Here is a 112493-nt window from a genome sequence, read left to right as displayed (position 1 = left end):
CGTCGGTAACCGGCGCACAATCGTACAGCTTCAACGGCGGGGCGACGTCGGCCGCGTCCATCACGGTCTCGATATCAACCGCCTCCTGGAACATCGCCCGGGGATTGGACGCCGCGTTCCGGTGGTTCTTCACGGCGATCCTGGCAAGGTCTCGTTCCGTCGCGTCGGTTTCGTGAAGGTATCGCCGCGCGAGCAGGGCGTACGTGGCGGGTGCGGTGATCCCGGACCGCTGTTCTAAGGCCCGCTCGAAGGCGGCACCGAGCGCGTTCGTAGCACCTTCAGTCCCGCCGGCGGTCATTTTTTCGACGCCACAGGCCAACACTGCGTCGTGGACGCCCGCACGAACGTCCCGTACTGCGTTCTTGAGCGCGAGCGCGCCAGCGGCCGCACACGCCTCGACACGCTCTGCGGGGACGTTCCGCAGGCCGGCCCATTCGGCCATGAGTGTTCCCTGCATGATCTGGTTCTCGTACCGTTCGGACTGGGCGCCGACGTACAGTCCGTCGACGACATCGGCCGGATCTGGCAATTCCTCGAACGCCTCGGCCAGTGCCCTCGAGAACAAGTCACGCCCAGGCAGGTCCGTCCTACCCAGCGGTGAGGCACCGACTGCGATGAGATGAGCGGTGGGCATCTCGTATAAATCGTCAACCATTGATATTAAAAGTTTGGTCGCAGAACCGTCAGAACCTGACTCTGGTCGTCGCAACCGAGAGGTCAACGTGGATTGCTGGTGGCATTCTCCCTGCCGGTCGAGTCGAAGCTACGGCACGATTCACGGGGATGGCCAACCACTAGCGTTCTCGGTGTGTTTTCAACCCAAAACGGTTACTCGATATCTCGATTTCTACGGGACGTTAGTAACTCAAAACGCGGCAGCATTCAACTACCGATCCGAGGGATGATTCGTTCGGCTATCGGGCTTTCATCGAGATTTCAATTGGAATCGATCGTACCGTTGAGGACCTTCGCACTGGTTAACACTGGATCCCAGGTCGGACTGTACGCCGGTGCGTACGCAAAGTCGAACTGTTCCAGTTCTCCGACGGTAACTTCGGTGTGGAGCGCCGCGGCAACGGAGTTGATCCGCTGGGCCACACCTTCCTCGCCGACCATACTCGCTCCAAGGAGACGACCACTATTTTTGTCGGCGACGAGGGTTACTGTGAGTTCCGAACCACCCGGATAGTAGTGTGCGCGCGAGGGCAACTCCAGCGTTTTCTGTACCGGGTCGAATCCAGCTTCGGCCGCACGTTCCGGATCGACGATTCCGGTTCTGGCCACTTCGAGGTCGAACGCTTTCAGGACGGCCGTCCCCGCGATCGGGCCGGTTCGTGTTCGGTTCCCGGCAAGTGACGCTCCGATCGCCCGTCCGTGTCTATTGGCGGTTAGCGCGAGCGGAACGTGATCCGGCTCGCCGGTGACGACGTGAGTCCCCTCCGCGCAGTCGCCCGCTGCATAGACGTCGTCCAGATTCGTCTCCCCGTATCTATCGGTGGCAATCGCTCCGGACTGCCCGAGTTCGACGCCGGCCTCTTCTGCGAGTTCAGTCCGTGGATGGACCCCTGCACCCATGAGGGCGAAATCGACCGTAACGGTGTTTTCAGGCGTGGCCACGCCGACAACCCGTCCGTTTCGTCCCTGGAACGCTTCTACGGGCGTCTCGAGATGAACGGTAACACCCTTTTCACGCAGGTGGTCCTCGACGACGCGCGCGGTCGGTTCTCCGAACGGATTCAAGACGTGTGGCAGCATCTCGAAGAGGTGGACGTCGAGCCCTCGTTCGTGGAACGCTTCTGCCATCTCGACGCCGATATAGCCGCCACCGACAATCCCGACGGCCTCCGGTTCGATTCGTTCTCCGTCGTGTTCGAGTCCATCCTCGAGGACCTGTTTGATCTGCCGTCCGGCAGTCATTGACTGTAACGTGAACACGCCGGTAAGGTCGATTCCCTCGATCGGGGGTGTGAGCGCACCAGCACCCGTCGCGATCAAGAGATTATCGTAGGGAAGTTCGAACGTTTCACCGTTCGATTCGGCGGTAACGGTTCGGTCATCGGCGTCGATCGCGGTCGCTTCGGTATCGGTCCGCAGGTCGATGTCGCGTTCGTTTCTGAACTCCTCAGCTTCCATGACGACCAGATCTTCCAGACTGTCGATATCACCTTTCACGTAGTACGGGAGTCCGCAGGCCCCGTAGGAAACCCACTCGCCACGTTCGAGGACGATCACTTCGTGGTCCGGGTCTTCACGCTTGAGTTTGCTCGCTGCACTCAATCCTGCCGCATCACCGCCGATAATGATGGTCGAATTCATGTCGTTCACTCCAACGTGCGTATGGGAATCTCCAAATATATATATCTACTGGCCAGTCCTGATGTAGTGGCCGGTGAATAAAAATATTCGAAACACAGGGCGAAGTGTACTGCCTCGAGTATGGGTATCCGTAGAACCGGTACAGAATATGTGGAAGCGGGTTGCTGCTGCGATTCTAGCCGTCCTCGTGTTCGCTTTCGCTACCTTCTCGCCGTTTCAAGAACCGCTTTTATTTTCGATTATTCTCTTGGCTGACGATTTCTTTCGGCCACTGATGTAATCGACGTCGTCGTGCTGGGCAACACTGACGAGCTCGTCAGCCGCGGGCCTGATCATTCTTGTACTCGAGATAGCTAAACACAGCGAGCATGATCCAGCCGATGGCGATGAAGCCCGTGACCTGGTTTTGCTGTGAGGCAGCGATGGCCGCGGTTCCCAGACCGAGGAGTAGCCAGATTAGCGTGCCGCGAAGGGTACCGTATACTTGCATAATTGAGAGATGGACGGCTTACCAGGGCTGGATTCCCCAGTAGAGAATCGGGAACATCAGCAAGGCGAGGATGATGAGCGGTGCTGCACTGGTGAACCGCTCCGTACCGTCCTCCGGATAGCCGTGCATCTCATTGATGAGTGTCCTGTTGTCGGCAGGGTCGACTTCGAGGGCGTTGATTTTCTCCGCGAGGAGTGAAACGACGACGAGCGTGATGATCGCTACCGGGAAGCCGATCATGACCGCGTCAATACCGAGGGCAGCGGTCAGACCCTCACCTCCGGCGTCGATACCCGAAAAGACGTGGGGTGAGAGAATGAGGATCACGAAGAATCCGACGACGCTCGATGCAATCGCTCCGTACCGGTTGACGCGGGCCGACCAGACACCGAGAACGATGACGGGCGTAATCGCAGCAGCACTGATGGCGAACGCCCACAGGATACTGACGACGAGGAATGCGGGTGGATTCAAAGCGATCAGAGCGATTATGAGCGCGGCCGCGAGGACGGAGACGTAGCCGAACTGTGTCTTGCGGTCTTCGGTGATGTCGAGTTCGAAGGCTTCGATGACGTCGTTCGCGACGGCAGCACTGATCGCGAGCATGTGTCCGCTCACGGTCGAGAGGCCGCCTGCGATCGCGCCGGCGACGACGAATCCCGTTATCGCGTCGTTGTTGAATGCGAAGTTGAGATAGAAGATCATCTTGTCGTAATCAGCCTCCTCTATCGCAATACCCTGTGTCTCGATCCACATGACACCGGCAAACGCAACAGAATAGATGGTCGCGAAAAGGATTCCATTCAGGATAATAAACCAGAAGCCAGTCCGTTGAGCGGATTTGACGTTCCGGCTCGTGAGGACACGCTGGGCAAGATGGGGCATCCCGATCGGACCGAGTGCCATTGCCAGGAACATCGCGAAGTACCAGCGGGTATCGAAGGTCATATCAAAAAAGTCGGGCGCGAAATTCGTCATCTCGCCGGTCAGGTTCCCGTACCCAAGGGGTGGGAAGTACCAGCCAGTCGCCCCCAACTGGTTCAGGATGAGCATCATCGGGAAGAACGCGGCCGCGAACATAAGCCAGAACTGCAAAGCAGCGTTGTATGAGACACCCCACATCCCGGCGATGACGACGTAACCAGCGACCACTATTGCGATGGCGATGAGAGAGAGGGTGTAATCCCACCCGAACAGGATCTCGACGATCTGTGCGAGCCCGATGAACTGGCCGAGCGCGTACATCAACATCACGAACACGATGAGCAACGCCATTACCACGGACATCTTATCTCCGTACCGATTCTTACAGAACGTCGCCGGCGTATACGAGCCGAGTCGTCGGAGCGTCTGACCGTAGAGGATTACGACCAACGGAACCGACAACATGAAATTCGTCCACATCGCGATGAATGGCATCTGGACCGTGAGTATGAGAGCGGTAGCTCCCATAAACGTCGCCAGACTCTCCCAGGATGCAGCGATCGCCGCTCCGTTGATGAACGGACCGATCGTCCGCCCGGCAACCATGTAATCATCCGTATTCTGGATGTTCCGTTTCATATACAAGCTGATTCCGTAGTAAGCGACGAAGGTCAAGCCGATCAGGATTACCGGAATCAGCAACTCTTCGAAGACCTCCTGGAACTCGTAACCAACCTGCAATACCCCAGCAGTGGACAGTGGGTCCGCTTTAATCATCTACATCACCTCCAATGTCGGTGGTTACGGCCGGTTCTCCCGTGCCACTCTCTTTTTTGCCAGTAGCTTTCATCCCGTCTTTTTCCGTCTGTACCCGTAGCGTGATGTACTTGAAGTACGTCCAGTAGACGACGAACATCCCGAACGGCGCTCCTGCTACGAACCAGAAATAATGGAACGGAAACCCGAGTACACTAAAATCGGGTGTTCCGAATAGGGTGAACCATATACCTGCGTGTACCAGCGCTACGATTACGATTACAGCACCTAATGTTGACAGTGCTTCTTTCACATGGGTCCGCATAGCATACCCAGATATGTCCAAGTACTAATAACCATGGGTTTACTTCAAGCTCGTTGACTCGTAACGTTGAGTTCTGCGGAATCAGTCGATACGATGGTTCAGCAACAGAGACTGGGAATCGAGGCATCCTTCAAGGAATTGCCTCTCCACGATTTGGCCGTCCTGACTCGATGGAACCGCTGCCACTTCGTAGGAGCGGAAAGTAAGCACGGGGCGCGAGAGACCGACGTGAATCCCATGCCATCGCGAGCGCGTCGTACCGACTGGTCCGTGTGCGAAAGAAGCCGAGTCACGGGCGTGACAGTCCGGATACTGCGCCGGGCGGCACCCGGAAAAGCCCAAATAGGTGACTCTCTGCATCACGCACTGGCGTCCCGGAGAAAAACTACGTACCTCGGGATTGAAGTCGATAAACAGCACGCACAGGTGGTAGTGACGGTTAAACCTGGAGAGGTCGTCGAACGGGTTCGCGTCGAGAACGCGAACCTCGACGAACTCGCCCAGCGGTACGCTGGCGTACAAGCCGCAGTCGAGGCGACCAACAAATACGACTACATCCGAGATACGCTTTCGGAACAGTTGGCTGTGACTGTTGCTCACCCGAAAGAACTGACTCAGCCCGCTTGTTCCGACACGAAATACCAATCGTGTCGGCACCCAAGAGCTAACCCTGATAGTACGGTCGAACTCGGTTCCCGAAAGCCACGCGCCGATGGACAACGTCAGGGAACCCCGCCCACGAGTGCGCAAGTGACAGACGGTGGTTGAACACCGTACCAAGTACGCCAACGAGATTCACGGACTTCTACACCATCGGCGGATACGTCTAGCGTGTACAACTGTCGTCTCAGATCGGCAAACAGCGGCTCACTCGTTGCTCGCTCGACACGGTAGTCGGTGTTAATCGCTCACCAAAATCGTCACCGGTCGCTGTGCGTTGAGCAGCACCGACTGTGCAATACTTCCGAAGAGAAGCTTTCCGGTGGCACTCTTCTTTCGACCACACATGACGATCTGATCGGCGCTAACGTCGTTAGCGACGGTGATTATCTGATCGGTCACGTCACCCTCTTCGAGTCGCATCTCGGTGTCGACGCCGTACTCGGTGAGCAGTTCGATAGCGGTAATCACACTCTCGGGAACCTCCGCGTCGTCGAGTTCGCTCCGTTCGAGCGTCTCGAACTCCTGTAACCACGGTTGTTTCACTGATTCGGAGACGTTGAGTACGACTGCTTGAACCTCGCTTTCATCCCCGGGCAGAGATTTGACGACGTCGACAACTCTTTTTGCACGGTCTATGCTCTCGTCAACCGGCAGAAGGACGGTATGCATGATTTAGTGTTTTCTCCTTACCCCCTTAATCATTATGGTTGTTGTTACCAGCCAACTCGCACAATGTTAGCAAAACGAACAGTATCCACCCGCTCTGGGTTCGAACCCGGTGAAAATCCGACTGTACACGACGAACTCGGACGCTGGGGCCGGGTCGCGCGGTCGTACAGACACCTATGAGGCGCCCGTGGACCTCTGACGAAGGTGGTGCAGTTCCTCGACTAGTCGCCTCACGTCGAGGCACCGGGACCGTTCTTGCCGGGTACCGCTCGCCCACCGGTTCTGCCGGCGCCGGGAACCGCCCGCACCCGCGGACCCTGCGAGTCCCGGTCCCGTGTTCGACTCCGTTGAGGAGAAAGAATTTTATATTTCACAGTTACACCTTGGCATGCTATGCATCAACAGATGACGACGCTCGATTTCCTCGACAGAGGTGTCGACGTCTACGGCGACGCCGTCGGCGTCGTCGCCCACGACGGCACCGAGTACACCTATGCCGAGTTCGGCGAGCGGGTCGACCGCGCGGCGGCGGCGCTCTCGGATCTCGGCATCGAGGAGGGCGACCGCGTGGCGCTACTCTCGCCGAACACACACTGGTTTCTGGAGACGCTGTACGCAATCAACGTCCTCGGGGCCATCTCGACCCCGCTCAACTACCGGCTCATCCCCGAGGACTACGAGTATATCCTCAACGACTGTGGAGCCAAAGTGGTCATCGCCGACCACGAGTATGCCGAGAAGGTCGAGGCGATCCGCGACCAGGTCCCCACCACGGCGTTCGTCGCCAACCCGGCCGACCGCGTCGACGGCGACTGGCGCGACTACGAGTCACTCCTGGAGGGGGCCGACCCCGAGGAGGTCGAGCGCGCTGACATCTCCGAGGACGACCCTGCGACGATCAACTACACGAGCGGGACGACCGGCAACCCCAAGGGCGTTGTCCGGACCCACCGTACCGAACACTACCACGCACTGATCACCGCCCACCACACCGAGATCAGCGACGACGACGCCTACCTCTGGACGCTCCCGATGTTCCACGTCAACGGGTGGGGCTATCCCTACGTCATCACCGGCGTCGGCGGGAAACACGTCTGTCAGCGGACCTTCGACGCTGCCGGCGCCTTCGAGCGTATCCAAAACCACGACGTGACCTACCTCTGTGGTGCGCCGACGGTGCTGGATAGCCTCATCGACCACTACCAGGACACCAACGTCGCCGCCACAGGCGAGAAGCCGGTCAGGATCGCCACCGCTGCCAGCCCGCCGCCCGAGGCGACCATCCGGACAGTCGAGGACGAACTCGGCTGGAACATTTTGCACGTCTATGGGCTGACCGAGACCGGCCCACTGGTCACGACGAGCAACTCGCCGCGCCGGATCGAGAGCGAGGGTCGCTTCGAGATCAAGACCCGCCAAGGCCACGCCATGCTCGGGACCGAACTGCGTGTCGTCGACGAGGACGGTGAGGACATCCCTCCCGACGATGAGACGATGGGTGAGATCATCGTCCGGGGGAACCAAGTCATGGACCACTACTGGAACAAGCCCGAACAGACCCGCGAGGCGTTCAACGATCGCGTCGACGGGTGGTTCCACACCGGCGACTTCGCCAGCATCGACGAACGCGGGATGATCTCGATCAAGGACCGCAAGAAGGACGTCATCATCAGCGGCGGTGAGAACATCTCCAGCGTCGAGGTCGAGGACGCCCTCTACGACCACCCCGACATCGAGCGCGTCGCCGTGATCGGCGTCCCTCACGAGAAGTGGGGCGAGACGCCCAAAGCGATCATCGTGACCGCCGGCGGCGCCGATCTCACCGAGGAACTGGTCATCGAGTTCGCCCGCGATAACCTCGCACACTACAAGTGCCCGACCGTCGTCGAGTTCGTCGACGACCTCCCCGAGACATCCACGGGCAAGATCCGCAAGGTAGAACTCCGGGAGTCCCACGGCGACCCTGTCCGGTGACTCCGTCCATCCAGGTTTCTTCGCCGTCACTCCTCGACTGAACACGTTCCTGTTCCGCGGGCTTAGACACGAGCATCCGTTCGCTTAGCGCCCGCTAGCCAGATTTTGCAAGACGCAAAAGACTAAGTGAAACTGTCTCACACGAAGTATCATGGCAAACAACACGGATTCGCGGACGATTGCTGCGGTCGACAAGAGTTGTGCAATCCTCGACGAGTTACAAGAACTTCGCAGTGCGACGCTTTCGGAACTCGCCGACCATCTGGGGTTGTCCCCCGGATCAATCCACCCGCACTTGGTTACGCTCACCGAGAACCAATTCGTGGCCAAAAAGAACGGCGTCTACTATCCCGGGTTCAAGTTTTTGCGAGTCGGTGAAACCCGTCGGCGGGATGATCCCCTCTACAGACACGCGGCGGACAGTGTCGGGGACCTCGCCGAAGCCACGGGCACCCGGGCGCAAATCTACGTCGAGGAGTTCGGCATGGCGACTTGCGTCGATCAGAGAGGCAGCTCCAACAGCATCCTTCCGGTCGACAAAGTGGGTGATCACGTCCACCTCCATGTCATCGCCGCCGGCAAGGCCATGCTCGCGGAGTTCTCCGACGATCGTGTCGAGGCCATCATCGAGTCACACGGCCTACCGGCGGACACCGAGCACAGCATCGTCGACGAAGCAGCACTCTACGAGGAATTATCGGAAGTCAGCGAGCAGGGGTACGCCATAAACGACGAGGAACACATGACGGGTCTGTCGGCAGTCGGGACCGCGGTTACTGCCGAGAACGGTGATGTCATGGGGGCGCTGTCAGTCGCTTTCCCCTCAAGCAACATGGGCGACGACGAGTTTATGAGGACGATTCCCCACGCCGTGGTTAGCGCGGCGAACACCATCGAGCTGGAGGCTCGCATCGAAAACAAGGATAATTGAGGCTCGCAAAACAAAGCCGATGTGAGTCTTCCCACCCCATAATCTAATGAATGTATATTTATCTCGGTTAATTCTGGGATTCCAGATTAGATATCGAGAGAAACGCCAAATCTCGTCTATCTCTCGGCTGTCACCCTCGCTGAAACGTATGACCCTTGCAAAACCAATACTCGCTTCTGGGGATCGACAGCGCCAGGTACAGCAGTGTTCGCATCAGGACCCGACGCCGAGCACTCACGAAAGACGGAGCTAGTTGGATTCTATATCTATGGGTGTGGTGGCCGGCCACTGCTCAGCAGTCGATGGTCAGCAGGCAGCAGTTGGCCCATTGCGCGAGCGCCATCACGTAGTTGCCGTCGTCCTGTAGGACGCACGACGACGAGATATTCATAACAAACTTAAGAATGTTATTTACCGTGTACCATCGAGGTGGTGTCGTCCAGTCAGAGCTCGCGACCGCGAGACACTCATAACAAAATTAGGTATGTTATGATGACCGTTTCTGCAGCTCTCTCATCGGTCGACTAACAGCGTGGCTCGACAATCGCAACCAATCCCAGCATACCAAATTTAAAGTGCTATTTCTAAGCTATACACATGCTAAAACACATATGTACATAAGCGAAATACGTTGTATATAAGACATATAGAACGTCAGTCCAACAGGCGAGACCCTGGTCGAGTAACTCGGCAGGGGCGGTAGCAGGGAGCTCCTAGAAGGGACGAGCTGAGCCTGAAGAGCGCTATTCTCGTGTTCGGTGGTGGGCCGTCCGATTACGGACTAGTCGAAGCCTCGTTGACCGTCCGTCTGAAGAAACCAGTTCGCGTACCTCTACACGATGGTGCTACGAGGACATCGAACCCATCTATCACGGGCGAATCTTCAGACTACACATCTAAGTCCCGGCATCTGCTAGCCGCCGGTAACGGACTCGGGAACCAGAATCGTAGCTGTCGATGATGTGCCGGGAGATACGACATATGTATTCGCCCTCGAGGTCGTCGACTCCGGCGAAGAAAAGGAAGCCATCCTGCTTCGGGATGACGACTCTATCCACGGATGGCTGAATTACTGCCAACATTACACCCACATCAAACTCGACAAGGGTCCCGGCGCAGAGATGCGCGACGGCGAACTCGTCTGTACGAACCACGCGGCGTATTTCGAACAGGACACGACGACCCCACGACCTCGTACTTCGAGCGCGACGTGTGGAGCGAGATACTGTCGGCACTTCGTGCAGTGATAGTCCCGCTGGAACAGGAGGACGATACTGTCGGTGTCCGAATCGGTAGCGGCCTCCGAGAGCTGGAATCGGTCGGGACCGGCGGCGGCGTTCTCCAGTTCGAAATCGTGTGCTGACGTGTTCATGCATTGAAACCATCCGAACAGGGAGGACTTGTCGTTCGCGCGCTCGTGTAGTCGCCGCGGAAAACCGGAGCGCGGTCGCCGGCAGTCGGAAGGCTTGAACCGGCCCGGGTCGTGGCTCGGATATGGCCGAGGAGCGCATCGCCGACATCGAGGAGGTCCCCGAGGACTCGACGCTTCTGTTCACGGTTCGGGAGGGCTTCGACGAGAAGGAGGTCGTTCTCGTTCGACTGAACGGCGACATCGCCGCGTGGCGGAACTTCTGTCCCCACTGGACCGACGTGCGACTCGACAAGGGAAGCGGCGCGGAGTTCCGCGACGGCGAAGTCGTCTGTACGCGTCATGGCGCGACGTTCGAACCCGATTCGGGCCACTGTACGTACGGCCCCTGCGAGGGGTCGTATCTCGAAGAGGTCGACGTCGAAGTTCGCGACGGTGGCGTGTATCTCGCCGAAGACGACTACGAGTTCGACCACGTCGGTCCAAAGAGCGACCGCGACCTCTCCTCCGGACGTATCGGCTTCAGCGGGAACTAGCGTAACAGCGCGTTTCGACTCGCTCGTCGTACAGTCGCTGGAGCAGCGTCGTCAGCGGCCCGCCGCCGATTTCGATGCCGTCGAGCGTCGCAATCGGTCGGAGTTCCCACGTCGAGTTCGTCAGGAACGCCTCGTCGGCGTTCCGCACGTCGTCCGGCGTGTACCGGCCCGTCCGAACCGGGAAGTCTTCGGATTCGGCGAGTTCGATGACCACCTCTCGAGTGATGCCGGGGAGAATCGACCCCGTTTCGGGCGTCTTCAGCACGCCGTCGTCGACGAAAAACAGGTTGCTCGTCGCTCCCTCCGCGACGTGGCCGTTCGTGTCCCGCATCAGCGCCTCGTCCGGTCGGTACCCCTCGTTGGACGCCCGCCGGAGTTCGAGACGGGCGAGAATACCGTTGAGGTAGTTGTGGGTCTTGGCGTCGGATGGCACCGCACTGTCGGGGATTCGCCGCGTCTGCACCGACTGAACGACGGCGGAATCGTCCCAGACGCGCTGGCCGTCGACACCACCGCGTGGGAGTGGTTTCACGTACACGACGACCGTGGGATCGACGTCTTCGTCCGGCGTCAGTTTCCCGGGTTGGACCCCCCTGCTCACCGAGACGCGAACGTAGGCGTCCTCGAAATCGTTGGCGTCCAGCGTCTCGGCCACCCGTACCGCGAGGTCGTCGGGGACCGCATCGGCCATCCCGAGCGTCTCGCAGGTCCGATGGAGCCGTTCGACGTGGCGGTCCCACGCGAACACCTCGCCGCCGTAGGCGCGGCAGGTCTCGAAGGCGGCGTCCCCGTATCGAAATCCGCGGTCGTCGACGCTGACGGTCGCCTCTTCTCGGTCGCGTAATGTTCCGTTTAGGTGGTACTGCATCGTGTACAGAACGTCGCAATCATGCGCTCACCGACGTCGGTGAGGATGCTTTCGGGGTGAAACTGCACGCCGGTGTGTGGCTTCTCGCGGTGGCGGACACCCATCACGACGCCCCGTTCGTCGTCCGTCCGGGCCGTCTCTTCGAGGACTGACGGGATGTCTCCACGGTCGACCGCAAGGGAGTGATACCGGCCGACCTCGAATCGCTCGGGGAGAGATTCGAATATTCCCCGACTGTCGTGGGTTACAGAGGAGGGTTTCCCGTGGACGACATCGGGCGCGTGGCCGACCGTGGCGCCGTTGGCGGCACACAGCGCCTGATGGCCCAGACAGACGCCGAGCGTCGGATAGGAGAGTTCCGCGAATATCGGCACAGACACGCCCGCCTCCGCCGGCGTACCGGGCCCCGGCGAGACGACGATTCCGTCGGGCTCTAAGCGTCGGATGTCCTCGACCGTCATCGCGTCGTTGCGTTCGACCACAACGTCCGCGTGTGTGCCAACGTACTGGACGAGATTGTAGACGAACGAGTCGTAGTTGTCGACGACGAGAATCGTGGGCGTCGTCATCGCTCCGTCGCCTCCACGGTGAGCGTGGTTCGTTCGTCCAGCGCTGCATCGAGGGCCTTGACGAGGGCGCGACCCTTGTCGAGGGTTTCGTCGTACTCGCTGTCGGGGTTGGAGTCGTGGACGATACCGGCACCCACGCGGAGGTAGTACCGGTCGCCGTGACGGACGAGTGTGCGGATGACGATGTTGAGTGTGGCGCGGTCGTCGAATCCGAAGACGCCGATTGCACCGGTGTAGGGGCCGCGTGAACTCCGTTCGACTGAATCGATTATCTCCATCGTCCGTGGTTTCGGCGCGCCGGTAATCGTCCCGCCGGGGAAGACGGCCGCGACGGCGTCGGCCAGCGAGCAGTCCGCCCGGCGGCGCCCCTCGACGAGGCTGACGAGGTGCATGACCTCCGAGTAGCGGTCGACGCGGCGGTACTCCCGAACGTCGACGCTGCCGTACTCGCTGACCTTTCCGAGGTCGTTCCGTTCGAGGTCGACGAGCATGGCGTGTTCGGCCCGCTCTTTCTCGTCACCGAGGAGGGCGGCTTCGAGTTCGGCGTCGGCATCGGGGGTCTCCCCGCGCGGTCTGGTGCCAGCGATGGGTTCGGTCAGTAGTCGGTCACCCTCGACATCGAGGAGGAGTTCGGGACTCGCGCTGACGAGGTCGACGCCCGGGAACTCGACGAGTGCGGAGTACGGCGCCGGGTTCACTCGTCGGAGCGCGGCGTAGGCGTCGACCGGGTGTACGGCGGCCGGCGCCGAGAGCCGCTGGGAGACGTTAGCCTGAAACGTGTCTCCCTCGTGGATGTGCTCTTTGACGCGGCGGACGCGCTCGGCGAACGCCTCGCGCGTGCACTCGGAGTCGAACGTCGCACGGGAGCGCTCCGATGGCGGGCGGCCGACCGAGCGGTCGCCGGCGATGGCTCGGGCGACGAGGTCGCGGGCACGGCCGAGCCCCCACTCGTAGGCGGCGTCGATGCCGTCGTGTTCGTCGAGTCGCGGACAAGCCGTCACGCGAAGCGTAGCTTCGCTCGTCCACGGCTCTTCCCAAGCGGCCACGCGGTCGTACGTCGCCACCTGTAACCGCGGTAAGCCGCGGTCCTCCTCGGCGTCGGGGAGTGTCTCCAGTTCGCGTGCGATGTCGTAGGAGAGCCACCCGAACACGCCACAGGGGTACGGGACGGTACAGGCACCGCGTGTGAGTGACTCTCCGGAGAGTAGCCCGTCGAGGGCGGCGAGCGACGGTGACGCCGACCCCGGTGAGACGGCGTCGGCTGAGACGGTGAGCCGCTCGATTGGGTCCGTCGCGAAGTACCCCCACCCAGTTTGTCCGCCGGTGGTTTCGAGGAGTACGTCGCCGCCGTCGCCGTTGCGTGCCCGACGGTACGCCTCGAAAGGGTCGGCAACGCGGACCCGGAGTTCGACCGGGACCCGTGCGTCCGCCGGGGCATCGGCTGCCGTCGAACGGAAATCGGCCCGGTCGGTGACGACTCGCATCGATGAGAGAAAAGCGCCCGTTGGGTAACCGTTTTGCGGTCGCTCCTGCCTCAGAGGTCGGCGGCGTTGTCCTGCCAGCCGCTGATGCGCTTCGGCGAGAGGTCCGTCTCCTCTGCGAGTTCCTCGGGGTCGGCCTCGAGGAGGTCGTTGACGCTGTCGATGCCGGCGTCGTTGAGTCGGTTCGCGTAGGCGGGGCCGATACCGCTGACGTTCTCGACCGGGACGCTACCGCCCTCGGGGTCGTCGGGAACCGGGCCGGCGGCCTCGGCCGGCTCGGCGGCCGAGGTGTCCGTACCGCTGTGGTTGCTCACATCGGTTCCGGTTTCGGCCGGTTCCGCCGAAACGTCCTCGTCGGTCGGCGGTTCCTCGGTCATCGAACCCGTGGACGCGCTGGCGTCCGTGCCCGCCGCAGCGGCGTCGTCGCTACTCTGGTCGGCCGACTCGTCCGCGTCGTCGGTCTCCGCTTCGGCCGGTTCAGCGTCGGCTTCGGGTGCTTGTTCGTCGGTCCCCTTCACCGCTGCTTCGTTGTCTGCGTCCGGTTCTGGTTCTTCCTCCGGCTCGTGTTCGACGGTCACGTTCGTCGTCTCGGAGCCCTCCTCCTCGGCGGAGTCGCTGGAGCCGAGCCCCAGCATGGTCCGAATGAGTTTGGTGATTGGCATGTACGAAAATACGTGTTGGACGGTACTTAAACCCCGCCGACTCCCGCAAACACCGCGAAGTCGCCGTTTCGGTTCAGAGCGACGCTCTCAGTGCTTCGTTCATGACATCGACCGGTGCATCCCGGTCGGTCCACAACTCGAACGCCTCGACGCCCTGAAACAGCAGCATCCACGCCCCGTCGATAGTCCTCGCGCCGACCTCGGAGGCCTCCCGGAGCAGTCGCGTCTCGATGGGGTCGTAGACGGCATCCAGCACCGCGAGGTCGGCGTGGAGCGACGCCTTCGGAACCGGCGTCTCGTCGGATTCCATCCCGACGCTCGTCGCGTTGACCAGCACGTCGGCATCGGCCAGTAGCGAACCGAGCGCGTCGAGACCGTGGGCGCTCGCGTTCGGCACCGCGTCGGCGAGCGTCTCCGCGCGCGAGACGGTTCGATTGGCGATGCGAACGTCCACCCCCTCGTCAGCGAGGGCGAACGCTGCCGCCCGACCCGCGCCGCCGGCGCCGACGACCACCGCGGTTCCCGAAAGCGACACGTCGTGGTGTTCGAAAGCCCGGGTGACACCGGCGGCATCGGTGTTGTGACCCGTCGGTTCTCCCGAGAAGTCGACGGTGTTCACCGCGCCGATGCGCTCGGCCAGCGGGTCCGGGTCGACGAGCGTCAGCACGTCCTCCTTGAACGGGATGGTGACGTTGAGTCCGCGAACGCCGAGCGCGCTGGCGCCGTCGAGGGCGAGACCCAGCGAATCGCGTGACGGCTCGAACGTCACGTAGCGAGCGTCCATCTCCAGTTCCTCGTAGGCCGCCTCGTGCATCGGCGGCGACAGCGAGTGACCGACGGGGTTTCCGATGAGACCGAACACGTCCATACCGCCGCCTCGCGGCGAACCCATACAAGCGTGTCCGTTCGGCACCTCACTCGTCGTGAATCCACGGCACGCGGAAGCCGGGGTAGACGGCCGCGACGACGACCGACCCGGTGTCCTCGACGGTGTGTCCCCGGACACACAGCGTCTCCTCGCACCACTCCCACTCCCGGAGTTCTTTCGCCCCCGCCAACGACGCCCTGAGTTCCGCTCGGACCTCGGTCTCGGAGTCGCCGGTCGCTTCCATGAACACGCCGCCGCTGGGCGAAGTGGCCCACCCGAGACCGGCCGCTAGCGTCTCGCCGTCGGTCGAACTCGACCGCTCGGCGAGGACGACCGAAACGGGCGTTCCAGTCGGTGCGGACTGTTCGTGACGGCCCGCCTCGACGACCGTCGCGTCGGCGGGAACGACCGACGACAACTGCAGAAGGTTGTAGTTGTGGACGCCGGCCTCGGCCAGTGCCGCGTCGAAGGCGCTCAACTCCGTCGGGGCCTCGGCGGCCCCCCAGACGACATCGATTTCCATTGTGAATCCGTCGTCGGCGAACGGTCTTAGGCCCTCTCATCGAACACACCGACGGCCTTTATCCGAGTCGTCACCAAGCCCGCCCATGCTCGCAGTCGTCGTCTCCCAAGCCGACAGCGCCTCCGAACACATCGGTGAACGCCTACTGGACCGCGAGGAGTGGACCGAACACGAAGACGAAAGTCGCTCCGAGGGGAAAGGCGGCGGGACGTACTACCGGACCGACGGCGCCGAACTCCGCACCTTCGAGGACCTCCATCTATACCTCGATGGCGTCGCGGCGGCGTTCGACGACCCGGATTTGCTCGTCTTCGCCTCGCGGCACTCCGGCGACACCGGGCCGCTGCTGACCGCACACGCGACCGGTAACTTCGGCCCCGCCGAGTACGGCGGCGGCGAGGGCTCACTCGCCCGGGCCGCACCGAACGCCCTCAAACGCGTCCGTGAGTCGTTCGCGGAGTACGCACCCGAGGACTACGATGTCGGTATCGAGTGTACCCACCACGGCCCGAGTCTCGTCGGCTGTCCGTCGCTGTTCGTGGAGTTGGGCAGCGACGAGGCGGAGTGGGCCGACCCGGCCGGCGCCGAGGCCGTCGCCGAGGCCATCCTCGACCTCCGGGGCGTCGACCCCGAAACCGAACGGACGGTCGTCGGCTTCGGCGGCGGCCACTACGCACCCCGGTTCGACCGGATACTGACCGAAACCGACTGGGCGGTCGGTCACATCGCCGCCGACTGGTCGCTCGACGACATGGGCGACCCCAACGAGGCCAAGGCAGTCGTCGCGAAGGCGTTCCGAGCCAGCGGCACCGAGTTCGCGCTCCTCGACGGCGACCACCCCGAGTTGGAAGCCGTCATCGACGATCTCGGCTTCCTTTCGGTGTCGGAAACGTGGCTCCGGGAGACGACAGGCGTCCCCCTCGAACTCGTCGAAGAACTGGAGCGTGACCTCATCGCCATCGACGATGGCCTCCGGTTCGGTGCACTCGCAGTCGATTACGACGGCGAGTACGTCCTCGAAGAACTCCCGGAGGAACTGCTCGATGAAGCCAACGGTGTCGACCGGGAGGCCGTTCTGGAGGCCGTTTCGGAACGCGCACTCGCCTACGAGACGCTGGAGGGGGCCTCCCTCGTCGGCGGCCCGGTGGCGTTGCCCGAAGCCAGCAGTTACCGACGACTCGTCGATTCACTTGCGGCCGTCCTCGAGTCGAAGTACGACACCGTCGAAGTCCGCGATGGCGAGGTGTTCGCCGCGAGAGCGGTGTTCGACCCCGAACTCGCCCGGGAGGCCGGCATCGAGGAAGGACCGGCCTTCGGTCGCCTCTCTTCGGGCGAAAGCGTCGAAGCCGACGGCGAGACGGTCGAACCGGCCGACGTTCGGCGCGCGCGAGAGCAGCGCTTCGAGTTCTGACCCGGTCGGTTTTATATCGTCGCTACCGGTTTATCGGCTGAACCGAGTCAATAGGCCGAACATCGGCCGATTTCGTGCGACGGGCGTCAGACATCGGGGAAAGATACTTTATCCGCGTGCGCAACAGCGGCAGGCATAATGGACTCGATTATCGAGGACGCTATCGGCGAAGCCGAAGAGGATGGGGAGGCGCCGGCTGGGGAGCCGGCGTCGGCCGGTGCCAACGGGACCGGAGCCGAGACCGACGCCGACGTGAAAGGGTCGGGAACGATGACCGACGAGGAACTGGCGAGCGTCGTCAAGGACCTCGAAACGAAGATTACCGTCGTCGGCTGCGGCGGCGCCGGCGGCAACACCGTCACCCGGATGTCCGAGGCCGGCATCCACGGCGCGAAACTCGTCGCCGCCAACACCGACGCCCAACACCTCGCGACCGAAGTCGAGGCCGACGAGAAAATCCTCATCGGCCGCCAGCGAACCGGCGGCCGCGGCGCCGGCAGCGTCCCGAAAATCGGCGAGGAGGCCGCCCAGGAGGACATCGAAGACATCACGAAGTCCATCGACGGGTCGGATATGGTGTTCATCACCGCCGGTCTCGGCGGCGGCACCGGCACCGGCTCCGCACCGGTCGTCGCACAGGCCGCCCAAGAGAAGGGCGCACTCACCATCGCCATCGTGACGATTCCGTTCACCGCGGAGGGCGAACGCCGGCGAGCCAACGCCGATGCCGGCCTCGAACGGCTCCGTGCCGTCGCCGACACCGTCATCGTCATTCCGAACGACCGACTCCTCGATTATGCGCCGAACATGCCGTTGCAGGACGCCTTCAAAATCTGTGACCGCGTCCTGATGCGCAGCGTCAAGGGCATGACAGAACTCATCACCAAGCCCGGACTCGTCAACGTCGACTTCGCCGACGTGAAGACCATCATGGAGAACGGCGGCGTCGCCATGATTGGACTGGGCGAATCCGACTCCGAGAACAAAGCCCAGGACTCCATCCGGTCGGCGCTTCGGTCGCCGCTGCTCGACGTGGAGTTCGACGGCGCCAACAGCGCCCTCGTCAACGTCGTCGGTGGCCCCGACATGTCCATCGAGGAGGCCGAGGGCGTCGTCGAGGAGATTTACGACCGCATCGACCCCGACGCACGCATCATCTGGGGCGCCTCCGTCGACCCCGAGTTCGACGGCAAGATGGAGACGATGATCGTCGTGACGGGCGTCGACAGCCCCCAGATATACGGCAAGAGCGAGGCCGAAGCCGAGCGCGCGATGGCGGAGGGCGGCGACGACATCGACTACGTCGAGTAGCGACAACCAACAGGTAGAAAACCCCTGAGCAGGAACGGGAGGACATGAACACGCCGAAAGACCTCTCGTCGTACGTTCGGGTGCTCAAACTCGCGAGCACGCCGTCGTGGGACGAGTTCTCGAAGGTGTCCACCATCGCCGGCATCGGCATCCTGCTCGTGGGCTTCATCGGCTTCGCCATCTTCGCGATCATGACGTTCGTCCCCGGAGGGCCCTGATGTCGGTTTACGCAGTCAAGACCACCGCGAGCCAAGAGCGGACGGTCGCAGACATGATTATCAGCCGCGAGGAGCCGGACATCCACGCCGCCCTCGCGCCGGACTCGCTGACCAGTTACGTGATGGTCGAAGCCGACGGACCGGCCGCCATCGAGCGAGCACTCGAGGACATCCCCCACGCCCGCAATCTGGTCCCCGGCGAATCATCGATTACCGAGGTCGAACACTTCCTGAGCCCGAAGCCGGACGTCGAAGGCATCGCGGAAGGCGACATCGTCGAACTCATCGCCGGTCCGTTCAAAGGCGAGAAAGCTCAGGTCCAGCGCATCGACGAGGGGAAAGACCAGGTCACCGTCGAACTGTACGAGGCGACGGTTCCCATCCCGGTCACCGTCCGCGGCGACCAGATTCGCGTTCTCGACAGCGAAGAGCGCTAACAGCGTACTCGCTATTCTTCGGCGACAATCAGCGGACGGCCGTTACTCCTCGGTTCCCACGTCCGAGCCCACATCGGCGTCGAGCCCGAGCCGCTGGACGACCGTCTCGATGTCGGCTTCGTCCTCGACCGTCGAGAGCACTCGCTCCCGGCGGCGGATGTCGTCCGTATCGGCCTCGTAGTGTCGGAGGTACTCCGCCCGGGAATGTTCCGAGAAGGCGTGTCGAATGCCGAAGTATCCGTCGGGGACGACGGTGCCGCAGACGGCACACTGGTGGCGGTCGTGGGCCGTCGCCTGATGGACGAGCAACTCCTCTACGGCCTCGTCTTCGAACCCACAGCCAGCGATGTCACACTCCCACATAGTCGGGGACTCGGTACGGTGCCCTAAAAGCGTTCGCGCCGAATCGGAACCGCTAACGGCACCGCGTCGATAGCCCGCGTATGGACGAGTTCCGCGTCGACGCCCACGTGAAGGTGCTCGACGAGCAGGTCGCCGAGCGCGCGAAACAGCGGGGCCTCGACGCCATCGTGTACGCGCCGCACTTCAAGCGACTCCCCGACATCGAGGCTCGTGCCGAGCGGTTCACCGACGACGAACTGCTCGTCGTTCCCGCACGCGAGGTGTTCACCGGCGACTGGCGGAACCGAAAGCACGTCCTCGCGGTCGGGCTCTCCGAACCCGTTCCGGATTTCATCAGCCTCGAAGGCGCGATGGCCGAGTTCGACCGACAGAACGCGGCCGTCCTCGCACCGCACCCCGAGTTCGCGACGGTGAGTCTGGAGTCACACGACCTCCGTGCCCACGCCGAACAGATACACGGCATCGAGCTGTACAACCCGAAACACTGGCAACACCACAACGAACGCGCACGGGAGTTACAGCGGGAGTTCGGCCTGCCACCGTTCGGGTCGTCGTACGCCCACCTCCCGGGGACCGTCGGCGAGGTGTGGACGGCCTTCGAAGAGCCCTTCGACACCGCCGCGGAACTCACCGAAGCGTTTCGGGACGGGGCGCCGCGGAGGGTGTTTCATCGGGACGGCGTCGAACACCGACTCCGGTGTGGCGCGGAGTTCCTCCATCTGTTCTACGAGAACACCTGGGAGAAAGTCGACCGACTGTTCCTCTCCGGGACGGAACCGACACATCCGGACCACATCGCCTACCAGGGTCGCTTCGACGACGTCAGCGTCTATTAGAGCACCGCGTTCGTGATTTCGGCGGCCGTCGGGAGGTCGACGTACTGCGGAAGGACGTGGATAATGACAGCAGCTACGGCGAGTTCCAGCCCCGTAATCACGAGCGTGACGACGTTGGCGAACTTACTGGAGGTGGTGACGCCGGTGGGGAAGCCGTACTCGTCGCTCAAAAGCGGGTAGAACAGCGCGATACCGCGCTTGCTGCCGACGATGTCGAGGACGTAGTGGGTGAGAACCCCGATCCAGACGTACTGCAGGTTACCGAACACCACCGGAAACACGAGAAACAGGAACAACACCGGGAGGTTGTGGAGCGTCTTGCGGTGCTTGCCGAACGCCGTGTCCACGTCGGGAAACAGCGCTCCGAGCGACAGCGGGATGGTGACGGCGACGACCGCCCGTAGCGTCTCCATCGTGCCAGACGGTTCGAGGATGAAGCCGAGACCGATGCCGAGTGCAATCGCGTTCAGGACGTGGCCTTCTTTGTCCATCGACGGAAAGGTCTCTCTCGGCTACCAAAAACCTACTCGCCGACGGCGGCGTCGGCCAAATCCTCCAGTGCCCGTTCCGCGATTTGTCGCTTGATTTCCGTTCGCGTACCGTCGAAGACGTATCGCTCGACGGAACACCACGACTCGCCACTGCCCCACTCGCCGGCGTGGGCGACGCCGATGTACACCGTCCCGACGGGCTTTTCGTCGGTGCCGCCGGTCGGCCCGGCGATACCGGTGGTAGCGACGCCCCACGTCACGCCCGCGCCGTCGCGGATGCCACGGGCCATCTGTTCGGCGACCGGTTCGCTGACCGCCCCTTCGCTGTCGAGAATCTCTCGCGGGACGCCCAACTCCTCCAGTTTCGCGTCGTAGGTGTAGGTGACGACCGACCTATCGAAGTAGTCACTCGACCCGGGGACATCGGTCAGCAACGAGCCGATGAGGCCGCCGGTACAGGATTCGGCCGTGGCGACGTACTCGCCGCGCTCCCGGAGAATCTCTCCGATGCGTTCCTCGATTTCCATACCCGACTCCTCGCGGCGAGCGGACTTGAAACGGCCGGTGGAAAGCGACAAACCGACGTAGCCGCCGTCCACAGCAGGGGTATGGACGACTACGAGCGGCCGCTGTTCTTCCATCTCATGGAGTACGCGGCCGAAGCGGACCGCGATGTCGTCGACATGGTGTCCGGCAACCCCGACTGGGAGGCCCCCGAGGCGCTTCGGGAGGGCCTCCGGGAGTACGCCGACGCGCCGGTCGACGACTTCCAGTACCCGCCGAGCGAGGGCCTCACCGAACTTCGTGAGGAAATCGCGGCGCGGCGTGGTGTCGACGTCGACCGCGTCATCATCACGAACGGCGCCGGCGAAGCGAACTACCTCGCGATGGCGGCCGCGCTAGAGGCACTGGACGGCGACGAGGTACTGCTGGCCGACCCCGTCTACCCCTACTACCACAAACGAACCGAGATGCTCGACGGGACTCCGCGGTTCGTCGCCGCCGACCACGACGGCACCCTCGACGCCGAAGCGGTTCGAGCGAACGCGAGCGACGACACCGCCGCCATCGTCGTCAACTCACCGAACAACCCCACCGGCGGAGTGTACGGACGGGAGACGAAACGCCAACTGGTCGACATCGCCGAGGAGTGCGACGCCCTGCTCGTCTCCGATGAGGTGTACGACCACTTCGTCTACGACGAGGGGCGTTTCGCCTCGGTCTTGGAGTTCGATTCGGAGAACAGCGTCGTCACCAACGCCTTCTCGAAGTCGATGGCGATTACGGGCTTTCGCGTCGGCTACGCCGTCTTTCCCGAGTGGCTGATGGACGCGGTTCGGACTCGACACATGCTCGTCAACGTCGCCGGCTCTCGACCCGCCCAGTACGCGGTGCTGAAGGCGCTCCGGGAGACGCCGGCGGAGTACTACGAGCAGAACAGACGGATGCTCGAAGAGCGCATCGACTCCTTCTGTGCGGCCTTAGAGGAGGCCGGCGCCGAGTACACACGCCCGCGCGGGAGTTTCTACGTGATGGCGCGCTTCGACGGCTATCCGGGGACGCTGTCGAACGTCGAGCGACTCATCGACGAGGCTGGCGTCGCGGGGATGCCGGGCGACGCCTTCGGCGAGTCCCGAGCGGAGTGGCTCCGCTTTGCGCTCGTGACGCCTCGGGCGGAGGAGGCGGCCCGACGGCTGGCGGAGTACTTCGCATAGCGCGGCCCCCGCGGGCGTAGTCGGACTCACGGACCGCCGGAATCCGCGGTCGCTCGGCGCGACGGCGTCCACGCCGTCTGGTCCCGTCCCGACGTATAAACCCTCGCAGGAGACGGCCGTGTCGGATGGGCAACATCCAAACGACTTTGCCCGCCGACCGGCTAACCCGGGTAATGGCGAACTGCGACGTGTGCGGCAAACACGTAAACATGCCGTACAACTGCCGGCACTGTGGCGGGACCTACTGTAGCGAACACCGGCTCCCGGAGAACCACAACTGCCCCGGCTTGGAGAGTTGGAACGACCCGCAGAACGTCTTCGACAGCGGGTTCGACGACTCGGTGAACAACAGCGGCGGGACGGCCTCGAACACGCTCGAAAAAATCGGCCTCGACACCGGTGCCGGCGGGCCGCTCGGCTACTTCCGGAACAACGTCTCGTATCTGTTCCTCGCGCTCACGGTCATCGTCTTCGCGGTGCAGTACCTCCTCGCGCCGCTGTTTGGGGTGAGGGCCTACTCTCAGGAGTGGTACAGCATCTTCACTCTCACCACAGCAAACCCCGAGTACGTCTGGACCTGGGTCATCTCGGTGTTCTCCCACGGCGGGCCGACGCACCTGCTGTTCAACGGCATCGTGCTGTACTTCTTCGGCCCCATCGTCGAGCGTCAAATCGGCTCGAAGAAGTTCACCATCCTCTTTCTCGTCAGCGGGATGGCCGCCGGCCTCGGACAGGTCGGCGTCGGACTGCTCACCAGCGAGCAGGTCGCCGTCCTCGGTGCTTCCGGCGCGTTGATGGCGCTTTTGGGCGTGCTGGCGATGACCTCGCCGGACCTGAAGGTGCTTTTGTTCTTCTTCATCCCCGTCTCGATGCGGACGCTCGCGTTCCTGTACGCCATCGGGTCGGTCGTCTTCTTCGTCGCCGACGGCGGCCCCCTCAGCGGCGTCGCCCACTTCGCACACCTCACCGGACTCGTCATCGGTCTGTGGTACGGCAACCGCATCAAACACGAGGTCGGACGCGGCCCGGGACAACTGAACATCGGCCCCGGTCGCGGTGGCGGCGGCCTCCGATGAACGTCGTCGAAGAGCGGTTCCTCCCCGACCCGTCGCTGTCCCGCGAGGCGATGGAAGCCCTCCAGCGAGACATCGCCGAGGCGGCCGTCTTCGAGGACGACATCGACTTCGACCCCGAAGACATCGCGTCGGGCGAGGCCCTCGTCGCCGGCGTCGACCAGGCGTTCCTCGACGACCGGGCCGTCTCGGCGGTGGTCGTCCTGCGCGGCGACGAGGTGGTGGAACGGGCCAGCGCCGTCACGCCGCTGTCGATTCCCTACATTCCGGGCCTGCTCGCCTTCCGTGAGGGCGACCCCATCGTCGCGGCCCTGGAGACCCTCGATTGCGACCCGGACCTGCTCGTCTTCGACGGAAGCGGTCGCATCCACTTCAGAGAGGCCGGCATCGCCACCCACGTCGGCGTGCTGTTCGATACGCCAGCGGTGGGCGTCGCGAAGAACCTCCTGTGTGGCGAACCGCGACAGTCCGTCGACTCGCTGCTCGAGGGCGCCCGCGTCGCAATCGAAGCCGACGACTCGATGCCGGACACGCCGGCCGGCGAGACGGTCGGCTACGCCTACCAGAGCCGGCAGTACCCGGGCTCCACGAACATCAATCCGCTGTACGTCTCCTCGGGGCATCGACTGTCGGCGAAGACGGCCGTCGACTGCGTGGCCGCCTGCGGCGGCGCGTACAAACTCCCCGAACCGACGCGGCTCGCCGACGCCTACGCCGATGAACTGAAAAAGACGGTCTAAGCTAGAAGTCGAGTAACTCCGCGATGCCGTGGAGCGTTTCGAGTTCGTACGTCGGGTCCACCGAGAGGTCGACGTTCCGGCAGTGTGGACGCCGCAGGAACGCCGAATCGAGGCCTGCTCGGTGGGCCGCGAGTACGTCGCTTTCGCTGTCGCCGACGTACAGCGCCGACGCGCCTCCGAGGTCATCGAGGGCGCGCTCGACGTAGTGGGTGTTCGGCTTCTTCAGGTCGAGGCTCTCGACGGTCTTCTCGCGGCCGTAATAGGTGTCGAAGGTGTCGCCGAACTCGAAGAACTCCAGTACGAACTCGATGGTGCTGTGGTGGTTGTTGCTCACGACGCCACGCGGGAGGGGAATCTCGGAAACGGCAGCGGTGTCGTCGTAGCGGTCGCGGTCGCCGGCTCTGAACGCGTCGAACTGCGATTGCTCGTCGTGGTGTTCGCGAGCGTCCCAGAGGGCGGCCGGGTCGATATCGTAGGCCGCTCCGATGTCGTCGAGAGTCTCGCTGGTGACGCCGCTCGTGAGGGCTTGGACGTGTTCGGCCTCGGGGTCGTCGACGCCGACCGACTGGAAGGCTCGCCGGATGGCCGCCGTCTGCGTCTCGGCGCCCGGCGGTTCGACCAACACGCCGTCGCTGTCGAAGAGGACCGCATCGTAGTCGGGCACTATCTCGTGGTTCTGCAAGCGAGCGGTTGGGCGTTTCGGTCTCCGAGCGGCCTGTGACACCCTTCGCCAGTATATCAACGACTAACTACCGCCCCGCCGAGCGAACCGTATGAGCAATCGGACGGTTCTCATCACCGGCTGTTCGTCCGGCATCGGTCGAGCGACGGCGTACGCCTTCCTCGACGAGGAGTGGCAGGTGTACGCGACGGCACGGAACCCCGCCGACATCCAGAAGCTGGGCGAGGCGGGTTGTGACATCGGCACCATCGACGTGACCGACCCCGAGGACTGCGAGCGCGTCGTCGACCGCATCATCGAGGAGGAGGGTCGCATCGACTCGCTCGTCAACAACGCGGGCTACGGCCAACACGGCCCGATAGAGGACATCGGCGACGACCTCTTCGCGAAACAGTTCGAGGTGAACGTCTTCGGTCCCCACCGACTCGTCCGTGAAGTGCTGCCGCACATGCGCGAGCGAGAGGAGGGCACCATCGTCAACGTCTCTTCGGTCGCCGGCCGACTGGCCACGCCGGGGATGGGTCCGTACTCGGCGTCGAAACACGCCATGGAGGGGTACAGCGACGCCCTCCGCCTGGAAGTCGAACCCTTCGGCATCGACGTGAGCGTCGTCCAACCCGGCCCCGTGAAGACGAGTTTCCGCGAGCGCGTCGGCGACGAACTCGGGCGTCTCGACCGCACGGAGGCCTACGCAGACCTCTATGAGTTCCAAGAGGACGCCTCGCTGTTCGGCGCCGACAGCCCCATCGCGGTCCACCCCGCCGAAGTCGCCGAAGCCATCGTCGAGGCGTCGGTGACGCCGGACCCCGAACCGCGCTACGTCGTCGGCCGTGTCGCCCAACTGCTGATTTACGCCAGCTACCTACCCGACCGCGTCAGCGACCGCGTCTTCGAGGCCATTCGGAAGTACACGTCGTGACCTTCGCCGACCCGCCGACCGACTCCCCCGCCCACGAACTCGCCGTCGACTGTCTGACGGCCGGCATCGAGGCGTCGCTGCCGGCCCGTGCCGTCGAGCGACACTGCCGACTCAACGGCGAGATACTCACCATCCGCGATGCCACGTACGACCTCTCGGCGTACGACGAGGTTCTCGTTCTCGGCGGCGGGAAGGGCAGCGACCACCTCGCGGCCGCACTGGAGGCGTTTTTGGGCGAGAAACTGACCAGCGGCGTCGTCGTCACGAACGACCGGACCGCCGACACCGAGCGCGTGACCGTCCTGGAAGGCGAACACCCGACGCCGGGAGAGGGAAGCGTCGCGGGCGCCTCCGCCGTCCTGGAGCGTGCGGCAGACGCCACCGACCGGACGCTCGTACTCGCGACGATAGCCGGCGGCGGAAGCGCGTTGCTGTGTGCACCCGCCGAGGGACTCACCGTCGACGACATTCGGACAGTCACCGAGGGGTTGCTCGATGCCGGCGCATCCATCGACGAAGTAAACACGGTGAGACGCGCCTGCTCGCGAATCAAGGGCGGCGGTCTCGCGGCCGCTGCCGCCCCGGCCACCGTCGTCGGTGTACTGGTCAGCGACGTGGTCGGCGACGACCCGGCGGTTATCGCCAGCGGCCCGACGGTTCCGACCGAAACCGACCCCGAGGCTGCCCTCGCGGTGCTGGAGCGATACGGTGTCGACAGCGACGTTCGCGCGTGGCTTGCGGACGCAGCGCCGACGAAAGCGGCCGATGCCGCTGTAGAGAACCACATCATTGCCTCGGGTCGAGACGCCGTCGATGCCGCCCGCGACGTTGCCCGCGAGGCCGACTACGAAACCATTGTCCTCTCGACGCGAATCGAAGGGGAGGCCAGCGAAGCGGGGCGGTTCCACGCCGCTATCGCCGCGGAAGCCGCCGATTCGGGAAATCCCGTCGAACCGCCGGCCGTACTGCTGTCGGGTGGCGAGACGACGGTCACCGTCACCGGCGACGGCGATGGCGGGCCGAACTGCGAGTTCGCACTCGCCGGGGCCGTCGACCTTCCGCCGGGCGCCGTGCTCGCGGCAGTCGACACCGACGGCGGTGACGGCAGCACCGACGCCGCGGGCGCGGTGGTCGACGCATCGACGGTCACCGACCCGAGGACTGCATACGATGTGCTCGAAAACAACGACAGTTACGGCTACCTCGACGACCACGGGGCGCTGCTCAGATGCGGCGCGACCGGGACGAACGTAAACGACCTCCGAGTTGTGGTAATTCCGGCTGGCCGACATAGTTTTGCCGGTGGCCGGAGTTAGGCTATGCGTGGAACCCCGCTACGTCGCCGTCATCGGAATGCACGTCGTCGTCGCCCTCGCGTTCGTCGCCCTCGCGGTTCGGAACGCCTTCCACGGTGACATCGTCAACGCCACGCTACAGGGCGTCATCGGGGCGTTGGTGCTGGTCCTCGGCGTCGGTATCACCCGAATCGCGTAGCGACGCTGCTTTGTCCGTTCGCTTCGAGTCCCGACCATGGACCGAGGGACGCTCCTGAGAATCGGCGGTCTCGTGGTCGGCTTCTTCCTGCTCGGACAGGCGGCACGGGCCGTCGCCGACGGAGAACTCGTCCTCGCCGCCCTCGGCGCCGTCATCGGCATCGCCGTCCTCCTGACGGCGTTTCAATTCGACTAATCGAGACACGAACCGACGACGCCCAGCATCGCCTCGCCCTGCACCGCCTCGGCGAACAGCGGCACCCGTTTCACGTCCCGTCCGCGGAACAGTTCCTGCGCCCGCTGGAGTGCCGACCGCTGGACCTCCCAGCGCCGCCGACAGAACTCACAGTGTTCGGTGTCGGGCGCGACGAACCACTCCTCATCGAAGCCCGCAACGTCGGTCAAATCCTCGCTCACCCGGTTGACGACGACCGTCCCGACCGGAATCCCGAACCCCTCCAAGCGATCGATGAGCCGTTCGCTCTCGACGACGCTCATCTCCTCGGGCACCATCACGACCCGGAAGTCGGTTCGAGAGGGGTCCCGAAGCGCGGTCCGGAGGCGCTCGATTTTCGACGACAGCTCCCGTAAATCGTCGACGCCCTCCTCCATTCCCTCGTCGCTCCCGCCGCCGAACAGGCCGCCGAGGCTACCCGCCATCCCCGACAGTTTCTCCCGGAAGGCGAGCAGCCGTCCGACCATCGAATCCATCACGTCAGGGAGTTCGAGCAGCCGCAGGGTGTGTCCCGTCGGCGCCGTGTCGACGACGACCCGTTCGAATCGCGGGTCGTCAAGGTATTCGAGGAGTAGTTGCATCGCCGCCGCCTCGTCGGCCCCCGGCATCGCACCGCCGGCAAGCGGGTGGTCGCCGCCGCCGAGCATCCCTTCGAGACCACCGAGACCCCCCATCGCACCGTCCGTGCCGCCGGCAGCGCCAGCGTCGAACTCCGCCTCCGCTTGGCCCTCCTCGTCGGTGACGAACGGCCCCTCAGAGGCCGCCTCGGGGTCGATTTCGACCGCGTACAGCGGGATATCGTCTTTGATTCGTGTCGGCTCCGAACCGATCTCGGTGTTCAGCGTATCCGAAAGCGAGTGGGCGGGGTCCGTCGAGACCACCAGCGTCGCCGTCCCGTCGCGGGCACTCGCCAGCCCCGTCGCCGCCGCACACGTCGTCTTGCCGACGCCGCCCTTCCCGCCGTAGAGGACGTACTCCGGGGCGTCGACGCCGACCGGTAACTCGGATTCGTCGACCGACTCGACCGGCTCGACGGTGAGTTCGCTCATACCGCCGGTCGGCACTCGTCGCTTGTGTACCCGTCGATACTACGGGAAGTATGTCGTTGTCGTGAGGACCGAGCGTGGGAACGAGGACAGCACGACCACGAAAGCCCTCGGCACGCGGGCGGTCGCTGCTCGGGATACCCTCACTTCGTTCGGGTAGTGCCCGAGCAGCGACGCTCCTTCGGCGCCACCGTGCCTCGCCCTTTCAGTCCACCAAGGATGTCGCTGTTCGACCCGCTGTAGCCCTGCCCTTCCCCGGGTTGCGCGGGCCGACGGCCCGCGAACCTACATCGCGGCGCGTAGCGCCGCGCATGTCGCGCGGTCGGCCAAGGCCGACACGCGCTCCCGGCCGAGGGCGTCGGAGATATTGTTCGCACCGCAGTAATCAGAAACTCAACGACTACACCCGGCATCAGCGATTGTTATTTGCCCCTCCAACCCCCACGTCGAGGCGTGCAGGAGTACGAGCGGAAACAGCTCCTCGAACGCATCGGCCGCGAGAGCGCGACGCTCGGCGTCGACATCCCCGAGCGAATCGACGTGCAGGGCGAGGAGGTCGAACTGCAGTCGTTCGTCTTCGAAATCAAGCGGCTGGATTCGGTGCCGCCCGGCGAGCGCGACCGCGTCGAGCAGGCAAAGCGGAACCTCCGACGGGAGCGCCTCGAACGGAAGGACCGAATCGAGGAGGGCGAAATCAGTTTCGAGTCGGGCGAGGAGTTGGCCGACGCCATCATCGGCATCGACCGGGCACTTGAGGCCCTAGAGAACCTCAACGCGGGAAGCGTCGAAGCCGAGGCGAAGCGACAGGAGGCCGCCGACACGAAACGGTGGATGGACTTCCTGAAGCAGGCGATGGGCCGCGACGACGACGGACCGGCGGTACGATAACCATGAGCAGGAACGCCGAAATCGCGGCGCTGTTGGAGGAGTTCGCCGACCACCTCGAGGCCCGCGACATCGACTACAAGCCGAACAGCTACCGGCGGGCCGCCGACAGCGTCCGGGGCCACACCGTCGCCGTCGAAACGCTCCGCGAGAAGGGCGGCGAGGAAGCCATCAAGGAAATCGAAGATGTCGGCGACGCCATCGCCTCGAAAATCGTCGAGTATCTCGACACCGGCGAAATCGAGGAATTGGAGGGACTCAGGGAGGGCTTGCCGGTCGAGATGGACGCGCTCACCGCCGTCGAGGGCGTCGGCCCCAAGACCGTCGAGGCGCTGTACGACGCCCTCGGCGTGGAGACCCTAGAGGACCTCGAAGCCGCCGCCGAGGCCGGCGAGATACGCGAGGTGAAAGGGTTCGGCGCCAAGACCGAGGAGAACATCCTCGAGGCGATTCCGTTCGCTCGGGAGTCCAGAGCGCGAAGCCTGCTGGGGGAGGCCCGTCCCGTCGCCGACCGGGTGTTGGCGTTCTTCGAGAGCCTCGATGCCGTCGAGCGCGTCGACGTGGCGGGGTCGCTGCGACGCTGGCGGCCCACAATCGGCGATATCGACGTCCTCGTCGGCAGCGACGACGCCGACGCGGTCGTCGAGGCCTTCGAGTCGTGGGAGGAAGCCGGCACGGTCATCGAGGCCGGCACGAGCAAGGCCTCAGTCCGGAAGAACGGCATGCGAGTCGATTTACGCGTCGTCGTCGATGCGGAGTTCGGCGCCGCCCTCCAGTACTTCACCGGCAGCAAGGACCACAACGTCGCCGTCCGGAACCGCGCCATCGAGATGGGATTGAAGGTCAACGAATACGGCGTCTTCGACATCAGTAGTGTCGAAGACCCGGATTCGGGCCAGCGTGTCGGCGAACGCGTCGCCGGCAAAACCGAAGAAGGCGTCTACGACGCACTCGACATGGCGTGGATGGCCCCCGAGTTGCGGGAGAACCGCGGGGAAGTCGCCGCCGCAGCGGCCGGCGAGTTGCCCGACCTCCTCACGGTCGACGACGTTCGCGGCGACCTCCACCTCCACACGGAGTACTCCGACGGCCAGACGACCATCGAGGCGATGGCCGAGGCCGCCGCCGACTTCGGCCACGACTACATCTCGATTGCCGACCACGCCACCGGCCCGGGGATGGTCGGCGGTGTCGGCCTGACCGACGAGGAACTGCGGGCGCAAATCGAGGAGATCCGCGCCGTCGACGACGCCATCGATATCGACGTCTTCGCCGGGGTCGAGGCCAACATCGGCGCCGACGGTAGTGTCTCGGTCGGCGAGGACGTCCTCGCCGAGTTGGACTGCGTCGTCGCCTCGCCACACAGCGACCTCGACGGCGACGGCACCGACCGTATCGTCGCCGCCATCGAACACCCCGAAGTCGACATCGTCGGCCACCCCACGGGCCGGTTGTTGAACCAACGGCCGGGATTGGACCTCGACATCGAGCGTGTCGCCGAAGCCGCCGCCGACAGCGGGACTGCCCTCGAAATCAACGCCGACCCACGCCGTCTCGACCTCCGCTCCAGTAACGTCAAAGTCGCAATCGAGGCGGGGGCGACAATCGCCATCGACACCGACGCCCACCGCCCCGGCGCCTACGACTCGATTCGCTACGGCGTTCACACGGCCCGGCGCGGATGGGCCGAAGCCGACGACGTACTCAACACCCGAGACGCCGACGGCATTCGGGAGTTCCTGGGGCTGTGACCGGGCGAGATTCGGGGTTTCATCCCGAAACGGACCGGCTGTTGCTCGACGTGATGCTCGGCAAACTCACCGTGTATCTCCGACTGTGCGGCTACGATGCCGTCTACGCCGGTGATCGCGGCGTCGAGGCCGACGACCGCATCCTCGATATCGCCGCCGAGGAAAACAGGACGCTTCTCACTCGGGACGTCTCACTGGCTGGGCAGGCCGAGTCCTCGATACTCCTGACGAAACGCGATATCGAGGACCAACTGGCCGAGCTACGCGAGGCGGGCGTCGAGTTGGCCGTCGCCGAGGTGCCCACGCGGTGTGGTCGGTGTAACGGTTCGCTTGTCCCGGTCGAGGACGACGAGACGACGCCCGGATACGCGCCCGACCCCCAAGAAACCGACTGCTGGCGCTGTCAGGACTGCGGGCAACTGTTCTGGAAGGGGAGCCACTGGAAGCGGATGAAAGAAGTAATCGGATAAGTCGACTCAGTTGTTCGGCGTCCACTGCTCGCAGGCGTCCATGTCGTCCATCTGCTCGCTGTGGAGGCCACAGTACGGTACCATACCGTCGTCGGTACGGACGTACCGGAAGTGCTTGCAGTTGCCGCAGTAGGTGTCGCCGACAGGTGCCGAGGGTTCGTCGTCGAGGAACTCGGCGTCGTCGGTCGTCGGTGGCGTTCCGACGGAGTCGGTCGTCGTCGACCCGCCATCGGTCACACCGGCACTCGAACCGCCGAAGCCGTCGCTTCGCGACCGCGAGGTGGTTTTATTCGCGTGGGTCACCGTCGCGCCGTCGTCGTGGGTCGTGCTGCCGGTGGACTCCGAACCGTGATTCGTCTGGGTTTCGACGTTGCCGTCGGGCGTGCCGCCGAGCAGGCCGATACCGCCGAGCGTTCCCTTCAGGCGGTCGTTGGACACCTCGACGACTTTCGTCTCGCCCTCCTTCGTGATCTCGAGTTTGACGGTGCCGCCGGGGTCGTTGCGCGCCTTGAAGTTCGCGACGGCGGTGAACAGACACCACGAGGTGACCAGCGTACCGAAGAAGTACACCGCGGCGACGACGAGCGTCATCGACGTGTCCCCGGAGCCGCCGACCCAATCGACGGGGTAGGCGCCGTTGAACAGGACGACGCCGGCGGCGCTGACGGCCGCTCCGGCGAAGGCCGCGACGCGAACCTTCCGCGAGGACCGCGGCAGGACGGTCATGGTTCCGAGCAGCACCGCCGGCAGCCCGAGGCCGCCGAGAATGCCGGCGACCCGCCGGGCTTCGAACATATCGAAGCCGAAACGGCTGCCGACACCGGTGGCTGCGATGACGATACCAGCAACGAGTAGGACCGCGCCGACCCCGAACAGCGCGACACCGGCGTACAGCCGCCGGAGGCCGGCCCCGTTGCCTCCCTTGTAGACCTCCGTGAGGCTAGCCATGGGAATGTCTAGAGTCTCCTGACACAAAACACTACGTCAGACGCACGCACGACACGTGTCGATTCGCTGGGTAGAACGGCTCTCGCCTCGATTCCTACTCGTCGAGACTTCGAATCCGTTGCTCCGCCGCTTCGAGTGCCGCCCCACTGTCGAAGTCCTCGATGATAGCGTCGAGTTCGCCCTCGCTCGCATCCGAGAGGTCACGAGCGTGGGCTGTGATGTTCGGCACGGCGCGGATGAGATTGTCGATGATGGGAACCGTCGCCGACTTGGCCGACCGCGACATCGGGTTGAGGTCGACGACGAGTTCGGTCTTGCCCATCTCGGCGAGCGCCTCCGCACGGTCGCCGTCCTCCAGCGGGACGAGAACCACGTCGGCGCTGCCGATGCCGTCGGCGTCGACCTTCGCCCGCTCGTGGTCCAGACCGGGAATCCGACCGTCGGCCGTCAACCCCAGCACTTCCTCGGCGCCGTGTTCGCGGAGGTACTCCGCGATGTTCTCCATCCGCTCTTCGGTTCGGTTGAACAGGTTCACTTCCAGAGCCGCACCCGTCGCTTCGGCGAGTTCGACCATCTCGCCGGGGGCCAGCGCTGCGACGTTGCCGTTGATAGAGAGGACGGCGTGGTCAGCGCGCAGTAGATGGGCAGCGGCGACGCGTTCGGCCGCGTCGGCGCTGGGAATCGTCTCCTCGCCGAGGAGGTAGTCGAAGGCCTCGCCGCGACCCTGTGCGATGAGTCCCTGTCTGGACGTGATGCCGAGGTCGACCCCCTCCTCGATACGGTGTCGCGTCAAAAGCGACTCGTATCGGGGGTGTGACTCCGGAATCTCCGGACCGGTCATGGGAATTGGTGGGCGACGGGCCGATAAAAGACTCCCGCTCGGCGGTGCTCGGGACTACACGCCGCCGAACACCCAGAGGGCGACGGACGGCGACAGCGCGAGGAGGCCACCGAGGACGACCGTCGTTGCGACCGTCCGCCAGTCGAAGGTCCCCTCGCCGTCGTAGCGCCACAGTTGGAGGCCGACGAAGACGCTCGCGACGACGACTCCGCCGACGATTAACAGCGACGGCAGGGGGGACGGGGAGGAACCGCTCGACACCGCGAAGTCGGCGCCGAGACCGACGCCACCGACGACGGCCGACGCGAGGACGTAGGCGATACCCGCGACGACGTGGCGGACGGCAGCCGTCATCGAAGGCGAGTCGTCCTCGGCCGGAAGCGTCGTCGGCGAGGCGAAGGTCCCGAAGCCCAGGTACAACAGCGGCAGCGTCCCGACGGCGACGACGACGGCGTACGGGAACACCGACGAGACGGCGAGGATGAACACCGCGGTCGCGATTGCGTACGTTCTGAACGTCACCTCGCCCAACACCAGCGGCGGGACGAACACCAGCGTTGCCACGACGAGGACGAACAGCGAAACGGGAACCGAGACCGGTCGGAACCGGTCGGCGGAAGCCTGGAGGGACATCGATTCGCGTTTCGGACCCGATTACAAATGTCTTCTGTCGTCACCGGTGGTGTCTCGCACCGTCGCGCGCAACTGCTCACAGAAGCGGTCCGCGAACGACTCGGCGGCCGCGGCGTCGAACCCCGAGCGGATGTACCGGAACCCGAGGTGGAGTCTGTTCCCGACGGTCGCGACGCCGATACTGACCGGTGTCGGCGGCCAACAGGGCGGCGTAAACCACAACTGCTCGAACGTCCCCTCGGGCAGCGCCGGCAGTTCCGGAATCCGACCGAGGTTCGACAGCACAGCCGTATCCAGCAGGCGCTCGCCGGGGCCATCGAGCAGTCGGGGGAGTCGCTTTCGGACCGAAAGCGGCAGCGTCGCCGAGGCGAGGTGCCACCATTCGAGGAACCCCAGCGGTCGGTCGCTCCGTTTGGTGTGACGCGTCTGTTCGGTCACTTGCGAGAGGGTCCTCGCCACGTTCCGACGATGCGAGGCGTCGGTGGTGACGCTGTCGAAGAGGGTGTACAGTCCGACGCCGTCGTAGAACCGGTCCCGAGGCCGGGCGTTCACCGGCATCATGAGGCCGATTTTTCCGAGATCGTCGGGAGCGGAAGCGTTCCATCGGTCGATGGTGAGGTGCAGGGCCGCGAGGAGCAGGTCATTGACCGTGGATTCCTCCGGCCCCCCGCCGATGAGACGGCCGGTCAGGTCGGCATCGAGGTGTCGGTGGGCGAATCGCCACTCGACGGAACTCGAATCCCCCGCGGAGAGCCTCGCAGGTGGGTCGAAGAGGTATCTGAGTCGCCGGGCGGCCGCACCCATCGACCGAAGGCGGCGCGTCGGGTCGGTGGGCCGAATCGTTCGTATCATCTCCCGGGGCGACTTCTCGACGGGGTGCGGGGTCGGGTCGTCACCGCGATACGCGACGAGCAGCGCGTACAGCACTCGGAGTGCGCCGACGCCGTCCATCGAGACGTGGCTGGCACAGACACAGAGCCGGTCGCCCCCGTCGGTGCCACCGCCGCGAACCACGAGCAACCGGAGGGGAGACTCCGTCTGGAGGTCGAACCGCTGGCCGTAGAACCGCCGTCGGAGTTCACCGAGGTCGGCGTCGTCCGAGTCGACGGTTTCGAGGGGAACGTCAGCGGGCCCGTCGGGAATCACCCAGGCGTAGTCCGTTGGACCGCTGGCGTCCCGACGGCGGCGACCCTTCACTATCGGGTAGGCTTCGCAGGCCTGTCCGGCGGCCGTCGCGAGCCGTTCGGCGTCGAGTGTCGCCGTCGTCGTGGCTTCGGCCTGTATGTTCAACGGCGTGTAGGCTCGCTCGATGTGGAAGACGGCTTCCTGTAATCGAGTGAACGGAACCCGTCTCACGAGTCGCCCTCTCGCATGTGCGTACCGACGGGCGGTAGCGTCAAAAGCATCGGCCCGTCCACCGACCGCAACGGCTGTCGGGAGACTGGAGGTGGCCGTCGCGTACCCGTTACCGAACGTGTGCGCCCGGCAGACACACCTCACATCGCTCGGCGTCGTAGCCTGCATCCGAAAGGCCGGTGTCGAGTGCGAACACCGTCTCCCCGAGCATCGCCATCGAGGCGTCGCCGCCGGCCTCCGAAACGTCGCGAATCGCCTCTTCGAGGCGGGGCGTCAGGAAGTTCGCCTCGCGTGCGAAGCGACGCGAGGCGGCCATCATCGTCTCCAGCGTCGGTTCGGCGACGAGTTGCGACAGCGCCTGCTTGCCCGCCGCGGACAGCTCCTCGGTGTCGCCGCCGAGGACGTCTTCGGTCGACAGTTCACCGAAGGTGAGGTACTCGATTCGCCGGCGGTCGGGGATGCCGTCCATGGCGCCGTGAGCCGGCGCGCCCGGTTCCAGTCGAACCGGGAACCCGCCACGAGCCTGTCCGACCACGTCGCCGAGTCCCGTCCCGGCCTGTACCTCCGCGCCGTGGGCGATGGTGACGAGTTCGTTCTCCGAGAGTTGGCGGTCGAACACCCGGTTGGCGACGAATGCGGTACCGAGGGCGAGCGCGCCGGAGACCCCGAATCCAGAACCGAGCGGGAGGTCGGTTTCGGCGACGACGCGGGCGTTGGCACGGAGGGCACCCAGCACCCGGTCGACGGCCTCGATTTCGAGTTCCTCACCGTTGAGTTCGAGCCCGTCACCGGCTTCGAGTCGCACGGTCACGCCGTCGGCGAGGGCGACGCCCGCTCCTCGGGAGCCGGCTTTCGTCGGGTCGTCGTCCGGGTGGGCACTGAAAAAGGCGGTCACGTGGCCCGGAACGAACGCCGCGTCTGTCATGAGATGGCTTCCGTGACGCGCCGTTTTAAGACTTGCTCGACGGATTTCGGCACGCGCTGTCGTCGGAAACCGCCGACCGGAAGAACAACCGTTTTGGTGTGGCTGCCAGAACACCCAACACAGTGACTAGCCGTGCCTGAGGAGCCACCAGACCAACCCGTCGACGAGGCGATTCTCGTTCCGGTCGGCGAGTCCGTCACGCTGCGGAACACCGTCGCCTACGCGGTCCGCGAAGCGCTCGCGGCCTCGGGCGAGATACACTTCGTCGCACCGCTGGCATCCAGCGCCATCGGCGACACCAGCGCCGACGGGAAAGCCGAACTCGAGGAACTGCTCGAACGGGCGACCGTCTGGGCGGAGGAAGACGCCGACGACGAGGCGTCCAATCTCCAAATCGAGACGGCCATCGTCGGCGCCGACGAGTACCTCTTCGGCCCCGACGATTACGCTCGCGTTCTCGCCGACTACGCCCGAAGCCACGGCGTCGAGCGCGTCGTCGTCGACCCGGAGTACAGCCCGGGCGGCAACGTCCCTCTGTTGCGTCCGATGGAGGTCGCCCTCGTCGAGGCGGGACTGACAGTCGAGGAAGCGCCGGTCGACCGACCGACCCGCCGCGGTCAACTCCTCCGACGCGGTGGCCTGCTGCAGTTCGCCACGCTGTTCGGCGTCTCGTTTCTGTTCTATCAACTCCTCAGCGGACTCACCCTCTCGCAATTCGACCTCGTTACCGGCGTCATCTCGGCGACGGTCGTTGCCGCGCTGCTACACCGCATCGCCTTCAGCGACCGGATGCGCCTCGGCGTCATCGCCAAACGGCTCGTTCGACTCGCCATCTTCGTCCCGTATCTGGTCTACGAAATCGTCGTATCGAACCTCCTCGTGGCGTACGTCGTCCTGCATCCGAAGATGCCAATCGAACCACGGACGGTCGAGGTTCGCTCGGCCGTCTGGGGTGGGATGCCGGTGACGACGCTGGCAAACAGCATCACGCTCACGCCGGGGACGCTCACCGTCCGGGTCCGCGGACAGGACTTCATGGTCCACTCGCTCATCCCGGCCGCCCGAGAGGGACTGTTCGACGGGTCCCTCGAACGGGCGGTTCGGTTCGTCTTTTACGGCCGGGGCGCCGCCGGCATCTCGACGCCGCGGGAGCGCGACGACTGCCGAATACTCGACACGGTCACCGAGAACGGAGGTGAGGAGGACTGATGGTCAACGACATCCTCCTCGGCGCCGCCGCGGTGTTCGTCGTCCTCGTAATCGCGGTGCTGTATCGAGCCGTTCGTGGACCGACGATGCAGGACCGCGTGCTCGCGGTGAACGTCATCGGGACGAACACCGTCGTCATTCTCGCGCTGTTGTCGGCCGCCCTGGACGTACCGTACTTCCTCGACATCGCACTGGTGTACGCGCTGTTGAACTTCCTGATGGCCGTCGCCATCTCGAAGTTCACCGTCGAGCGCGGAGGGGTGATGTGACGTGACGCCGACCGAAATCGCCGTCATCATCTTCCTCGGCGGCGGTCTGTTCTTCACGCTCGTCGCCGCAGTCGGCGTCATCCGCCTGCCGGACATCTACTCCCGCGCCCACACCGCCAGTCAGGCCGACACCCTCGGTGCGGGCCTGACGCTCGTCGCCGTCGCACTCACGCTCGGACTGGAGATATCGACCCTCAAGACCGTGCTCCTGTTGGTGTTCATCTTCATCACGAACCCGACGGCCGCACACGCGGTCGCCCGCGCCGCACACGAACAGGACATCGAACCCTGGAGGGAAGACCGATGATGGAGTACGTCGCCTACGCGTTGGTCATATTCGTCATCCTGACGGGCGTCGCGACGGCGCTGCTGCGGGACGTGCTCGCTGCCATCATCGTCTTCGCCGCCTACAGCCTCGGGATGGCGCTGCTGTACACCCTGCTGTTGGCGCCGGACGTTGGACTCACCGAAGCCGTCATCGGCGCCGGCGTGACGACCATCCTGTTGCTTCTGACCATCGTGAAGACGGTGCGACCGGGTGGCGAACGGACCTTCGAACGCCTCGACCCGCGAGCAGCGCTTGCCTGCGGCGCTCTCGCCGTCGTCTTCGGATTGACGCTGCCCGACCTGCCGGCCGTCGGCGACCCGAACTCGCCGATTCTCAGTTACGATGCGGTCACCGGCCACTACCTCACACAGTCGTACGCCGAAACTGGCGTCGAGAACACCGTCACCGCCGTGCTGGCGGCCTACCGTGGATTCGACACGTTCGGCGAAGCGACCGTCGTCTTCGCCGCCGGGGTGGCGGTTCTCGTCGTCCTGCAACGGGAGGTGTTCACATGAGCGACGCGGACAACGAGACGGCGCCGGAGTCTGGGGCGAACGGCGACGCCGATGCCGAGGAATCGATCGTGGCGCCGCAGCGTGCCTACACCGAAAGCGAGGTCATCATGAGCACCGTCCGCGTCGTGACGCCGTTCGTGCTCACGTTCGGGCTGTACATCACCTTCCACGGCGCCGATTCGCCGGGTGGCGGCTTCCAAGGCGGCGCGCTGATCGGCGTCGTCGTGTTGATGCTCGCCTTCGCCTTCGGCATCGACCCGACTCGGCGGTGGCTCGGCACGAAGGCGGTGACGCTCGTCGCGAGTCTCGGGTTGCTCATCTTCGCCGCCATCGGACTTGGAAGCGTCGTCCTGGGCGGTGCGTTCCTCGAATACGGGCTGTACCCGCTGGAGGACGCTGCCAAATACGGCATCGAAGCCGTCGAAATCGGCGGCATCGCACTCATCGTCGCCGGCGTCATCATGGGGCTGTTCTTCCTGACGGCCGCCGGCCCCGGAGGTGACGTGGAATGATAGAGTTACTCGCCACTCGGTGGGCCTACGCGGCGTTCATCCTGCTGATGGTCACCGGGATTTACATGATGATAGCCAACGCCAACCTCGTCAAGAAGGTCATCGGGCTGAACCTGTTTCAGAGCGCTGTCTTCCTGTTTTTCATCGCCTCGGCGTACGTCGTCGACGGCTCGGTTCCCATCGTTCCCTCGGAGGGAGGCGGCGGCCCCTACGTCAGCCCGTTGCCGCACGTCATCGTCCTGACCGCCATCGTCGTCGGCGTCAGCCTCACCGCCGTCGCCTTGGCGCTCATCGTCCGCATCTACGGGGAGTACGGCACCCTCGACGAGGCCGTCCTCCGGGAGGTGTCCGATGACTGATATCGTCCTCCCGCTGCTCATCGCGGTGCCCATCGTCGCGGCCGTCGCGCCGCTACTCCTGAGCCTCTGGAGTACCGAAACCGGCTGGCCCGTCGCAACCGTCGCCGCCCTCATCGAGACCGGACTGGCCGCCATACTGCTTCGGTCGGTGTACCTCGACGGACGTCTCGTCCACGAGGTCGGCGGCTACCCCGCACCGTACGGCATCGAGTTGGTCGGTGACGGCCTCTCGGCGCCCATCGTCGCGCTGGTCGCCGTCGTCTCGCTCGGCGTCGTCGCCTTCGCCCGCAGCGCCGGCCCGCGGCGCAACAGTTTCTACAGCGCCTACCTGCTGTGTGTCGGTGGCCTGATGGGCATCTCGATTACCGGCGACCTGTTCAACATGTTCGTGTTCCTCGAAATCACGGGGTTGGCGACGTACGCACTCGTCGCCGCCGACCGGTCCGGTGAGTCGGCCATCGCGGCGCTGAAGTACCTGCTGTTGGGAACGACCGGCGCCTCGCTGTTCCTCATCGGCGTCGGCTACGCGCTCATCGCGACCGGGACGCTCAACATGGTCGACCTCTCGGCGCAACTCGCGGACATTTACACCACACCCGGTGGCTCTCGCGTGGTCCTCGCCTCGTTCGGCTTCATCGCCGTCGGACTGGCGCTGAAAGCCGCCATCTTCCCGCTGCACACGTGGCAACCGGACGCCTACACCTACGCGCCGGATACGGTGACCGTGTTCATCGCTGCGTTGGCGTCAACGGTGTACGCCTACGCCCTCGGTCGGGTCGTACTGACGGTGTTCACCGTCGACTTCTTCGATGCCGTCCCCCTCGCACAGGACGGCTTGCTCGCGCTGGCGACGGTCAGCATCCTCGCAGGCAGCGCCCTCGCGGCCGTCCAATCGGAGGTCAAGCGGATGTTCGCCTACTCCTCGGTCGCACAGTTCGGTCTCGTCGTCGCCGCCTTCGCACTTGCGACGCCGGATTCCGTCCTCGGCGGCGTCATCCACCTCGTCGGCCACGGACTGATGAAGGGCGGCCTCTTCGCTGCGGCCGCCATCCTCGCGGCCCGACACGGTGCCCGGACCGTCGACGACTACGCCCGCCTCGGCTACCGCTCGCCGGTCGTCGCGGCCGCACTGGGCGTCCTCGGGTTCGCGCTCGTCGGCGTTCCGCCATCCATCGGCTTCCTCGGGAAGTGGTACGTCGCCCTGGGCGCGGTGCGTGCGGAAGCGTGGCCCGTCGCGGTCGTCGTCTTCCTCAGCACGCTGTTCACGCTGGTGTACGTCGCCCGACTGCTCGAACGACTGTACTTCGCCGACCCCGGTAGCGCACCGACGCCGGCGCCGGGTGACACCGAAGCGGTCGCCGACGGCGGCGACGAGTCCGAGGAGGACCGAATCGACAGCCGCGCCCCCGAGGCCGTCTCGGTCGGCATGGTCGCGGTCGTCGTCCTCACCGCCCTCGTCGTCGTCGCCCTCGGCTTCGCGACGAGTGGCTTCGAAACGCTTCTCGAACCCGTTCTCTCGGAGGTGTTCTCCCAATGACTGAAGTCGTAGACCCACGGCCCATCGCGGCCGTCCTGATATCCGTCGTCGGAACGTTCGCCATCCTCGCGGCGCATCGTCGCCCCAACGTCCGGGAAGGCGTGACGCTCGCCGTCGCGTTGGGGAAGTTCGGCATCATCGCCAGCATGGTTCCCGGCGTCCTCGCCGGCGACGTCTACGTCTGGTCGCTGGGTTCGTTCGTCATCGACATTCCCTTCGAGTTGCGTGCGGACGCGCTCGGACTGCTGTTCGGGACGCTCGCGAGTCTGCTGTGGATAATCACGTCGCTGTACAGCATCGGCTACATGCGCGGGTTGGGCGAACACAGCCAGACGCGGTACTTCGCGTCGTTCGCGATGAGCCTCAGTGCCGCCGTCGGCATCGCCTTCGCCTCGAACCTGCTCGTGTTGTTCGTCTTCTACGAAGTGCTGACCGCGGCGACGTACCCGCTCGTCGCCCACGACGAGACCGAGGAGGCACGCAAAGCCGGCCGAAAATACCTCGCCTACACCTTCGGCGGCGGCGTCGCCGTGTTGGCCGGGACGGCCGCCGTCTACTGGCTGGCCGGCACTGTCGCGTTCACGCCGGGCGGCATCGACGCACTCGCGACCGCCGACCCGACGTTCGCACGCGGCGCCTTCGCCCTGCTCGCGGCCGGGTTCGGCGTCAAGGCCGGCCTCATGCCACTGCACTCCTGGCTCCCCGACGCGATGGTCGCACCGACGCCCGTCTCCGGACTGCTCCACGCCGTCGCCGTCGTCAAATCCGGCGTCTTCGGCATCTCCCGGGTCGTCTTGGACGTGTACGGCCCCGAAGCCGTCGCCGACCTCGGCGTGGGACTCGCGTTGGGGTCGGTCGCCGCCATCACGCTGGTGGCGGCGAGCGTCATCGCCCTCCGGAAGGACAACCTCAAGCGAAGACTGGCGTACTCGACGGTGAGCCAACTTTCCTACATCGTACTCGGACTGTCGATACTCCACCCGGACGCAATCACCGGCGGTCTGCTGCACATCCCCGCCCACGCCTTCATGAAACTCACCCTGTTCTTCTGTGCGGGCATCATCCACGTCGAGACGCACACCGACGACATCAGCGACATGGCCGGCATCGGCAAACGGATGCCGCTGACGATGGCGGCTTTCGCCGTCGCCGCCGCCGGCATGGCCGGCATCCCGCTGGTGGCCGGCTTCGTCAGCAAGTTCTACCTACTCGTCGGCACCGTCTCCGTCGGCAACTACGTCTTCGCGGGTGCGCTGTTGCTTTCGGGAGTCCTCAACATCGCGTACTTCTGGCCGGTCGTCTATCAGGCATTCTTCGAGAGCGAGGACGCCCACGACGCCAAGCCGCTCGTCGAGAATCCCCTCGGCGGCACGGAACGCGCCTCGCTGGCCCGGCCGGACGGCGGCCGCCCGGAGGACGAGGACGACGAGGCGGAAGACGACCTGGACGTCGACCCCGAGGAACTCGGTCGACCTGACTTCAGCGGGACGGAGAAACGAGATTACAGCGAACCCGCACCGCTCGTCGACGGCGAGTACGCTGTCGACCAGAATCCCAGCGACCACACCGTCGACGAGGGGGACGAAGGCGACGACGCTGACGACCACACCCCTGAGGACCACCACGGCACCGAGGACCATCACGACGAACACCACCACGGCGGCCCGCCGCCGAGCGGGTGGACTCGGAGCGGTTGGTTCGGCGGCGAGAGCACGTGGTTCATGCTCGGCCCCATCCTCGCGGCGATGACGGGGTCGGTCGTCCTCGGCCTCGTTCCGCACGCGGCGGTGTTCCTGCGACTCATCGACGGCATCGTCTCGGCGGTACTCGCGGGGGTGACGCTCTAATGATAGAGAGTATCCCGCCGTTCGTTCCGGTCCTCATCGCGGCCGCAATCGCCGCCGTCGCGCCACGAAAAGTCGGCCACGCGGTCGGCTTCCTCGCCACCGCCGGCGTCGCAGTCGGCGCCCTGCTGGTGCCCGACGGCACGCTCATCGCGGGGCAGTTGTTCGGCTTCGAGACGGTGCTGTATCAGGTCGACGACTTCTCGCGACTGATGGGCCTCATCTTCGGTCTCATCGGCGCCGCGGCAGTGCTGTATTCGTATTCGAGCGAGGCAGACGGTAAACAGACCGCCGCCGCCCTCGGCTACGTCGGCACGAGTCTCGGCGCCGTCTTCGCCGGCGATTGGCTGACGCTCGTGTTCTTCTGGGAGTTGATGGCCGTCACCAGCACGCTGTTAGTGTGGCACTACGGCGGCCGCGCCGTCCGGACTGGCTTCCGGTACGCGTTGGCCCATGGCATCGGCGGCACGATAGTGCTCGGCGCCGTCGTCTGGCAGTACGTCGAGGTTGGCTCGTTCCTCTTCAGTGCGGCGACGGGCGTCGTCGGCCCCGTCGCGCCAATCCTGATGGCCGTCGGCATCGGCGTCAACGTCGGTTTCATCGGCCTGCACACGTGGCTCCCGGACACCTATCCCAGCCCTCACATCGCCGCCAGCGTCTTCCTCTGTGTGTACACGACGAAGACCGGCGTCTACGCGATGTTCCGGGCGTTCCCCGAGGGCCACCTCTGGATCGCCTACATGGGCGGGGCGATGGCCGTCTTCGGCGCGTCGATGGCGCTGTTACAGGAGGACATGCGCCGACTCCTGTCGTATCACATCATCTCGCAGGTCGGCTACATGGTCGCCGGCGTCGGCATCACCTCGGAGTTGGCGACCGCCGGCGCCTTCGGCCACATCTTCAACCACATCCTCTACAAGGCGCTGCTGTTCATGTCCATCGGCGTCGTCATCTACCGGACCGGCATCGAGGACATCACCGAGGTCGGCGGCCTCTGGAAGGTGATGCCCGTCACGTTCATCTCGTATCTGTTCGGCGCGGCGGCCATCTCGGGGGTTCCGGGCTTCAACGGCTTCGTCAGCAAGGGTATCGTCATCGCCGAGGCCCACTACAGCATGGACACCTTCGTCATCGGCTCGAAGAGCATGTTCCTCGGCGGCGAGGACCTGCTGTGGTGGATGCTCATCATCGGTGGCGTCGGGACGTTCATGTCGTTCATCAAGTTGGGCTACTACGTCTTCTTCCACGGCCCGGCGAATATCGACCCCGACGACGCGAAGGTCGGACAGGCCGCCCCGATGCTGGCGGTCGGGAGCCTCTGTCTCGCCTTCGGGCTGCTGCCCGGCGTCCTCTTCGAACTCCTGCCGTACACCGACGTGGTGACCGCGGAGTACACCACCTACACCGTCGACCACGTCGTCGAGGGCGTCGTTCTGGGCGTCGCCGGCTTCGTCGGCTTCTTCTCGCTGAAGAACGTCCTCTCGCGGCTGACGTGGATTCCAGATGTCGACCGCGTGCTCAATCCCGCCGTCTTCTACGGCGGCCGGGCGCTCGTCGTCGCCGTCACCGAGACGTGGGCGGCCGTCGACCGCGTCGCCGTCGCCGCCGCAAGCGGGGCGCTCCGCGTCGGCAGCGACCCACAGCACTTCGCCTACACGACGGCGAAGCGACTGCCAGGCATCGAAGCCGATACCCGGCCGAACGGCGGCCGTCCGGAAACCATCGACCTTCAGGTGTCGATGGGAACCAGCGTCTTCCTCATCGTGATGACGCTGCTCGGCGCGCTCGCGGTGCTGTTGCTGTAGTCGTCGAGGGCGGCCCCGCCGATACCCAGTTATTTACCCGTTCCAGCAGATACGCAGACCGATGCCCTCCAGAATCGAAGCCGTCCTGTTCAGCGAGCCGTCCGGGCGATGGAGTGCCGCGGTCATGTTCGCCGGGTCGTTGCTCTTTCTGAGTAGCTACGTGTACTTCGGGGTACTCGGCGATTCATCGACGGCACACGAGCTCTTCTTTGCGGTCGGGTTGGCGCTGTCGGGAATCGCCGAATCCCTTCCATCGGAGCGACGGCGGACGGCAGGCGGCTTTCGAATCGCGGCGATGTTCGTGTTCGTGACGCTACTCGGTCTCCTCGTCTTCGCTCCGGAGTTCATCGTCGGCTCACGGTAGGTGCGAAAAAGCGGTGTGTTCGACAGACGCGCCGTCGTCTACGGGCTCAGACGTTGGCGATCTCGCGGGAAGAGTACGGCCTCTCGAATGTTCGAGAGGTCCAGCATCGTCATGATGAGTCGCTCGGCGCCGAGCCCCCAGCCGGCGTGGGGCGGCATGCCGTAGTCGAACATCTTCGTGTAGTACTCGAAGGCCTCGGGGTCGAGCCCCTGCTGTTCGAACCCTTCGATGAGGTGGTCACGGCGGTGTTCACGCTGGCCGCCGGAGACGAGTTCCATCCGCGGGTGCATCATGTCGAAGCCCGTCGACAACTCGCCGTCGTCGTGGTCCATGATGTAGAACGGCTTGATTTCGGCGGGCCAGTCGGTGATGAAGTAGTGGCCGCCGACGTCGTCGCCGAGCGCCTTCTCGCCCTCGGTGGGGAGGTCGTCGCCCCACACCAACTGCTCGTCGAGTTCCCCGGTGGCGTTGATGCGCTCGATTGCCTCCTCGTAGCTCAGGCGGGGGAACGGCGTCTCCGGCGGCTCGAACTCCGCTTCGAGGTCGAGCGCTTCGAGTTGCCGCTGGCAGTTCTTCGCGACAGCCTCGTAGGCGGCGACGACGACGGACTCACAGACGTCCATCGCGTCGGTGTGGTCACAGAAAGCGCCCTCGAAGTCGATGGAGGTCGCCTCGTTGAGGTGTCGGGGCGTGTTGTGTTCCTCGGCGCGGAAGATGGGGCCGATTTCGAAGACGCGTTCGAGGTTCGAGCCGGCGACGAGCTGTTTGAACAGCTGTGGGCTCTGGTTCATGAACGCCTCCTGCCCGAAGTAGGTGATGGGGAACAGCTCGGTGCCGCCCTCCGTGCCCGTCGCGACGATTTTCGGCGTGTTGATTTCGGTGGCGTCGGCCTCGCGGAACGCCTCCCGGACCGCACGCATGACCTCGGCGCGAATCTCGAAGATGGCCTGTCCCTCCTCGCGGCGGAGGTCGAGCGTCCGGTTGTCGAGGCGCGTGGACAGTTCGGCATCGACCTTTCCGGATGGGTCGAGCGGCAGTTCCGTATCGGCCTCCGAGATTACCTCGACCGATTCGGGCGTGACCTCGACGCCGGTCGGCGCGCGAGGCTCTTCCTCGACGCTCCCGGTCACCGAGACGACCGACTCACGGGAGGCGCCGAGCCCCGTCTCGACTAGCTCCTCGTCCATCTCGTCTTTCTCGAACTTCACCTGAATCCGGCCGGAGGTATCGCGCAGAATGAGGAACGCGATGCCACCGAGGTCCCGAATTTCGTGGACCCAGCCGGCGACAGTGACCTCATCGCCGGGCTCGGCGTCCGCCGTGTACGTACGGTTCTCCATACCCGCGAGTGGGGCGGCCGACCCTTTAAGTCCCACTTTTCGACTCGCCCACGGAACGAGCCGTCCAGTGGGTCGGTCACAATCCGGACGACCCCGTATCTACAGCAGGTTCAGCGTCCGGGAGACCTGCCGTTCGGCGGTTCGCTGGATGAACGCCGGCTGTCGGACGGCCTCGTCGACGAGCGCCGTCGCCGGCGACGAACGGTCCCCCTCGAAGAGATGAGTCGTCTCCACGTCGGCAGCGATGTGACCGAGCAGTTGGAACATCGCCGAGTACCGCACCTGCCGGACGTGGTTGCCGGTCACGTCGAGGTCGCCGGTCAGAAGCGCCGACGCGACCGGGCGGCCGTCGACGATTTGCCGCCACGTGCTGTAAGGTGCGCTGACCTCGAATCCGACGTCGTGTTCTTCGGGACTGTCGACGACCTCGACGCCGGTGCAGTCACCACCCTCCAAACCGATGTAGGCATAAAGCGTGCCGTCGGTGACGTTCTCTTCGAGTTGATACAGCAGTTCCTGCACCTGTGCGGGCAACGACGGCCGCAGCGCCTCGCCGAACGTCTCCGGAGCGTCCGCGAGCGTCACGTCACCGATTCCCTCGCGTACGTCCTCCGGAATGCCGGCGAGAGCCTGTTCGGGGAGTTCAGCGAGCGTCGTCTCTTCGAGTGGTAACTCGGAGATGACGAGCATGATGTCACCGTTGAAGCCGCGACCCCAGTTACCAGCGAGTTCATCGAGGGCATCGCTCTCGTCGAGCAGGCGTCCGTACTCGTCCAACCACTGTTCCGTGGGATACAGAGTCATGACCAACAGTACCACATACACGTTCACCTACATAATAAATACACGGTTATACCGAGGCGTGAGCCACAAACGTCGAGCGAAGCCGTCCCGTCGACCGCCGTAGTCGAGAGCGAACCGGTCAGTCGATGGTCTCCTCGACGAGACGGGCGTATCCTCGGCGAAGCCGTTCGGACACCGCCTGATTGGAGACGCCGAGTTCCGCCGCGAGGTCCGTCGTCGTCGCCGAGCGTGGAACGTCGAAGTACCCCAGTTCGTGGGCGAGTTCCAGCGTTTCCCGTTGTTCCTCGGTGAGCGCCCGAGCGCCGTCGTCCCGCTGTGTCGACCCGTAAATCCGTTCGAGACGAAACTCGACGCCGTTGTCCTCGAGGTACTGCCGGTACGCCGAAAACGCCTCACGGCCGGGAAACCGAGTCCGTGCGTGCCACCACCCGTCAGCGTAGCGGGCTTCCAGACGCTCGGCGCCCAACTCGACCCACGCTGGATACAGCGCCACGCCGATTCGGTCGGTCGTGGCGATGCGATACAGGCAGTCACCGTCGACCTCGCTCAACACCTCGAACTCGCCGACCGTCGGGTCCGATTCCAGCGCCGCATCGAACGCCGCAACGTCGGCGACCGTCGCCCAGACGAACAGAATCGGTTTCGTCGGTTCGGTCGCGTACGACCGCTCGACATCGAGTTCGACCCCGGAGACGGTACCGAGAGTCTCACCCAACGCGAGTTCGTCGGACCGAACCGCGTATTCGGCGATGACGCTCATCGATACAGGTCTTTTTGCCGCAAAGATGATAAGTCCGTCCGTGACCGTTCGAAGACACGTCGGCGAGAGGACCGACCCCTCAAGCGCCGTCGCTCCCTTCGGCGCTACCGTCTTTGGCACCCCGAACGGTCTCTCGAACCGCGTCGACGCCCTCGTCGTGGACCAAATCGCCGACGATGACGGTGTCGGCACACTTCCCCATCTCGTAGGCGGCGTCGTAGTCGCCGACGCCACCGCCGTAGAACACCGTCGCATCCTCGACTGCGTCCGTCGCCGCCCGGACGATATCGGGGTCGCCGAGCGTCCCCGAGTACTCGATGTAGATGATTTCCTGTCCGAACATCTGCTCGGCGACTTCGGCGTAGGCCGCCACCTCGTCGGCATCGAGATTGCAGTCCGCCTCGGTGTACTCGGCGACCGAGGAGTCGGGGTTGAGAACGATGTACGCCTCGGTGAACGTACGGTCCCAGTCGATGTCGGTGTCGAGGCGAGCCCACTCCTTGTGGGCGCCGGTCGTCCAGAACACGTCACCCGCGTTCAACACGATGGGGATGAAGTAGCCGTCGAGTCCCTCGCGGTGGACGACCGACCCGACGTTCGACGGTTCGATGTAGACGGGAATGTCGTAGGCCGCGGTCGCCTCGACGACACGAGCCATCTTCTCTTCGGTCATCCCTGTCGTCCCGCCGATTTCGATGGCGTCGGTCCCGGTCGCACACACGTCCTCGAACGTCTCGCCGTCCACGAGCGTCTTGTCGGGGTCGATTTTGACGATGTGGTCCCAGTTCGCCCAAGGCGCGCTCATACCCTCTCGAAACCCGCGGGCGGCTAAAAACACCTCGCTTTACTCGGCAGACGCCGCCTGTGAGAATTACGGCAGTCCGGACGACTCCGGTGCCACCGTCAGGTTCCGCGTGAACCGCATCCGGTCGGTCTGGTACGTCATCTCGACGGAGGTGTCGTAGACGGCCGTAGTTGTGTAGGGGTGCCCTGAGCTGGGGTTGTCATGATAGATGTCGTCATCCTCAAGGCTTCCACCAATAAGAGCCAATAGCAAGTCGACGAGAGCATCAAGTACACCATCTAAGAAAGAGCCATATTTGTTCTCCAAACCGTCACGGAACTGTTCTTCAGGCTTATCGACGATGAGTTGGTAGGTTCCTTCAACCTCGTCACCACCGGCGAAGTAAACATTCTGTTGACCATCGTCGATGACCGAATCCAGGACCGGACAATCAACCGACCCATTCTCGCCAATCATTTTGCCCCCAGTCAATCTAAGCGTGACGTTAGTGCCGCGAGCCGAGCATTCTCCCTCAACGGTACCAGTACCGCCATCAAAGGAGACAACAGTCGCTGATACATTATTACCATCATCTAACAGATACACACGTTCAAAATCGTCGTCGTCAGGGTTAGTGTCCGTTTCGACCCAGAAAACGGTGCTACCAGTTAGCGCCGCATCCAGTGGATTGATAAGTGCAGCTAGCAGGGTAGGGTTTTTGTCGGCAAGTTCAGTTCGGTCGATAGTCATCTCAAAGGCACGAACCGACGTCTGGTTAGTAATAATCCAATTCTTTTTATCTCCGAGTCCAAGAGGATCAATTCGGAAATCGCCGGCCAATGTTGTAACCTCATCCAACAACGACTTTTCAGCAGGCATGAAATCGCCATATTCGTCCTGCGAAATTCGCGTCCCGTTCTGCATCGCCGCCACCTCGGAGGAGGCAAACCGCCCGTTTTGGGCGCTCGACGCTCCCTGGTGTTGGTTCCACGTCGAGACGTTCTGTCGAATCGTCGAGCGACGCTCGACGTAACTGGCGGTGTCGCTGTTGTAGTTCGCCTCCTGCATCGACCGGGTGAGTCGTTCGGTCGTCGGAGGGTCGTCCGCGAGCGCCTGTGAGGAGCCCTCTACCTCCCGCGACGAGAGGTTCTCCGTGTAGATGGCGCCGTTGACCACGAGGGCGAGGCCGACCAGAAGCACCGCTATCAGCAGTCCCGCAACGACTATCATCTGCCCTCGTTCATCGCGTATCGATTCCCACATACCCCGTTCTCGCACATGTTGCCAACGAGCACCAATAAGTTCGTGGCCTGTATCGACCGCTGAATCGTCCGCTCAGTCGGCCGCGACGCCGGCGTTGGCCTGGGCCTGCCACTTCCGAACCCGGTCGGCGGAGACGCCCTGTACCTCTCCCGCGACGACCTCGGCGTCGGCACCCCGGAGGTCCTCCAGCGACTCGATGCCCGCATCAGCGAGTTTTGCGGCGGTCTTCTCGCCGATTCCATCGAGGTCCTCGACGGCCGACACCGCCTGTCGCTCCTGATACTCCTCGAAGTTGCAGATGGGACAGCCCAACTCCCAGGGGTCGTCGTCGTCCTCGCCGTCGACGATGTGGAGATGCGGCAGGCCGTGTTCCTCACACTGCTCGTCGGTGACGACGATGTCGCCACGCCGGGGCAGCGGCAACGAGTACTCACACTCCGGATACCGGGTGCACCCGACGAGTCGCGACCCCGAACGGAGTTGCTTGATGGCGAGTTCGCCGCCGTGTTCCTCGCCACATTCGGGGCACGAACCGATTATCTCGTCGTCGGCCTCGTCGGCTTCCTCGGCCTTACAGCGCGGACAGCCGTGGACGAACGTGTTGCGACCGGCGAGCATCTTCACGTGACGGAGGTCGTGTTCCTCACAGCGTTCGTCGAGGACGGTCGGTTCGCCCTGACTCGGCAGCGGCAGAGTGTACCGACACTCCGGGAAGCCGTCACAGCCGACGAAGTACGACCCTCGACGGGACCGCCGAACAAGGAGGTCATCGCCGCACTCCGGGCACGGCCCGAGCGTCCGGTCTGCCTTCATCGACTCTCGGAGGTGTTCGCCGATTTCCTCCCGGGAGTCGTGGAGTTCCTCGAAGATGACCGCCAGCATCTCGCGGGATTCGGCGGTCACCTCGTCGTAGTCCTTCTCGCCATCGGCGATAGCCCGCATGTCGGCTTCGAGTTGGGCGGTCATCTCCTCGTCGACGATGCGGTCGGCGAACTCCTCGGCGGCCTCGACGACGGCCATCGCGAGTTTGGTCGGCCGCGGTGGGTCGCCCTCGATGTAGCCGCGGTCGTACAGTTTCTGGAGGGTGTTGTGGCGGGTAGCCTTCGTCCCGAGACCCAAGTCTTCCATCGTCTCGATGAGCCGCGACTGGCCCCGACGACGGGGCGGTTGGGTCTGTTTGGCCTCGATGCGAGCGTCCTCGATGTCGAGGACTTCCCCCTCCTCGACGTCGGGAACGTAGTTCTCGCTCGTCGAACCATAGGGGTACACCTCGTGGTAGCCGGCCTCGACGAGGCGCTTGCCGTTGGCCTTCAGCAGACAGCCGTTGGCGTCGGCGACGACCTTGAGGTGCTCCCACTCGGCGGGGTCGGCGACCGTCGCGAAGAAGCGACGAACGACGAGTTCGTACACGTTCCACTCGTCGTCGGAGAGGTCCTGCTTTCCGGGAATCTCGCCGGTCGGATGGATGGGCGGGTGGTCGGTCGTCTCTTCGTCGCCCGCCGTCGGTTCGATGTCGCCGGCATCGAGCAGCGACTGGGCGTCCTCCGAGAAGGGGTGATGGCCGACGAACGACTCCAGAAGGTCCGAGGGGTCGAGGTCATCGGGATAGACGGTGTTGTCCGTCCTCGGGTAGGTGATGTAGCCGGCGGTGTACAGTTCCTCGGCGACGCTCATCGCCTTCTGGGCGGAGAGACCGATAGAGCCGGCGGCACGGATGTACTGGGTGGTGTTGAACGGCTCCGGCGGGTCGTCGGTTCGGCGGCGTCGATTGACCGACTCGACGATGGCCTCGCGGGCGCCCTGCAGTTGCTCGAAGGCCGCCTCGGCGTCGCTTTCGTCCCAGACGCGCTCGTTTTCGGTGCCGTCCTCCTTGTAGAAGTACTGGGCCTCGAAGCGCTCCTCGCTCTTCAGGAGGTCGGCGAACAGCTCCCAGTAGTCGTCGGGGTCGAACGCCTGAATCTCGCGTTCGCGGTCGACGATGAGCTTCAGCGTCGGCGACTGCACCCGGCCGACGGAAATGAAGTCCTCACCCAGCTGCTTGGCCGAAAGCGAGAGGAATCGAGTGAGTGCGGCCCCCCACAGCAGGTCGACGACCTGTCTGGCCTCCCCGGCGGCCGCGAGGTCGAAATCGAGGTCGTCGGGGTCAGCGAAGGCGTTTTTCACCTCGTTTTCAGTAATCGAGGAGAACCGAACCCGCGAGATGGGTACGTCTGCGACCTCCTCGATGAGTTCGAAGGCCTCCTTGCCGATGAGTTCGCCCTCGCGGTCGTAGTCGGTGGCGATGACCGCTTCGTCGCAGTCTTCGGCCAGCGACTGCAGCGTCCGGACGATGTTCTCCTGTGTCGGCGTCTTGACCACGTCGGCGTCGACCAACTCCGCGGGTTGGACGTCCCGCCAGTCGGCGTATTCGGCGGGGAAGTCGACGCCGACGACGTGTCCCGAGAGGCCGACACAGCGCTTGTCGCCCCAGCGATAAACGTTGACGCCGTTTCGGCGCTCGGCGGACGCGCCGCCGTCGGAGAGGATGTCGGCGATACGCCGTGCGGCGTTGTCCTTTTCGGTGACGATGAGTTCCACGAGTACCTCGGGGTACGCCGACTCGGGGTTTCAACCTTTCGTCGTAACAGCCATAAAACCGCGTTAGGAGGTGCCTGCGGGCGTCTGAGCGTGTGCGCGGCGCGCGCCACGCACGCGGGTGGAGTCCGAGTGGGTCGCTTTCCGGACCGGCACCCTCTTGCTCGCGTAGTCCCGACGAGCGCACATGGAGGAGTCCACCGCACGGAAACTCCGCTTCGGGGCGCTGCAGGTCGTCGGCGCCGTCGCAGTCATCCACCTCGTCGTCGGCGTCGCCGAGCTGGCACGCCTCGGCCGGGCCGGCCTGCTGGGACAGTACTTCGCGGGCGAGCAGGCACTGTCCCAGCCGGAACCGTGGCTGTTCACGCTGGCCGGGCTTGCCATCCTCGCCGGCATCCTCGCGACAGCCGCCGGCGCCATCGACTACCGCCGGGCGTACGTCCTCGGCATCGGCGTGATGGTCGTCTTCGTCGTCGGGTGGCTGGCGTGGCACTCCGTCCTCGAACACGGCCTCTCCGGCGCCGGCGAGGTAACGGCGACCGACCACAGCCACGGAGGACTCGGCGAAGTCGTCTCCTCGCACTACATCGACCCGCTCGTCGGTATGTTCACCGGCGCAGACCAACCGGGACAGGTGACGCTGGCCGTCGTCTCGAAGACGCTGGAAGTCGTCGCCGCGGTGCTGTTGGGAGTGCTGTTGGCGCTCGACCCGCGCGTCGAGGACCCCGACAACCCCGTCGCGAGGATGGGAGAAAACGTCGACAACGCCGAAAGCGACTGAGCATCCACCGAACCCGAAGCGTCGTCAGTCGTCGGCCGGTGTCCCTGCGTCTACCGTACCGGCGCTCACCCGCTCGATAGTGTCTTGATTATCGGCGACCCACCGCAGGAGGATGTACGCGAAGACGTACTTCGCGAGCACGTCGAGTGCCGAGTACCCCCACGACGTGATGCCGACGGATTGTACGAGTGCGAACCCCTCGACGCCGACCGCCCAGATTATCGGATAGCCGAGCCAGAGGACGACCGTCAGCGTCCGGAGCGTGCCGAACACCTCGCCGGTTCCCGCACGTTCGGCATCGGCCGGCCACTCCGCCAGCAGGGCATAGAGGACGACGACGAAGAAGCTACAGCTGACGAGGTAGAACGCCCACCGGAAGGCGTACGACGACGTGGTCAACGCCGCCGCGAGCCCGGTCAGACACATCGCGATGTCGGCGGCGATGACGACGAACAGGTCCCCGATGTCCACGTCGGCGAGCAACCCCAGCGCGAGTAGAATCAACGGCGTCGACAGCGCCCACGTCAGATACCGACCCCACTGGCTGAGGACTGCCTCCCCTTCGAGGGCGTGCCCGAGTGGCATCTCGATGAGTCCGACCGTGAGTCCCGAGAGCAATCCCAGATAGCTCGACAGCGAGACCAGCGGTATCAAAAGCGTCGCACCCCAGATGAGTTTCGCTCGCGGAGAGCGGACGTTCCGACCCATGTACACGAACAACAGGACGGACAACCCGGCCAACGCGACGTTCACCCACAGCGACGCACTCAACAACGTGTCGTTCCGAATCCGGCCGAGCAGTTCGGCCTGGGAGCTCTGAAGCGGCGCGAGCGCCTCCGCCAGTACGACCCCCTCGGTGAGCAGTGTCTCGAACATCGACAGAACACTACGTCACGAGGTGTGTTCAAGCCAGTACCCAACCAGTAGGGCCGGAGCCGTCTTCCAACCGGTGTCCGAGCCAGCAACACCGCTCGAACCCCTAATCAGTAGTGGTGGTACTCGACGGAGTACCACGACCACGACCCGTCGGTGTAATCGCCGACGTAGCCGGCATCCGACAGCGCCGAGAGGTCGCCGATGTAGGACCCCATCGCGGTGTCGGCCGGATACCACACCATTCCACTCGAATCCGTCTCGTAGTTGAACCAGCCCGTCGAATACCCCTGGCTGCCGTAGAAATCTCCAAGGTCGTCGGCGATTATCGAGGTGTCTTCGCCCTCGTCGGCGAGGTACACCTCAGGGAGCATGTGTCGGCTCCCGTCGGGTGCTTCGACGGTCGCCAGTCGCGTCGTCGCGCCGATGGCTTCCAAAAGCGAGGCGACGAGGACGGCCTGACAGTCACAGTCGCCGGCGCGTGTCTCCAGGGTCTCCTCGGGCGGGGCGATGTAGTTCCGCGAGCGCGGGTCGGGGACGTAGCTGATAGTCTCGTTGACGTGGTGGTGAATCGCCGCCGCCTGATGATACGAGAAGTCGCTGCCAGCCGAGGCGTAGTCGCTGGCCACCGAGACGGCCGTCGAGCGAACCGCCATCGGGTCGACGCGTTCGCCGGGATTCATCAGTTTTCGGCGAGTGACTCCCGAAGCAGTTGGTTGACCGTACCGGGGTCGGCGCTGCCGCCCGTCTCCTGCATCACCTGCCCGACGAGGAAGTTGAGCGCACCGTCCTCGCCGGCGTGGTAGTCCTCGACGGCGTCGGGGTTGGCCTCGATGGCGGACTCCACGGCCGACTCGACGGCGCCTTCGTCGGTCTTTCCGAGGCCTTCCTCGTCGACGATGTCGTCCGGCGTGAGTTCGTCGTCGAGCATCCGTCGCAGGACGATTTCCTCGGCGTTTTTCGTCGTGATTTCGTCGTCGTCGACCAGCTCGACGAGACGCGCGAACTCGTCGAGACGACTCTCGATGTCGGTAATCGACATGTCGCGGTAGTTCAACTCGCCGAGGAGGTTGTCGGCGACCCACGTCGCCGCCAGTCCGGCGTCGAACGTCTCGGCGATGCGCTCGTAGAAGTCCGCGACCTGTTTCGTGGAGGTGAGTTTCGACGCCGATTCGGCATCGAGGCCGTACTCCGCTTGGAACCGCTCGCGGCGAGCGTCGGGGAGTTCCGGGATGTCGATTTTCGCCTTCCAGTCGGAGACGCGAAGCGGCGGCAAATCCGCCTCCCGGAAGTAGCGGTAATCCTTCTCTTCTTCCTTCGAACGCATCGAGACGGTGATACCTCGGGATTCGTCCCAGTGGCGCGTCTCCTGTTGGATTTCGCGGCCGCGCTGGATGGCGTTCTTCTGGCGGGTCTCCTCGTAGGCGAGTGCCTTCTCGGCGCCTTTGTGACTGGAGATGTTCTTGACTTCGGTGCGGTTGGCCGATTCGAGTACGTCGGTCGAAATCGTGCCGTCGTCGTCCACCTCACTCGCGTCGACGATAGAGAGGTTGGCGTCGACGCGGAGACTGCCGTCCCGGGTGGCGTCGAAGACGCCGAGATACTCCAGTACCTCGGTGAGTTTCGCGAGGAACGCCCGGGCCTCCTCGGCGCCGCGGAAGTCCGGAGCGGTGACGATCTCCATCAGCGGCGTCCCGGCGCGGTTGTAGTCGACGAGCGTGTACTCGGCGGTGTCGATGGAGCCGCCGGCGTGTTGGAGACTGCCGGGGTCTTCCTCGAGGTGGGCGCGTTCGATGCGAACGCTCCGGCGTTCGCCCTCGACTGAGAATTCGAGTTCGCCGCCGTCACACACCGGCGCGTCGTACTGCGTTATCTGGAAGTTCTTCGGCAGGTCGGGGTAGTAGTAGTTCTTCCGGTGGAACCGGGTTTCCTCGGGGATGTCCGAATCGAGCGCCTTCCCCACCTTCACGGCGGCCTCGACGGCCCCCTCGTTGAGCACCGGTAGCGCCCCCGGCAGTCCCAGACAGACGGGACAGGTTCGGGTGTTCGGCTCCTCGTCGTCGGCGGCGTCGGTCGAACAGCCACAGAAAATCTTCGTGTCCGTCTCGAGTTGGACGTGAACCTCCAGCCCGATGACGGCCGTCAGGTCACGTTGCTCGGCGGTCTGTGCGGTCATTGGGTGTACGTACTCGCGGGGATGCATTAGGCTAACGAACGGATGCGGGCCGCCCGCGCGACGTATCAGAACTGTTGTCAATGTCTGACGCACCTTTATACGTCCGGGGGCGCCCAATGGAGGTATGTCCGGGAACCGAGTGGAGGAACTCGAGGCCAAGGTGCGTGATTTGGAAGCGACCATCGACGGGCTGACCGACGAGTTGGTCGAAACCAAGGAGCGACTCCACGCCGTCGAGAGCGAAGTCAACATCGAAAACGACGTGCTCGAGGGTCGGATGACCCGTGCCGAAGCACAGGAGCAGACGCCCGAGCAGCAAACCGAGGACGCGGCCGACGACGGGGAAGCGTCGGCCGACGAGGTTAACAGCGAGGAGGCCGACGGGGAGGACAACGCGGACTCCGAGTCCGGCGACGACATCATCGTCGCCTGATTCGGGGACGCCACGAGCGCCCCCATGCACATCAAAGAGCTCGTCCTCGACAACTTCAAGAGCTTCGGCCGTAAGACGCGAATCCCGTTTTACGAGGACTTCACCACCATCAGCGGTCCGAACGGCTCCGGGAAGTCCAACATCATCGACTCGATTCTGTTCGCGCTCGGATTGGCCCGTACCTCGGGCATCCGCGCGGACAAACTGACCGACCTCATCTACAATCCGGGCCACGACGACGCCGACGACGGCTTCGCCGGCGAGCGCGAGGCCGCCGTCGAGGTCATCCTCGACAACGCCGACGGGACGCTCTCCCGAGACCAGGTCGTCTCCGCCGCCGGCTCCGAGAAGGTCGGCGATGTCGAGGAGATTTCGATTCGCCGCCGGGTCAAACAGACCGACGAGGACACCTACTACTCCTATTACTACCTCAACGGCCGGTCGGTGAACCTCTCCGACATTCGCGATTTGCTCGCGCAGGCGGGCGTGACACCCGAAGGGTACAACGTCGTGATGCAGGGGGACGTGACCGAAATCATCACGATGACCGCCGGTAACCGTCGGGAAATCATCGACGAAATCGCCGGCGTCGCCGAATTCGACGCCAAGAAGGCCGACGCCTTCGAGGAACTGGAGACGGTCCAAGAGCGCGTCGACGAGGCGGAACTCCGCATCGAAGAGAAGGAGACGCGGCTGGACCAACTCGAAGACGAACGCGAGACAGCGCTCGAGTACAAGGACCTCAAAGACGAGAAGGCCGAGTACGAAGGGTATCAGAAGGCCGCGGAACTCGAGGACAAACGCGAGGAGTTCGAAGCCGCGACCGAGAAACGCGAAAAGAAAACGGCCAAACTGGAGGACCTCCAGCGCGAACTCGACGAACGGCAGGGGAAAGTAACCCGTCTCGAGGAGGACCTCGCGGACCTCAACGCCGAAATCGAACGGAAGGGCGAGGACGAACAACTCGCCATCAAACGCGAAATCGAGGAGATAAAGGGCGAGATTGCGCGACTCGAAGACAAAGTCGAGGCTGCAGAAGAGCGCATCGAAGACAGCGAGGCCAAGCGGCGACAGGCGTTCGTCCAAGTCGACCGCAAACAGGAGAAAATCGAGGACCTCGAAGCCGACATCCGCAACAAAAAAGTCGAGAAATCCTCGCTGAAGGCCGACGTACAGGAGAAGGAGATCGAACTCGAGGAGGTCGAGGCCGAAATCGAGGCCGTCGACACCGAGTACGAGGAGGTTCGCGACGCTCTGGAGGCCAAACGCGAGGCGATACAGGAGGCCAAAGACGAGCGCAACGACCTCCAGCGCGAGCAGGACCGCCTTCTCGACGAGTCCAGACGGCGCTCGAAGGAGGAACGCGAGAAGCGCGAGGAAATCGAGGCCGCCGAGGACCGACTCCCGGAGTTGGACGCGGAACTCTCGGACCTCGAAAACGAACTGGAGAAAGCCGAGGCCAACCGCGGGACCATCACGGAGGTCGTCGAAGACCTCCGCGAGGAGAAGCGCGGCTTACAGGAAGACCTCGAATCCGTCGAGGACGACCTCTCGGCGAAACAGCAGGAGTACGCCGAACTCGAGGCCCGTGCCGGCGAGAGCGGCGACAGTTCCTACGGCCGGGCGGTGACGACGATTCTGAACGCCGATATGAACGGCGTCCACGGCACCGTCGGGCAGTTGGGCGGCGTCTCCGCCGAGTACGCGACGGCGTGTGAGACCGCCGCTGGCGGACGGTTGGCGAACGTCGTCGTCGACGACGACGGCATCGGCCAGCGCTGTATCGAACACCTCAAGTCCAGAAACGCCGGTCGAGCGACGTTCCTGCCGATGACGGAGATGCACAGCCGGTCGCTGCCGTCGGCACCCGACCTGCCCGGCGTCGTCGACTTCGCGTACAACCTCATCGACTTCGATTCGGCGTATTCGGAGGTGTTCTCCTACGTCGTCGGCGACACCCTCGTCGTCGAGGACATGGAGACCGCCCGCGATTTGATGGGCGAGTTCCGACTCGTCACGCTGGACGGCGACCTCGTTGAGAAGTCGGGTGCGATGACCGGCGGGTCGAAATCCGGCTCCCGGTACTCCTTTACGAAGAGCGGGAAGGGCCAACTCGAACGGGTCGCCGAGCGCATCACCCAACTGGAGGACGAAAAGCAGTCGATTCGTGAGGACATCCGGGACGTGGAAGAACGGCTCGACGACGCCCGCGACCGTCAATCCGACGCCGCCGAAACCGTCCGTGACATCGAAAACGACATCGAGTCCGTCGAGAGCGAACGGCAGTCCGTCGAGGCGAAAATCGAGCGACTCGAAGACGAACTCGCCGACATCGAGGACGAACGCGAGGACGTGAAAGCCGAGATGGCCTCGGTCGAGGACGACATCGAGGCAAAAAACGAGGAAATCGAAGGGTTGGAGGCCGAAATCGAGGAGTTAGAGCAGGAACTCGCTGACTCCGACATTCCGGAGTTGACGAGCAAAGCGGAGGCAATCCGCGAGGAAATTTCGGACCTCGAAGACCGGATGGACGACCTCGACGGCGACCTCAACGAACTCCAACTCGAAAAGCAGTACGCCGAAGAAGCTATCGAGGAACTCCACGACGACATCGAGACAGCCCAGAATCGGAAGGCCGAGGCCGAAGACCGCGTCGTCGAGTTGGAGGGGGCCATCGCCGACGAGGAGGAGGAACTCGAAGCCAAGGAGGAAGCCGTCGCGGAACTAGAGGACGAACTCTCGGAGTTGAAAGGTGAACGTGAGGAACTGAAGGGCGAACTCGCCGACGCGAAGTCGGCGCGCGACGAACAGAAAGAGCAGGTCTCCCGCGTCGAGTCGAAACTCGCGGACATCGAGGAGAAACTCGAGCGCCTCGAGTGGGAAATCGACGAGTTGAGTTCACAGGTCGGCGAGTACGACCCCGAAGAGATACCGGACCACGAGACGGTCACCTCCGAAATCGCGCGTCTCGAAGCCGAGATGACGGCCCTGGAGCCGGTGAACATGAAGGCCATCGACGAGTACGACCGCGTGGCCGAGGAACTCGACGACTTAGAGGAGAAACGCGACACGCTCGTCGAGGAAGCCGACGGCATCCGTGAGCGCATCGACGCCTACGAAGCGCGCAAGAAGGAGACGTTCATGGAGGCCTACGAGGGAATCAACGAGCAGTTCGAGGACATCTTCGCCCGCCTCTCCAGTGGGTCAGGGGAACTCGTCTTGGAGGACCCCGAGGACCCCTTCGAGGGCGGACTGACGATGAAGGCCCAACCGGGCGACAAGCCGGTCCAGCGCCTCGACGCGATGTCCGGCGGCGAGAAATCGCTGACTGCGCTGGCGTTCATCTTCGCCATCCAGCGGTACAATCCCGCGCCGTTCTACGCGCTCGACGAGGTCGACGCGTTCCTCGACGCCGCCAACGCCGAGATGGTCGGCGAGATGGTCGAGGAGTTGGCGGGCGACGCACAGTTCGTCGTCGTCTCCCACCGGTCTGCGCTCTTGGAGCGCTCGGAGCGCGCCATCGGCGTGATGATGCAAGACGAGAACGTCTCGGCGGTGACGGGTATCGACCTGTCGTCTGGGGAGGTGCCGGCAGATGATTGACGAGTCGGACGACGAACAGCAGGAGAATGGCGCCGAAAAGCGAACCGACGGCGGCACGGCCGAGGAGATTCCGCTGAACATCGCGGGCCACGACGACGAGAAGCGAAAGCGGGAGGCCGACGGCGTCGAGGCGAACGGCGACGACCCGAAGGCCAACGGCGAAAGTCCCGACGAGGAGTCGGTCCTCTCGGAGTTCGACGTCTCGGATCCACGGGAGGCCGACGACGACGAGGTCGAACCCGTCGAGTTGCTCGTCCAGTTGGCCGACGACGGCGAAATCGACCCGTGGGACATCGACGTGGTGACGGTGACCGACAAGTTCCTCGACCGCCTCGACGAGGCGGATTTACGGACCGGCGGGCGGGCGCTGTTCTACGCGTCGGTGCTGTTGCGGATGAAAAGCGACGCGATGTGGACCGACGACGAACCCGACGACGAGTGGGACGAAGAGCCCTGGGAGACCCACCCGCCGGAGGAGGGTGGCCCGGCAATCGACCCCTTCGAGCAGTTGGAAGCCGAGATGGACCGCCGCATCGAGCGGAAGCGGGCCCGAGGGATGCCACAGACGCTCGACGAGTTGGTGCGTGACCTCCGGGAGCACGAACGCGAGACGTGGTGGAAGGAATCCCGAACCTACGACACCTCCGAGTCGCCGTCGGGCTTTTCGCGCGGCACTCAGACGCTGGATTATCACGGCGCTGACGACCTCCGGATGGACGACGAGCCGACGGCCGACGACGTGACCGGGACGGCCCACGACGAACACATGGAGGACATCATCAACGACGTGTACGTCGAACTACAGGGCCACTACGACCAGGGACGTGAGGAGGTGCTGTTCGCGGAAGTCCGGGAGGCCGGCGGGTCGCGGGTCAACACGTTCCTCGGATTGCTGTTTCTCGCCCATCGTGGACAGGTTCGCCTCCAGCAGGACGAACTGTTCGGCGATTTGTGGGTACAGGACCCCGCCGCCGTCCCCGCCGAAGAGGCCGCTCCAGCCGACGACTGACCACCGAACCGCTTTCGAAAAAACCCCTGCAACGTTTGCCGGTACGTTTATATCCGGCAATGTGGTAGAGAATACCACACATGACACCGACTCGTCTCAGAGAACGGCTGGAAGAGACTCGCGGCCGGGTAGACCCCGACGACGTCGTGACGGCGCTGACGTACGTCCGTGAGGACGGTCGTCAGCGGTAATCGTCGAGAAGGAGTTCCAGTTTCTGGCGTTTTTCGTGGCCGATAGCCTCGGCTGGCGTGTTGATGGCGCCGTCCAGCGCCGACCGACAGTCGCAGTCACAGTCGCCCTCGACCGCCCCGACGACGGCGTCTAAGAGGTCGCTCATCGACTCCTCGTTGGCCGCAGCGTGACCGAGCACGGTCTCCAGTGAGACCTCCTCTTCGTCGTGCCACACGTCGTAGTCGGTGATGCCGGTGACGGCGGCGTAACACAGCTCTGCCTCGCGTGCGAGGTGAGCCTCCGGCACCGTCGTCATCCCGATGAGGTCGAACCCGCGTTCGCGGTAGAATTCGCTTTCGGCCCGCGTGGAGAACTGTGGGCCCTCGATACAGACGTAGGTGCCGCCGTCTTCGACCTCGGCGTCGGTCGCATCCGCCGCCTCGAGGAGCGCTTCCGAAAGGTGCGGACAGTACGGGTCGGCCATCGAGACGTGGGCGACGATGCCGTCGCCGAAGAACGACCGCGGCCGGTCGCGGGTCCGGTCGAACAGCTGGTCGGGGACGACGAGCGTCCGGGGTGAAAGCGACTCCCGGAGGCTGCCGACGGCGTTCGTGGCGACGACGTGCTCGACGCCGGCCTGCTTCAGCGCGTGGACGTTCGCACGATACGGGACGTTCGTCGGGTCGTACTGATGGTTCCGGCCGTGCCGGGGGAGGAAAGCGACCTCCCGCCCGTCGACCTCACCGACCTCCAGCGGCGCGCTGGGGGACCCGAACGGCGTCTTGACGCGCTCTTCGTAGGTGTTCTCGAAGCCGAGCGACTCGTAGATGCCGCTGCCACCGATGATGCCGAGCATGGACGAGGTTTCGAGCGGGTGGTACTTCGGTGTATGTCCCGCCGCTGGCTTCCGACGGAGGGATGCAACCGAGCGCGACTCACGTGCCGGTATCTCGCCGAGGTGTCTCCACGCTCATCGGTTTCGCTTTGCGGTCTCGTAGCGCTCGCGCACCTGTTCGAACAACTCCCGGCCGCGGGCCGTCGACAGTCGCGGTTCGCCAGTCGCGAAGAACTCGTCTAAGTCGTCGTAAGCCTCGAAGTGAGGATTGTCGGCGTCGGGGTCGTACCGCCGCTCCCGTTCGTATACCAGCGCCTGCAGACAGGTGTCGAGGATATCCATGTCTTTGACGAAGCGGGCTTCAGCGGTCTCCCGGGCCTCGTACTCCGCCCACCACTCGTGAATCCTCTCGCCGAGCGCTGCGAGCGGGCCGGCCATCGCCTCGCGTTCGCGGCGCTCCTTCTCGTCGGCGTCGACCGATTGCGCGCCGGCCTCGGCACGAGTGGCGATGTCGCCGGTTTCGGCTTCTGCTACGTCGTGGACGACGGCGAGCAGGAGCGCCCGCTCGCGGTCCACTTCGGGCGGACAAAAGCGGACGACGAGCAACGCGACGCCCCACGTGTGGGCCGCGACGGATTCGGGAGCCTCGACGCCACGGAGTTGCCAGCCGGTTCGCGTCTCGTCTTTCAGGGCGTAGGCCTCGACGAGGGCGTCCAGCGAGTCGGACACGTCAGGCGAGTCGCCAGCGGTCCTCGCCGACCCGTTCGGCGACGTCCCGGCGGACCATCTCTTCGAGGACCTCGTCGAGGCGGTTCGGTTGGGCGATTTCCATCCCGATTCGTTCGACGCGGTGGTACTCCGCGAGGTAGTGGCGGATGTCCCCCCGGGTGAACGTGTCGGCGTCGGCTTTCTCCATGACGCCACTGATGAGGTCTATCATGTCCTCGATGAAGTTCCACGGGTAGACGACCCACGTCCACTCCTCGAGACGCTCGCCGACGAACTGGGGTTCGAACTCGCTGGTCTGGAGCAACTGCAGCGTCGCGGTTCGGACCTCCGAGGCGCCGCGGTCGGTGACGTACTCGTGGGCCCGCTCGATGGAGCCGCCGGTGTCGGCGATGTCGTCGATGACGAGGACGTCTTTCCCTTCGACGCTGCCCTCCGGCATCGGGTAGCGAACGGTCGGTTCCTCCGCCTTCTGTCCGGTGCCGACGTAGTGTTCCATCTTCAGGCTCGTCAAATCGTCCATGCCGAGGAAGTCACAGATACAGCGGCCGGCGAACCAGCCGCCGCGCGCGAGCGCGACGACGACGTCCGGTTCGAACTCGGCGTCTTTCACCTGATTCGAGACGCCGCGGCACAGCCCGTAGATGTACTCCCAGTTGGTAATCGTACACTTGAACTCGTCCGGGAGGTCGCTCATACTGAGTGGGAGGAACCCCGGTGTGGTTAATCTGTCCGTCCACCGCGGGGCGAACGTCTTTGTCTCGGCCGGCCGATGCCCCGATCATGCCCGACTTCGAGCGCTTCGACCACGAGCGCCACATGGCCGAGGCCATCGACCTCGCCCGTGAGGCAGTCGACCGCGGCGACCGACCGTTCGGGTCCGTGCTCGTCGTCGACGACGACGTCGTCATGCGCGAATCCAACCGCGTCCTCACCGAAGACGACGTTCGACGGCATCCGGAACTCCACCTCGCCTACCGGGCGTTCCGGGAACTCGACGCCGAGACACGGGCCGAGGCGGTGATGTACACGAGCACCGAACCCTGTCCGATGTGCAGCGGCGGGATGCGGTACGCCGGGTTCGGTCGGGTGGTCTACAGCGTCGGCGCGGACGAAGTCGTCGAGTTCGCGGGCGGCGAACCCGCAACTCGCGCCTCGGAGATACTCGACTGCCCGGTCGTCGGCGGCGTCGCAAACGAGGCCGGCCGCGCCGTCCACGAAGCGTTCTGGTAAGCCGGTCGCCGACCGCACGTGGGGGATTTTTGGCCCACTGACCCCACCGAAGGATATGGCAAATACGATGGGACGACAGTTCTCGACGGGGTTGCCGTTCCTCGATAGGGCCATCGGCGGCGGGATTCCTGCAGGGGACCTCCTCGCGCTCACCGCCGCACCCGCCACTCAGAGCGAACTGTTCCTCAAGCAGTTCACGGCCGCCCACCGGACCCACTACGTCTCGTTGCTCCGCTCGGAGGCCGAAGTCCGTGAGTGGCTTCCCCCGACCGTCGACGCGGAGTCGGTGACCGTCACGACAGCGACGCCGGCCGAACTCCTCGAGACCCCCGAAACCGTCACCGAGGGACTCCGTCCGGCGTCGTTCCTCATCGTCGACACCGTCGACGGCCTCGAAGAAGCCACCCGAGAGGAGTATCTGGCGTTTCTCGATCACCTCAAATCGACGGTCAGAGAGACCGACAGCGTCGGCGTCCTCCACGGAACCGGACAGGAGACGACGCCGCCACGCCGGGACCTCACGCTCGCTCGGGCCGACACCGTCTGGCGACTGCAGATGCTCGTCCTCTCCCGACAGATCAAATCCCAACTCCTCGTCACCAAGTCCCGCAACGGCCGGGCACTCACCGAACCCATCGACCTCGTCATGACCGACCAGGTGCGTATCGACACCAGTCGACGTATCTCCTGAGGGGAGTGGGTCCCAGTCACAGCCCGCCACCTCACTTAACAAACCCGCGCTCCGTGGCGGGTGTATGGACACGCGACGTGCGCTCTTGGTCGACGCCTTCACCAGCGAACCGCTTTCGGGCAACGCCGCCGGCGTCGTTCCCGACGCCGAGGGGCTGGACGCCGAGCAGATGCAGGCGGTGGCGAACGAACTCGGCGCCTCCGAGACCGCCTTCCTGCTGCCGAGCGACGACGCCGACCGCAAGGTCAGGTACTTCACGCCGACACAGGAGGTCGACCTCTGTGGGCACGCGACGATAGCGAGTCACGGCTTCCTCGCCGAGGAGGGTGAACTCGACGACGAGGCGACCCTGGAGACGAACGTCGGCGTCCTCGACATCGACATCGAGGACGGAACGGTGTGGATGACACAGGACACCGCCGACGTGGAGCGGGTCGACCTCGACTACGAGCGGGTCGCCGACGCCCTCGGTGCCGACCCCGCGACGCTGGAAGACATCGGCGCCGACTTGCCGTTGGCGACGGCCACGACGGGGCTGCCGTTCCTCGTCGTCCCCGTGAACTTCCTCGAGGGCGTCTCGAACCTCGACCCTGATATGAGTGCCGTCGCCGAACTGACCGACGAATTGGGCGTGACGGGCGTCTACGCGTTCACGTTCGACGCTCTCGACGCCGATTCGACGCTGCACGGTCGGATGTTCGCGCCCGCGGCGGGCGTCGACGAGGACCCCGTCACCGGAACCGCCTCGGGCGCAGTCGGTGCGTACCTCCGTGAGGTGCGGGCTTTCGACGGCGAGTTGCCCGAGGAGATGGTGTTCGAACAAGGTCACTTCATCGACCGACCAGGTCGGGTTCGGGTGCAAGCGAGAGCCGACCCCGTCTCCGTCGGCGGCCGAGCAGTGACGGCACTCGACGGGTCGGTCGTCGTCCCGGAGTACGAGGCCGACGACATCATCGAGGCGTGAGACGCGCCGACACGGCTTGAAAAGAGTTTTACCGGCTCCGTGGCACGTTCCGGTAGCTTCGGTCCCCGAAGCGCGAATCGTTCGCTAACCGACCCTCTCCGACCCTCCAATGGACGAGACAACACCACACGACGGTATCGACAGACGAACGTATCTCGGCGGCGCGGCGCTGGCTGCCACCGCAGGACTCGCCGGGTGTTCCTCGCCGTTCGGCAACGGCGACGATGGCAACGGCGACGACAACGAAAGCGACGACGGTATCGACCCCGAGGAAGTCGGCAACTCGCCGACGGTGAGTTTCGCGATGGAGCAACTGGACGGCCGGGTCGTGACCGCCACGAGCAACGGCCCCGACGAGGTCGCCCGCGAGAACGTCGAACTCCGCGTCGACGGCGAGGCCATCGCCGACGGGCTATCGTTCTCCGGCGACGGCGACACCATCGTCGAAGGCGACAGTGCGGCCGTCTACACCGCCGACGGTGAGGTGGCCGTCGCCGAGTCGGCACCCGAGGACGCCGGTGGCATCGAGGTCGGCCGCCGCGTGCAGGTCGTCTGGACCGGCGGCGCCAACCTCGTCGTCGGCGACCACGAAGTCGAAGCAAGCGACTGATCGAAACCCGCGGAAATGGGCCGTTCGAACGTCAAATATCGAGTTTGTCGGCTATCGGTTCCGACAATCCTTGTCGCCGAGATTCGCTTCGGAACCTTCTTTAGCGACTCGGCGGTTCTCTCCCATACAAGATGGCTGTACTCTGGCTGGACGAAATCGGGTCCGACGACCTCGGGTCGGTCGGCGGCAAGGGCGCCTCGCTCGGCGAGATGACCGCCGCGGGGCTGCCCGTTCCGCCCGGTTTCGTAGTTACCGCAGGGACATACCGAACGTTTATCGAGGAGACCGGCATCGACGAGGAGCTGTTCGAGGCCGTCGACGTCGATTCCGAGGACTCGACCGCACTCGCCGAAGCGGAGGCGAAAGCCAAGGAACTCATCCTCGAGACGAAACTGCCCGACGAGGTTCGTGACGGCATCCTCGCGGCCTACGACGACCTCGAGGAGGGCGAATCCTTCGTCGCGGTCCGGTCGTCGGCGACCGCCGAGGACCTCCCGGACGCCTCCTTCGCCGGCCAACAGGAGACGTTCCTCAACATCACCCGCGAGGACCTTGTCGACCGCGTGAAGCGCTGTTGGGCCTCGCTTTTCACCCAGCGCGCGATTTACTACCGCAACGAACAGGGGTTCGATCACGAAATCGTCGACATCGCGGTCGTCGTCCAGCAGATGGTCGACGCCGAGAAGTCCGGCGTGCTGTTCACCTCCCACCCCTCGACCGGCGAGTCGAAGATCATCATCGAGGCGGCGTGGGGCCTCGGCGAAGCCGTCGTCTCGGGATCGGTCTCCCCCGACAACTACGTCGTCGACCGCGACACTGGCGAGGTGTTGGAGACGACCGTCGCCGACAAGAAAATCGAGATGGTCAAAGACCCCGAGACCGGCAAGACCATCGAGCGGGACGTCGAAGACGACCGTCGCAAAGCCCAGGTACTCGACAAATCCGAAATCGAGAAACTCGTCGACATCGGCGAACGAGCCGAAAACCACTACGACGAACCCCAGGACATCGAGTGGGCGATTATCGACGGCGAGGTGTACATGCTGCAGTCCCGCCCAATCACGACTATCTCCGAGGGGGCCACGGAGAGTGCGGCCGCCGACGGCAACGGCGGCGACGTGCTCGTGAAGGGCCTCGGTGCCTCACCGGGCATCGCGTCCGGACCGGTCCGCATCGTTCGCAAACTCGACCAACTCGACAAGGTCGGCGAGGGCGACATCATCGTCACCGAGATGACGACCCCCGACATGGTGCCGGCGATGAAGCGCGCCAGCGGCATCATCACCGACGAGGGTGGTATGACCAGCCACGCCGCCATCGTCGCCCGCGAACTCGGCGCGCCCGCGGTCGTCGGGACCGGTGACGGCACCGAAATCCTCGGCGACGGACAGGTCGTCACGTTGGACGGCGACAAGGGAACCGTCACCGAGGGCGCGACCGAACCCGAAGAGGAGACGGACGCACTCGACGACGTCCGGCCCCAGAACCCCGTCAAGCCGATGACGGCGACGGAGGTGAAGGTCAACGTCTCGATTCCCGAAGCCGCCGAACGCGCCGCCGCGACCGGCGCCGACGGCGTCGGCCTGCTCCGGATGGAGCACATGATTCTCTCGACGAACAAGACGCCCGAGCGCTACCTCGACGACCACGGCGTCGACGCCTACGTCGAGGAAATCGTCGAGGGCGTCCGCGGCGTCGCCGACGAGTTCTACCCCCGACCCGTCCGCGTTCGGACCCTCGACGCCCCGACCGACGAGTTCCGGCAACTCGAAGGCGGCGACGACGAGCCCCACGAGCACAACCCGATGTTGGGATATCGAGGCATCCGACGGAGCCTCGACCGGCCGGACGTCTTCGCCCACGAACTGGAGGCGTTCCGCCGACTCTTCGACATGGGCTACGACAACGTCGAGGTCATGTTCCCGCTGGTCAACGACGCCGAGGACGTGATTCGCGCCCGGAACCTCATGGAGGAGGCCGGCATCGACCCCGAAAAGCGGAACTGGGGCGTGATGATAGAGACGCCGGCCTCGGCGCTGGGCGTCGAGGCGATGGCCGAAGCGGGCATCGACTTCGCCTCCTTCGGGACGAACGACCTCACCCAGTACACCCTCGCTGTGGACCGCAACAACGAACACGTCGCCGACCGCTTCGACGAACTCCACCCCGCCGTGTTGAAACTCATCGGCACCACCATCGAGACGTGCCGCGAACACGGCGTCGATACCTCCATCTGCGGACAGGCCGGGTCGAAGCCGGAGATGGCGCGGTTCCTCGTCAACGAGGGCGTCTCCTCGATTTCGGCGAACATCGACGCCGTCCGCGACGTCCAACACGAGGTCAAACGCGTCGAGCAGAAACTGCTGTTGGACTCGGTTCGCTGACGGCGCCGTCGTTCAACCCTCAGTCCCGCCTTCGTCCCGTCATCACGCACTTTTTACGCGACGGGTACAGACTGGTTGTCATGAAACGGGCCTACGGCGCGATTGCGCTGTGTCTCCTCCTTGCACTTGCCGGCTGCTCGGCACTTCCGGGAGCCTCCCCCTCCACCTCGGAGGCGCCACCGGGCGTCGAGGACGAACAGTTGACCAACTCGACTGCGCTTCTGGACGCCCACGTCGAGGCGGTCACTGCGTCGGGCTACAGCCACGAGGTGAATCTCACCCAGAGTGGAACCGTCGACGGTGAGTCGTTCACCAGCGAACGGCGTCAGCGAACGACTGTCGAAGCCAACGCCGCGGAGTACCGGTATCAGCTCGTCAACAACGGTCGGGCGAACTCCCGGTTCATCGTCTGGGGCAACGAAACGGTCGAGTACCAGCGCATCGAAGCCGGCGGCCGCGACCCACAGTATCGCCGCGGTGAACCGACCGCCACCGAGTCGCTCGCGGGACAGCCACTGCTCGAACCGCACCTCTCGGCGCCCTACGAGGTCGTCGACACCACGGAGTCCAACGGGACGACGCTGACGACGCTTTCGGCGACCGACCGACCCGAATCCGAGGCAGCCTTCCCGCGCAACGCAACGAACATCCGGGAGTACGAATCGGAACTCGTCGTCGACGGCGACGGCCGGATTCGCTCGCTGTCGGTCGGCGTGACCTACGACATCGACGGGGAATCCGCCGACTACCGGTTCACATTCGAGTTGGACAGCGAGGACCCCGGCGTCGAGCGACCGGCGTGGGTCGAATCCCTCGAGGACTCCTCATAAACACCCACGTAAGCACAACACAATCGATAAAGGCACAGCACGACTGAGCGTAGGTATGCAGCGGGCCGAACCGCAGGATTTCAGCCGCGTGCTGTCGTCGATGTGTACCGAACCCCACCCGACAGCGCGCGATGCCGCCGAGCGGTTCCTCGCGACGAACCCGGGCGACCCCGGCACCTACGAGACGGTCGCCAAGATGGAGCGGGAAGCCGTCGACCTGCTGGGGCAGGTCGCCGGCCTTCAAGACGCCGCGGGCTACATCGCCTCCGGCGGCACCGAGGCCAACATTCAGGCGGTCCGCATCGCGCGAAATCGGGCCGACACGCGGAACCCGAACTTCGTCGCCCCCGCCTCCGCACACTTTTCGTTCCGGAAAGCCGCCGACATCCTCGGCGTCGAGTTGCGAACCGCTCCGCTCGAGGATTACCGCGCGAACCTCGACGGCGTCGCCGAACTCATCGACGACGACACCGCACTCGTGGTCGGCGTCGCGGGCACCACCGAGTACGGCCGCGTCGACCCGATTCCGGCGCTGTCCGATATGGCCACCGACGCCGATGCGCTGTGTCACGTCGACGCCGCCTGGGGCGGGTTCGTCCTGCCGTTTACCGCCCACGCCTGGGACTTCTCCGACGCCGACATCGACACGATGACCATCGATCCCCACAAGATGGGGCAGGCGGCCGTCCCCGCCGGCGGACTGTTGGCCCGGGGTCCCGAACTGCTGGACGAACTCGCCATCGACACGCCGTATCTCGAATCCACCTCGCAGGTGACGCTAACGGGCACCCGGAGCGGTGCGGGTGTCGCAAGCGCCGTCGCCGTCATGGAGGAGTTGTGGCGTGAGGGCTACGAACGACAGTACCGACAGTCACAGACGAACGCCGACTGGCTGGCTGCCGAGGTCCGGTCCCGCGGCTTCGACGTCGTCTCGCCCGTGTTGCCCATCGTCGCGATGGACCTTCCGTACGACCTCGTCGCCGACCTCCGGGAGCGTGGCTGGCGCATCTCCCGAACGGAAGCCGACGAGGCCCGCGTCGTCTGTATGCCCCACGTCACGCGACCGATGTTACAGGAGTTCCTCACCGATATCGACGAACTCGCGTAGGGGGAACGGTCAAGACCCCCCGCGTACAGGAGCCACGCATGAACCTGCTTTTCGGGACGCGGAACGGCGTCTTCCGTGGCGCTCCGAGCGAACTCGACGAGGCGGTTCGAGTCCTCGACTGCGACCGGGTGCTCCGGGTTCGAAGTTTCGGGCCCCGGACCTACGCCGCGACGCGAGGCGGGTTGTACCGCTCGCTCGACGCCGGCCGGTCGTGGACGCGAATCGAGACACCCCGGCCGGAGGTGTACTCGGTGCTGGAACACCCCGTCGGCGAGCGTCTCTTCGTCGGAACGCACCCCGCCCACCTCTATCGCTCCACGGACGCCGGCGAGACCTGGGCCGAATGCGAGGGGCTCCAAGCGCTCCCCTCCCGGGAGTCGTGGCACACGCCGCGGCACCGCGACGAGGCACACGTCCGGGCACTCCGTGCCGCCGGCGACGACCGACTCGTCGCCGGTATCGAGGTCGGCGGCGTTCACTGCAGCGAGGACGGCGGCGAGACGTGGAGTGAACGCCGCGAGGGGCTCCACGACGACGTACATCACGTCCTCGTCGTCGACGACGACGAGTGGGTCGCCTCGACCGGCGACGGCCTCTTTCGCACCGACGACGCGGGTCGGACGTGGAGGCGGCTGGATTCGGGCCTCGACCACGGCTACTTCCGGGAGGCCTTCGTCCACGAGGGGCGATTGTACGCCGCGGCGACCAGCGGGGCGCCACCCACGTGGGACGGCCCCCGCGGCACCGATGCGGCGTTGTTCGAGGCGACTGACGGCGAGACGATTCGACCGGTGGAGTACGCCGGCGGCCCCGGCGAGTTCGTCCTCTCGTTTACGGCCGTGGACGGGCAAGTCTACGCCGGAACGACGGCGGGGTCGATACTCCGGCGGGACCCCGAGGGGTGGTTCGGCGTGGGGAGCGTCTCCTCGGAAGTCGCCTCGATGACGGCCGTCGCCGACCCCGATGGCGACGCCGAATAACGGGAGTGTTTTACCCCTGACGGACGGGAACTCCTGTATGCACGAGGAGTTCCCCACCGAGACCCCCGCGGTGGTCACCTGCGGGTTGCCGTACGCCAACGGCGACCTCCACGTCGGCCACCTGCGGACGTACGTCAGCGGCGACGCGCTCTCGCGGGCGCTGGAGTCGGTCGGACAGGACGTGGCGTTCGTCTGCGGGTCGGACATGCACGGCACGCCAATCGCCGTCAACGCCGCAAAGGAGGGCGTCTCCCCCGAGGAGTTCGCCCTCGAGTACCACGAGCAGTACGAGGCGACGTTCCCGAAGTTCAACGTCGAGTTCGACAACTACGGCCACACCCACGACGAGACGAACACGGAGACGACGCGGGAGTTCGTCCGGTCGTGGATAGACGACGACCACGTCGTCGAGAAGGAAATCGAGGTCGCCTGGGACAGCGAGGCCGACCAACCGCTCCCGGACCGCTTCGTCGAGGGGACCTGCCCGTACTGTGGCGAACACGCCCGCGGCGACGAGTGCGACGAGGGCTGTCAGCGCCACCTCGAACCCGGCGAAATCGAAGACCCCGTCTCGACGATTACGGGTAACCCCGCCGAGTACCGCACCCGACCCCACAAGTTCCTGCGACTCTCCGATTTCCAGGAGTACCTCAAGGGCTTCCTCGACCGACTGGAGGGAACCGAGAACGCCCAGAACCAGCCGCGGGAGTGGATAGAGGGTGAACTGCAGGACCTCTGTATCACCCGCGACATGGAGTGGGGAATCGATTATCCAGGCGAGGACGGCGAGGAAGACCTCGTGTTGTACGTCTGGGTCGACGCCCCTATCGAGTACGTCTCCTCGACGAAGCAGTATACAGAGCGAGTCGGCGCCGACGAGTACGACTGGGAGGCCGTCTGGAAGAACCACGGCACCGACGACGTTCCCGACGGTGGCGAAATCGTCCACATCATCGGCCACGACATCATCCAACACCACACCGTCTTCTGGCCGGCGATGCTGCGTGGCGCGGGCTACAACGAACCGCGGGCCGTGATGGCCTGTGGATTCGTCAACCTCGACGGCAAGGGCTTTTCGACCTCGCGGAACCGTGCGGTGTGGGCCGACGACTACATCGAATCGGGACTGCACCCGGACCTGTACCGGTACCACATCATCACGGGCAGCGAGTTCGTCGCCGACGTGGACTTCTCGTGGGACGGCCTCGCCGAACGCGTCAACAGCGAGTTGGTGGGCACGCTCGGAAACTTCGCCTACCGGTCGCTGCTGTTCGCCGAGCGGAACTACGACGGCACGCCCGACACCGAGGTCAGCGGGGAGGTCGAAGACCGCATCGAGGAGGCGATGGCCGACTTCCGGGACGCCATCAACGACTACCGCGTCCGGGGTCTCGGCCGCGTCCCCGTCGAGTTGGCGAAGTTCGGCAACGAGTACATCCAGCAGCACGAACCGTGGAAGCTCACCGACGACGACCCCGAGGGGGCGGCGCAGGTCATTCGCGACTGCGTGCAGTTGTCGAAGGCCATCGCCGTCCTCATGGAGCCGGTGTTGCCGGGGAAGGCCGAGGCGCTGTGGAGTCAACTCGGCGAGTCCGGTAGCGTCCACGACGCCGAGTTGGGCGAGGCCCTCGCGGCGCCGCCCGCCGAATTCGGCGAACCCGAGGAACTGTTCGAGGGCCTCGAAGACGACCGCGTCGAGGAACTCAACGAGCAGTTACGGGAGAGCATCGAGGCCGCCGAAGACGAAGCCGAGACCGAAAGCGACGAGTCGGACGGCGACGATACGCCGACCATGGAACTGGAACCCGTCGCAGAGGAGCGCGTCAGTTTCGAGGAGTTCAAAGACCTCGACATCCGTGTCGCCGAGATTCTGTCGGTCGAACCCATCGAGGGCGCCGACGACCTCGTGAAACTGGAGGTCGACATCGGCGTCGAGACCCGACAGATAGTCGCCGGCATCAAGCAACTCCACGACCTCGACGAGCTTCCGGGGACGAAAATCGTCGTGCTCGCGAACCTGGAGAAGGCCGAACTGTTCGGCGTCGAGTCCAACGGGATGTTGCTCGCCGCGGGCGAGGAGGCCGACCTGCTGACGACGCTGGAAGACGCCGAACCCGGAACGAAAGTGCAGTAACGGAGAATCGAACGGGAACGCTCAGAACAGGCCGAGCGCGCTACCGGCACTGACCGCGAACTTCGTGGCCTCGACTTTTATCGTGTTCGTGATGCCGACACCCTCGATGTCGACGGTACCGTCGTCGTAGGCCGAACGGAACTCCGCGCCCGGTTGGTCGCTCGTGAGTATCTCGTCGAGAGTGTTTTCGCTCGTCAACACTCGAACCGTGGGGTCGGCGGCGGGGCCCTCCCCGTGGTCGGCGATTCGTCCGTCGTCGGCGAGTTCGAAGTGGTACGCCGACCCGGAGTTCGCGGTGGCCACGTCGTCGCCGCTCCCGACGCGGAGTTCGACCCGTTCGCCGGCGAGTCGGTTCGTGACGAGCCCGGGCGCCTCGTCTACGTTGGCGTTGTACTGGGAGACCAGTTGGTCCATGTCGGCCTCGCCGTGGCTGTCCGCCACCGCGACGCCGCCGAACAACGAGACGACGAGTAGTCCCGCGAGTAGTAGTGTTTCAATTCGAGTGACACGTTTCATGACTACCACACAGAAGCGCCGTCCCGATATAGTCGTTTCGTGGGGTCTCGACAGCCATTTATTAGCGGGTCCGCTACGACCGATATGAACGACCGGGACGCCGACGACGCCGACGACGAGTCGTGGGAGTTCTCGCTGTCCGACATCGAACAGCGGGAGGCCGAGGCGACCGAGGCGGCCGAGGGACGCCTCAGGGAGCCGGAACCCATCGAGGCCGGCGACCCGACGCTGGAGGGGACGCTCTTTTTCCTGCTCGGCATCGCCTTCACGCTGTTCGTCATCTCGCGGCTGTTCGTGTAGGGGCGAAGCGTTAACCACCGGGAACCCTTACCGCGAGGTATGGCGGAACTGTTCGGGTACTCGGTGCCGTTCCTGCTCATCCTCGCCGGCGCGGGACTGATGGTGATGGAGGCGTTCGCCCCCGGCGCGCACTTCATCGTCATCGGTATCGCGCTGCTGGCCGCGGGCCTCGTCGGCCTCCTCCTCGGCGGACTGTTGCCGAGTGCGGCGCTGCCGCTCGTGCTCGCCGCCGTCGTCTTGGCCGCCGGCGGAGCCGCACTCTACGTCTACCGGACCTTCGATTTCTACGGCGGGAAGGGAACCGGTCGGACCAGCGACTCGGCGTCACTGCGGGGGAAGACGGGGCGAGTGACCGAACGCGTCACGAAAAGCGGCGGCGAAGTGAAACTCGACAGCGGCGGGTTCAACCCGTATTATCAGGCCCGCGCGCTCGACGGCGACATCGAGGAGGGCGAGGAAGTGATTGTCGTCGACCCCGGCGGCGGCAACGTCATCACCGTCGAATCGATGGCGGGGCTGGAAGACGACATCGACCGCGAACTCGCACGCGAACGCACTCGTCGGGAGCGGGAGAGCGACGACGAACGCGACGGCGAGAGCGAAGCGGTGTAGGGCCACGAGCGTCCGTGACGCCGCTTCCGGGCGAACCCTTATGCACCGTTCGTCCGAAGATGTGCTATGTTCGTTCCCCTCCAGTTGGGCGGCGTGGTGTTGCCGGTCGTCGCGCTACTGCTGCTCGCAGTGGCGGTGGCGGCGGTGTATCAGGCCGTCGAAATCGTCAATGCCTACGAGAAGCGGGCGCTGACGGTGTTCGGCGAGTACCGCAAACTGCTCGAACCGGGTATCAACTTCGTCCCGCCGTTCGTCTCGCGGACGTACACCTTCGACATGCGGACCCAGACGCTGGACGTGCCGCGACAGGAGGCCATCACGCGAGACAACTCGCCGGTCACCGCCGACGCCGTCGTCTACATCAAAGTGATGGACGCCAAGAAGGCGTTCTTGGAGGTCGACAACTACAAGAAGGCCGTCTCGAACCTCGCCCAGACGACGCTCCGGGCGGTGTTGGGCGACATGGAGTTAGACGACACGCTGAACAAGCGACAGGAAATCAACGCCAAGATTCGGAAGGAGCTCGACGAACCCACCGACGAGTGGGGTATCCGCGTCGAGAGCGTCGAGGTCCGGGAGGTCAACCCCTCGAAGGACGTCCAGCAAGCGATGGAACAGCAGACCTCCGCCGAGCGGAAACGGCGTGCCATGATTCTGGAAGCCCAGGGTGAGCGGCGCTCCGCCATCGAGAAGGCCGAAGGTGACAAGTCCTCGAACATCATCCGCGCACAGGGTGAAAAACAGAGCCAGATTCTGGAAGCCCAGGGTGACGCCATCTCGACGGTGCTACGCGCGAAATCCGCCGATTCGATGGGCGAACGCGCCATCATCGAACGCGGGATGGAGACGCTGGAGGAAATCGGCACCAGCGACTCGACGACGTTCGTCCTTCCGCAGGAACTCACCTCGCTGCTGTCCCGATACGGCAAACACCTCACCGGCAGCGACGTAGAGAGCCAATCCGAGCTGCTGGAGGGGCTCGAATTCGATTCGGAGACCCGCGAGTTGCTCGGTCTCGACGACATCGAGGAGATCCTCGGGCAAATCGAACAGGAAACCGAGATGGACGTCGAGAAGATGGAACAGGAGGCCCAAGCCATCAAGGAGGGTGCCGACCCCGCCGACATCAAAGACCCCGACGAGGTCATCGCGGAGATGGACGAGGAGGTGCCGGCCGAGGCCGACGAGGAGTTGGAAAGCGAGAAGAACTGACCCCCTTTAAAATCCGGGAATCAGGGGCGAAGCTGTTTTAGCGTCCAGTTGCCAAGGGTGGCGTAATGACCGAGGAGGTCGACGAGAGCAAGCGGGCGACGCTGAAGCGCTTCGCGGCGCTGGGAGCGACGACACCGCTCGTCCGTCTCTCCGACGACACGAGCGACGTTCGTGACGCCATCGTCGGCTACCTCGCCGCGACGCCGGGGGCGCACTTCTCGAAGCTTCGCGACGACCTCCAGCTCGGAACCGGCGAGACACAACACCACCTGCGCCGGCTCGACGGCGACGGAACCGTCGAACACCGCAAGGACGGCGACTACAAGCGGTACTTCCCTGCTGGCCGCTTCTCGGCGTTCGAACAGCGCGCGCTCGGCTATCTCCGGCGGGAGACGCCGCGGCGGATGCTCATCGCGTTGCTCCGCGAACCCGACGCCAGCGGACGCGACATCGCCGACTCCGTCGGCGTCTCGCGGTCGACGGTGTCGAAGTACGCCGCAGAACTGGAGGCCGCAGGGCTCCTGACTCGCGAGGACGGCTACGAAATCGAGCGCCCGGAGACGCTGTTGACGCTCGTCGTTCGATACGCCGACTCCTTCGGTGAGGACGCCGTCGCCTTCGCGGACGAAGCCGACGACTTCGTCCGATACACGCCCTGAAACCGGTTAGACCGTCACCTTCCACGTCGTCCCCGAGGAGTACCCCCACTTCTCGACGTCGACGTCGAAGTTGCCCTCACAGATGGCAGTCATGTTCGAGCCGACCTCCTTGGCCGACAGCCCGAGCTCTTCACCGATGAGCCGAGATTTAAAGTACGTCTTCATCTGTCCCTTCTCCCGAAGGTACGCGAGGATTTCCCGTTGCTTGTCGGTGAGGTCGGAGGTCGGTGCCGCTGCGGTCGCGCTCATACATGGATACTGTACGGACACCACAAAAGGCGGTTTGGTACGGTCGGTGAACGTACTGCAGTCGTGCGGTTTTCGGCTCACAGCCGACGGTGAAACGGGGCCAATACCGACGGGTTGGTACGAGGGGGAAACGGCCGGCGGGGTCGAAACCGCGCTCGAAAACCGCACGGGTACATCGAAGAAGTTCGAAAGCGAAACGCCTCGACCGAGGAGACGCGACCGGAGCCGGTTAATCCAGAATTTCGCCGACCGCGAAGTTCGATTTCACTTCCGAGACTTCGATTTTGACGCGCTCGCCGACCTCGCCGCCGGGGACGATGATGACGTAGCCGCGTTCGACGCGGGCGATGCCGTCGCCCTGCTTGCCGAGGTCCTCGATTTCGACGTAGCGGATTTCACCCGGCTCGACGGGGGGTTGCGGTTCGTCGCTCGGCGTCTCTTCGGGCGTGCTCTCGGCGTCGGCTGTACTGCCGCCTTCGCCCGCAATCAGCGCGACCCGGTAGGTGTCGCCGGGGCCGACGGCACCGGTTTCGATTTCTCGACGAGGAACCTCGACGACGAAACGGTCCTCGGTCTCCTCGACCTCGGCACTGAACAGACACAGGAGTTTATCGGAGATTTCCATAGACCTTCGGTCACGACATGTGTGTGACGCGTATAGAAGGTACCGACTGTCGAGGGGGTTATCGCTCTTCGAGTGGTGTGCCGTCGGGGCGCTTGGCACCCTCCGAGTCGTGAACGATGACGCCGTTTACGTCGGGACGCGATTCGTAGCGGTCCCGAAGCGAGATGGCCTCCTCGAGTTCCCTGATGGCGCGTTCCTTGAGCGCCGCGGCGAGGTCTTCGGCCTCGTTTCGGGAGATGTCCCGCCCCAGCCCCTCACACTCGTGGGCGCGGACGAGGCCCTCGCGGTCGACGGCCTCGCCCATCGGTTCGCTCGTCCCGCCCAAGGCGACGCTGAACGGGTAGGTGCGACACACGAGCGGCCTGCTGTCGTGGACGGTACAGGCGCCGGTGCCGTCCTCGGACTCCTCGTAGAAGGTGCAGTCGCCGCAGGTGTCGGTCTGGATGGCCCACTCGAAGGTCTCGCCTTCGGGGCCGTCGTCGCCCTCCGAGAGGCCGTAGGGCATCGGGCGAGCCACGTCTCGCCAGTCGTAGGCTTCTTCGAATTCGTCGGCGGTGGCCTTCTGCAGTTCGCGGGCCTCGTCGGGAAACAGCGTCGCAGTGTGTGGCTCCGTCTCGCCGTCGTCGTCCGCGGGGTCGTTCGCCTTACAGCAGGCGCCACAGCGGGTGCACTCGAAGCCGATGGATTCGATGGCGTCGGCCAACTCGGCTACCGAGAGGTCACGCGCCCGGTCGAGTTCGGTTTCGAGGCTCTCCATGCCCCGCCTTTCGGGTCCAAAGAGATAAGAAGCGTGTTCGACCGACTCAGGTCGGGTCGGCGCGGGCGCCGTCCCATTCGATTCGTCCCTCGTGGTGGAGTTTCCAGAGGTGGGCACGCACCGTCGCGCCGGCGAGGTCACGGACGCCGGTGAGGTCCTTCTCGTAGGCGAAATCGAGGATGTCGGCGACGGTTCGGTTGCCCGATTCGACGGCCGCGAGGACGCGCCGTTCGCGGTCGAGGCGGTGGGTGATGAGTCGCTCGCAGGTCCCGCGAACGTCCTCGATGACTGGTCCATGGCTCGGATACAGACGGCCGGGGGCCATCGCGATGACGCGGCGGAGACTGGTGAGATACGCCCGCACGTCGCCCTCGGGGTCGCCGACGACGACGCTCCCGGCGGCGACGGCGAGGTCACCGGAGAGGAGGTCGTCGCCGGCCTCGAAGGCGACGTGTTCGGGGGCGTGGCCGGGGGTCTCCCGGACGGTCACGTCGCCGTCGCCGGTCGGTATCGTCGTGCCCTCCCGGAAGGTGTGGTCGGGAATCGCGCCGGTGGCGTCTCGAAACCCCCTCTCGCGGCCGTAACGACACCAGACGGCCGCGTCAGCGGCCTCGGCGTAGTCGGCGACCGAACCGACGTGGTCCGGGTGGTGGTGGGTGACGGCGACGTGTTCGACATCGTCGAGGTACCGTTCGATGCGCTCGTCGAGCGCCGGCGGGTCGACGAGCAGGGCCCCGTCGTCGCCGACGACGTAACAGGCGGTCCGTCCGGTCGGTGCCCGAGTGGGAACCTCGACGGGTACGCGCTCTATGTGCATATCACTCGCGTGGAGGGGCGACGGCTTAGTTGTGAGCCACGGCGAAGCGTTCGCTGGGCCGGGAAAACGAGAAACCGGGACGCGTGGGAGACGTGTCGTTATTCGATGAGGAAGTACACTTGCTTGCGCGCGTCGTGGAAGGAGTACCGGGAGTCGACGAGGTCTTCCTCTTCGAGTCGGTTGAGCGCGTAGCGGACCGTGCGGTCCGGGAGTAGGGACTCCTCGGCGAGTTGTCCCTGGGAGAGCGGCGAGGCGTCCTCCAGGACCTTCGCGACGAGTTTGGCGCTCGGGGGGAGTTCCCGGAGCCGCTCGCGGAACTCTGGGTCTGACAGCGGCGAGTCGGTCTGGCGTGAGCGTTCCTCCGTGGTCGTGCTCATACAGGTCCGTGAGTGGAACCCACTGGTAAAGCTTCGCTATATGGGTAACAAAACAATAGGTACACTCAAGTGTGTATTATGGCCCCTTATACTCTGTATTCCGTCATGTAGTACCGTCCCGAAATACGTCCCAAAAATTGCCGCCGGATGGACGTTCATTCACATTCGTTGGAACAACTGTGTCGTGGTGTTTCGGCGAACGGAGAGGTTCGGCCCCATAAACATCAATTATTCAACTAGAACACAGCCTCCGAATACCCGACTCGACGGCCGGCGATGGCGCTTGTCAGCGCGGCCGCCGAACGCGGCGCGGGGCGCGCGCGGTCGGGAGCGAGGGGGCCTCCGTGGCCGTTGTATCCAGCATTCTTTTATGCCCCGGGTGGGTCGGTTCGAGTAGCGTGAAGGGACAGGAGTGGTATCAGGCCGACGACATCGCGGAGGCGTACGACGACAAACGCTTCTCGCAGGGCGGCCGCTTCATCGACCGGCGCGAGAAGGAAGCGGTGTTGGACGCGCTGGCGCCGCTGGACGGCAAGCGCGTCCTCGAAGTCGCCTGCGGGACGGGGCGGTTCACCGTCATGCTCGCCGACCGCGGCGCCGACATCGTCGGCGTCGACATCTCCGAAGCGATGCTCGAACAGGGTCGGGCGAAGGCCCGCGCCGCCGGCGTCACCGACAGCCTCGATTTCATGCAGGCCGACGCGAGTCGACTGCCGTTCCCCGACGACTACTTCGATTCCGTCTTCGCGATGCGGTTTTTCCACCTGGCGCCCGACCCGGAGGCGTTCATGGCCGAACTCCGGCGCGTCTCGAAGAACCAGGTGTTCTTCGACACGTTCAACCGCTACTCCACCCGCTCGATTTACAACTGGGCGCTGCCGATGGGGTCGCGGCTCTACTCCGAGCGAGAAGTGCGGGAGTTGCTACTCGGTGCCGACCTCGAGTTGGCCGACGCCGCCCACGACTTCGTCGTTCCGTACGGTTTCTACCGGGCGGTTCCCGGGTGGGTCGCCCGCCCGTTCCGGGCGCTCGACACCGCGGTCGGACGGACGCCGGTCGGCGACCGTCTCGCCTCGGTTTCCTACTGGGACGCCCGCGTCACCGAGTGAGGTGAACCCGCGGAACTTTTAGGCATCGGGCGCGCTACGGCGGAGTATGGACCTCTCGGTGGTGGTACCGACGCTGAACGACCGCGACGAGCTCGGCAGCTGTCTCGACGCGCTCACGGCGGAGGTCCCCACCGAAATACTCGTCGTCAACGGCCCGTCGACCGACGGAACCAGCGGGATGGTCCGCGACCGCGAGGACGTGTCGGTGCTCGTCGAGACCGACGACCGAAACGTCAACGTCGCCCGAAACGCCGGCCTCGACCGCGCCCGCGGCGACGCCGTCGCGTTCGTCAACCCCACCATGGCTGTCGAGGAGGGATGGCTCGATGCGGTCACCCATGCACTCGACGGCGCCGACGCGGTCACCGGCCCGACTCACGAACAGCTCCGCGCCGGCGTCGCCACCGACACGAGCGAGTCACGCACAATTCGCGGGCGGACGGTCACCTACTTCAACGGCGGCAACGCCGCCTTCACTCGGGAGGTGTTAGAAGAGCTGGATGGCTTCGACGAGTACCTCGAAATCGGCGGCGCCCGCGATGTGGCCCACCGGCTCGCCGGCCTCGACTACGACGTGGCGTGGGCCACCGACATGTGCGTCGCCCGTGAGGCCGCCACCGACGGCGGCATGACCGAACGGAACTGGCGCACCCGGTATCGCTCGCTGGCCTACCGGATGGCGAAGAACTACGGCGTCCATCCCACGGTGTCGCTCCGAACCGTCCGACACGCGTTCACCGACGCCGCCTCGACGCTGCGGGACGTCGCCCGCGGCGACGCGAAACCGACCAGCTGGTTCGGCAACGGCCGCGACGTCGTCGTCGGGAGCGTCGCCGGCTACAAAGACGGACTGCGTGCCCGCTACGCCGACCGCAGTCCACGGCGGAACCCCAACGGGTGGTCGACTCGTGCCGACCGCGCCGTTGCGGTGTACGACCGCAGATAAAACCACCGGACTGAGCGGCCGTCCGGCGGCCCCGTCTGCGAGGCGTTGCGGAACGTTTATATAGAACCGCTGACGACATACGTGATGACTATGTCACAGCAGATGCGCCAGCGGCGCGGACAGCCGCTTTTCATTCTCAACGAGGACACGGAGCGGACCCGCGGCAAGGACGCTCAATCGTCGAACATCACAGCTGGCAAAGCCGTAAGCGAGTCCGTTCGGACCACGCTCGGCCCCCGCGGGATGGACAAGATGCTCGTCTCCGACTCCGGCGACGTCGTCATCACGAACGACGGCGCGACCATCCTTCAGGAGATGGACATCGAACACCCGGCGGCCCAGATGATCGTCGAGGTCGCCCAGACACAGGAGGAGGAGGTCGGCGACGGCACGACCACCGCCTCCGTGCTGGCCGGCCAGCTCCTCGCCCAGGCCGAGGACCTCCTCGACGACGACGTTCACCCGACGACCATCGTCGAGGGCTACCAGCAAGCCTCCCAGTTGGCACTCGAAGCCATCGAGGAACAGACCCTCGAAGACGAACTCGACGAGGAACTCCTCCGTGCCGTCGCCGAGTCGTCGATGACCGGCAAAGGCACCGGTGACATCGACGCCGCGGCGCTGGCCGAAACCGTCGTCGCCGCAGTCCAGCAGGTCAGCACCGATGCCGGCGTCGACCGCGACGCCATCACCATCCGCACGCAGACCGGCGCGGGTGCCTCCGCGACCGAACTCGTCCAGGGCGTCATCAGCGAGGAGGAGCCCCTCCACGAGGACATGCCCCGGGCCGTCGAGGACGCGACCATCGGTGTGCTGGACCTCGACCTCGAGGTTCGGGAGGCCGAAATCGACGCCGAGTACGACATCTCCAGCGTCGACCAACTCAACGCGGCCATCGAGGCCGAGGAGGGCGAACTCCGCGGCTACGCCGAGGCCGTCGCCGACGCCGGCATCGACGTGGCGTTCGTCACCGGCGACGTCGAGGACCTCGTCGCCTCTTATCTCGCCAACGAGGGCGTTCTCGCCTTCGACGGCGTCGACGACGACGAAGCCCGCTCCATCGCTCGCGCGACCGGCGCCAAGACCGTCGGCACGCTGAACGACATCGAGGAGTCGGACCTCGGCCGGGCTGACAGCGTCAGCGTCCAGACGTTCGGCTCCGACGAACTCGCCTTCATCGAGGGCGGCGCGGCCGCCGAGACGGTCACCGTCTTCGCCCGCGGCGGCACCGAACACGTCGCCGACGAACTCGAGCGTGCGCTCCGTGACGCTCTCGACGTGGTCACCGCGGCGCTGGACTCCGGCGGCGTCGTCCCCGGTGCCGGCGCGACCGAAATCGCCATCGCCGACCACATCCGTTCGAGCGCCGCCAGCATCCAGGGACGCAAACAGCTCGCCATCGAGGCGTTCGCCGACGCCGTCGACGTGCTGCCGCGCACCCTCGCGGAGAACACCGGCATGGACCCCATCGACGCGCTCGTGGAGCTCCGCTCGACCCACGACGCCGAGGGACGGGCCGGCCTCATCACCGAAGGCCAGTCCGGCGACGTCGGCGACCCCGTCGAGTACGGCATCCTCGACCCCGCCGCCGTCAAGCGTGAAGCCGTCGAGTCCGCCACCGAGGCGGCGACGATGATCGCGCGCATCGACGACGTCATCTCCGCGAAATAAGACGGCCCCGGTCCGCTTTTCTTTTCGAGCAGCGTCACCCGATGAGCCACCGCCTCGGCCAGTGTCTCAATGCGTTGGGCCGTACTTCGAACTCAGGCAGTTCGAGCGGGAGTCGATGCCATCAAGACTGACCTCGCAGCCACGCTCACCGACAGCACGACGCGACGACTTTTGTAGCCCCGTTACGACGGACCGATATGGGACGACTCGACGGAGAGACGGTCATCGTCACCGGCGCGAGCCGCGGACTCGGCGCGTCGATGGCAAAACGGTTCGCACGCGAGGGAGCCAACACCGTACTGACGGCGCGAAGCGAAGACGAACTCCGGTCGGTCGCCGAGAGCGCCGACGGCGAGACGCTCGCCGTGCCGGCCGACGTGACCGACGAACCGTCGGTCGAGGCGCTCGTCGAGACGACCGTAGCGGAGTACAGCGAACTCACCGCCCTCGTCAACAACGCCGCAGTCGGGATGTTGAGCCTCTACGACGAGTTGCGGGAGGTGACCGAGATAGCCGTCGAGGACTGGCGACTCATCATGGACGTGAACGTCACGGGGCCGTTCCTCTGTTCGAAACACGCGATTCCGGCGATGGAGACGGGAAACGTCGTCAACATCTCTTCGGGACTCGGTCGGCGGGGGTCCGCGGGATGGGGACCGTACGTCGCCTCGAAGTGGGCACTCGAGGGGTTCTCGAAGACGCTGGCCGAGGAGGTCGAACCCGACATCAACGTCAACTGTCTGGACCCCGGCGGCCGCGTCGAGACCGACTTCTGGGACCACCTGCCGGACGAAGAGCGAGCGTCGATTCTCGACCCCGACGTGATGGACGAGGCCGCCGTGTTGCTGTTGGAGCAGTCACCGGGCGGCGTCACCGGCGACTCGATGCCGGCCGGCGACTGGGAGAGCGAACTGTCGGGGTGAGGTTCACCACTCGATTCGGACGCTGTCGCCGGCCGACAGCCCGAAGGCCTCGTCGCCGCGGCCCCGATTGACGGCGAACTCGACGTTGTCGTGGCTGCCGACGGTGGCGACGGCCGCGCCGATTTCGGCGTGGGCATAGGAGCGGACGACCGGAATCTCCGCGTCGTCGACGGTCACTCGCTCGCGACCGTCGAGGACCTCACCGGGGACGTTCGTGACGACGTTACCGAAGTCGTCGACGACGAGCACCTCACCGCTCGCGCCGTCGTCACCGATATCGGGGGTTGGGAACGTGAGGTCGACCACGTCGTCGGCCGGCGAGACGCCGTCGAGTTCCGGCAGTCGGTCGATGCCGGCCTCGTGGACCGCCGCGGCGCCGGGGGCGAAGACGTCCCGCCCGTGGAACGTCGAGCTGCGCGGGTTCTCGATTTCGAGTTCGTAGGCGTCGATGTCGGTGTCGTAGTCGCCGTCACCGCCGCTCGCGAGTCGGCGGGCGGCGGGCAACAGGACGCCGTTGTCGGGGCCGACGAGCGCGTGGTCACCGGCACGGACGACGAGCGCACGGCGGTCGGTGCCGACGCCCGGGTCGACGACGACGAGGTGGACCGCGGGCGGGAATTCCGGGAGGACCTCCGAGATCCAGAAGGCACTCGCGCGAACGTCCTGTCGGGGGAAGTCGTGGCCGACATCGACCAGACGGGCGTCACACTGTGAGAGGATGACTCCTTTCATCGCCGCCGGATACGGCGTTCCGAAGTCGGAAGCGAGCGTTATCATCGACTATTCGGAGGGGTTCCCCTCGCCGTTGGCGTCGCTTGCGGTAATCTGCTGGATGCGGTCGACGCCGTCGATCTCCTCGATGACCTCGACGACCGCGTCGGGGACGAGCGACTCCCAGTCGCCGCCGGTCGCGATGCGCTCTCGGACCTCCGTCCCCTCGAACTCCTCGCGCCGGAACATCGGGGAGTGTCGCACCTCGATGCCCGCCTCCTCGAACAGTCGTGAAACGAGCGGGTTGTTCGAGTAGGCCACTTCGAAGCGCGGACTCATCGATTGAACGTGGCTCACCCACACGGAGTTGCGGTTGAGGTCCTCGATGGGCACCGCGTAGGTGACGACGTCCATGTCGACGAGCGCCTTCGTTATCATCATGATGCGCTCGCCGGCGGTGAACGGGTTGCGGACCGTATGCGACTGGTCTGCGCTCCCGATGCCGACGACGAGTTCCTCGACCTCCTCGCCGATGCGCTCGACCATCGCGTGGTGTCCCTCGTGGAACGGCTGGAACCGGCCGATGTAGAACCCCCGCGTCATACCGAGAGGGTCGTGAGCCGATTTTATAAACCCGACGAGACGCGTTCTCGACGTTCCGTTTTCCGAGCAATCTACTCGCTTTCTGCCGATTTTGACCGTCGGCAGGGTGTGACGTGGGGAGAAAGTATATGAATTGACCGGGCCCTAATATGGACAACAGCAACGGTTCTATGAGCAACGAAAAGGATACGGACGAGGCTTCCGAGCCCGAAGAACGACCGCCCACCGACGAGGAGCGGCGAGGCTCCGAGGAGCCGGAGTCGATGGACCGACCGGCCCAGCGGCGAGACGAGGCCAACAACCAACTCGACGAAGACGAAGAGCTTCTGGATGGCTCGGACCTCGGCAGCGACGTCCGCGTCGATGCTGAAGTCGAAATCGACGAAAGCGAGGAGGACAACCTCCTCGGCGGACTGCAGGTCGAATCCAGCGACGATATCGAGGTTCCGGACCGACTCGTCGACCAGGTCATCGGACAGGACCACGCCCGCGACATCATCCTGAAGGCGGCCAAGCAGCGACGGCACGTGATGATGATCGGCTCCCCAGGGACCGGGAAGTCGATGCTCGCGAAGGCGATGAGCCAACTCCTCCCGAAGGAGGAACTGCAGGACGTTCTCGTCTATCACAACCCCGACGACGGCAACGAGCCGAAAGTGCGGACGGTGCCCGCGGGCAAGGGCGAACAGATAGTCGAGGCCCACAAGGAGGAAGCCCGCAAGCGCAACCAGATGCGGAGCTTCCTGATGTGGATCATCATCGCCGTGGTGTTCGGCTACGCCATCCTCATCGCCGAGCAACTCCTGCTCGGCATCATCGCCGGTGGTATCATCTACCTCGCGTTCCGCTACATGAGCCGCGGCAGCGACGCCATGGTGCCGAACCTGCTCGTCAACAACGCCGACCAGCAGGTCGCGCCGTTCGAGGACGCCACCGGCGCTCACGCCGGTGCGCTACTCGGCGACGTGCGGCACGACCCCTTCCAGTCCGGCGGCATGGAGACGCCCAGCCACGACCGCGTCGAGGCGGGTGCCATCCACAAGGCAAACAAGGGGGTGCTGTTCATCGACGAGATGAACACCCTCGACATCCGCTCCCAGCAGAAACTGATGACCGCGATTCAGGAGCGGGCGTTCTCCATCACCGGACAGAGCGAACGCTCCTCGGGGGCGATGGTTCAGACCGAACCCGTCCCGACGGACTTCGTGATGGTCGCCGCCGGGAACCTCGACGCGATGGAGAACATGCACCCCGCGCTGCGGAGCCGTATCAAGGGGTACGGCTACGAGGTGTACATGGACGACACCATCGAGGACTCCCCGGAGATGCGCCGGAAGTATGCCCGGTTCGTCTCCCAGGAGGTCACCAACGACGGCCGTCTACCGCCGTTTACCGCCGAAGCGATCGAGGAGGTCATCCTCGAGGCCCGCCGTCGGGCCGGTCGGAAGGGCCACCTCACCCTGGAGTTCCGGAACCTCGGTGGCCTCGTCCGCGTCGCCGGCGACATCGCCCGCGCCGAGGACAAGGAGTACACGACTCGCGACGACGTGCTGCAGGCGAAGGCGCGCTCGCGCTCCATCGAACAGCAGCTCGCGGACGACTACATCGAGCGCCGGAAGGACTACGAGCTCACGGTCAACCAGGGCGACGTGGTCGGCCGCGTCAACGGCCTCGCCGTGATGGGCGAGGACAGCGGTATCGTCCTCCCCGTTATGGCCGAAGTGACGCCCTCGCAGGGGCCCGGCGAGGTCATCGCCACGGGCCAGCTGAAGGAGATGGCGATGGAGGCCGTCCAGAACGTCTCCGCTATCATCAAGAAGTTCTCCGACGAGGACATCTCCCAGAAGGACGTCCACATCCAGTTCGTTCAGGCCGGTGAGGGCGGCGTCGACGGCGACTCCGCCTCGATTACGGTCGCCACCGCCGTCATCTCGGCGCTGGAGAACGTCCCCGTCCGACAGAACATGGCGATGACCGGGTCGCTGTCCGTCCGCGGCGACGTGTTGCCGGTCGGCGGCGTCACCCACAAAATCGAGGCGGCCGCGAAGGCCGGTCTCGAGACGGTCATCATCCCGAAGGCCAACGAGCAGGACGTGATGATAGAAGACGAGTACAAAGAGCAAATCGAGATAATCCCCGTCTCGCACATCTCGGAGGTTCTGGAGGTCGCCCTCGAAGGCGAACCCGAGAAGGACTCGCTCGTCGACCGCCTGAAGAACATCACCGGTTCGGCGCTCGAACAGCGCTCCGTCGGCGGTTCGACCGGCAACCCCAGCCCACAGTAACGTGACGCGGTGGGCGGCCTTCGCGGGCGTCACACTGGCCGTCCTCTTTCTGCTGCTCGTTCTCGCGCGACTCTCACAGTCGGTCGTTACGGGTGCGTACGTCACCCGCGAGGAGCGCCGCTGGCTGGACCGCCTCCCCGACGGCGCCGACCACCTCGATTCGCGGTCGGCGCCCGCACCGAGGAAGTCGCCGGCCGAATCGACGCTGGAACCCGACCGAGAGCCGTCGACGCTGGCGCTTCTGGCGAACGTCTCGGTCTCACAGGGGTTTTTCGCCCTGCTGTTGCTCGGCGGCGCGTGGCTGGCCGAAGTGCCGGCCTCGGCACTTGGCGTCGCCGCCGACGCTCTCAGTACCGGCCTGCCGGCGCTGGCGGTGGGCGTCGCGGCAGGCGTCGGCCTCTCGCTCGCGAACGCACTCGCGGGCGGCCTCGCCGAACGGTTCGACGGCGACCCAAGCGAGGAGTTGCGGTCGGTGTTGTCCCCGGAGAGCCTCGGCGGGTGGGTCGTCCTGCTCGGCGTCGTCCTCCCGATTATCGCCGGCTTCGAGGAACTGCTCTTCCGGGCGGCGCTCGTCGGCGCGTTCTCGGTCGGTTTCGGCGTCTCGCCGTGGGCGCTCGTCGCCTTCTCCTCTGTCGCCTTCGCCGTCGGCCACGGCGCACAGGGCACGCTCGGCGTCGTCGTCACCGGACTGTTGGGCGCGGCACTCGGAGCCCTCTTCGTCGTGACCAACAGCCTGCTCGCGGTCGTGGTCGCCCACTACCTCGTGAATGCGGTCGAGTTCGTCGTCGGGGAGGGTCTGGAGTGGCGACCGTTCAGGTGAGCCGTCGGTTCACTCGTAGCCCGCTTCGTCGAACAGTCGCTCCATCTCCTCGATTGCGGCGTTGATTTCGGCGGCGTCTTCGACTACCTCGTCGGTCGGTGCGTCACAGTCACACCCCTCTGCGACGGCGTCGGCGTCGTTTGCGAGGTCACGACCGGCCGCCTTCAGCCGCGGGCCGATTTCGGTCGCTATCGCATCCAAGAGGTCGCCCTGTCGTTGGAGTTCGGCCTCCCGCTCTTTGAGGTCGGTGATGTCCCGGAAGTACACCGAGAGGCCGTCGTCGGCGGGGAACGCCCGGACCTCGAACCACGTCTCGAAGGGGTCGTAGTGGACCTCGAAGTCGACTGGGTCGCCCAACTCGAGGGCGCGTTCGAACTCCGTCTCGAAGGGGGTGCCGGTGGCCTGCGGCAGCACCTCCCAGAAGTCCCTCCCGTGGAGTTCCTCCGTGGTGCCCTTCAGTAGCCCCGCGCCCTGTTCGTCGACGTAGGTGATGGTCCACTCCGAGTCGAGGCCGAGGAAGGCGTCGGAGATGCGGTCGTGGATGCGGCGGACGTGCTGGTAGGTGTCGCGGGCCTCCTGTTGGGCGCGGTACTGGCTGACGGCGTTCTCGATGCGGTTCGCGAGTAAGACGAGTTGCTCCTCGCCGAGGTCCTTCTGGAGGTAGTCGGTCACGTCGGCGTTGATGGCCTCTGTAGCGATGTCCTCCGAGCCCTGTGAGGTGAAGAGGATGAAGGGGAGGCCGGGGGAGCGTTCCCGAACCGCTTCGAGCAACTCCAGGCCGTTGCGGCCGGGCATCTTGTAGTCGCTGACGACGCAGTCGACCTCGAGTTGCTCGAGCAGTTCCAGCGCCTCGGTGGCGTGGCTAGCGGTGACGACCTCGAGGTCGTCGATTTCCTCCTTGAGTTTGGAGGCGAGTATCGACAGCAACTGGCGTTCGTCGTCGACGAACAGTATCGAGATGTCCTCGAGGTCGTCGGAACCGACGTGGGCGGCGTCTTGCCGGAAGGGTTCGGCTGCCGGGCGGGGACCATCGGCGGCCGGCTCGTTGCCGTCATCCTGTGACATACACCACACCTGAACACCCGCCCACAAAAGCGGTGCTGGTAGTTCACTCGACGACCCGGCGTGTCGAAGCGCCCAAGCCACTGCCACCGCTGGTCGGCGTATGGACACGGGGAAGGTCTCGCGTGCGTTCTTCGAGCAGCGAATCGCGCCTCGGTTGGGCGCCGACCGCGACGACGTAGCGGTCGGGCCGAAACATGGCGTCGACTTCGGCGTCGTCTCGGTTAGCGACCACGCCGTCGTGACGGCGACGGACCCGGTCTCGATACTGCCCGAGTTGGGCTTCGAGCGCGCCGGCCGCTTTGCGGTCGGCATCGTCCTCTCTGACGTGGCCGTCTCGGGACTCGACCCGACGCATCTCAACATCTCGTTCTCGCTGCCCCCGGAGATGACCGACGGGGAGTTCGGCCGCGTCTGGGACGCTATCGACGCCGAATGTAGCGATTTGGGCGTCGCTATCGTTTCGGGCCACACCGCCCGCTACGAGGGGTGTTCGTTCCCGTGGGTCGGCGCGGCGACGGCGATGGCCGTCGGCGACCCCGAGGACATCGTCCGCCCGGACGGCGCCCGCCCCGGCGACGATTTGCTCGTGACGAAAGGCCCCGCAGTCGAAGTGACGGGGCTGTTCGCGACGCTGTTCGGCGACCGTATCGACCTGCCGGAGGACACCCTCGAGACGGCCCGCCAGCGACTCGACGAGACGGGGACGGTACGGGACGCCCGCGCCGCCGTCGGCGCCGGTCGCATCACCGCGATGCACGACGCCACCGAGGGGGGCCTCCTCGGTGCGCTCCACGAGATGGCCGACAGCGCCGGCGTCCGTCTGACCGTCGACACCGATGCGGTGCCGATGCGCCCCGGCGTCGAGGCGCTGAGCGAGGCGGTGTCGATGGACCCTTGGCGGGCCTCAACGGCGGGAACGCTTCTCGTCGCCGTCGACCCCGCCGATACGGAGGCGGTGCTGTCGGCGCTGGAAGCCCGCGGGACGCCCGTCGGCCACGTCGGGTCGGTCAAAGAGGGCTCCGGCGTCGTCGTCGACGGCGAGGTAACCGACCCGCCGGTGGGCGATTCGGGGTGGCCGGTGTACGAACGATTACTCGATACGTAGCTCGACACGTCCCACGCGAACGACCCACACGCTTTTCTCGCGTTCGTCCCTCGCTGGAGGTATGGCCGACGACTCACGACTCGTCGATTCCGACGCCTCGGACGCCGAGGAGCGCCGCCTCGTCGCCGGGTGGCAGGGCCGCTACTACGAGGACTTCGCCGTCGGTGACGTGTACAAACACCCCTACGGACGGACGGTCACCGAGACGGACAACGTCTGGCTGACGAACCTCACGATGAACGTCAACCCGATGCACTTCAACGAGGCCTACGCCGCCGAGACTGAGTTCGGCGAGCGCCTCGTCGACGGCACGTTCGTCATCGCCCTCGCCGTCGGCATGAGCGTCGTCGACGTGAGCGCCAACGCCACCGCCAACCTCGGCTACGACCGGGTCCGTCATCACGCCCCGGTCTTCCACGGCGACACCATCTTCGCCGAAAGCGAGGTGCTGCAGAAACGCGAATCCGACTCCCGGGACCACGTCGGTCTCGTCACCACCGAACTACGGGCGTACAACGCCGACGACGAGTTGGTGTTGTCCCTGGAGCGAACGCCGATGGTGTTGAAACGCGAGCACGCAGAGCCGACGGCGGCCCAACCGACCGGCTGGCTCGAGGGCATCGGGACCCAACCAGAGGACGTAGACGGGCGCGTGGTCGGCCGCCGAAAGCGAGACGAGCGGTGAAAAGTAAGAGACCTACAGCCCCTCCAGCGACCGGAGGCGCTGTTCGACATCGGGCGGGGCGGCGCTGGGCCCGTCCCGGACCCGGTGGTCGGGAATCACGATGGGGGCCGGGTTCTCCGCGAGTGCCGTCCGGACGAGTTGGATGTCGCCGTCGTCGTCGGAGTCGAGCGTCGCGACCAGACTCGCCAGTTTCGACACCGTCACCTGACTGCCGTACGGAATCCCGCGAACCGCCTCCAGTACCTCGCGTTGGTCGGTCGGCATCGTCAACGCCACGTCCACGTCGGTGAAGTCGTCCTCGGCACCTTCCAGATACGCCCGGATTCGGTCGAGCAGCGGAAGGTCGTCCGCGGCGTCCTCGTCGGGAACGTCGGGAAAGGAGACGGAGAGCACGCGACCGCTGGCGACGCCGACCTGTACGCAGCGGTCGAGATACGCCGATTCGAGCGCGTAGATTCCCGCCTCCGCCTCGGTGTCCATGTCATCGCCTTCGGGGGAGGTTGTCATGAAAGTTGAGGTGTGCCCGAGGCGACAGGCCGTTAGTCACTCGGGAACCGAAACCCGCGTGACGTGGCCGCCACAGCCACACTGTTCGACGTACTCCCACTCAACCTCGTCTCCGAAGGCGCTTTGGAGCGCCGAGAACAGATACGTCGAGGGGTGGCCGTGCTCGCCGTGGGTAACGAGGTTGACGTGGTAGCCGTCGGCGGTGTGTTCGACCGCCTCGACGGCCTGTTCGAGGAGCATCGCGCGGTCCTCGGCGTGTTCGGGCTTTTCGAGATTCGCCGACCAGGAGTTCTCGTGGACGTGGTCGGTCACCGGGTCGGGGTCGCCGTGGCCGTGGTCAGTGCTCATACTCGACGGTTGGGGTTCGCCACTGAAGCCAAGTGGCACGAACATGTTCGGATAGCATCCGCGAGGGAGCGAAGCGACCGAGCGGTTCTACCGCGCGACCGAAGGGAGCCCCGACGTGTCTTTTTCATGAACGTTTTTGCCGGCGCGCGTAGCGCGCCGTGCAAAAAGGTTCAGAAGTATCGCTCGACGATTGTATCGGCCGTCCGGGCCGCGAGCGCCTGGCCGGTGTTGGTGGGGTTGGGGCCGCCGATACCGTTTGCGAGCGCGGAGTGGTCGGCGACGAACAGCCGGTCGACGTCGTAGGCCTCACAGCCGGTGTCGACGACCTTCCCCATCGCCATCGTCGAGTGGATGTGCAGCGCCGTCGGCGGCGAGTCCGAGCGGTGGACGTGGTCGGCGCCGGCCTCCCGCAGGATGTCGGTGGCGATCTCCGCCAGTTCGTCGCGGCGTTGCACGTCGCCCTCGCTGGGAACGTAGTTGATCTGCGGGATGGGGCCGTGTTCGTCCTCGGCGCCGGGGGCGACGGTGATGCCGTTGCGCTTGTGCGGGCGGTCGTCGGTGACGACGAGGATGGGTAGCGCCTGCCGGTAGCGGGCGAGCAGGCGCTTCAGTTCGGCCCCCGCGAGTCGGCCCTGTGTGTCCCACGGCGCGTCGCTGAGGTCGTTGCTGAACGTGAATCCCGAGGCCGAGGCGCCGAAGCCGAGAATCGCGGCGATGCCGGGGCCGGAACCGGTCGTCTGGAGCATCCCAACGCCGGGGTAATCGAAGCGGGCGGCGATGTTCTGGCCCTCCTGTGGGTCGATTGTGGGCTTGTCGACGGCGTCTTCCAGCACCGACTCCTCGAAGAACCCCATCACGTTGTCGCCGAAGTGCAGCGTCATCCCCTTGCCGACCCACTCGTTGCGTGGCAGCGAGGAGTTGAGCCACAGACGTGGCGTCTCGATTGCGCCGGCGGCCAACACGACGGTATCTGCGCCGACGGTTTCGGTGCTGCCGTTCCACGTGTCGCGGAACTCGACGCCGGTCGCCTCGGGGTCGCCGCCGATGGAGTCGTCAGTGAGGACGTCCGTGACGAAGGCGTTCGGTCGGATTGAGACGTTGCCGGTGTCGAGTGCGCGGGGGACGAAGCCGATGGCGGAGGTCTTCTTGGCTTTCTCCTCGTAGGGGGCGCCGCGCGGGTGTGGGTTACCGGCGATTTCGGCAGCAGCGAGGGTGTGGCCCTCCACCGGGTCGACGGCGTCGGGGTCCTCGGGGTGCCGGAAGTTCCCCTCGTAGTCGTCGTCGTGGCGGAGTTTCTCGTCGGGTTGGGCGATGGCGTTCGGCTGAGGACGGTAGCCTTTCTCGGTGACGTTGGCCTCGTCGATGAGGTCGTAGCCGGCGGCCTCGGCGCCGCGGAAGAACATCTCCTCTTTTGCGGTGACCGGCGCCGGCGAGACACCGAGAACGTCCTCCAGTTCCCGGTAGTACGGCAGGAGGTCGTCGTAGGAAAACGAGTCTGGCCAGTGGTCCTGTTCGTCGATGGCCGCCGGGTACGCTCGGGGGTGGTTACCGGTGTAGATGAGCGTCGTGCCGCCGACGCCGGAGGCCTGCAGCGCCGCACCCGAACCGGGGAACTTCCGGAACCACAGGCCGCGTTCGTGGTCGGCGGGGCCGAAGAGGAGTTTCTGGGCCATCTCCAACTCCCGGGTCGTGAACTGCTCGTCGAGCAGTTCCCCCGAGAGGTCCGCGACGCTGTCGGAGAGTTCGCCGCCCGGGCTCTCGGAGGGGTTGGGCCACTGCTCGTTGCCGTAGAACGGCCCGGCTTCGAGGACGAGCACGTCGAGGCCGGCCGCGCCGAGTTTCCACGCGGCGACGGGGCCATCGCCGCCCGCACCGACGATGACCACGTCGTAGCTGTCCTGGACCATCAGTTACCCACCCCCAGCAGACCGCCGATGACACCGTCGATAGTGGTGTCAGCGGTGTCGGTGACGCCGCCGTCGGTGACGTTGTCGGCGTCGGTCAAATCGCCGTCGGCCACGTCGCTGTCGGTCACGTCGCCGTTCAGAGACGACACCGCGTCCCCGAGCGGGCCGTCGGCCGCGGGCGCCCCACCGGTCGAAAACGGTTCCTCGTAGCCCGAGGTGTCGTAGTCGTCGCTGTCCTCGAAGTCTCCGGGGTCGGCGTAGAGCTGTTTCGGCGGGCCGCCGCCGGTGACAGCGGTGTCCCAAGTGCTCCCATCACCAAGCGAGGAGTTCGGCGCGCCCCAGTAGCCGCGCAGGGCGGCCGCACCGTCGATGATGCCGGGGAACTCCGTCTGTTCCCAACTGTTCACGTCGGGGGCAAACGCCCGTTCGCTCGGCGGGGCGGTGATGTCGGCGTAGCCCTGCCACTCGCTGTAGTAGACGACTTCGGTGAAGCCGACGACGAGTTGGCCGACGAGCGCCGCGTCGACCTCGGTGAGCGGCCCCGGGAACTCGGCGGTGTCGAACTCGATGCTGTCGAGTCCCGCGATGGCCCGCAGTCGGTCCTCCCGGGAGAGAGCGGCGAAGAGGCTCCCTTCGAGAACCGACTCGGGGTCGTCGGTGAGGCGGTCGAGTTCGACTAAATCGGTCGGTTCCAGCAGTTCGACAACGCGGTCGACGCTCGGCGGTTCGTCGTTTTCGCCCGCGGCGACGAGTTTCGCCGCGCCGACGTCGAGGACGACGGCGACGGCCTCCGCAAGCCGCATGTTGCCCGCGTCACCGGCCTCCGGCACGCCGAAGGAGAACAGTTCGTTGATGAACGTCACGAGGTACTCGTCGAGGCCCACCGACAGGCCGCCCGGGACGTGTTCGGGGCCGAGTTCCGACGCCAACTCGGGTGTCCGCGGAACGACAGCGTCGACGACCGCTCGGTACGTCGCGCGCGTGTTCGGCGTCGTCTCCGGCGGCTGTGGCTGCGCCGACGCGGGCGAGGACAGCAGCGATCCCACACCCAACGCCCCCAGACCGCGAATCAGGGTTCGGCGGCCGGTTGAAAACTCTGCCATAGTTAACAATTCATATCGATACAGAGTCATATATCTTCGGCGGTAGCATAACGGCTATTCAAGTGGAAGAGCGCCGTAGCGGCCGGGTACGGCCCGATTCGTTCGATGGCATGGGCCAACCGCTCGGTGTCTGCCGTGGTGGACTCTACGTCTCGAGCCGCGAGTAATCCGGACGACGCTGCCACCGAGACGCAACCCTTATGTCCAAATGAGTTCGTTAGTGTACAGTAATGAACACCAGCGACGAGTTGGCACCCGCCGTTCGGTCCATCCTCGATGCGGCCGAGGCTCGCCCGGGCGGCGACGAACGACTCTCCGTCGACCCGCGGTCGCTGCCGGCGGCTATCGACGAGGCGACGGCCGACGGACGAACGCCGATAATCGCGGAAGTGAAGCCAACGAGTCCGACGACCGACGGCGAGCGCGAGGACGACCCTGTCGAACTCGCCGAGGCGATGGTCGACGGCGGGGCGGCGGCGCTGTCGGTGTTGACCGAACCCGAACACTTCGGCGGGTCACCGGAGACGCTGCAGGCGGTCCGAGAGGCCGTCGACGTGCCCGTCCTCCGGAAGGACTTCATCGTGCGTGAGGCGCAGCTCGACACCGTCGAAGCGGACGTGGTCCTACTCATCGTCCGATTCGTCGACGACCTCGAGGGACTGCTGGCCGCCGCTCGCGAGCGGGGCTTTCAGCCGCTCGTCGAGGTCCATACCGAGGCCGAACTCCGGGAAGCACTCGACGCGGGTGCCGAAATAATCGGTATCAACAACCGCGATTTGGGGGAACTCGAAGTTGACTTGGGAACGTTCGAGCGCGTCGCCGAGGCGATTCCGGCAGATGCGCGTGAGAACGTCACCCTGATTGCGGAAAGCGGCGTAGCGACGCGAGAGGACGTGACACGAATGCGCAAAGCCGGCGCCGACGCGTTGCTCGTCGGGTCGGCCATCATGGACGGCCCCGTTCGGGAAAACACGGAGCGACTCACAAATGTCTGAATCACAGCACACGTTCGGCGATTACGGCGGCCAGTACGTCCCCGAGGCGTTGATGCCAGCTATCGAGGAGTTGACCGACGCCTACGAGCGGTACGTACTCGACAACGAGGAGGGGTTCACGGACGAGTTCCGCCAGCGGATTCGGGACTTCGGCGGCCGACCGACGCCGCTGCAACGGGCCGACCAACTCTCCGAACGCTACGGCACCGAGGTGTATCTCAAACGCGAGGACCTGCTGCACGGCGGCGCCCACAAACTCAACAACGCCCTCGGACAGGTGTTGCTCGCGAAGTACATGGGCAAAGAGCGCATCATCGCCGAGACCGGGGCGGGCCAACACGGCACCGCGACGGCGATGGCCGCCGCCCACCTCGATATGCCGTGTGAAATCTACATGGGTCGTCGGGACATCAACCGCCAGCGACCCAACGTCTTCCGGATGCGCATCAACGGCGCCGAGGTCAATCCCGTCGACATCGGGCGCGGGACGCTGAAGGAGGCCATCAGCGAGACGATGCGCGACTGGGCGACGACGGTGGAGACGACCCACTACGTCATCGGGTCGGTCGTCGGCCCGGCGCCGTTCCCCGCGATGGTCCGGGACTTTCAGTCGGTCATCTCCGAGGAGGCCCGCCGACAGTTCGACGAGCAGGTCGGCGGCCTCCCGGGCGCCGTCGTCGCCTGCGCCGGCGGCGGGTCGAACACGATGGGTTCCTTCGCGAATTTCACCGACGACGAGGAAGTGGACCTCTACGCCGTCGAGGCCGGCGGGTCGACGCTGTCCGTCGACGAGGAGAAGGGCGTCGCGCCCAACTCGGCGTCGCTGTCAATCGGCGAGGAGGGCGTCCTCCACGGCGCGCGGACGAAACTGCTGCAGGACAGCCACGGCCAAATCATGGAGTCCCACAGCGTCTCCTCGGGACTGGACTACTCCGGCGTCGGGCCGGAACTCGCCCACCTCGTCGACGAGGGCCGCGTGACGCCGGTGACCGTCGACGACGACGAGGCACTGGAGGCGTTCCATCGCCTCTCTCAGGACGAGGGCATCATCCCGGCGCTGGAGACGGCCCACGCCTTCGGCTTCCTCGAATCGGTCGCCGGCCCCGACGGCGACGGCTCCGTCGAGCTGCCCGAGACGGTGGTCGTCAACGTCTCCGGCCGCGGCGACAAGGACCTCGAAGCCGTCATCGAGGAGACCGACAAGCGCGAGTTGGAAAACGCGCCGACTATGGAGGTGTTCGAGTAGTGAGCGAGGGTGAGCGAAGCGAACCCTCGCCTCTCGAAGGCGCCTTCGACGAACCCGCCTTCGTCCCGTATCTCGCCGCCGGCGACCCCGACTTCGAGTCTTCAATCGAGTACGTCGAGGCGCTGGCCCGCGGCGGCGCCGACATCATCGAACTCGGCCTCCCGTTCTCTGAACCCATCGCCGAGGGACCGACCATCCAACAGGCCGTCGTCCGGTCGCTGGAGGGCGGGATGACCCCCGAGCGGTTCTTCGAGTTCGTCGAGGAACTCGACGTGGACGTGCCGCTGGTGTGTATGACCTACTACAATCTCATCTACCAGTACGGCTCGGAGGGCGAACCACCCGTCCGGCCGTTCGTCGAACGCGCCGCCGAAGTCGGCATCGACGGCTTCGTCGTCCCGGACCTCCCCGCCGAGGAGGCCGGGCCGCTTCGAGAGGCCTGCGACGAGTTCGGCCTCGATTTGGTGTTCATCGTCGCGCCAACGACGCGAGGCGACCGACTCCAGCGCATGATGGAGCAGGTCTCGGGGTACGTCTACGTCCAGGCACGACTCGGCGTCACGGGCGCCCGCGCCGACGTGAGCGACCAGACCGAAGAGAGCCTCGCCCGCCTCGCCGAGTACGACGTGCCGAAGGCAGTCGGCTTCGGCATCTCCAGCGGCGAGCAGGCGGCCGACGTGGTCGCGGCGGGCGCCGACGGCGTCATCGTCGGTTCGGCGCTCGTCGACATCGTCGCCGACGGCGTCGAGAACGACCTGCCGACCGCCGAGGTGGCCGACCGACTCGAATCGCTCGCACGGGAGTTGAAACAGGGGGCAGTCGACGGCGCGCAACGTCGGCCGCGACCGGAAGGAACATGACCGAACCTACCACACCATCACGTAACATGACTGCAGGGACCGCCGCACGCCTCGACCGCATCGGAACAGACGGCCGCTACGTCGTCGTTCCGATGGACCACGGCATCACACTCGGCCCGGTAAAAGGGCTCAAAGACATCGAATCGACCATCGACGCCGTCACCCGGGGCGGCGCCGACAGCGTTCTCACCCAGAAGGGAATCGCCCCTCGCGTCCACGGCAACACCAACGGCGCGGGCTACATCGCCCACCTCAACGGTTCGACGGTCATCGGCCCCGACGCTAACGACAAGCGCACGACGGGGTCGGTGAAAGCCGCCATCCGCGCCGGCGCCGACGCAGTCTCCTTCCACATCAACGTCGGGTCGAATCACGAGCGCGAACAGATCGAGGAACTCGCAAAACTGACCGACGAGGCCGCCGAGTACGGCATGCCAGTGTTGGCGATGACGTACGCCCGCGGCCCGGATATCGAGGGTGACGACCCCGAGGCGCTCGGCCACGCCGTCAGATTGGGCGAGGAGTTGGGTGCCGACGTAATCAAGACGGGCTACAGCGGCGACGCCGAGAGCTTCGAACACGTCTGTGAGTCGACTCGCTTGCCGGTACTCATCGCCGGCGGGTCGCCGGAGGGCGACCTCGCGGCGCTACGTGACGTACGCGGTGCGATGGACGCCGGTGGTGCCGGCGTCTCGATGGGCCGAACAATCTTCCAGCACGACGACCCCGAGAAGATGGCTCGTGCGGTGTCGCTCGTCGTCCACGATGACGTGTCGGCCGAGGAGGCCCTCGAAGCCGCCGGCCTCGCAGTCGAGGCCTGAATCGCGGTCGTCGTTCGTTTCTGCCGATTCACCGCAAGGTTTCAAATGCGTCCGCCCGCAGGACGGCGTATGGACGTAGCCGAGGCATCGGCGGTGTGTGACGACGTCATCGACGCGGTCGCGTCGGCCGTCGTCGCGGACCGACAGGTGCTCGAGACCGTTTTGACTGGCGTCCTCTCGCGGGGACACGTCCTCTTGGAGGACGTTCCGGGGACGGGGAAGACGCTGACCGCACAGAGTTTCGCGACCGCACTGGGGCTGTCGTTCAACCGCATCCAGTTCACGCCGGACCTCCTGCCCGGCGACATCACCGGCTCGCACATCTACCGAGAAGACGAGGGTACCTTCGAGTTCACCGAGGGCCCGGTGTTCTCGAACGTCGTGTTGGCCGACGAAATCAACCGCGCGCCGCCGAAGACCCAGGCCGCCCTCCTCGAGGCGATGTCGGAGAGTCAGGTGTCGGCCGACGGGACGACCTACCAGCTCCCGGAACCGTTCTTCGTCATCGCGACACAGAACCCCGTCGAACAGGAGGGCACCTTCGCACTCCCGGAGGCCCAACGCGACCGCTTCATCCTGAAGACGGAACTCGGCTATCCCGACGAGGAGGGAGCACGGGAGATAATCGACCGCCGGGCGGACCGAACGAGTCGGACGCCGGACCCCGAGACGGTCATCGACGGCGACAGAGTCACCGAGCTGCAGTCCGTTCCCGAGACGGTACGCGTCGATGGGAAGTTGCGCGACTACGTCATCGAGTTGGGGCGGGCGACACGCGAGGACGACCGCGTCGACGTTGGCGTCTCACCGCGCGGCATCCAGCGGCTGTTCGAGGCGAGTCGCTCCCGTGCGGTCATCGAGGGCCGCGACTACGTCGCCCCCGACGACGTGCGTGCGGTCGTCCACGAGGCGTTCGAACACCGCCTCGTGCTCACCTCGGAGGCGACGGTTCGCGGCGTGACGAACGAGGAAATCGTCGCCGACGTTCTCGACGGAATCGAGGTACCGGCGGTCGCGACGGCCGACGACTGAGACGGGCGTCGTACCGATTTACCGGTCACCGAGCGAGCACGAACAGCAGCAGCGTTCCGGCGACGGCCGTCACCGTCGCTGCGACCGCACTCGCCGTCGCCGTCGGCGGGACGGCCTCGACCGCTCGAACGGTGCCGACGGCGACGACCGACGCGGCGGCAGCCAACAGCACAGCGCCGCCGGCGTGGACCAACTCGCCTCTCCGGGTCGACCCCTGCCGGCCGAGTTCCCGCCCAAGCGTGGCTGCGAACTCCCCGAGGTCCCAGACGAGTAGACTCGCCGCCACGCCGCCGACAACGAAGAGTATCGAGAGGTCGGCGATGGCTGCGGCGATGGCCGCGGTGAGCGTCCCCGCCGCGGCCAGTTGTGCGCCCGTCGTCTCCCCGAGCAGTCGGAGCGCACCGGCGACACCGAGTGCGAGTAGCGGGAGAACTGCGACCGCCAGTCCGACACAGACGACCCCGAGTACGACGGCGAAGGAGCCGACCGTCTCGAAGAGATTCGCGAGGAGTCGGCGGCCGGTGTCGCTGCTCGCGGCCCCAATCGCCCGCGTCGCTACGGCCGGATGAGCCACCCAGACGGCGACGACGAGCAGGCCGCCGACCGACAGCGAGGCGACCGGCAGGAAATCGGGGCGGAACCGCTCGGAGGCCGCAGACCGGAGCAGTCGAACCGCGAGGAACGTGGCGACCCCACCGACCGTGAGCGCGACGAACAGCCACCGGAGCGCCGTCGAGGCGCCGAACCACGCGAAAAGCGAGCGGGCAATCGCTGGGCTCCGGGAATACAGTTCGGTGGTCGCGAGTCCGAAGGCGACGACGAGCGCCGAGAGTCCGGCGACGATGCCGACCCACGCGAGCAGCCGCCGCGTCGTCGCGACCGCGGCGGCGAGTTCCGCCTCGGTGTCCTCGCCGGCCAACTCCGAAATCGGGAGCGCTCCGACCCCCAACCGGACGGCGACGACTGCGACGGCGGTCACGACGAAGGAGACGACGAGTTGCATCCGCGGGAGGCCCATCGGAGCCGCCGCACCGCGGACGAACAGCACGTCGGTGGCGAGGCCGAGGAGCCGAAACACCGGCTCGAACATCGGCGCGAGCAGGTCGGCCGACAGCACCGTCGCGGGAACGACCCCGGCGACGAGAACGCGGCCAGCGGCAGTTCCCGCGTCCGCACCGGGCGAGACGCCCCAGAACGCGGCGAGGCCGCCGAACCCCGCGAGCGACCCGGCGACGAACAGCGCGAACGGCGCGAACTCCAGGAACGGCAGCGGCGGCGTCGGCGGCCACCCCACCTGCATGACGACGGCGACCGCGGCGCCGCCGAGGGAGGCGAGGCCCGCGACGACGGCGAGGACCCCCGCGAGAATCGTCGCGACGCGGCGTTCGGTGAGTGCCGTCGCTCGAACCGTGCCGGCGAGACACAGGCCGGCGAGGAAGCCGAGCGCCGCGGGCGCAATGGCGCCGGCTATCGCCGCAAGTCCGAGCGTGACGACGGCCGCGACGGCCGCGGAGACGACCGTCGAACTCCGCGTCGGCCGCCAGTTCGACTCCGAGAGCCGCCGGTCGTCGACACTCACGTCGACCCCTCCAGCGCGGCCGACAGCGGTCGGTCGGTGTCCCAGTCGACGACCGTCGCGAGCGATTCTCTGAGGCGCTCGATGCGGAGTCGGCGCTCGATGCTCGCGGCTCTCCCGCCGGGCGTCCCGCCGCCGGTCACGTCCGGACTGACGACGACGACATCGTGGCCGGCCGCGACGAGTTCCGTCGCGAGGCCGACCGGGTCGTCGTCGAGCAGCGGCGTCGTGAGTACCACGTCGGCGGCCCCGGGGAGGCGTTCACGGAGCGCGAGCGCGTCCTCCCGAGTTCCGCCGTCGGCGGCCGCTGGCGTCGTCTCGCGTTCGGCCTGTCCAGCGGCGACGACCGCATCGAGGACCGCTCCGACCCGCGTTCGCGTCGCCGCGTCGTTGCCGACCGGCACCCACGGCCGCCCCGAGCGGTCGCTCGGCAGCGTCGGCTCGATGTCGTTTTCGTCGATGCCCAACGCCGTGAGTCCGACGTGGTTGCCGGCGGCGACGAGGCGGCCGAACGCCCGGTCGGCGGCGTACGCCGACAATTCGGCCCCGGTGGGGTGGCCGTGGTCGCGGGACTGCCGCGTCGGCACCCGCCCGTCGGCGACGACGACCGTCTTCGTCGCCCGTGTCTCACGGAAGTTGACCGTCGACAGTTCGCCGGTTTTCGCCAGTCCGCGCCAGTCGATGCGGCCGATGTCGTCGCCGGGTCGGTACTCCCGAACCGAGTGGAACTCCAGTCCCGACCCGCCGCTGTCTGTCGGTTGGGTCCCGACCCGTCGGAGCGACCCGTTCGTCTGGGGCACGTCGCTGACGCCGCGTCGACACCGCAGAATCGACGTGCCGTCGACGGCCGGTTCGCCGGTGGCCGACCCAGCGGCCGGAAGCGACCGGAGCCGAACCAGCGGCGAGTCGAACTCGTGGTCGCCCTGCGAGGCGACGATTTCGTAGGAGACGCGCCCGGACTCCCCGGGCCGCAGCGATAGAGAGCCGCGCGGCGACCCCTCGACGACGGGAACGTGGTCCGGCAGTCGGTCGACGACGCGTACGTCCGGATGCGTTCGGTCGCTTTCGTTTCGGACCGTGAGCGTCACCGTCGTCGTCTCGCCGGGGGTCGGGACCTCGGGGTCGAACGCCCGCTCGACGGCCAGCGCCGACGGCGACGGTGACCGGGCCAGCGCGTCGGCCACGAGGTAGACGACGGGGACGGCCGCGGCGACGAATAGCGCGGTTTCGCCGAGTATCGTGCCGACGGTGAGAAGCACCACGGCCGCGAGGACGGCGGCGTCGAATCGCGAACTCGTTCGAATCCCCATCAGTTCCACCCCCCGTCGAGTCGGCGCTCGATGGCCGACAGCGACCGCTCGATTCGGTCGATTCTGGTCCGCGACGGTCGGAGCCACGCCCGGAGTCGCTTCCGGAACGGTAGCGCCGACTCCCGGTCTGCGACGTACGCCGCCGCAATCGCGTCGTCGGTCCATTCCTCGCCTCTGACCGTGTCCTCGGCGGCCGCCTCGTCGCACCCTTCAACGTGGGCGACAGCCGAGACGGCGAGCCGTCGAATCTCGCGTCTGACAGCGTCGTAGTCGTCGCCGCTGGCGGCCGCGGCCGCCGACCGGACGACGCGCTCGTCGAAGCCCTCGCCGACCATCGGGCCGGCGGTGGCGTGTTCCGGCGGCGCCGCCCGGAGCGCCGAGAAGTCTGTCGTCGGCTCCGACAGCGGGCCTTCGGGAAGGTCGTCTTCGCCGGTCGGTCCGGCCGTCCAGACGACCCACGCGGCACAAATCGCTCCGGCGACGGCGACCGCCAGCGCCCGCAGCGCCGCCTCCGACAGCGGCGTCGTCCGGACGAGGATGTCGATGTCGACTACCTGCTCGACGGTATCGGGTGCGAACGCTAACGCGGCAGCGAGTCCGACGGCGGCGATACCGACTGCCCCGACGACGGCGCGAAGTAGACGGCTCACTGCTCGCCCTCCTCGGCGTCGCGCTTGCTCGACCGTATCTCTTCGAGGGCCGCCTCCACATCCGGGAGGTGGTCCTCCGGCGACCGGGCACCGTACTCGACGTCCCGGAAGGCGTCCCGCAGGGTGGCGACGGCGTCGGCGGGCAGGCCGTCCCTGGAGACCGCCCAGCGGCCGATTTCACCTGGCGTCGAGGTTCGCCACGAACGAATCGACACGTAACGCCGGAACTCCTGCCACGCCGCTCGAATCGTCATCGCCTGTTCGTCCTCGACCGTCGCGTCGGCCGGCGAATCGCCGCGTGCAGCGGCTATCGACCGCGCCGCAGAGCGGCCGGCCCCCCGAAGCCACGCGAGGATGACCGCCGGGTGCAGTCGCCGGGGCAGCGAGCGGGCGAACGCCGCCGTCCGGCGTGCCGCGTCGGCCGTTCCGGTACCTATTGCAATCAGGAGCGCGGCCGCCCCCTCGACGCCGTCGCCGAGGCGGTCGATGCCGTACCGAATCGCGTCGGTCACCGTCGAAAGCCCCTCGTCGAGGACGCCGGCGAGGCCGACGAGTCCCGCGACGATTCGCCGGCCAGTTCCAACCACTGTCCGGCGAGCGAGTCGAGCGAGCACCCGCGGCGTGAGGCCGTATCGGGCCGCCATTCCCAGCCCACCGACGACGACGGCCAAGAGTCCGCCGCCGGCGATGGCGAGGTTCCGATACATCCCCTCAACGGTCGTCGCCGTCGTCGGGCCGTCGGGTGAGGCGCTGGCGGTCACCGTCGTCGAATCGGCGAACGGAAGCGTGACCGCGATCGTGCCGTTCCGGTCCGTCGTCCCGACGGTCTCGCCGTCGACCGCGATGGTCGCGTTCGGAACTGGCTGGCCGTCGTACTCGAGGACGACCGAAGCCGGCGAGGTCGGCAGGGCGAGCAGCCACGACGGCTCGACGGTGAGATTGGGCGAGTCGGTCGGCGGCGTCTGCGTGGGTGACGGCGTCGCCGTCACCTCGGGCGTCGCCCGCGTGAGATTGACCGTCCGGTTGCCGCTGGCGTCGCCGCGTTCGACGACTATTTCGACCGTCTCGGCGTCGGGCAACGGCACCGTCGCCTGCCCGCCGTCGTCCGTTCGGGCGACCTCGCTGCCGTCGAGACGGACGCTCCCGTTGCGAACCGGCTCGCCGGAGACGTTGGCGACGATGTCGACCGACCCGCCGGCGACCGGCTCGCCGAGCAGTTCGATGTCGATTTCGGTCGGCACGTCGAAGGAAACCGTCGTCCCTTCCTGAAGCAGCGTCGGCGCGGCCAGCGACGCCCGCCTGTGGGACCCGCCGACGTTGCCGAGTCTGGGCTGGCTGCCGTCGAGACGCACCTCGATGTTCAACGAGCGGTTGTACGGCACCTCGCCGGTGACGTTGCCGTCGGCGTCGGTCTCGCCGATGGAGTCGCCGTTGAACAGCACCGTCGCCCCCGAGATGAGGTCGCCGTCCCGGGTGACCGTCGCGGTTACCTCCCGACCCGGAACCGGGTCAGGCGTCAGCGTGACGTTGACGGAACCGGCCGACTCCGTCGTCGGTTCGGGCGTCGGCGTCGCTTCGGCATCGGGCGTGGGCGTGTCGTCGGCCTCCGGCGTCGGTGTCGATTCGTCCGCCGATGGGGTCGGCGTCGACGACGGCGAAGACTGCTCTCCGGGTTCCTCGAGCGGTTCGGCGTCGCGTCCGGCCTGGGTGCGGCCGCCGCCGGGCGTCGGGTCGAACGCCACCCACCCAACGTCCTCGAAGTACACTTCGACCCACGCGTGGGCGTTCTTCCCGCGGACGAGGTACTCGTCGTTGCCGACCGATTCGCCCGTTCCGTAGCCGGTGACGTACCGCGCCGGGATGTCCTGGGTGCGGAGCATCGCCGTCATCGTCGTCGCGAAGTACTGACAGTAGCCCGCGTCCATCTCGTAGACGAACTCGGTGGCCACGTCGTTGTCCCGGTCGTGGCTCGCGTTCAGCGAGTACTCCTTGTTCGATTCGAGCCACGCCTCGATGGCGCTCGCCGTCTCGTAGGGCGTCTCGGCGTCGTCGGTTATCCGTGTGGTTCGTTCGGACAGTTTGACGGGGGTGTCGTCGGGCAGTTGCGTGTATCGCGATTCGATGTCGGCGGGGTAGTCCTCGCCGGTGGCGGCCGCGGCCGCCTCCCGAGAGGGTGGGCCGTAGGTGAACGTCCGGTAGGTCTCGCCGGCCTCGACGGACCCCTCGACGGTGAAGCCGCGCTGTCCGCTGACGAACACCGCCTGTCCGTCGACCTGTGCGAACGCCGGTCGCCACACCGACGCGAGGGAGTTCATCGACCGCTGCGGCGTCACGGTGATTCCGTACTGCACCTCCGGTCGCCCCTCGGTGGTCCGAAGCGGTTCCTCGAGCGGCTGTCGGTCGCCGCGCTCTCGGTCCCATCCCGACCCCGTGTACCGTTCGTAGGCCCCCAACCGCCACCGCGACGGACGGGGACTGCGGACGACCAACTCCTCGTGGTTCGACAGCGACAGTTGGCCGCCGACGGTCGTCTGTTCGGGGTAGCCGCCGGCGGAGGTGCCGCCGTAGCCGCTGGCACCGGATTCGCTTTCGGGCGGCGGTTGGTCGTCGCTGTTGTCGCTGCCATCGCTCGCTTCACTTTCGCCTCCACCGCCGCTTTCGTTCCCGCCGCTGTCGCCACTCGAAGCGTTCTGCATGCCGATACTTCCCCCCACGTCGGGACCGCCCTCGCCCTCGACGCCGAGGTCAGGAACGGGCGTCTGAATGCCGACTGCGGGGGCGAAGGCGCCACCGAGAACGATACCGGCGAGACAGCAGGCCGCGAGCAGTGCTCGCATCATCGTATCGCGTTCCCCCGACCCATTCTCACCGGGAACTTCGGCGCCATCTACATTAGTGTGTGGTTGATTCGGCGCGCGAAACCGGCCGCTCCCGCCACGTTCAATAGCCGGCCCCGCAACCGACGAGATATGACACGCTCCGTCTGGCTGAAAGCCGACGACGCCGTCGGCGACTGGGAGGCGCGCAAGCGCCGCATCACCGCCGGCCTCGAAGCCGGCGTCGACTGGGTGCTCGTCGACCAGCGCGACGTCGACCGCGTGCGAGAACTCGGCTCCGTCAACGTCGCCGCATTCGCGGGCGACGACGTCCACGTCATGGACGCCGAACAGGAAGAAGAGACCGAACCCGACGCCGTCATCGTCGGCAAGGGCGGCGAGGGCGACGGCACCGTCGACCTTCCCTCGGATTTCTCCGGGTCCGCCGACCTGACCACCCTCCGCCGCACCGAGGGAACCGCCGGCTCGTACGTCCGTATCCTCGATTCCGACTACGAGACCTTCGCGGAGGAAGCCGCCAAGGACGCCGACTTCACCATCGTCGTCGGCGAGGACTGGCAAATCATTCCCCTCGAGAACCTCATCGCCCGCATCGGCGAGGAGACCGACCTCGTCGCCGGCGTCCAGACCGCCGAGGAGGCCAAGACCGCCTTCGAGACGCTCGAACTCGGCGCCGACGCCGTCCTGTTGGACACCGACAGTCCCGACGAGATTCGCGCCACCGTCGAAGTCCGTGACGCCACCGCCCGCGAACAGCTCGACCTCCAGTACGCGACGGTGACGACCGTCGAGGAAACCGGCTCGGCTGACCGAGTCTGTGTCGACACCGCCTCGATGCTCGACCACGACGAGGGGATGCTCGTGGGCTCGATGTCCCGCGGACTGTTCTTCGTCCACGCCGAAACCGCCGACTCGCCGTACGTCGCCTCCCGTCCGTTCCGCGTCAACGCCGGCGCCGTCCACGCCTACGTCCGGACGCCCGGGGGGGAGACGAAGTACCTCGCGGAGTTGAAATCCGGCGACGACGTCCAAATCGTCGACACCAGCGGTGAGACCCGCGAGACCATCGTCGGTCGCGCGAAAATCGAACAGCGGCCGATGTTCCGCGTCGAAGCCGAGATGGAGAACGGCGACCGCATCGAGACGCTGCTGCAGAACGCCGAAACCATCAAGGTCGCCACCGAGTCGGGACGAAAGGCCGTCACCAACCTCGAAGCCGGCGACGAGGTGCTCGTCTACTACGAGGACGTGGCGCGACACTTCGGCGAGGAAGTCGAGGAGAGCATCATCGAACAGTAATCGCGCGACCGAGACGGCTGTCCGTTCTGTCTCATCTAGGTAACCGACATCAATTCCGTAACAATCGGTTTTTCGGACTTGCGAAACCTACTGTAGTTGATGTCAAACGTTACCCAGACTGACCGTGACGCCCCCAGCCTCGACGTCGAGAGCGACTGGAACTGCCTGTTCGTCGGCGGCGAGTGGCATACCCCAGGCGACCGCGAGACGATTACCGTCGAGGACCCCTCGACGCGAGAGCCGTGGACCGACGTGCCCGCGGGAACCGTCGAGGATGTCGACGCAGCCTATGATGCCGCAACGAAAGCACAGGCGTCGTGGGAGGAACGCAACCCGGCCGAACGGGCGGCCCTCGTCGACCGTGTCCACGACCTGATGGAGGACAACGAAGAGGCCATCGCCGAACTGTTGCAGACAGAATCCGGCAGCGCACAACTGAAGAGCACCCTCGAGTTCCAGACCGCGGTCGCCGACGTGGCCGAGGCGACGACGATGCCATCGCGAGCAGGTGGTGACGTTCGTGACTCCACCATCGCCGGCAAGGAGAACCTCGTCAAGCGTGAAGCGGCAGGCGTCGTCGCGGTGATTCCGCCGTGGAACTTCCCGCTGCACCTCGCGATTCGGGCCGTCGCGCCAGCGGTCGCGTTGGGCAACGCCGTCGTCATCAAACCCGCCTCCGAGACACCGGTGACGAGTGGCCTCCTCATCGGTAAACTGTTCGAGATGGCCGGTGCGCCGTCGGGCCTCGTGAACGTGGTAACCGGGCGTGGTTCCGACATCGGCGACCGCGTGGCGGGTCACCCCGACGTAGACGTGGTGGCCTTCACCGGGTCGACCGAAGTGGGCCGGCACGTCGCTAAACAGGCCGTCGACTCGCTCGCCTTCCCCGCGATGGAGTTGGGCGGCAACGGCCCGAACGTCGTCCTCGAGGACGCCGACCTCGACAACACCATCTCGGGGAGCGCCTTCGGGAGTTTCGCCCATCAGGGGCAGGTGTGCATCTCAATCAATCGACACATCGTCCACGAATCCGTCTACGACGAGTTCGTGGCGGGCCTCGTCGAGAAAGCCGAGCTGCTTCCGACGGGGAGCGCCCACAGTCCGGCGACGTTCGTCGGCCCCATCATCAACGAGAGCCAACGCGACGGGATTCTCGAGTACATCGAGGAGACCGTCGAGCAGGGCGCGACCTTGGAGACCGGCGGTGATACCGTCCCCGTCGACGGCGTCGAGGACTCGCTGGTCGTCGAACCGACGGTGCTATCGGACGTGAGCAACGACATGGCCGCCGCCTGCAACGAACACTTCGGGCCTATCGCCCCCGTCATCCCCTTCTCCGAGGACGAGGAGGCCATCGAGCTCGCCAACGCGACGGAGTACGGACTGGCCGCGTCGGTGTGGTCGGGCGACCGCAACCGCGCCGAGGACGTCGCCGACGAGATCGACTCCGGAATGGTTCACATCAACGACCAACCCATCAACGAGGAACCGGACGTCCCGTTCGGCGGGATGAAGGCCTCCGGAATCGGCCGGTTCCACGGCGACGCCATCATCGAGGAGTTGACCGAGACGAAGTGGATTTCCGTCCAGCGCGAACAACGGTCGTTCCCGTTCTGAGCGGCGGTTCGGCCGGATTTCCCTCGGTCGGCGCACGTAAGCTCGTATTACCGGTGTATACCTCTGCATAACGAACTACGCGTACGTCGTCCAAGGGTTATGGGACCGGCTCTGAAGGTGTGTCTCGTGGTGAGTCTTTTGCTGGTCGGACTGCTCGCAGGGGCCGCCTTGGACGCCGGTGAGGGCGCTTCGACGGTTCTCGCTGACGATCACGGCGATGAGGAGGATGACGGGGAGGAAGACGAGGAGGAAGATGAGGATGAGGACGACGAGGAGGATTATGAGGATGACGGGGACGAAAACGAGGAGGAGGATGAGGAAGAGGATGATGACGACGGAGACGACGGGGATGACGAGGACGACGAGGACGAAAACGAGGAGGAGGATGAGGAAGAGGATGATGACGACGGGGACGACGGGGATGACGAGGATGACGGAGACGACGGGGATGACGAGGACGACGGGGACGAAAACGAGGAGGAGGATGAAGACGATAAGGACGACGAAGAAGAGGAGACGCTGACACCGCCAGTGACAGTAATCCCGATCGACACTCCTCCTCGGTTGACGCCCACGCCAACTGCGACAGCCACCCGAACGCCGACGCCTATCCCAACGGCCACCCGGACGCCCACACCAACTGCAACAACCACTCCGACAGTCACCCGAACGCCAACGGTGACACCAACGGCCACCCGAATGCCCACGCCAACTGCGACAGCCACCCGAACGCCGTCACAGACCGCAACGCAGCCACCGCTTACACCCCGAACGACGGCGGACCCGCCATCCGAAACGACGTCAACACCGAGGTCGACACCCATACTGACGCCGACACCGAGTAGCGTCCCGTTGGCGGAGACAGAGCCCACAGTTCTGGACGCGTCGCTTCCGGCAAACTGGGTTCGAGTGGGCTATTCGACCACGGTGCGAGTGAGAGTCACCAACCCCGGAGCGCGCTCCCGGGTGACTCTCCGGGTGACACACGCCGATAGCAACGTCTCGACGCACGCCGTAATGGTCGGGGCCGAGAAGACGGTCGACCTGAAATTGGACGTCTCCTTCGAGGAACCGAACGACGGCGTCGTTGCAGTAAACGGCGTCCCGGCGGGTGAACTGACAGTCGAAGGCGGCGACGGCGAGGTGGAGACGACGACGCCCACCGGACCGGCCGAGCAGGCGGGATTCGGCGCTCTCGTGGCTTTACTCGCTCTCCTCGCGGTGACGCTGTGGGTATGGCGGGTTCGCGACGGGACCGAGTGACCCACCACGGGAAGTCCGTGCTGATTTCATCGGATCGAGTTCCTTGCCCCAGACAGGGAGACCGTTTTTATGATTCACCGTCGGAGTGGGCGCTATGGGCGACGATAGCGACGTGTTATTCCCTCTTTTCGTCGCGGAACTGCTCACGCTCACCGGCGCTTTCTCCGTGGTTGCGGCCAGTTTGCTCGGTCGAACGACCCTTCTCGCGTCGTTCTCTCGAACCGCTCGACTCCTCGCGCTCGGCTTTCTGACCGTCGAGTTGCTCGTTCCGGCGTGGCTGTACTACGACATCCGAAAGCGGGGCGGCGACCGGGTGTGGCTCCACGCCTCGGTGATGCCGGTCGTCAATCTGCTCGCCGTCGCGGCCTACGTCTCCGAGCGGAAGACTCTGGAGGACTAGACGAGCGAATCGATGAGCGACCGCAGCGTTTCGAGGTCGTACTGTCCCGGTGCAGTCGCCTTCGCGGGGTCGACCGGTGCGTAGCCGATTTTCGACCCGTAGACGGGCGCGACCGCGCGGGTGTGGCTGCCGGCTTCGCCCATCGCCATCGTGGCGACGCGCTG

General features: G+C 65.4%; 115 protein-coding genes (2 of these 115 cut by a window edge). 63 read left to right on the top strand and 52 right to left on the bottom strand.

Annotated features, from left to right (window positions below; translation table 11 throughout):
• The 6 genes from HWX69_RS06935 to HWX69_RS06910 all read right to left on the bottom strand — a co-directional run.
• On the bottom strand, positions 1–634 hold the 5' portion of the coding sequence (locus HWX69_RS06935; RefSeq protein WP_178916352.1) for a thiolase C-terminal domain-containing protein. 533 nt of this gene lie to the left of the window's left edge; 634 of the gene's 1167 nt are visible here — the first part of the coding sequence; the start codon lies at positions 632–634; the stop codon falls past the left edge of the window.
• 302 nt (positions 635–936) lie between these two features.
• A complete protein-coding gene (locus HWX69_RS06930; RefSeq protein ID WP_178916351.1) occupies positions 937–2316 on the bottom strand; it encodes an FAD-dependent oxidoreductase in 1380 nt (459 codons plus the stop codon).
• A gap of 316 nt (positions 2317–2632) precedes the next feature.
• Positions 2633–2806, bottom strand: a complete 174-nt coding sequence (locus tag HWX69_RS06925) for a hypothetical protein (RefSeq protein ID WP_178916350.1) — start codon at positions 2804–2806, stop codon at positions 2633–2635.
• An 18-nt stretch (positions 2807–2824) separates the two neighbouring features.
• A complete protein-coding gene (locus tag HWX69_RS06920) occupies positions 2825–4507 on the bottom strand; it encodes a sodium:solute symporter family protein (RefSeq protein WP_178916349.1) in 1683 nt (560 codons plus the stop codon).
• On the bottom strand, positions 4500–4811 hold the full coding sequence (locus HWX69_RS06915) for a hypothetical protein (protein ID WP_218644679.1): 312 nt from the start codon (positions 4809–4811) through the stop codon (positions 4500–4502). The genes HWX69_RS06920 and HWX69_RS06915 overlap by 8 nt, the downstream gene beginning before the upstream one ends.
• Before the next feature lie 900 nt (positions 4812–5711).
• Positions 5712–6143, bottom strand: coding sequence for a universal stress protein (locus HWX69_RS06910; RefSeq protein ID WP_178916348.1), 432 nt, complete (start codon positions 6141–6143; stop codon positions 5712–5714).
• Positions 6144–6536: 393 nt separating this feature from the next.
• Here HWX69_RS06910 and HWX69_RS06905 point away from each other — a divergent pair, with 393 nt between their 5' ends.
• The 4 genes from HWX69_RS06905 to HWX69_RS06890 all read left to right on the top strand — a co-directional run bounded on the left by HWX69_RS06905 (position 6537) and on the right by HWX69_RS06890 (position 10953).
• Positions 6537–8117 carry a long-chain-fatty-acid--CoA ligase gene (locus HWX69_RS06905; protein WP_178916347.1) on the top strand — a complete coding sequence of 527 codons (1581 nt, stop codon included), beginning with the start codon at positions 6537–6539 and terminating at the stop codon, positions 8115–8117.
• A 151-nt stretch (positions 8118–8268) separates the two neighbouring features.
• On the top strand, positions 8269–9048 hold the full coding sequence (locus HWX69_RS06900; protein ID WP_178916346.1) for an IclR family transcriptional regulator: 780 nt from the start codon (positions 8269–8271) through the stop codon (positions 9046–9048).
• A 962-nt stretch (positions 9049–10010) separates the two neighbouring features.
• A complete protein-coding gene (locus tag HWX69_RS06895) occupies positions 10011–10295 on the top strand; it encodes a Rieske 2Fe-2S domain-containing protein (RefSeq protein WP_394353428.1) in 285 nt (94 codons plus the stop codon).
• Positions 10296–10542: 247 nt separating this feature from the next.
• Positions 10543–10953, top strand: coding sequence for a Rieske (2Fe-2S) protein (locus HWX69_RS06890; protein ID WP_178916345.1), 411 nt, complete (start codon positions 10543–10545; stop codon positions 10951–10953).
• Here HWX69_RS06890 and HWX69_RS06885 read toward each other — a convergent pair.
• From HWX69_RS06885 to HWX69_RS06860, 6 genes are all read right to left on the bottom strand, one after another.
• The gene (locus HWX69_RS06885; protein ID WP_178916344.1) at positions 10940–11821 is read right to left on the bottom strand and encodes an aminotransferase class IV; all 882 of its coding nucleotides are present in this window, start codon (positions 11819–11821) and stop codon (positions 10940–10942) included. The genes HWX69_RS06890 and HWX69_RS06885 overlap by 14 nt on opposite strands.
• A complete protein-coding gene (locus tag HWX69_RS06880; protein WP_178916343.1) occupies positions 11806–12390 on the bottom strand; it encodes an anthranilate synthase component II in 585 nt (194 codons plus the stop codon). The genes HWX69_RS06885 and HWX69_RS06880 overlap by 16 nt, the downstream gene beginning before the upstream one ends.
• Positions 12387–13874, bottom strand: a complete 1488-nt coding sequence (locus HWX69_RS06875) for an anthranilate synthase component I family protein (protein ID WP_178916342.1) — start codon at positions 13872–13874, stop codon at positions 12387–12389. The genes HWX69_RS06880 and HWX69_RS06875 overlap by 4 nt, the downstream gene beginning before the upstream one ends.
• Before the next feature lie 50 nt (positions 13875–13924).
• Complete coding sequence (locus HWX69_RS06870; RefSeq protein WP_178916341.1) at positions 13925–14533, bottom strand: helix-hairpin-helix domain-containing protein; 609 nt, start codon at positions 14531–14533, stop codon at positions 13925–13927.
• A 73-nt stretch (positions 14534–14606) separates the two neighbouring features.
• Positions 14607–15401: a shikimate dehydrogenase gene (locus HWX69_RS06865; RefSeq protein WP_178916340.1), complete on the bottom strand. Its 795-nt coding sequence runs from the start codon at positions 15399–15401 to the stop codon at positions 14607–14609.
• Between the two features lie 46 nt (positions 15402–15447).
• Positions 15448–15924 (bottom strand): pyruvoyl-dependent arginine decarboxylase, encoded by a 477-nt coding sequence (locus tag HWX69_RS06860; RefSeq protein WP_178916339.1) that lies wholly within the window; start codon positions 15922–15924, stop codon positions 15448–15450.
• A gap of 85 nt (positions 15925–16009) precedes the next feature.
• On the opposite strand from HWX69_RS06860, the gene HWX69_RS06855 reads away from it, so the two are divergent.
• From HWX69_RS06855 to HWX69_RS06840, 4 genes are all read left to right on the top strand, one after another.
• Positions 16010–17335 carry a D-aminoacyl-tRNA deacylase gene (locus tag HWX69_RS06855; RefSeq protein WP_178916338.1) on the top strand — a complete coding sequence of 442 codons (1326 nt, stop codon included), beginning with the start codon at positions 16010–16012 and terminating at the stop codon, positions 17333–17335.
• Positions 17336–17473: 138 nt separating this feature from the next.
• Positions 17474–18646, top strand: coding sequence for a cell division protein FtsZ (gene ftsZ / locus HWX69_RS06850; protein WP_178916337.1), 1173 nt, complete (start codon positions 17474–17476; stop codon positions 18644–18646).
• Between the two features lie 44 nt (positions 18647–18690).
• Positions 18691–18864, top strand: a complete 174-nt coding sequence (locus HWX69_RS06845) for a protein translocase SEC61 complex subunit gamma (RefSeq protein ID WP_178916336.1) — start codon at positions 18691–18693, stop codon at positions 18862–18864.
• Complete coding sequence (locus tag HWX69_RS06840; protein WP_178916335.1) at positions 18864–19301, top strand: transcription elongation factor Spt5; 438 nt, start codon at positions 18864–18866, stop codon at positions 19299–19301. The genes HWX69_RS06845 and HWX69_RS06840 overlap by 1 nt, the downstream gene beginning before the upstream one ends.
• Before the next feature lie 42 nt (positions 19302–19343).
• On the opposite strand, the gene HWX69_RS06835 is transcribed toward HWX69_RS06840, so the two are convergent.
• Positions 19344–19664, bottom strand: a complete 321-nt coding sequence (locus HWX69_RS06835) for a DUF7565 family protein (protein WP_178916334.1) — start codon at positions 19662–19664, stop codon at positions 19344–19346.
• An 80-nt stretch (positions 19665–19744) separates the two neighbouring features.
• On the opposite strand from HWX69_RS06835, the gene HWX69_RS06830 reads away from it, so the two are divergent.
• The gene (locus HWX69_RS06830; protein WP_178916333.1) at positions 19745–20500 is read left to right on the top strand and encodes a PHP domain-containing protein; all 756 of its coding nucleotides are present in this window, start codon (positions 19745–19747) and stop codon (positions 20498–20500) included.
• Here the strand turns inward: HWX69_RS06830 and HWX69_RS06825 are convergent.
• Entirely contained in the window at positions 20497–20991 is a 495-nt protein-coding gene (locus HWX69_RS06825; RefSeq protein WP_178916332.1) for a metal-dependent hydrolase, read from the bottom strand. The genes HWX69_RS06830 and HWX69_RS06825 overlap by 4 nt on opposite strands.
• Positions 20992–21023: 32 nt before the next feature.
• Complete coding sequence (locus HWX69_RS06820; protein ID WP_178916331.1) at positions 21024–21518, bottom strand: CinA family protein; 495 nt, start codon at positions 21516–21518, stop codon at positions 21024–21026.
• An 81-nt stretch (positions 21519–21599) separates the two neighbouring features.
• On the opposite strand from HWX69_RS06820, the gene HWX69_RS06815 reads away from it, so the two are divergent.
• The 3 genes from HWX69_RS06815 (at position 21600) to HWX69_RS06805 (ending at position 24519) form a co-directional block, all read left to right on the top strand.
• Positions 21600–22706, top strand: a complete 1107-nt coding sequence (locus tag HWX69_RS06815; protein ID WP_178916330.1) for a pyridoxal phosphate-dependent aminotransferase — start codon at positions 21600–21602, stop codon at positions 22704–22706.
• A 173-nt stretch (positions 22707–22879) separates the two neighbouring features.
• Positions 22880–23782: a rhomboid family intramembrane serine protease gene (locus tag HWX69_RS06810; RefSeq protein WP_178916329.1), complete on the top strand. Its 903-nt coding sequence runs from the start codon at positions 22880–22882 to the stop codon at positions 23780–23782.
• Positions 23779–24519 carry an endonuclease V gene (locus HWX69_RS06805; protein ID WP_178916328.1) on the top strand — a complete coding sequence of 247 codons (741 nt, stop codon included), beginning with the start codon at positions 23779–23781 and terminating at the stop codon, positions 24517–24519. Before HWX69_RS06810 ends, HWX69_RS06805 begins: the two co-directional genes overlap by 4 nt.
• Before the next feature lies 1 nt (position 24520).
• On the opposite strand, the gene HWX69_RS06800 is transcribed toward HWX69_RS06805, so the two are convergent.
• The gene (locus tag HWX69_RS06800; protein WP_178916327.1) at positions 24521–25183 is read right to left on the bottom strand and encodes an HAD-IA family hydrolase; all 663 of its coding nucleotides are present in this window, start codon (positions 25181–25183) and stop codon (positions 24521–24523) included.
• A gap of 109 nt (positions 25184–25292) precedes the next feature.
• Here HWX69_RS06800 and HWX69_RS06795 point away from each other — a divergent pair, with 109 nt between their 5' ends.
• From HWX69_RS06795 to HWX69_RS06780, 4 genes are read left to right on the top strand one after another with little or no spacing between them, the layout of a single operon-like run.
• Complete coding sequence (locus tag HWX69_RS06795; RefSeq protein WP_178916326.1) at positions 25293–26120, top strand: SDR family oxidoreductase; 828 nt, start codon at positions 25293–25295, stop codon at positions 26118–26120.
• On the top strand, positions 26117–27436 hold the full coding sequence (locus tag HWX69_RS06790) for a DUF4147 domain-containing protein (protein ID WP_178916325.1): 1320 nt from the start codon (positions 26117–26119) through the stop codon (positions 27434–27436). Before HWX69_RS06795 ends, HWX69_RS06790 begins: the two co-directional genes overlap by 4 nt.
• A 7-nt stretch (positions 27437–27443) precedes the next feature.
• Positions 27444–27614 carry a hypothetical protein gene (locus HWX69_RS06785; protein ID WP_178916324.1) on the top strand — a complete coding sequence of 57 codons (171 nt, stop codon included), beginning with the start codon at positions 27444–27446 and terminating at the stop codon, positions 27612–27614.
• A 36-nt stretch (positions 27615–27650) separates the two neighbouring features.
• On the top strand, positions 27651–27809 hold the full coding sequence (locus tag HWX69_RS06780; RefSeq protein WP_178916323.1) for a hypothetical protein: 159 nt from the start codon (positions 27651–27653) through the stop codon (positions 27807–27809).
• On the opposite strand, the gene HWX69_RS06775 is transcribed toward HWX69_RS06780, so the two are convergent.
• A complete protein-coding gene (locus HWX69_RS06775) occupies positions 27806–28897 on the bottom strand; it encodes an ArsA family ATPase (protein ID WP_178916322.1) in 1092 nt (363 codons plus the stop codon). The genes HWX69_RS06780 and HWX69_RS06775 overlap by 4 nt on opposite strands.
• 450 nt (positions 28898–29347) lie before the next feature.
• On the opposite strand from HWX69_RS06775, the gene HWX69_RS06770 reads away from it, so the two are divergent.
• The 3 genes from HWX69_RS06770 to HWX69_RS06760 are packed head-to-tail and all read left to right on the top strand — an operon-like array spanning position 29348 to position 32000.
• The gene (locus HWX69_RS06770) at positions 29348–29782 is read left to right on the top strand and encodes a DUF5788 family protein (protein ID WP_178916321.1); all 435 of its coding nucleotides are present in this window, start codon (positions 29348–29350) and stop codon (positions 29780–29782) included.
• Between the two features lie 2 nt (positions 29783–29784).
• Complete coding sequence (gene polX / locus HWX69_RS06765) at positions 29785–31530, top strand: DNA polymerase/3'-5' exonuclease PolX (RefSeq protein WP_178916320.1); 1746 nt, start codon at positions 29785–29787, stop codon at positions 31528–31530.
• The gene (locus HWX69_RS06760) at positions 31527–32000 is read left to right on the top strand and encodes a Mut7-C RNAse domain-containing protein (RefSeq protein ID WP_348642989.1); all 474 of its coding nucleotides are present in this window, start codon (positions 31527–31529) and stop codon (positions 31998–32000) included. Before polX ends, HWX69_RS06760 begins: the two co-directional genes overlap by 4 nt.
• A gap of 6 nt (positions 32001–32006) precedes the next feature.
• Here the strand turns inward: HWX69_RS06760 and HWX69_RS06755 are convergent, their stop codons facing one another.
• The 5 genes from HWX69_RS06755 to HWX69_RS06735 all read right to left on the bottom strand — a co-directional run bounded on the left by HWX69_RS06755 (position 32007) and on the right by HWX69_RS06735 (position 36703).
• Complete coding sequence (locus HWX69_RS06755) at positions 32007–32948, bottom strand: cell division protein CdpA domain-containing protein (RefSeq protein ID WP_178916318.1); 942 nt, start codon at positions 32946–32948, stop codon at positions 32007–32009.
• 94 nt (positions 32949–33042) lie between these two features.
• Positions 33043–33789: a 4-phosphopantoate--beta-alanine ligase gene (locus tag HWX69_RS06750; RefSeq protein WP_178916317.1), complete on the bottom strand. Its 747-nt coding sequence runs from the start codon at positions 33787–33789 to the stop codon at positions 33043–33045.
• A 54-nt stretch (positions 33790–33843) separates the two neighbouring features.
• Positions 33844–34422: a hypothetical protein gene (locus HWX69_RS06745; protein WP_178916316.1), complete on the bottom strand. Its 579-nt coding sequence runs from the start codon at positions 34420–34422 to the stop codon at positions 33844–33846.
• Positions 34423–34443: 21 nt separating this feature from the next.
• Positions 34444–35778, bottom strand: a complete 1335-nt coding sequence (locus tag HWX69_RS06740) for a hypothetical protein (protein WP_178916315.1) — start codon at positions 35776–35778, stop codon at positions 34444–34446.
• 109 nt (positions 35779–35887) lie between these two features.
• Positions 35888–36703 carry a pantoate kinase gene (locus tag HWX69_RS06735; protein ID WP_178916314.1) on the bottom strand — a complete coding sequence of 272 codons (816 nt, stop codon included), beginning with the start codon at positions 36701–36703 and terminating at the stop codon, positions 35888–35890.
• Between the two features lie 132 nt (positions 36704–36835).
• On the opposite strand from HWX69_RS06735, the gene HWX69_RS06730 reads away from it, so the two are divergent.
• From HWX69_RS06730 to HWX69_RS06685, 10 genes are all read left to right on the top strand, one after another.
• A complete protein-coding gene (locus tag HWX69_RS06730) occupies positions 36836–37912 on the top strand; it encodes a monovalent cation/H+ antiporter subunit E (protein WP_348642988.1) in 1077 nt (358 codons plus the stop codon).
• Positions 37912–38181, top strand: a complete 270-nt coding sequence (locus tag HWX69_RS06725; RefSeq protein ID WP_178916313.1) for a cation:proton antiporter — start codon at positions 37912–37914, stop codon at positions 38179–38181. Before HWX69_RS06730 ends, HWX69_RS06725 begins: the two co-directional genes overlap by 1 nt.
• Position 38182: 1 nt before the next feature.
• Positions 38183–38488: a monovalent cation/H(+) antiporter subunit G gene (gene mnhG, locus HWX69_RS06720; protein WP_178916312.1), complete on the top strand. Its 306-nt coding sequence runs from the start codon at positions 38183–38185 to the stop codon at positions 38486–38488.
• Entirely contained in the window at positions 38488–39024 is a 537-nt protein-coding gene (locus tag HWX69_RS06715) for a DUF4040 domain-containing protein (protein WP_178916625.1), read from the top strand. The genes mnhG and HWX69_RS06715 overlap by 1 nt, the downstream gene beginning before the upstream one ends.
• Entirely contained in the window at positions 39021–39536 is a 516-nt protein-coding gene (locus tag HWX69_RS06710) for an MnhB domain-containing protein (protein ID WP_178916311.1), read from the top strand. Before HWX69_RS06715 ends, HWX69_RS06710 begins: the two co-directional genes overlap by 4 nt.
• On the top strand, positions 39533–39895 hold the full coding sequence (locus HWX69_RS06705; protein ID WP_178916310.1) for a cation:proton antiporter subunit C: 363 nt from the start codon (positions 39533–39535) through the stop codon (positions 39893–39895). Before HWX69_RS06710 ends, HWX69_RS06705 begins: the two co-directional genes overlap by 4 nt.
• Complete coding sequence (locus HWX69_RS06700) at positions 39888–41432, top strand: monovalent cation/H+ antiporter subunit D family protein (protein ID WP_178916309.1); 1545 nt, start codon at positions 39888–39890, stop codon at positions 41430–41432. The genes HWX69_RS06705 and HWX69_RS06700 overlap by 8 nt, the downstream gene beginning before the upstream one ends.
• Entirely contained in the window at positions 41429–43279 is a 1851-nt protein-coding gene (locus HWX69_RS06695; RefSeq protein ID WP_178916308.1) for a cation:proton antiporter, read from the top strand. Before HWX69_RS06700 ends, HWX69_RS06695 begins: the two co-directional genes overlap by 4 nt.
• A complete protein-coding gene (locus HWX69_RS06690) occupies positions 43279–45081 on the top strand; it encodes a Na(+)/H(+) antiporter subunit D (RefSeq protein WP_178916307.1) in 1803 nt (600 codons plus the stop codon). The genes HWX69_RS06695 and HWX69_RS06690 overlap by 1 nt, the downstream gene beginning before the upstream one ends.
• 61 nt (positions 45082–45142) lie before the next feature.
• Complete coding sequence (locus tag HWX69_RS06685) at positions 45143–45445, top strand: hypothetical protein (RefSeq protein ID WP_178916306.1); 303 nt, start codon at positions 45143–45145, stop codon at positions 45443–45445.
• Between the two features lie 38 nt (positions 45446–45483).
• Here HWX69_RS06685 and aspS read toward each other — a convergent pair whose 3' ends face one another.
• The 6 genes from aspS to HWX69_RS06655 all read right to left on the bottom strand — a co-directional run bounded on the left by aspS (position 45484) and on the right by HWX69_RS06655 (position 52973).
• A complete protein-coding gene (aspS, locus tag HWX69_RS06680; protein ID WP_178916305.1) occupies positions 45484–46785 on the bottom strand; it encodes an aspartate--tRNA(Asn) ligase in 1302 nt (433 codons plus the stop codon).
• Between the two features lie 99 nt (positions 46786–46884).
• Positions 46885–47589: a sterol carrier protein gene (locus HWX69_RS06675; RefSeq protein WP_178916304.1), complete on the bottom strand. Its 705-nt coding sequence runs from the start codon at positions 47587–47589 to the stop codon at positions 46885–46887.
• A gap of 118 nt (positions 47590–47707) precedes the next feature.
• Entirely contained in the window at positions 47708–48349 is a 642-nt protein-coding gene (locus tag HWX69_RS06670) for a helix-turn-helix domain-containing protein (RefSeq protein ID WP_178916303.1), read from the bottom strand.
• Positions 48350–48428: 79 nt separating this feature from the next.
• Positions 48429–49154, bottom strand: coding sequence for a phosphoglycerol geranylgeranyltransferase (locus HWX69_RS06665; RefSeq protein WP_178916302.1), 726 nt, complete (start codon positions 49152–49154; stop codon positions 48429–48431).
• Between the two features lie 66 nt (positions 49155–49220).
• Positions 49221–50396 carry a DUF7261 family protein gene (locus HWX69_RS06660; protein WP_463605610.1) on the bottom strand — a complete coding sequence of 392 codons (1176 nt, stop codon included), beginning with the start codon at positions 50394–50396 and terminating at the stop codon, positions 49221–49223.
• A 72-nt stretch (positions 50397–50468) separates the two neighbouring features.
• A complete protein-coding gene (locus HWX69_RS06655; RefSeq protein ID WP_178916300.1) occupies positions 50469–52973 on the bottom strand; it encodes a DNA topoisomerase I in 2505 nt (834 codons plus the stop codon).
• 184 nt (positions 52974–53157) lie between these two features.
• Here HWX69_RS06655 and HWX69_RS06650 point away from each other — a divergent pair, with 184 nt between their 5' ends.
• The gene (locus tag HWX69_RS06650; RefSeq protein WP_178916299.1) at positions 53158–53751 is read left to right on the top strand and encodes a hypothetical protein; all 594 of its coding nucleotides are present in this window, start codon (positions 53158–53160) and stop codon (positions 53749–53751) included.
• A 24-nt stretch (positions 53752–53775) separates the two neighbouring features.
• Here the strand turns inward: HWX69_RS06650 and HWX69_RS06645 are convergent, their stop codons facing one another.
• The 3 genes from HWX69_RS06645 to gatB all read right to left on the bottom strand — a co-directional run bounded on the left by HWX69_RS06645 (position 53776) and on the right by gatB (position 56800).
• Complete coding sequence (locus HWX69_RS06645) at positions 53776–54627, bottom strand: bacteriorhodopsin (RefSeq protein ID WP_178916298.1); 852 nt, start codon at positions 54625–54627, stop codon at positions 53776–53778.
• 107 nt (positions 54628–54734) lie between these two features.
• On the bottom strand, positions 54735–55307 hold the full coding sequence (locus tag HWX69_RS06640) for a transglutaminase domain-containing protein (protein ID WP_178916297.1): 573 nt from the start codon (positions 55305–55307) through the stop codon (positions 54735–54737).
• Positions 55307–56800, bottom strand: a complete 1494-nt coding sequence (gene gatB / locus HWX69_RS06635) for an Asp-tRNA(Asn)/Glu-tRNA(Gln) amidotransferase subunit GatB (protein WP_178916296.1) — start codon at positions 56798–56800, stop codon at positions 55307–55309. The genes HWX69_RS06640 and gatB overlap by 1 nt, the downstream gene beginning before the upstream one ends.
• 124 nt (positions 56801–56924) lie before the next feature.
• On the opposite strand from gatB, the gene HWX69_RS06630 reads away from it, so the two are divergent.
• The 3 genes from HWX69_RS06630 to HWX69_RS06620 are packed head-to-tail and all read left to right on the top strand — an operon-like array spanning position 56925 to position 61845.
• The gene (locus tag HWX69_RS06630; RefSeq protein ID WP_178916295.1) at positions 56925–57233 is read left to right on the top strand and encodes a DUF7518 family protein; all 309 of its coding nucleotides are present in this window, start codon (positions 56925–56927) and stop codon (positions 57231–57233) included.
• 24 nt (positions 57234–57257) lie between these two features.
• Complete coding sequence (gene smc, locus HWX69_RS06625; RefSeq protein WP_178916294.1) at positions 57258–60836, top strand: chromosome segregation protein SMC; 3579 nt, start codon at positions 57258–57260, stop codon at positions 60834–60836.
• Complete coding sequence (locus HWX69_RS06620; protein WP_178916293.1) at positions 60829–61845, top strand: segregation/condensation protein A; 1017 nt, start codon at positions 60829–60831, stop codon at positions 61843–61845. The genes smc and HWX69_RS06620 overlap by 8 nt, the downstream gene beginning before the upstream one ends.
• Positions 61846–62026: 181 nt before the next feature.
• Here the strand turns inward: HWX69_RS06620 and mtnP are convergent, their stop codons facing one another.
• The 3 genes from mtnP to HWX69_RS06605 all read right to left on the bottom strand — a co-directional run bounded on the left by mtnP (position 62027) and on the right by HWX69_RS06605 (position 64274).
• Positions 62027–62872 carry an S-methyl-5'-thioadenosine phosphorylase gene (gene mtnP / locus HWX69_RS06615; RefSeq protein WP_178916292.1) on the bottom strand — a complete coding sequence of 282 codons (846 nt, stop codon included), beginning with the start codon at positions 62870–62872 and terminating at the stop codon, positions 62027–62029.
• A 114-nt stretch (positions 62873–62986) separates the two neighbouring features.
• Complete coding sequence (locus HWX69_RS06610; RefSeq protein ID WP_178916291.1) at positions 62987–63580, bottom strand: HD domain-containing protein; 594 nt, start codon at positions 63578–63580, stop codon at positions 62987–62989.
• A 1-nt stretch (position 63581) separates the two neighbouring features.
• Complete coding sequence (locus HWX69_RS06605; RefSeq protein WP_178916290.1) at positions 63582–64274, bottom strand: phosphoribosyltransferase; 693 nt, start codon at positions 64272–64274, stop codon at positions 63582–63584.
• An 86-nt stretch (positions 64275–64360) separates the two neighbouring features.
• Here HWX69_RS06605 and HWX69_RS06600 point away from each other — a divergent pair, with 86 nt between their 5' ends.
• The 9 genes from HWX69_RS06600 (at position 64361) to metG (ending at position 74511) form a co-directional block, all read left to right on the top strand.
• Complete coding sequence (locus HWX69_RS06600; protein ID WP_178916289.1) at positions 64361–64810, top strand: nucleoside deaminase; 450 nt, start codon at positions 64361–64363, stop codon at positions 64808–64810.
• Positions 64811–64865: 55 nt separating this feature from the next.
• Positions 64866–65501 (top strand): RAD55 family ATPase, encoded by a 636-nt coding sequence (locus HWX69_RS06595; RefSeq protein WP_178916288.1) that lies wholly within the window; start codon positions 64866–64868, stop codon positions 65499–65501.
• Between the two features lie 64 nt (positions 65502–65565).
• Complete coding sequence (locus HWX69_RS06590) at positions 65566–66465, top strand: PhzF family phenazine biosynthesis protein (protein WP_178916287.1); 900 nt, start codon at positions 65566–65568, stop codon at positions 66463–66465.
• Positions 66466–66574: 109 nt separating this feature from the next.
• Positions 66575–67075, top strand: coding sequence for a hypothetical protein (locus HWX69_RS06585; protein ID WP_178916286.1), 501 nt, complete (start codon positions 66575–66577; stop codon positions 67073–67075).
• A 131-nt stretch (positions 67076–67206) separates the two neighbouring features.
• Positions 67207–69459 carry a phosphoenolpyruvate synthase gene (gene ppsA, locus HWX69_RS06580; protein WP_178916285.1) on the top strand — a complete coding sequence of 751 codons (2253 nt, stop codon included), beginning with the start codon at positions 67207–67209 and terminating at the stop codon, positions 69457–69459.
• An 80-nt stretch (positions 69460–69539) separates the two neighbouring features.
• Entirely contained in the window at positions 69540–70289 is a 750-nt protein-coding gene (locus tag HWX69_RS06575) for a DUF7537 family lipoprotein (RefSeq protein WP_178916284.1), read from the top strand.
• Between the two features lie 55 nt (positions 70290–70344).
• Positions 70345–71397: a tyrosine decarboxylase MfnA gene (mfnA, locus tag HWX69_RS06570; RefSeq protein WP_178916283.1), complete on the top strand. Its 1053-nt coding sequence runs from the start codon at positions 70345–70347 to the stop codon at positions 71395–71397.
• A 38-nt stretch (positions 71398–71435) separates the two neighbouring features.
• Positions 71436–72377 carry a WD40/YVTN/BNR-like repeat-containing protein gene (locus HWX69_RS06565; protein ID WP_178916282.1) on the top strand — a complete coding sequence of 314 codons (942 nt, stop codon included), beginning with the start codon at positions 71436–71438 and terminating at the stop codon, positions 72375–72377.
• 37 nt (positions 72378–72414) lie between these two features.
• Positions 72415–74511: a methionine--tRNA ligase gene (gene metG, locus HWX69_RS06560; RefSeq protein WP_178916281.1), complete on the top strand. Its 2097-nt coding sequence runs from the start codon at positions 72415–72417 to the stop codon at positions 74509–74511.
• A gap of 21 nt (positions 74512–74532) precedes the next feature.
• Here metG and HWX69_RS06555 read toward each other — a convergent pair whose 3' ends face one another.
• Complete coding sequence (locus HWX69_RS06555; RefSeq protein WP_178916280.1) at positions 74533–75027, bottom strand: hypothetical protein; 495 nt, start codon at positions 75025–75027, stop codon at positions 74533–74535.
• A gap of 84 nt (positions 75028–75111) precedes the next feature.
• On the opposite strand from HWX69_RS06555, the gene HWX69_RS06550 reads away from it, so the two are divergent.
• The 4 genes from HWX69_RS06550 to HWX69_RS06535 all read left to right on the top strand — a co-directional run bounded on the left by HWX69_RS06550 (position 75112) and on the right by HWX69_RS06535 (position 77810).
• Positions 75112–75327 carry a DUF7312 domain-containing protein gene (locus HWX69_RS06550; protein ID WP_178916279.1) on the top strand — a complete coding sequence of 72 codons (216 nt, stop codon included), beginning with the start codon at positions 75112–75114 and terminating at the stop codon, positions 75325–75327.
• 39 nt (positions 75328–75366) lie between these two features.
• Entirely contained in the window at positions 75367–75939 is a 573-nt protein-coding gene (locus tag HWX69_RS06545; protein WP_178916278.1) for an NfeD family protein, read from the top strand.
• A 66-nt stretch (positions 75940–76005) separates the two neighbouring features.
• Positions 76006–77151 (top strand): SPFH domain-containing protein, encoded by a 1146-nt coding sequence (locus HWX69_RS06540; RefSeq protein ID WP_178916277.1) that lies wholly within the window; start codon positions 76006–76008, stop codon positions 77149–77151.
• 65 nt (positions 77152–77216) lie between these two features.
• The gene (locus HWX69_RS06535; RefSeq protein ID WP_178916276.1) at positions 77217–77810 is read left to right on the top strand and encodes a winged helix-turn-helix transcriptional regulator; all 594 of its coding nucleotides are present in this window, start codon (positions 77217–77219) and stop codon (positions 77808–77810) included.
• Positions 77811–77816: 6 nt separating this feature from the next.
• On the opposite strand, the gene HWX69_RS06530 is transcribed toward HWX69_RS06535, so the two are convergent.
• The 5 genes from HWX69_RS06530 to HWX69_RS06510 form a co-directional block, all read right to left on the bottom strand.
• Positions 77817–78059 (bottom strand): DUF7123 family protein, encoded by a 243-nt coding sequence (locus tag HWX69_RS06530; protein ID WP_156710208.1) that lies wholly within the window; start codon positions 78057–78059, stop codon positions 77817–77819.
• Between the two features lie 229 nt (positions 78060–78288).
• Positions 78289–78684 (bottom strand): TRAM domain-containing protein, encoded by a 396-nt coding sequence (locus tag HWX69_RS06525; protein WP_178916275.1) that lies wholly within the window; start codon positions 78682–78684, stop codon positions 78289–78291.
• Between the two features lie 58 nt (positions 78685–78742).
• Positions 78743–79441: a YkgJ family cysteine cluster protein gene (locus tag HWX69_RS06520; protein WP_178916274.1), complete on the bottom strand. Its 699-nt coding sequence runs from the start codon at positions 79439–79441 to the stop codon at positions 78743–78745.
• 46 nt (positions 79442–79487) lie between these two features.
• Positions 79488–80258: an MBL fold metallo-hydrolase gene (locus HWX69_RS06515; protein WP_178916273.1), complete on the bottom strand. Its 771-nt coding sequence runs from the start codon at positions 80256–80258 to the stop codon at positions 79488–79490.
• A 98-nt stretch (positions 80259–80356) separates the two neighbouring features.
• Entirely contained in the window at positions 80357–80635 is a 279-nt protein-coding gene (locus HWX69_RS06510; RefSeq protein WP_156710212.1) for a MarR family transcriptional regulator, read from the bottom strand.
• A gap of 398 nt (positions 80636–81033) precedes the next feature.
• Between HWX69_RS06510 and HWX69_RS06505 the strand changes: the two genes are divergently transcribed.
• The 4 genes from HWX69_RS06505 (at position 81034) to HWX69_RS06490 (ending at position 85284) form a co-directional block, all read left to right on the top strand.
• Positions 81034–81744 (top strand): methyltransferase domain-containing protein, encoded by a 711-nt coding sequence (locus tag HWX69_RS06505; protein WP_178916272.1) that lies wholly within the window; start codon positions 81034–81036, stop codon positions 81742–81744.
• A 46-nt stretch (positions 81745–81790) separates the two neighbouring features.
• Entirely contained in the window at positions 81791–82690 is a 900-nt protein-coding gene (locus tag HWX69_RS06500) for a glycosyltransferase family 2 protein (protein ID WP_178916271.1), read from the top strand.
• 90 nt (positions 82691–82780) lie between these two features.
• Positions 82781–84361: a thermosome subunit alpha gene (gene thsA, locus HWX69_RS06495; RefSeq protein WP_178916624.1), complete on the top strand. Its 1581-nt coding sequence runs from the start codon at positions 82781–82783 to the stop codon at positions 84359–84361.
• Between the two features lie 197 nt (positions 84362–84558).
• Positions 84559–85284 (top strand): SDR family NAD(P)-dependent oxidoreductase, encoded by a 726-nt coding sequence (locus HWX69_RS06490; RefSeq protein WP_178916270.1) that lies wholly within the window; start codon positions 84559–84561, stop codon positions 85282–85284.
• 3 nt (positions 85285–85287) lie between these two features.
• Here the strand turns inward: HWX69_RS06490 and HWX69_RS06485 are convergent, their stop codons facing one another.
• Positions 85288–86061: an SAM hydrolase/SAM-dependent halogenase family protein gene (locus HWX69_RS06485; protein ID WP_178916269.1), complete on the bottom strand. Its 774-nt coding sequence runs from the start codon at positions 86059–86061 to the stop codon at positions 85288–85290.
• A 3-nt stretch (positions 86062–86064) separates the two neighbouring features.
• Complete coding sequence (locus HWX69_RS06480) at positions 86065–86598, bottom strand: nicotinamide-nucleotide adenylyltransferase (protein ID WP_178916268.1); 534 nt, start codon at positions 86596–86598, stop codon at positions 86065–86067.
• A 170-nt stretch (positions 86599–86768) separates the two neighbouring features.
• On the opposite strand from HWX69_RS06480, the gene lonB reads away from it, so the two are divergent.
• Together lonB and HWX69_RS06470 are read left to right on the top strand one after the other, a co-directional pair.
• The gene (lonB, locus tag HWX69_RS06475) at positions 86769–88883 is read left to right on the top strand and encodes an ATP-dependent protease LonB (protein WP_178916267.1); all 2115 of its coding nucleotides are present in this window, start codon (positions 86769–86771) and stop codon (positions 88881–88883) included.
• 1 nt (position 88884) lies between these two features.
• A complete protein-coding gene (locus HWX69_RS06470; protein ID WP_178916266.1) occupies positions 88885–89703 on the top strand; it encodes a CPBP family glutamic-type intramembrane protease in 819 nt (272 codons plus the stop codon).
• A gap of 9 nt (positions 89704–89712) precedes the next feature.
• Here HWX69_RS06470 and HWX69_RS06465 read toward each other — a convergent pair whose 3' ends face one another.
• On the bottom strand, positions 89713–90768 hold the full coding sequence (locus tag HWX69_RS06465; RefSeq protein WP_178916265.1) for a response regulator: 1056 nt from the start codon (positions 90766–90768) through the stop codon (positions 89713–89715).
• A 100-nt stretch (positions 90769–90868) separates the two neighbouring features.
• Here HWX69_RS06465 and HWX69_RS06460 point away from each other — a divergent pair, with 100 nt between their 5' ends.
• Both HWX69_RS06460 and HWX69_RS06455 read left to right on the top strand, forming a co-directional pair.
• Entirely contained in the window at positions 90869–91873 is a 1005-nt protein-coding gene (locus tag HWX69_RS06460) for an AIR synthase family protein (RefSeq protein WP_178916264.1), read from the top strand.
• A 61-nt stretch (positions 91874–91934) separates the two neighbouring features.
• On the top strand, positions 91935–92558 hold the full coding sequence (locus HWX69_RS06455; RefSeq protein WP_178916263.1) for a MaoC family dehydratase: 624 nt from the start codon (positions 91935–91937) through the stop codon (positions 92556–92558).
• A 12-nt stretch (positions 92559–92570) separates the two neighbouring features.
• Here the strand turns inward: HWX69_RS06455 and HWX69_RS06450 are convergent, their stop codons facing one another.
• The 4 genes from HWX69_RS06450 to HWX69_RS06435 all read right to left on the bottom strand — a co-directional run bounded on the left by HWX69_RS06450 (position 92571) and on the right by HWX69_RS06435 (position 96423).
• The gene (locus HWX69_RS06450; protein WP_178916262.1) at positions 92571–93038 is read right to left on the bottom strand and encodes an MGMT family protein; all 468 of its coding nucleotides are present in this window, start codon (positions 93036–93038) and stop codon (positions 92571–92573) included.
• Positions 93039–93101: 63 nt separating this feature from the next.
• Positions 93102–93413, bottom strand: a complete 312-nt coding sequence (locus tag HWX69_RS06445; RefSeq protein ID WP_178916261.1) for a CGCGG family putative rSAM-modified RiPP protein — start codon at positions 93411–93413, stop codon at positions 93102–93104.
• A gap of 170 nt (positions 93414–93583) precedes the next feature.
• Positions 93584–95320, bottom strand: a complete 1737-nt coding sequence (locus HWX69_RS06440) for a GMC family oxidoreductase N-terminal domain-containing protein (protein ID WP_178916260.1) — start codon at positions 95318–95320, stop codon at positions 93584–93586.
• The gene (locus tag HWX69_RS06435) at positions 95320–96423 is read right to left on the bottom strand and encodes a hypothetical protein (protein ID WP_178916259.1); all 1104 of its coding nucleotides are present in this window, start codon (positions 96421–96423) and stop codon (positions 95320–95322) included. The genes HWX69_RS06440 and HWX69_RS06435 overlap by 1 nt, the downstream gene beginning before the upstream one ends.
• 230 nt (positions 96424–96653) lie before the next feature.
• On the opposite strand from HWX69_RS06435, the gene trpC reads away from it, so the two are divergent.
• From trpC to HWX69_RS06410, 5 genes are all read left to right on the top strand, one after another.
• On the top strand, positions 96654–97418 hold the full coding sequence (trpC, locus tag HWX69_RS06430; RefSeq protein WP_178916258.1) for an indole-3-glycerol phosphate synthase: 765 nt from the start codon (positions 96654–96656) through the stop codon (positions 97416–97418).
• Positions 97411–98664: a tryptophan synthase subunit beta gene (trpB, locus tag HWX69_RS06425; RefSeq protein ID WP_178916257.1), complete on the top strand. Its 1254-nt coding sequence runs from the start codon at positions 97411–97413 to the stop codon at positions 98662–98664. Before trpC ends, trpB begins: the two co-directional genes overlap by 8 nt.
• A complete protein-coding gene (gene trpA, locus HWX69_RS06420) occupies positions 98664–99524 on the top strand; it encodes a tryptophan synthase subunit alpha (RefSeq protein ID WP_178916256.1) in 861 nt (286 codons plus the stop codon). The genes trpB and trpA overlap by 1 nt, the downstream gene beginning before the upstream one ends.
• A 26-nt stretch (positions 99525–99550) precedes the next feature.
• A complete protein-coding gene (locus tag HWX69_RS06415; RefSeq protein ID WP_178916255.1) occupies positions 99551–100345 on the top strand; it encodes a 2-amino-3,7-dideoxy-D-threo-hept-6-ulosonate synthase in 795 nt (264 codons plus the stop codon).
• 69 nt (positions 100346–100414) lie between these two features.
• Positions 100415–101377, top strand: a complete 963-nt coding sequence (locus HWX69_RS06410) for an AAA family ATPase (RefSeq protein WP_178916254.1) — start codon at positions 100415–100417, stop codon at positions 101375–101377.
• Positions 101378–101402: 25 nt separating this feature from the next.
• On the opposite strand, the gene HWX69_RS06405 is transcribed toward HWX69_RS06410, so the two are convergent.
• Genes HWX69_RS06405 through HWX69_RS06390 form a run of 4 tightly spaced genes read right to left on the bottom strand, consistent with a single transcriptional unit; the run spans position 101403 to position 107750 of the window.
• Entirely contained in the window at positions 101403–102956 is a 1554-nt protein-coding gene (locus tag HWX69_RS06405; protein ID WP_178916253.1) for a DUF7519 family protein, read from the bottom strand.
• Entirely contained in the window at positions 102953–104263 is a 1311-nt protein-coding gene (locus HWX69_RS06400) for a DUF58 domain-containing protein (RefSeq protein ID WP_178916252.1), read from the bottom strand. Before HWX69_RS06400 ends, HWX69_RS06405 begins: the two co-directional genes overlap by 4 nt.
• On the bottom strand, positions 104263–104913 hold the full coding sequence (locus HWX69_RS06395; protein ID WP_178916251.1) for a DUF7269 family protein: 651 nt from the start codon (positions 104911–104913) through the stop codon (positions 104263–104265). Before HWX69_RS06395 ends, HWX69_RS06400 begins: the two co-directional genes overlap by 1 nt.
• On the bottom strand, positions 104910–107750 hold the full coding sequence (locus tag HWX69_RS06390; RefSeq protein ID WP_178916250.1) for a transglutaminase TgpA family protein: 2841 nt from the start codon (positions 107748–107750) through the stop codon (positions 104910–104912). Before HWX69_RS06390 ends, HWX69_RS06395 begins: the two co-directional genes overlap by 4 nt.
• Positions 107751–107882: 132 nt before the next feature.
• On the opposite strand from HWX69_RS06390, the gene HWX69_RS06385 reads away from it, so the two are divergent.
• From HWX69_RS06385 to HWX69_RS06370, 4 genes are all read left to right on the top strand, one after another.
• Positions 107883–109049 (top strand): 3-dehydroquinate synthase II, encoded by a 1167-nt coding sequence (locus HWX69_RS06385; RefSeq protein WP_178916249.1) that lies wholly within the window; start codon positions 107883–107885, stop codon positions 109047–109049.
• A 99-nt stretch (positions 109050–109148) separates the two neighbouring features.
• A complete protein-coding gene (locus tag HWX69_RS06380) occupies positions 109149–110666 on the top strand; it encodes an aldehyde dehydrogenase family protein (protein WP_178916248.1) in 1518 nt (505 codons plus the stop codon).
• A gap of 99 nt (positions 110667–110765) precedes the next feature.
• Positions 110766–111929, top strand: coding sequence for a hypothetical protein (locus HWX69_RS06375; RefSeq protein WP_178916247.1), 1164 nt, complete (start codon positions 110766–110768; stop codon positions 111927–111929).
• A gap of 94 nt (positions 111930–112023) precedes the next feature.
• Positions 112024–112329, top strand: coding sequence for a hypothetical protein (locus HWX69_RS06370; protein WP_178916246.1), 306 nt, complete (start codon positions 112024–112026; stop codon positions 112327–112329).
• On the opposite strand, the gene HWX69_RS06365 is transcribed toward HWX69_RS06370, so the two are convergent.
• Positions 112326–112493 carry the 3' portion of a type I 3-dehydroquinate dehydratase gene (locus HWX69_RS06365; protein ID WP_178916245.1) on the bottom strand. It continues 507 nt past the right edge of the window, so 168 of the gene's 675 nt are visible here — the last part of the coding sequence; the start codon falls outside the window, past its right edge — the gene reads right to left on this strand; its stop codon occupies positions 112326–112328. The two genes, HWX69_RS06370 and HWX69_RS06365, sit on opposite strands and share 4 nt — an antisense overlap.

This window comes from Natronomonas gomsonensis, assembly GCF_013391635.1.
In the GTDB taxonomy this organism is placed as follows: Archaea; Halobacteriota; Halobacteria; order Halobacteriales; family Haloarculaceae; genus Natronomonas; species Natronomonas gomsonensis_A.
The sequence above is the reverse complement of the archived record's forward strand: the minus strand, read 5'-3'. Positions and strand labels throughout refer to the sequence as shown.

Bases quoted from the DNA above. Each gene is read 5' to 3' on its own strand.
- HWX69_RS06930 (WP_178916351.1), bottom strand. From the start codon at position 2,316: ATGAATTCGACCATCATTATCGGCGGTGATGCGGCAGGATTGAGTGCA.
- HWX69_RS06925 (WP_178916350.1), bottom strand. From the start codon at position 2,806: ATGCAAGTATACGGTACCCTTCGCGGCACGCTAATCTGGCTACTCCTC.
- HWX69_RS06920 (WP_178916349.1), bottom strand. From the start codon at position 4,507: ATGATTAAAGCGGACCCACTGTCCACTGCTGGGGTATTGCAGGTTGGT.
- HWX69_RS06915 (WP_218644679.1), bottom strand. From the start codon at position 4,811: ATGCGGACCCATGTGAAAGAAGCACTGTCAACATTAGGTGCTGTAATC.
- HWX69_RS06910 (WP_178916348.1), bottom strand. From the start codon at position 6,143: ATGCATACCGTCCTTCTGCCGGTTGACGAGAGCATAGACCGTGCAAAA.
- HWX69_RS06905 (WP_178916347.1), top strand. From the start codon at position 6,537: ATGCATCAACAGATGACGACGCTCGATTTCCTCGACAGAGGTGTCGAC.
- HWX69_RS06900 (WP_178916346.1), top strand. From the start codon at position 8,269: ATGGCAAACAACACGGATTCGCGGACGATTGCTGCGGTCGACAAGAGT.
- HWX69_RS06890 (WP_178916345.1), top strand. From the start codon at position 10,543: ATGGCCGAGGAGCGCATCGCCGACATCGAGGAGGTCCCCGAGGACTCG.
- HWX69_RS06885 (WP_178916344.1), bottom strand. From the start codon at position 11,821: ATGCAGTACCACCTAAACGGAACATTACGCGACCGAGAAGAGGCGACC.
- HWX69_RS06880 (WP_178916343.1), bottom strand. From the start codon at position 12,390: ATGACGACGCCCACGATTCTCGTCGTCGACAACTACGACTCGTTCGTC.
- HWX69_RS06875 (WP_178916342.1), bottom strand. From the start codon at position 13,874: ATGCGAGTCGTCACCGACCGGGCCGATTTCCGTTCGACGGCAGCCGAT.
- HWX69_RS06870 (WP_178916341.1), bottom strand. From the start codon at position 14,533: ATGCCAATCACCAAACTCATTCGGACCATGCTGGGGCTCGGCTCCAGC.
- HWX69_RS06865 (WP_178916340.1), bottom strand. From the start codon at position 15,401: ATGGACGTGTTCGGTCTCATCGGAAACCCCGTCGGTCACTCGCTGTCG.
- HWX69_RS06860 (WP_178916339.1), bottom strand. From the start codon at position 15,924: ATGGAAATCGATGTCGTCTGGGGGGCCGCCGAGGCCCCGACGGAGTTG.
- HWX69_RS06855 (WP_178916338.1), top strand. From the start codon at position 16,010: ATGCTCGCAGTCGTCGTCTCCCAAGCCGACAGCGCCTCCGAACACATC.
- ftsZ (WP_178916337.1), top strand. From the start codon at position 17,474: ATGGACTCGATTATCGAGGACGCTATCGGCGAAGCCGAAGAGGATGGG.
- HWX69_RS06845 (WP_178916336.1), top strand. From the start codon at position 18,691: ATGAACACGCCGAAAGACCTCTCGTCGTACGTTCGGGTGCTCAAACTC.
- HWX69_RS06840 (WP_178916335.1), top strand. From the start codon at position 18,864: ATGTCGGTTTACGCAGTCAAGACCACCGCGAGCCAAGAGCGGACGGTC.
- HWX69_RS06835 (WP_178916334.1), bottom strand. From the start codon at position 19,664: ATGTGGGAGTGTGACATCGCTGGCTGTGGGTTCGAAGACGAGGCCGTA.
- HWX69_RS06830 (WP_178916333.1), top strand. From the start codon at position 19,745: ATGGACGAGTTCCGCGTCGACGCCCACGTGAAGGTGCTCGACGAGCAG.
- HWX69_RS06825 (WP_178916332.1), bottom strand. From the start codon at position 20,991: ATGGACAAAGAAGGCCACGTCCTGAACGCGATTGCACTCGGCATCGGT.
- HWX69_RS06820 (WP_178916331.1), bottom strand. From the start codon at position 21,518: ATGGAAATCGAGGAACGCATCGGAGAGATTCTCCGGGAGCGCGGCGAG.
- HWX69_RS06815 (WP_178916330.1), top strand. From the start codon at position 21,600: ATGGACGACTACGAGCGGCCGCTGTTCTTCCATCTCATGGAGTACGCG.
- HWX69_RS06810 (WP_178916329.1), top strand. From the start codon at position 22,880: ATGGCGAACTGCGACGTGTGCGGCAAACACGTAAACATGCCGTACAAC.
- HWX69_RS06805 (WP_178916328.1), top strand. From the start codon at position 23,779: ATGAACGTCGTCGAAGAGCGGTTCCTCCCCGACCCGTCGCTGTCCCGC.
- HWX69_RS06795 (WP_178916326.1), top strand. From the start codon at position 25,293: ATGAGCAATCGGACGGTTCTCATCACCGGCTGTTCGTCCGGCATCGGT.
- HWX69_RS06780 (WP_178916323.1), top strand. From the start codon at position 27,651: ATGGACCGAGGGACGCTCCTGAGAATCGGCGGTCTCGTGGTCGGCTTC.
- HWX69_RS06775 (WP_178916322.1), bottom strand. From the start codon at position 28,897: ATGAGCGAACTCACCGTCGAGCCGGTCGAGTCGGTCGACGAATCCGAG.
- polX (WP_178916320.1), top strand. From the start codon at position 29,785: ATGAGCAGGAACGCCGAAATCGCGGCGCTGTTGGAGGAGTTCGCCGAC.
- HWX69_RS06755 (WP_178916318.1), bottom strand. From the start codon at position 32,948: ATGGCTAGCCTCACGGAGGTCTACAAGGGAGGCAACGGGGCCGGCCTC.
- HWX69_RS06750 (WP_178916317.1), bottom strand. From the start codon at position 33,789: ATGACCGGTCCGGAGATTCCGGAGTCACACCCCCGATACGAGTCGCTT.
- HWX69_RS06745 (WP_178916316.1), bottom strand. From the start codon at position 34,422: ATGTCCCTCCAGGCTTCCGCCGACCGGTTCCGACCGGTCTCGGTTCCC.
- HWX69_RS06735 (WP_178916314.1), bottom strand. From the start codon at position 36,703: ATGACAGACGCGGCGTTCGTTCCGGGCCACGTGACCGCCTTTTTCAGT.
- HWX69_RS06725 (WP_178916313.1), top strand. From the start codon at position 37,912: ATGGTCAACGACATCCTCCTCGGCGCCGCCGCGGTGTTCGTCGTCCTC.
- HWX69_RS06715 (WP_178916625.1), top strand. From the start codon at position 38,488: ATGGAGTACGTCGCCTACGCGTTGGTCATATTCGTCATCCTGACGGGC.
- HWX69_RS06710 (WP_178916311.1), top strand. From the start codon at position 39,021: ATGAGCGACGCGGACAACGAGACGGCGCCGGAGTCTGGGGCGAACGGC.
- HWX69_RS06705 (WP_178916310.1), top strand. From the start codon at position 39,533: ATGATAGAGTTACTCGCCACTCGGTGGGCCTACGCGGCGTTCATCCTG.
- HWX69_RS06700 (WP_178916309.1), top strand. From the start codon at position 39,888: ATGACTGATATCGTCCTCCCGCTGCTCATCGCGGTGCCCATCGTCGCG.
- HWX69_RS06695 (WP_178916308.1), top strand. From the start codon at position 41,429: ATGACTGAAGTCGTAGACCCACGGCCCATCGCGGCCGTCCTGATATCC.
- HWX69_RS06690 (WP_178916307.1), top strand. From the start codon at position 43,279: ATGATAGAGAGTATCCCGCCGTTCGTTCCGGTCCTCATCGCGGCCGCA.
- HWX69_RS06685 (WP_178916306.1), top strand. From the start codon at position 45,143: ATGCCCTCCAGAATCGAAGCCGTCCTGTTCAGCGAGCCGTCCGGGCGA.
- aspS (WP_178916305.1), bottom strand. From the start codon at position 46,785: ATGGAGAACCGTACGTACACGGCGGACGCCGAGCCCGGCGATGAGGTC.
- HWX69_RS06675 (WP_178916304.1), bottom strand. From the start codon at position 47,589: ATGACTCTGTATCCCACGGAACAGTGGTTGGACGAGTACGGACGCCTG.
- HWX69_RS06670 (WP_178916303.1), bottom strand. From the start codon at position 48,349: ATGAGCGTCATCGCCGAATACGCGGTTCGGTCCGACGAACTCGCGTTG.
- HWX69_RS06665 (WP_178916302.1), bottom strand. From the start codon at position 49,154: ATGAGCGCGCCTTGGGCGAACTGGGACCACATCGTCAAAATCGACCCC.
- HWX69_RS06660 (WP_463605610.1), bottom strand. From the start codon at position 50,396: ATGTGGGAATCGATACGCGATGAACGAGGGCAGATGATAGTCGTTGCG.
- HWX69_RS06650 (WP_178916299.1), top strand. From the start codon at position 53,158: ATGGAGGAGTCCACCGCACGGAAACTCCGCTTCGGGGCGCTGCAGGTC.
- HWX69_RS06645 (WP_178916298.1), bottom strand. From the start codon at position 54,627: ATGTTCGAGACACTGCTCACCGAGGGGGTCGTACTGGCGGAGGCGCTC.
- HWX69_RS06640 (WP_178916297.1), bottom strand. From the start codon at position 55,307: ATGAATCCCGGCGAACGCGTCGACCCGATGGCGGTTCGCTCGACGGCC.
- gatB (WP_178916296.1), bottom strand. From the start codon at position 56,800: ATGACCGCACAGACCGCCGAGCAACGTGACCTGACGGCCGTCATCGGG.
- HWX69_RS06630 (WP_178916295.1), top strand. From the start codon at position 56,925: ATGTCCGGGAACCGAGTGGAGGAACTCGAGGCCAAGGTGCGTGATTTG.
- smc (WP_178916294.1), top strand. From the start codon at position 57,258: ATGCACATCAAAGAGCTCGTCCTCGACAACTTCAAGAGCTTCGGCCGT.
- HWX69_RS06620 (WP_178916293.1), top strand. From the start codon at position 60,829: ATGATTGACGAGTCGGACGACGAACAGCAGGAGAATGGCGCCGAAAAG.
- mtnP (WP_178916292.1), bottom strand. From the start codon at position 62,872: ATGCTCGGCATCATCGGTGGCAGCGGCATCTACGAGTCGCTCGGCTTC.
- HWX69_RS06605 (WP_178916290.1), bottom strand. From the start codon at position 64,274: ATGAGCGACCTCCCGGACGAGTTCAAGTGTACGATTACCAACTGGGAG.
- HWX69_RS06600 (WP_178916289.1), top strand. From the start codon at position 64,361: ATGCCCGACTTCGAGCGCTTCGACCACGAGCGCCACATGGCCGAGGCC.
- HWX69_RS06595 (WP_178916288.1), top strand. From the start codon at position 64,866: ATGGCAAATACGATGGGACGACAGTTCTCGACGGGGTTGCCGTTCCTC.
- HWX69_RS06590 (WP_178916287.1), top strand. From the start codon at position 65,566: ATGGACACGCGACGTGCGCTCTTGGTCGACGCCTTCACCAGCGAACCG.
- HWX69_RS06585 (WP_178916286.1), top strand. From the start codon at position 66,575: ATGGACGAGACAACACCACACGACGGTATCGACAGACGAACGTATCTC.
- ppsA (WP_178916285.1), top strand. From the start codon at position 67,207: ATGGCTGTACTCTGGCTGGACGAAATCGGGTCCGACGACCTCGGGTCG.
- HWX69_RS06575 (WP_178916284.1), top strand. From the start codon at position 69,540: ATGAAACGGGCCTACGGCGCGATTGCGCTGTGTCTCCTCCTTGCACTT.
- mfnA (WP_178916283.1), top strand. From the start codon at position 70,345: ATGCAGCGGGCCGAACCGCAGGATTTCAGCCGCGTGCTGTCGTCGATG.
- HWX69_RS06565 (WP_178916282.1), top strand. From the start codon at position 71,436: ATGAACCTGCTTTTCGGGACGCGGAACGGCGTCTTCCGTGGCGCTCCG.
- metG (WP_178916281.1), top strand. From the start codon at position 72,415: ATGCACGAGGAGTTCCCCACCGAGACCCCCGCGGTGGTCACCTGCGGG.
- HWX69_RS06555 (WP_178916280.1), bottom strand. From the start codon at position 75,027: ATGAAACGTGTCACTCGAATTGAAACACTACTACTCGCGGGACTACTC.
- HWX69_RS06550 (WP_178916279.1), top strand. From the start codon at position 75,112: ATGAACGACCGGGACGCCGACGACGCCGACGACGAGTCGTGGGAGTTC.
- HWX69_RS06545 (WP_178916278.1), top strand. From the start codon at position 75,367: ATGGCGGAACTGTTCGGGTACTCGGTGCCGTTCCTGCTCATCCTCGCC.
- HWX69_RS06540 (WP_178916277.1), top strand. From the start codon at position 76,006: ATGTTCGTTCCCCTCCAGTTGGGCGGCGTGGTGTTGCCGGTCGTCGCG.
- HWX69_RS06535 (WP_178916276.1), top strand. From the start codon at position 77,217: ATGACCGAGGAGGTCGACGAGAGCAAGCGGGCGACGCTGAAGCGCTTC.
- HWX69_RS06530 (WP_156710208.1), bottom strand. From the start codon at position 78,059: ATGAGCGCGACCGCAGCGGCACCGACCTCCGACCTCACCGACAAGCAA.
- HWX69_RS06525 (WP_178916275.1), bottom strand. From the start codon at position 78,684: ATGGAAATCTCCGATAAACTCCTGTGTCTGTTCAGTGCCGAGGTCGAG.
- HWX69_RS06520 (WP_178916274.1), bottom strand. From the start codon at position 79,441: ATGGAGAGCCTCGAAACCGAACTCGACCGGGCGCGTGACCTCTCGGTA.
- HWX69_RS06515 (WP_178916273.1), bottom strand. From the start codon at position 80,258: ATGCACATAGAGCGCGTACCCGTCGAGGTTCCCACTCGGGCACCGACC.
- HWX69_RS06510 (WP_156710212.1), bottom strand. From the start codon at position 80,635: ATGAGCACGACCACGGAGGAACGCTCACGCCAGACCGACTCGCCGCTG.
- HWX69_RS06500 (WP_178916271.1), top strand. From the start codon at position 81,791: ATGGACCTCTCGGTGGTGGTACCGACGCTGAACGACCGCGACGAGCTC.
- thsA (WP_178916624.1), top strand. From the start codon at position 82,781: ATGTCACAGCAGATGCGCCAGCGGCGCGGACAGCCGCTTTTCATTCTC.
- HWX69_RS06490 (WP_178916270.1), top strand. From the start codon at position 84,559: ATGGGACGACTCGACGGAGAGACGGTCATCGTCACCGGCGCGAGCCGC.
- HWX69_RS06485 (WP_178916269.1), bottom strand. From the start codon at position 86,061: ATGATAACGCTCGCTTCCGACTTCGGAACGCCGTATCCGGCGGCGATG.
- HWX69_RS06480 (WP_178916268.1), bottom strand. From the start codon at position 86,598: ATGACGCGGGGGTTCTACATCGGCCGGTTCCAGCCGTTCCACGAGGGA.
- lonB (WP_178916267.1), top strand. From the start codon at position 86,769: ATGAGCAACGAAAAGGATACGGACGAGGCTTCCGAGCCCGAAGAACGA.
- HWX69_RS06465 (WP_178916265.1), bottom strand. From the start codon at position 90,768: ATGTCACAGGATGACGGCAACGAGCCGGCCGCCGATGGTCCCCGCCCG.
- HWX69_RS06460 (WP_178916264.1), top strand. From the start codon at position 90,869: ATGGACACGGGGAAGGTCTCGCGTGCGTTCTTCGAGCAGCGAATCGCG.
- HWX69_RS06455 (WP_178916263.1), top strand. From the start codon at position 91,935: ATGGCCGACGACTCACGACTCGTCGATTCCGACGCCTCGGACGCCGAG.
- HWX69_RS06450 (WP_178916262.1), bottom strand. From the start codon at position 93,038: ATGGACACCGAGGCGGAGGCGGGAATCTACGCGCTCGAATCGGCGTAT.
- HWX69_RS06445 (WP_178916261.1), bottom strand. From the start codon at position 93,413: ATGAGCACTGACCACGGCCACGGCGACCCCGACCCGGTGACCGACCAC.
- HWX69_RS06440 (WP_178916260.1), bottom strand. From the start codon at position 95,320: ATGGTCCAGGACAGCTACGACGTGGTCATCGTCGGTGCGGGCGGCGAT.
- HWX69_RS06435 (WP_178916259.1), bottom strand. From the start codon at position 96,423: ATGGCAGAGTTTTCAACCGGCCGCCGAACCCTGATTCGCGGTCTGGGG.
- trpC (WP_178916258.1), top strand. From the start codon at position 96,654: ATGAACACCAGCGACGAGTTGGCACCCGCCGTTCGGTCCATCCTCGAT.
- trpB (WP_178916257.1), top strand. From the start codon at position 97,411: ATGTCTGAATCACAGCACACGTTCGGCGATTACGGCGGCCAGTACGTC.
- HWX69_RS06415 (WP_178916255.1), top strand. From the start codon at position 99,551: ATGACTGCAGGGACCGCCGCACGCCTCGACCGCATCGGAACAGACGGC.
- HWX69_RS06410 (WP_178916254.1), top strand. From the start codon at position 100,415: ATGGACGTAGCCGAGGCATCGGCGGTGTGTGACGACGTCATCGACGCG.
- HWX69_RS06400 (WP_178916252.1), bottom strand. From the start codon at position 104,263: ATGGGGATTCGAACGAGTTCGCGATTCGACGCCGCCGTCCTCGCGGCC.
- HWX69_RS06390 (WP_178916250.1), bottom strand. From the start codon at position 107,750: ATGCGAGCACTGCTCGCGGCCTGCTGTCTCGCCGGTATCGTTCTCGGT.
- HWX69_RS06385 (WP_178916249.1), top strand. From the start codon at position 107,883: ATGACACGCTCCGTCTGGCTGAAAGCCGACGACGCCGTCGGCGACTGG.
- HWX69_RS06380 (WP_178916248.1), top strand. From the start codon at position 109,149: ATGTCAAACGTTACCCAGACTGACCGTGACGCCCCCAGCCTCGACGTC.
- HWX69_RS06375 (WP_178916247.1), top strand. From the start codon at position 110,766: ATGGGACCGGCTCTGAAGGTGTGTCTCGTGGTGAGTCTTTTGCTGGTC.
- HWX69_RS06370 (WP_178916246.1), top strand. From the start codon at position 112,024: ATGGGCGACGATAGCGACGTGTTATTCCCTCTTTTCGTCGCGGAACTG.